Genomic DNA, 115,343 nt, shown 5'->3' on the forward strand with positions numbered 1-115,343 from the left:
GCGGATTCGCGTGACCATCGGTTGAGCACAACGAACCGCCGACCGCCGCGCTGCCGAGCCAGGGATAACGTTGGCGGAACGTCGGGCCGCTGATCAGTTGCGCGTGCAGTCCGTAGCCGCGCGCCATGTCGGCCCATGCTTCGAGCGCGGCAAGATCGGCTTCGCTGCGGGCAAGCCGCAAATGGCCCGACATCGTGAACTCGCCGTCGATGCCGATCAACGCCGGCAAGCTGTCCCAGACGCGCCGCGCGCGCATCGCAAGCGGCATCTGTTCGACAGGCCGTCCCTGGCAGCGCACGCCGCCGTAGTTCACGCCGCTGGCCTGCGCGCCGCAGTAACGCCGTTCGAACAGACCGACGCGCAAGCCGCGCCGCGCCAGCGCGAGCGCGGCCGACGAACCCACCAGACCGCCACCGGCGATCGCGACGTCGTAATGCACGGTGTCACTCATCGCGCGCCTCCTCGGGAATCTCGGCGACGCCATCGGCATAGATCGAGGGCGACAGCGGAATCGGTTTGACCGGCGGCTGGCTGCGCAAACGGCCTACGGCTTCGAGCGGGCTGCCGGATTCCTCGCTGAGCAGCGTCAACGCCGCTTCTCCGCACATGCGTCCCTGGCAGCGACCCATGCCCACTCGCGTCAGTGCTTTCAGACGGTTGATCTCGTTGGCTTCGCCGCCGCGGATGCAGCGGCGCAAGGTGCCCGCATCGATTTCCTCGCAGCGGCAGACGATCATGTCATCGGGCCATTGCGCCGCGCATTTCGCTGGCGGCGCGAAGGCCGCTTCGATGCCTTGGCGAAACACCGCGATGCGTTGCAGCCTGCGATCGAGCGACGCCGTGTCATGCATGCCGGGGCCGCGTGGATGCGCAATGCCGAGGTCGTCGAGTACGGTCAAGGCGGTGCGGCGGCCGGCGAGTTCGGCGGCGTCCGAGCCTGCGATGCCCGCGCCGTCGCCGGCCAGATAAATGCCGGGCACGGTACTGCGGCCGGCGGCGTCGAGTTCGGGCAGCCAGCAGCGGTTGTGCGCATCGAAACGGAAGCGGCAACCGGCCAGATCCGCAAGCTGCGTTTCGGGCTTGAGGCCGAAGCTGATGCCGACCGCGTCGCACGCAAGGGTTTCGGTTTGCGAACCGCTGCGCCTCGCGCGCCATTCAATCGCGTTCACGCCGTGTTCGCCACGAATGCCGAGCAAGCTCACATCGCGTTCGATGCGCACGCCATGCAGCGTCAGCCAGCCGACGTAATACAGGCCCTTGGCGAAGGTGGACGGCTGCCGCGCGAGCTTCGGCGCGGCGGCGATCTGCTGCGCGAGCGGGTTCGTGTCGAGCACCGCGACCACCTGCGCGCCGGCCTTCACGTATTGATACGCGACCAGATACAACAGCGGCCCCGTGCCCGCGAGTACGACGCGTCGGCCGATGGCGCAGCCCTGCGCTTTCAGTGCGACCTGAGCCGCGCCAAGCGTATAGACGCCAGGCAGCGTCCAGCCCGGCGCGGGCAGCACGCGATCGGTTGCGCCGCTCGCGATGATCAGGTGCGAGAACGGCACGCTGATCTCGCGTCCGGCGTGCAGCGTATCGAGACGGCCCGGTTCGCAGGCCCACGCCAGCGTGTCGGCGCGATAGTCGAGATGCGGCAGCAGCGCGGCCATCGTCGTATGCAGCGCGTCAGCTTTGTGCGCTTCGAATCCGTAAAGGGTTTTCTTCGAGCGCTGGAACGCCCCATTGGCGGGCGGTTGCCGATAAATCTGTCCGCCCCAGCGCGCGTTTTCGTCGAGCACGATGGGCCTGATGCCGGCCGCAACCAGGGTTTCGGCGGCGCGCACGCCAGCCGGTCCGGCGCCGACGATCACCACGCGGTGTTCGCTGCTCATGCCGCTTCTCCGGTAGCTGATAGAGACGTGGAAGCGGAAGCCGCGAGCCGCGTGATCACGCGCATACCCTGCGTCACAAGCGTCGAGCAGGCGCGCAGGCGCGTGCCGTCTTCAGCGCGCATCCAGCAGTCCTGACATGCGCCGATCAGGCAGAAGCCCGCGCGCGGCGCTCCACTGAATTCGCTTTCGCGCACGCGCCGTTGCTGCATCAGCACGGCGGTCAGCAGCGTATCGCCTTGCAGCGCGGTGACTTCGTGACCGTCGAGAAAGAAGCTGAGCGGTTCACGCTGGGTTTCCGCGACGCGGACGAATTGCGGCTCACACCTGAGCGCAGCGGTATCGGAAGACGGCAGGTTCGACGGCATGAGAGAGAGGGCGGAAGAGGGCATCAGTGCTGGCCGATCAGAATCCGGTTGAGTCCATACACGCGATCGAGCAGCAGCATCGCGCCGGCGGTGATGAAGATCACCAGCGCGGACACGGAGGCCATCATCGGATCGATCGATTCGGTCGCATACATGTACATGCGCACCGGCAGCGTGACGGTTTGCGGCGAGGTGACGAAAATCGACATCGTCAGTTCGTCGAAACTGTTGATGAAGGCAAGCAGCCAGCCGCCGGTGATGCCCGGCAGAATCATCGGGAAGGTAATGCGGCGAAACGTGGTCCATGCATCGGCGCCGAGCGAATGCGCGGCGTGCTCGACGCTGCGGTCCAATCCGCTGACGGAGGCCAGCACCAGCCGCATCACGAATGGCGTGATGATGATCATGTGCGCGAGTACGAGCCACGCGAACGAACCGGTCGCGCCGATCAGCGCAAAGAAGCGCAGCAACGCGATGCCGAGCACGAGGCCGGGAATCACCAGCGGCGAGAGCAGCAGGCCGTTGAGAAAGCTGCGCCCCGGAAAGCGCGCGCGTCCGATCGCGAGCGCCGCGGGCAACGCGACGATCAACGACAGCGTGGCCGAAGCGAAGGCCAGCTTCAGGCTGTTGAAGAACGCCGAGATGAAGTCCGGGTAATTGAGGATCGCCCGGAACCAGCGCAGCGACACGCCGTGAGTGGGCAGCGTCAGCGTTTCGTCCGGTGTGAACGCGACCAGCACGACGATCACGAGCGGCGCGAGCACGAACGCAATGACGAGCGTGTGGAAAATCAGCGCGATAGGGCCGTTTTTTCTCATGATGATTCCGCTCAATGTGCTTGTGGGTTCAACCGAGGCTTCTGGCGTACTTGCGTTCCAGAACCCGGTAATAAGTGAGCATCACGATCAGATTCGCGACCAGCAGCAGGAGCGCGATGGTCGCGCCGAGCGGCCAGTTCAGCGAGCCGAGGAACTCGTCATAGACGGCGGTGGCGGCGACTTTCAGGCGGCGTCCGCCGAGCAGGCCGGGAATCGCGAACGCGCTGGCCGACAAACCGAACACCATCAGGCTGCCCGACAGAATGCCCGGCGTGAGTTGCGGCAGAACGATACGGCGCAACGTGGTGGCGGGCGAGGCCATCAGCGAAAGCGCGGCGTTTTCGGTTTGCGGATCGAGCTTCTGCAGCGCGGTCCAGACTGGAATCACCATGAACGGCAGCATCACGTGCACGAGCGCGATCACGATTGCAAAGGTGGTGTATTCGAGCTTGTAAGGCCCGAGCCCGACGAGCGCGAAGGCCTGATTCACGAGACCGTTGCTGTTGAGCAGCATGCTCCAGCCGAACGCGCGCACCACGACCGAGACCAGCAGCGGCGCGAGGATCACCAGCAGGAACATCGAACGATACGGATCGCGCATGCGCGACAGCACATACGCCTCAGGCGTACCGATCACGACGCACAGCAGCGTCGTCAGAAACGCGATCCCGAAGGTGCGCGCAAAGATGCTGTGAAAGTACGACGACTGCAGCACTTCCACGTAGTTGCCGAACTGGAATGCCGCGAGCGGGCCGCTTGCTGGATCGAAGCGGTAGAAGGTCAGCACCAGCGTCATGACGAGCGGCACCAGCACGAGCGCCACGAACAGCAGGAAGGCGGGCGCGCACATCAGCCAGAGCGGCAAGAATGCATGCCACGGCGCGCGAGGCGGATTGCCGGATTTCGTGCTGCCGTGGTTCGAAGCGGGGAGCGTACTAGCCATGATGCGCATCCCGTTGAATGAAGCGGATTGCCTCGCTATTCCAGTCGACACCGACCGCCGCGCCTTCCGCGAGCGGCTCGCTGCCTTCGTTCTGACAGCACACCAGCACTTCGCCAAGCCGGCTATCCAGGCGATACAGCCATTGGCTGCCGAGGAAAAAGCGGCTCGTCACCGTGGCGGGCACGCGCCCGGCGTTCGGCGCGCACAGGCGCAGCTTTTCCGGACGGATGCATAAGGTCACGGCGTCGCCGACACCGACCACGCGCTCGCGCGCCGGCAGTTGCGCGGTGTGACCGGTTTCGGCGAGATCGTGCCCGAGGTCGATGCGGATGGCGTCGCCGTCACGCGCCACCACGGTGCCCGGCAGCATGTTGGCCTTGCCGATGAACTGCGAGACGAAGCGGTTTTCCGGGCGTTCGTAGGCTTCGTACGGCGTGTCGATCTGCGTGATCCGGCCGGCTTCCATCACCACCACGCGGTCACTGATCGAGAGCGCTTCCGATTGGTCGTGCGTGACCATGATGGTGGTCGTACCGATCTTGCGTTGAATCGCGCGCAGTTCGAACTGCATGTCTTCACGCAGCTTGGCGTCGAGGTTCGACATCGGCTCGTCGAGCAGCAGCACGGGCGGCGCGATCACGATCGCGCGCGCAATCGCCACGCGTTGCCGCTGACCGCCGGACAACTCACGCGGAAAGCGATGCGCGAGCGTGTCGAGTCGCACTAGCGCCAGTGCTTCGCGCACGCGCTCCTTGCGCTCGGCCTTGTCGACGTTGCGCATTTCCAGGCCGAACGCCACGTTATCGGCGACGCTCATGTGGGGGAACAGCGCGTAGCTCTGGAACACGATGCCGAGGCCGCGTTTGTTCGGCTTCATGTGCGTAATGTCACGGCCGTCGAGCGTGATGCGCCCGCGCGTCGTCTCGACGAAGCCCGCGATCATCTGCAGCGTGGTGGTCTTGCCGCAGCCGGACGGCCCAAGCAACGAAACGAACTCGCCTTTTTCCACCGACAGGTTCACGTCGGCGACCGCCTGTAGATCGCCGAACGATTTCGTAACGTCCGTGAGTGTGAGGAACGACATGATCTGGCCTCTGAATGGTTCGACACCGGTTCAATCGACGACTGCGTCGGTGAAGGCGACTCTAGCTAGTCAAATTACTTCGCGTCAATTTCAAATTCCGTTTGCCGGTATAAGATTGAAAAAAATTCCGGTAGGTGAAATATTGTGGGCAATTACGTGGAGACGTGTTCCACTGCGCGATGTCCGGAAAATCCCTAAGAAGAACGCTTTTCGTGCGGCCATGAAAGAAGCGCTCGCGATATTCCATTGAAAGATAAAAGCCTCTATAGTGTTCCGGTCAATGAAATACTTCAGGCCAACCAGACATGAATGCAGCCGCCAAACGAGATTCAGAGACCGCGCTGTCAGAACCCGACGCGGTGCCGGGCCCCGGCATGCTGGAGCGCGCGTTCGCGGTCATCCGGGCGTTATCCGAAGCGCAGCCGGACGGCGGTCGCGTCACGCGCCTCGCAAAGGCGGTGGGGCTCACGCAAGGCACGGTGCATCGCATTCTTCATGCGCTGATCGCCGAGGGCATCGTCGAACAGGATGAAGGCTCGAAGCTTTATCGATTGAGTGTGGATTTCTTTGCGCTCGCCGCGCAGGCCGGCAATCCGAGCGGCATGCGCACGCTGTGTCGACCCGCGTTGCTGCGGTTGTGCGCCAGTCTCGGCGACACGATCTTCCTGCTGGTCAAAAGCAGTTTCGACGCGGTGTGTCTCGACATCTGCGAAGGGCCGTTCCCGATCCGCTCGTTCACCGGCGATATTGGCGGGCGTGTTGCGTTGGGCGTCGGTCAGGGTAGCCTGGCCATTCTCGCGTTTCTGCCGGAAGCGGAGCGCGAAGAGATCATTCGCTTTAATGTGCCGCGAATTCGCGGCTATGGCGTGCTCGACGAAGTGTATTTACGCACGGAGATCGAACGTGTGCGGCAGTTGGGTTACGCAGGGCGCAATAGCGGCGTGCTCGACGGCATGGCGGGGGTGGCGGTGCCGATTCTGGACCGTACGGGCGTGGCGGTGGCGGCGTTGAGTGTCGGCACGCTCGCGGCGCGGCTCGGTGACGATCGCCTGCCGATGGTGGTCGAATTGCTGCGGCGCCAGGCCGACGCGATTGGCCCGCAAACCAATCCGTTCGATGTCGCGTTGCGTCGGCCGATGCATGGGTTGTCGCGGGCTATGACTACTGAGCGGATTGGGGGGTAGGGGCATTAGTTTGCAGCAGAGGCTCCAGTTGCCTGGGCATGCATCACAGTTTGGCGGCTGGTTCCGAACTTATGAGCAATCGAAGCGATGCTCCTGGTTTCGGACGCATTCAAAAAGAGCTTTCAGGAGGCGAAGCGCAGCACGGCTAGGGTAGTCTCGCTAGCAGTCTGTCATACACCGACGGCGGCAGGATTACCCAGGAAGAGTCGTCGCCGCCACTCGAAAACGAAACACTTTCGTCTTTCCACCACGACAACTCCGGTGCGGGTGTGCTGAAGGTTCGTTTGGCCAGCAGTTCGCCATCCTTTGCGTCGTACACGCGGCCGACGTAGTCAGAATCATTCCCGGGGTTCCATCGCAATAGGCACAGCTCGGCTATGTAACGTCCCCCATCCGAGGACGCTTTTTTGCAGTCGTGTGCCTTTGACCTCAGGTCAACACCGATCCAGTAATTGACGGCAACCCATAGCACGGCCACACCGGTAGTCCGCATAGCCCACAACCCGACGATGCGCCGTACGCGCGCAGCCCGTCCGGTCAACTGCGAAAAAATGATGACCAGCGACCGGACGAAGCTGACCAGCACAACCAGCGCAATGAGGACGAGCGCATAAAACCCGACCATGCCTTCGGAATATCCAAGCATTCCCATCATAGATAGACCGTCATGGGTGGGTAAATCGGCACAAAACGCATATCCGAATAAATGACAAAATCGCCGCCGCGCTTATGCCGCAATGCCCACTGCCGGAATGAACTGTTTTTGACGGGGTAGTAAATGTTTCCGCTCACGCGCACATCCCCGACCGCAACAGGATAGTCAACGTAGGGAAGCCACGGTTTATCAAGAATCGATGCGCCGGCATTGTAGGGGACGATAACAACCCCTTTTCGGCACCAGTGTCCCAAATACTGCGATGCTTCACCTGGCTTGTCAGTGAAAGTGTAGTTATCGCGGACATAAACGTAGATACCTTTTACCTTTGCGACGGTAGCGTCACCGTTAAATTCGGCATATGCGATGGCCGCGTAGAAGTTGAACGAACCGAGCGCCCCTGTCAGATCGTCTGGCATCCCTCTGTTGGTCATATTCGAATCAATGAACTGACTGATTTTCTGCGAGAGAGTACTTTCGACGCCAACGTGCTGAAACTGAAAATGTTTGTGCAGGTTTGTTAGACGCTGCCCGCTTAACATCCATGTATCGAGGTCAATGCTGCTTCGCTTGTATCGGGAGAGAGTCAGCGAAAGTTGTTGCATGGCTCTAGGGGTACGGATGGCAGCATTGACCAGTGCATCGTACTGCTCCTTTGCTCGCCTGAAATTCAACACCCAGTCCAGAGTAATTGTGGTTGTGTCGTACATGTCAGGTGGGTATGGTTTGCCATCCTGATTGATCTCCGCCTTCTCGTCGTCGTCGGTAGACGAATAGTTCAACTCACCTGCGAACCACTTCTCCATCAACATGGCTGATTTGGACATGGAGTTCTTGCGCATCGCGCCTGGAATCTCCTGAATGTCGAATAACGGTATGGCCTCCGGTATCTTCGCTTGAGCGGGCGTCGGATTCTTTGGTGGATCAGGCGTGTCCAGCCACTTCCTGAAACGGGATGCCGTCTCCAGTACCGCCAGTAGGCCCCCGCCAAATTCTTTCTTTCTGCGAGGTTCTCTCCGGTCCGGCGGTGGTGGTTGAACACGCAATGCAGGCGGAGCTTTGTCGCTCGAAAGATTTACGTCCGGCACAATCCGGCATCCATCATTGCCGTCGCAGAGAGTCCATTTCCAAAGGAGGTTGTTTGTTTTGTAGTAGAGGATTTTCCCATAGTTGGAGGATGGCATTTTCTTTATCGGCGTGCGGGGTTTCGGGATACCGACTGTCGGCTGATCTTCGTTGCCGTCGTTTCGGATGAACGATCCTAGCGGGCTAACGCATCCCGAAAAAGCGATTTATGTCGACTCGTGTGAGTGGATCAAATGGCCGACCCTTTGTCCGCGTATGCGTGATCGAATCAGCCGCCTAAAAAGTGCCCCCCATTTCGGGCAATCAGCGGGATTCCGTGAGACTGGCCGAGACTTTATTTTTTCCGCAAAGCCAGTTTAGCTTGGCTTTGCGGGATTCTATGAAGCTATTTTGGAAGGTATTCCGAGCAGGAACCCCACCCGATTTAAAACACCTTCACCGGCACATTCACCACCAGACGGTATTCCATGTTGTTACCGTCCGAGTAGTAATACGAGCCGTTGTGCCACATCGCGATGAACGTGATCTTCGTGTCCTTGAAGCGGCCGCTTTGCAGGGTATAGCTCGGAATGAAGCCGAACTCGTGATGGTGGCCGTGCACCGGTTCGCCGTTCTTCCAGTACAGGCCGTGCAGTGGCGAGGACGCCGAAGCATTCTCCGCTGCGCCCGCCGAGGCGTCCGCGCCCCAGCCGTATTCGCCCCAGAACATCGCCTTCAGCCCCGGCACGCCGGCGTATTTGCCGTCGAACGTATAGCGCAATTGCAGCGACTGCTCGTGCGGCGCGTTGTAGTCGACGTCCATCGAGTTGGTCAGATAGATGCCGTTGGTCTCGTTCACGTAATCGAAGAACTGGTCGCCGAGTACCTGCTGATAGCCGAGCAGCAACGCATGTGGGCCGTGCTGCGCGGAAACCGACAGGCTATACGCATTGCTGTTGATGTGCCCCTGCCGTGACGCGCCGGTGTCGTGCGTCGAATAGATGTTGGCGAGACCGCTCCACTTGATGGTGGTCGGGTCGCCAAACGATTGCGCCACCGAACCGTAGTACTGACGCCAGACATCGTCGGCCTGATCGACATACAGCGCCATTTCGCCGTTTTTGGCGTAATGCCAGGTGCCGCCCACATAGGTCAGGCGGTCGATGCGCGTGCCGCCGTACGAGGTGGTCAGATTGGTCAGGTTCGTGTGGCCGCGGGCGTCGACCTTGGTGAAGCTGCCGGCTTCGAGCGTGGTATGCACGAGGTCGTTGCTGACCATCGACACACCCAGGAAAGTCGGCGGCAGCGCGCGGTTGTCGTGCGGTTCGAGGAACGGGTTGGTGACGGTCTGCAAACCGTATTTCACGACCGTTTCCGAAATCCGCCCCTTGATGTCGTACATGCCGGGGTAGGCCCACGCGAGCTGGTTCGAGCCGCCGCCGTCCTTGCCCACGTGCACCATGTTGCCGGCGCCGTTGCCGCCGTCGAGTTTGAACGCGCCGAACAGCGAGGCGTCGACGCCGAAGCCGATCACCCCCTGTGTAAAGCCGGATTCATAGTTCGCCTGCACGCCTTGAACCCATGCGTGACGGTAGGTCGACGGGGGCGCCTGGAAGTAATCGGAGTAATTGCGGAACTGCAGGTTCAGATGACTATCGGCGATGAAGCCTTTGCTCGCCGCCTGGCTCGACGGCGGGGTGGGCGGCGCGACAATCTGGTCGGCTTCCGCGTTGATGATCGCGTTGGTGGTGTCGGGTTGGTCGTTACGCACCGTGCCACCCTGTTCCGCCCGGCGTTTGCCCGCAGGGGCAGCCTGCGAGACCTGCGCGGGAGACGACAACGTTTGCGCGAGCGTCTGAGTACTGTTTGCGTTCGCAGTGGATTGCAACTCGCCATCGTCGGCGTAGGCGTTCGCGGCGGCGCTCAGTGCAGGGAGGGTGAGTGCGCAGTAAACAAAAGTTACTGCTCCGGATTTTTTTGTCCGTTTTTTTGATCGGTTATCTTTCATTGAGAGTGACTCTAGTTATTGTGGTGAATCTTTGGCTGGTGGTTAACCAGTCCACGTTTATCGCTCGTTCTGTGAATAGCAGAACGAGCGAATCCTTCGACGCGGCGGCCCGCCGCGTCGTGGAAAACGGTTTTAGCCTTGCAGGCTCGTTGCTTTAAAGACCCGCCAGGGAGACTTCCTTCGGGGCGTTGCCGACGCGAATACAGGCGATGCGCGTTGCGCTCGCGCCATGGGTGACAGGCTGCGGAATCTCCGCGGCGCAGGCTTCGATCGCATCCGGGCAGCGCGTGCGGAACGCGCAACCGGAAGGCGGGTTGAGCGGCGACGCAATCTCGCCGCGCAGCAGCAGATGACGGCGCGCGCGCTCCACGACCGGATCGGGCACCGGCACTGCAGACAACAGCGCACGCGTGTACGGATGGCGCGGCGTGCCATACACTTCACGCTTGTCGCCGAACTCCATCACCCGTCCCAGATACATCACCAGCACGCGGTGGCTGATCGCCTTGACGACCGCCAGATCGTGCGCAACAAACAACAGCGAGAGCGACAACTCGCGTTGCAGGTCGCGCAGCAGGTTGACGATCTGCGCCTGAATCGACACGTCGAGCGCCGACACCGGCTCATCGCAGATCACCAGTTGCGGCTCGCCGATCAGCGCGCGCGCGATGCCGACGCGCTGACACTGCCCACCGGAAAATTCATGCGGATAGCGGCGCAGATGCTGCGCATTGAGGCCGACGCGCTCGAGCATCGTCAGCACACGGCGTTGCACGTCGGCGCGCGCAACGTCCTGGCGATGCGTGGTCAGCGGCTCGGCGACGATTTGCTCAATCGTCATGCGCGGATCGAGCGAGGCGAGCGGGTCCTGGAAGATCATCTGCACGTCGCGGCGCAAACGCGACGTGTCGCGGTGTGCGTTGGGCAGCACGGTTTCTTCGCCGAGCCAGCGCACGCTGCCGCTCGCCACCGGCGCGAGTCCGATGATCGCGCGCGCCAAAGTGGATTTGCCGCAACCCGATTCGCCGACAAGGCCCACGGTTTCGCCACGCCGCACGTTGAACGACACGCCGTCAACGGCGCGCAGCGTGGCCTTGCCTGACCACGGAAAGCCGCCGCGCGGCACGCCGAATTGCACCTTGAGATTCTCGACCGACAACAACGTTGCCGGGTCCTGATTTGCAATGGAAGTGGCGTTCATACGTGTTGTACCTCCATGATTTCCTGGGCCGGCCGATGGCATGCGCGCAACGCGCCGGCGGCCGTTTGCGATGCGACAAGCGCCGGCCGCGATTCGCGGCATTGATCGCTGCAATACGTGCAGCGCGGCGCGAACGCGCAACCCGCGCCGACTTCGCCGGGCAGCGGCGGATTGCCAGGAATGGTTTGCAGCGGAAGGTCGTCGTCGTCGGTCAGACGCGGCAGCGCGTTTAGCAGGCCAATCGTGTACGGATGCGTCGGCGCGGCGAACAGCGCGGCGGCGCTCGCCTGCTCGACGGTCTGGCCCGCGTACATCACCATCACGTCGTCGCACAAGCCGGCCACCACGCCCATGTCGTGCGTGATCAGGATGATCGCGGTGCCGCGCTCGCGATTCAGCTCGCGCAGTAACTCGATGATTTGCGCCTGCACGGTCACGTCGAGCGCGGTGGTCGGCTCGTCGGCGATCAGGATTTCCGGCTCGGAGAGCAGGGCCATCGCGATCATCACGCGCTGGCGCATGCCGCCGGAAAACTCGTGCGGATACATATTGATGCGGCGCGCGGCATCGGGAATGCGTACTGTCTCCAGGGTTTCGATCGCGCGGCGGCGCGCTTCGCGGCGCGACATCTTGCGATGCAACTGGAGCGTCTCGGTCATCTGCCGTTCGATCGTCAGGAACGGGTTGAGCGAGGTCATCGGGTCCTGGAAGATCATGCCGATGCGGTCGCCGCGAATCCTGTTGAGCGCGGCATGGTTCATCGTCAGCAGGTTTTCGCCGCGATAGGTCGCGGTGCCGGACACCTTGCCGTTGCCGGCCAGCAGGCCGAGCAGCGCCATCACGGTCTGGCTCTTGCCGGAGCCCGATTCACCGACGATGCCGAGCGTGCGGCCGGCTTCGAGTGAAAACGACACGCGTTGCACGGCGTCGACCGGTGCGCCTTCACGGCGCGTAAAGCGCACGCTGAGGTCTTTGACTTCGAGTAGCGGCATGTCAGCGGTCCTTCGGATCGAATGCGTCGCGCAGACCGTCGCCGACGAAATTCACGCAATACAGCGTCACGCACAGCATCACGGCCGGGCACAGCAGCAGCCACGGCATCGATTCGAGCTTCTGCGCGCCGTCCTGAATCAACACGCCCCAGCTCGTCATCGGTTCCTGCACGCCGAGGCCGAGAAACGACAGCACCGATTCGGTCAGCACGATATTGGGCACCGTGACGCTCGCGTACACCACCACCACGCCGAACAGATTCGGCACGATGTGACGCGCGATGATCGAACCCGAGCTGACGCCGATCGCTCGCGCGGCGTCGATGAATTCGCGCGAGCGCAGCGACAGGGTCTGGCCGCGCACCACGCGCGCCATGTCGAGCCACGAGAAGGCGCTGATGGTCAGCACGACCAGATAGAACGAGCGGCCGAACATCGTCATCATCAGGATTGCGATCAGCATGTAGGGTATCGCGTACATCATGTCGACGATACGCATCATCACCGCATCCACGCGCCCGCCGAGATAGCCGGCAGTCGCGCCATAGGCGACGCCGATCAGCCCCGACACCAGCGTGCCGAGCAAACCGACTTCCAGCGACACGCGGCCGCCTTGCAGCGTGCGCGCGAGCAGGTCGCGCCCGAGTTCGTCGGTGCCGAACCAGTGCATGTTTTGCCACGTCGGCGCAAGGCTGATCGCGCTCCAGTCGCTGTCGATCGGTCCGTTGGGCAGCAGCCACGGGCCCGCCACGCAGGCGATCACGATCAACATCATCACGACGAAGCCCGCAAACGCCGCACGATTGCGCACGAAGCGCATGGCGGCCGTGGCGAGCGGGCCACGCGAACGCGGCGCCTTCGCGATGGCCGTGAGCGGATCGAGCGCCGCGCTGGCCGTTTGAAGAGAACGGTTCATGGGATCAGTACCGGATGCGCGGATCGAGCCACGCGTACGCGAGGTCGACCAGCAGATTGAACAGCACGGCCACGGCGGTGGTCAGCACGACGAGCCCGAGCACGAGGGTGTAGTCGCGGTTGATCGCACCGTTGACGACCAGTTGGCCGAGACCCGGCAGCGCGAACACCGATTCGGTGACCACCGCGGCGGTGATCGACGAGATGCAGATCGAGCCGAGCAGCGACACCACCGGCATCAGCGCGGGTTTCATCGCGTGACGCAAGACGATCGTGCGACCCGGCAGACCCTTGGCGCGCGCCGTGCGGATGAAGTTACCGGACAGCACTTCGATCATGCTGCCGCGCATCACGCGGGCAATGGCGGCGACGTTGATGAAGGTGAGCAGCACGATCGGCAGCACCCGATAACGCCACTCGCCTTCGCCCCAGCCGCCGGCCGGCAGCCAGCCGCGGCCTTCGGAGGTCTTCAGCAGGATCGCGAAGATCCACACCAGTACCGGGCCGAGCACGAACGGCGGCACCACGTTGCCGATATTGCCGAGCACCATCACCGCATGATCGACGAAACGGTCGCGCCGCACGGCGGCCAGCGTGCCGAGCGTGACACCGATCAGGAGCGCGATCGGTACCGACACGCCGCCCACGCCGAGGCTCACCGGCAACGCTTTCCACACCAGATCGTTGACCGACCAGTCGGCGTAGCGGAACGACGGCCCCAGGTCGCCGTGCAGCAGCGAACCGAGGTAGTGCAGATACTGCAGCCACAGCGGTTCGTCGAGGCGATACTTCGCGTTGAGGTTCGCGAGGACGGCCGCCGACAGTTGTTTTTCAGTGTCGAACGGGCCGCCCGGGGTGAGATGCAGCAGCAGATAGCACGCGGTGATCACGGCGAGAATCGTCGGGATCGCCCAGAGCGTGCGGCGCAGCGTGTAGGCCAGCATGACAGTGCTCCCGCGCTTAGTGCTTGATCAGATACATGTCTTGCGTGGCGCGCTGGTCGAGGTAGTTGGTCGGCTTGTAGCCGCCCACGTACGACTTGACGAGCCGGTCGGCCGAGTACTGGAAGAGCGACACCATCGGGTAGTCGTTCATGGCCAGATTGTGCGCCTGCGTGAACAGCGCGCTGCGTTTGGCGTCGTCGAGCTGCTGGTTGCCTTCGTCGATCAGTTTGTCGACTTGCGGATTGCAGTAGCGCTGGTCGTTCTGCACGCTGTTGCAGCGGATCAGATCGAAAAACGAGTTGGCGTCGTTGTAGTCGACGAACCAGCCGTCGCGCGAGGCCTGCACCTTGCCGTCGTGGCGCTGCTTGAGCAGCACCTTGTATTCGACGTTTTCCAGCTTGGCGGTTACGCCGAGCTTGGTGCGCCATTCAGACGTTGCGAATAGCGCGACCTTCTTGTGCAGGTCGTTGGTGTTGTAGGTTAGCGTGAAGGTGAGCGGTTTGGCGTCCGAATAGCCCGCCTGCTTCAGCAGGTCGCGGGCATAGTCGACGCGCTTGGGCATCGGCCAGCTTGCCCACTCCGGCGTGAATACGGCCGAGCCTTCGGTGCCCTTGGCGATCAGGCCGTACATCGGCACTTCGCCGTCGGCCGTCAGACGTTTGGTCAGCAGGTCGCGGTCCAGCACCATCGCCAGCGCCTGACGTACGCGCTTGTCCTTGAAGGCGGGGTCTTCGTTGTTCAGGCTGTAGTAGTACGTGGCGATTTGCAGGCCGGTTTTCAGTTCAGGACCGAACTGCTTGCTCACCTGCGCATAGATGCCCGACGGAATCGAATACGTGTAGTCGAACTGGCCGGCCTGATACATGCGCATGGCCGTTTCGTCGTTTTCGATCGGCAGATAGGTCACCTTCGTGATCACGACCTTGCCGGCGTTCCAATACGTGTTGCTCTTCGTGCCGACGAGGCGATTGCTCGGTTGCCAGTCGGTCAGCGCATACGGGCCATTGCCCACGAAGTTGCCGGGCCGCGTCCAGTCGCCGCCGAACTTCGTCACGACCGCGCGATTCACCGGCGTCATTGTCGCCATCGCCGTGAGCTGCGGGAAAAACGCGGCGGGTACTTCGGTCGTGACTTCGAGCGTGTACGGATCGACCGCGCGCACGCCGAGGCTCGTCAGCGGCGCCTTACCGGCGAGAATCGCCTTGGCGTTCTTCACGAATTCGACCAGCACCGTGTATTTCGAACCCGTCTTCGGATCCAGCACGCGCTGCCACGAGTAGACGAAGTCGGCCGCCGTGACCGGCTGACCGTTGCTCCAGCGCGCATCGTGACGCAGCTTGAAAACCCACGTATTCGGCCCGCTGCGCGACCACGATTCCGCGACGCCCGGCACGATCGCGCCGCTTGCGTCCATGCGCGTCAGCCCTTCGAACAGATCGAGGCCGATCGTATTGCCGGTCCACGATTCGATGTGCGCGGGGTCGAGCGATTCGGTTTCGCCGGGCACCTGGCGAGTCATCTCCTGACTCGTGGCGAGCGCGACGCCCGCAGGCACGTTGACGGCGAAGGCGGAAGGCTGAAACGTGAGGACGAGCGCGGTCAGCGCCGTCGAGTAGACGAACGGGGTTTTCATCGGTTGAGGTCGCAGGAAAGGTCGAAAGAGGAACGCGCTGGCGCTGGGGCGCCCGTTATCTGCGTTGCTCGGGGCGCGGCGGCCCTTGTTGTTTGTCCGACATGCAGGAATCCTTACATTTCGTAATGCAGGCAATCCCTGGCCGGATCAACCGGAAAAGGTGCCTGCGCTTTAGAACAGTCTTGGTGTGCCCACCCAGACGACCACCGACTCGACGCGTGCGGTGTTCACCCAGCTGTGCGGCACCGTTGATTCGTAATGCGCGCTGTCTCCCGCGTGCAACACGAATGTCTTGCCTTCCAGCGTCAACGACACTTCGCCGTCGATCACATACACAAATTCTTCACCGGCATGCGTGGTCACTTCGGAGCGCTTCTGCCCGGGCGGCATCCTCACGAGGATCGCTTCGAGCTGACGGCCGCCCGTCAGATTGGTCAACCGGGCAAACAGGTTGGCCGAGTCCGCAAAACCGAAAAACTTCAACTGATCGCCGCGGCACACGGAGCGCTCTTCGCTAGGTGTGTCGACGAAATACTGCACCGTCACGCCGAGTGCGCTGGCAATCCCGGCCAGCGAAGTGATGGACGGGGACGCCAGGCCGCGTTCGACTTGCGACAAAAACGGTTTGGAAATACCTGCCGCTGTTGCCGTGTCGTCCAGCGTGCGCTTGAGCCGTTGGCGCAACGCGCGGATCTTGCTGCCGAGTTCGAGTGCCGGGTTGTTGTTTTGAATTGTCGTGACCATAGCAGGAGGAAATTAGCCCGTCAAAATTTGTTTGATATAAGTAAATATGGTTTGATTGCGGTCCAGATCGGGCAGTCGGTCCTCAATGCCCGGTCATGCAGTGGATCGCTTTTTCGAGACAACGCTCTATGTTGCCAGAAGCTCACAGGTGTCCCGCCTTTTTGACCGGCGCATGGATGACAAACGGCATGCGAATGCGGTAAAGGCGGCAATACGTACAGGCGATTTGTGTTTATGCCAATTGAGTATCGCGAGACGTTAAAGCTATGACGCCAAAGACTATTTTCATTTTCTCGCGACTTTGCAACGAAGCCCTATCGCGTGTAATAACGGGTAATGGGCGCGGAATCGGTGAATTCCCCGAGTGACGACGAATGTTTCTATTTGCAGAATCCCCCCGCTTGGCGGCGGGGTGTCCGGGTTCAGATCACCGGCGAAACCCGCTGCTGTTTGTAATTCCACCGGCAGCGATCCTGCGCGGCGGAGCATTGTCCGGCACGTCCTACCCGAACGGTTGCCGACATGAGGACATGACTATCACTGCGGATTCTTTCAGTTTCGTGCTGCGCGCCTGCCGCCTGTTGCGGCCGCCGTATGCCGCTCTTCGAAGCGCCGGCCGCCGGACGGCCGGCCGCCGCATCCCCGTGTCCCGCGATGCCTTATCATTGCGCCCGCTCCGCTTGACGGAGTCCGAGCCCGATGTGGCATGGCGGGCCTTCATCCCATCCCCTGGTTTGACCGCTTCTACTGGCGTTTCAGCGGACCGCTGAAACGCTGGCGTGCGCATTGACGTACGCCTCGCCACGCAGGGACCGCCGATCGTTTTTCCAGATCCAGTTTTCCGCGCCGCGCGCTTGTTCGCGCAACGCCGCAACGTATGAACACGAGGTACATGATGATTTCATCCAATCCATACGCCCGCGTCTCGCAGACCCGTTTATTTTCGACGGTCTTCCTGATCGAAATGTGGGAGCGCTTTGGTTACTACGGGATGGCCGCGCTGCTGGTCCTGTTCATGATCGACAAGCTGCATTTCACCGACAGCCACGCCACCCTCACGTGGGGCGCATTCACCGCGCTGGTGTATGCGTCGCCGTCGATCGGCGGCTGGATCGGCGACAAGATTCTCGGTGCGCGCCGCACGATGATCTTCGGCGCCGGCGTGCTGGCCGCAGGCTACCTGATGCTGGCGATGCCCAACGAGCAGCTTGCCTATATGTACGCGTCGCTCGGCGTGATCGTGGTGGGCAACGGGCTCTTCAAGGCGAATGCCGCGAACCTCGTGCGCCGCATCTATGAGGGCGACGACGCACGCATCGACAGCGCGTTCACGATCTACTACATGGCGGTCAACATCGGCTCGACGGTGTCGATGCTCGCCACGCCGTGGATCAAGGACCATTGGGGCTGGCACACGGCATTCGCAGTCTGCTGCGCCGGCATGCTGCTGTCGGTGCTGAACTACTTTGTCATGTTCCGCACGCTCGCGCATATCGGTTCCGCGCCGGACGCCGAACCGATCCGCTGGAAACGTGTGGGCGCGGTGGCGCTCGGCGGCATCCTGCTCGGCACGGCGACAATGTTCGTCCTGCAGCACAAGGCGATCGCGGTGGCCTGCGTGTACACGGCCGGCGTCGCGATTCTGGCGATTTTCGGCTACATGCTGGTCAAGTGCGAACGCTCGGAGCGCTCGGGTCTGGTGGCCGCGCTGATTCTGACTGCGCAGGTGATCCTGTTTTTTGTGTTCTACGTGCAGATGTCCACGTCGCTCACGCTGTTCGCGCTGCGCAACGTCGATCCGCATTTTTCACTGTTCGGCGTGACGCTGTTCACGTGGAGCGCCGCGCAGTTCCAGGCGCTCAATCCGATCTGGATCATGCTGATGAGCCCGCTGCTCGCGCTGCTCTATACGAAGCTTGCAAAGAGCGGCAAGGACGTGCCGGTGGCGGTGAAGTACGCGTTCGGCTTCGCGGTGGTGGCGGCCGGCTTCTTCGTCTACGCATGGAGTGGGCACTACGCGGTCAACGGCCGGGTGTCGTCGTGGTTCATGGTGGGCGGCTATGGACTGTATTCGCTCGGCGAGCTGCTGGTCAGCGGGCTGGGTCTCGCGATGATCGCGCGCTACGTGCCGGCGCGCATGAGCGGCTTCATGATGGGCGCCTACTTCGTGGCGACCGGCGTGTCGCAGTATCTGGGCAGCGTGGTGGCGAATTTCGCGCAGATGCCGGCAGGCGATATGGACCCGCTCGAATCGTTGCCGCTCTATACCAAGTTGTTTACTGGCCTCGGCTGGCTCGCGGCGGTGGGCGCGCTGGTCGCCGTGCTGCTGTTGCCGCTGATGCGCAAGCTTTCGCGCGAACATCAGCGTTGCAGCGACGAAGCGCGCGAGAACGCCCGGCAAACCGCGGTGTTGGGCGTGGCTACGGAGTAATTCGCGGCGATTTCAGCGGGCGGTGCGCTTGCGCTGCTTGCGTTCTGTCTACGGAAACGCACCATCAAAAATGGCGCGCTCGCATCACGCGGCGCGCCATTTTTGCATCCACCCTGAACTGACTCCGGCATCTTCCGGAGCGACACCGCAATCCGGTTCCGGCCATTGATCGCAACGATCAGCAGCATCAGATCGGCAATCTCCGGTTCCCTGAAGCGCGGCTTTACCGCTTCCCACACCGCGTCCGGCACGCGCGTTTGCGCAATCTGCGCGACCGCTTCGATTCATTCGAGCGCCCGGTCCGCTCAGACGGCAGCGACAGGGTTAAGCTTACGATCCACACTGGTCTTGCCAAATAACCGTTTCTGGATAATTTGAGGTAACCGCTCGAATGGACATCCACATTGCGGTCGAAGGGCGTCACGATCTGGCCGGGCAGATCTATCGGCAGTTGCGCGCCGGCATCCTGGAAGGGCGCCTCGCTGGCGGCACGCGCCTGCCGTCCACGCGCGACCTCGCCACGCAGCTTGGCGTGTCGCGCAAGACCACGCTCGACGTATTCGAGCGGCTTCTCTCCGAAGGCTATCTGAGCGCGCGCGCCGGTTCGGGCACCTTCGTCGCGGACGGGCTCGAGCGTCTGCCGGCGGAGCGCTCGTCGCACGCACGTGCCGCCGAGTCGGCGCGCGAGCGGTCGAAGGCCAAAGCGAAGGCCGCCGCGCGCGCCCAGCCACTCTGGGAAGCGATGCCCGAGGCGCTGCCATTGCCGCGACCCACCGTGCAATCGCCACAGGATTTCGTCGGCGGCGCGACGGACAAATCGCTATTTCCCTTCGACGTCTGGCGCCGTTGCGTGAACCACGCATTGCGCGCACAGGCGCGCAGCCCTGCCATCTATCGCGATCCAGCCGGCGAACAGGAACTGCGCCTCGCGATCTCGCGCTACCTGGCATTCAATCGCGCGGTCGCGAGTAACTGGGAAGACGTCATCGTGACGCAGGGCGCGCAGAACGCGCTCGATCTGATGGCGCGCATCACGCTGCGCCCCGGTGAAGTCGTGGCCATTGAAGACCCCGGGTATCCTCCCGCCCATGCATGCTTCAAGGCAACGGGTGCACGCGTGGTGCCGGTTCCGGTAGACAGCGAAGGTCTGATCGTGAGCAAGCTGCCGGACAAGGCACGGCTCGTCTACGTGACGCCTTCTCATCAGTTCCCGCTCGGCATGCCGATGACGCTGGAGCGGCGCGTCGAGTTACTCGAATGGGCGCAGAAACGCGGCGCCGTGATCATCGAAGACGACTACGACTGCGAATACCGCTTCGAAGGACGGCCCATGGAGCCGCTGAAAAGTCTCGACCGCGCCGGTCTCGTCGCGTACGTGGGCACTTTCTCGAAGACGATCTTCCCGGAGTTGCGGGTCGGCTATGCGGTGCCACCGGCGTCGCTCTATGGGCCGCTCCTCAAGGCTCGCCAGATCGCGGACTGGCACGGCTGCACGCTCACGCAAACCGCGCTGGCGACTTTCATGCTCAACGGCGACTTCGCCAAGCACCTGCGGCGCATGCACAAGGTGTATGCGGCGCGCCGCGCGATGCTGCTGGACCACCTGCATGGCGACCTGGCGCCCTGGTTCGAGCCGATCGTGCCGACGGCCGGCATCCATATGGCGGCGCGTCTGACGGCCCCGTTGACGGAGCAGGCGCTGGTGAGCGCGGCGCGCGAAGCGTCGATCGGTCTGTACGGGCTCGAGCCGTTTCACGTGCGCGCGAAACCGCAGCCTGGGCTGATCTTCGGCTACGGCGGCATCGCCGTCGAGCATATCGACGCGGCGCTCACCGGCCTGGCCGCGCTGCTGCCGCGCCTCGTCCGCTAGCGGCACGAAGCACGCGTAAAGCTCGTCGTCGCGATACGCACTAAGGCAACGGCGAGCGCGGCATGGCGCGCGACGCAGCTGAAAACCGGGCCTGTGTGAAGGAAAGGCGAGCACGATCTGAAGTACGTTAGCCGTCTTTGACGCTCTCTGACACCATCTGCGCGTTTCTGTCACAGAGGAAGGAAACACGCTTTTTGCAGCGGTTTTCGCTGCAGGGGGCGTGCTTTTTCTGCCGCTCGAAGCGCGTCGTCTGTCCATCGTTTGGGCATCTTCCGATAGAAAATAGGCCTGTATACATGCATCGAAACGACTTGTAACGCGCGTTACGTGTGCGTGTTGCAAAGTCCGCTCGCGCGCGTTTACCCGCTAAAACAAGCATCAAAATGTGTTGCGCAGTCTGCGCCGCGCAACAAACCTTGGCTGTTATACACAAAAGAGTCGCGCAAATCGTATTAGCGCTTGTAGAATCCGGCGTTGAAGCGTGCACATACCGTGTGCGCTTCGTGCAATTCACTGACCACAACAGGTAGGAGAAACATGCCGACTTCCGCAAAAAAGGTGGCCAAGAAGGCTGCTGCCCCGGTACCGACCAAGAAAGTTGCTGCAAAGAAAGTTCCTGCGAAGAAGGCCGTCGCAGCTAAGAAGGTCGCCGTGAAGGCGTCCGGCGCACCGTCGCCGATCAAGGACACCTTCACGAAGGCCTCGCTGGCTGCACACGTCGCTGAACGCGCTGCTGTGGAACCGAAGGCTGCCAAGGCCGTGCTGGCCGCGCTCGAAGACACGATCCTCGGCGCAGTGCACAAGAAAGGCGCTGGCGAATTCACGCTGTCGGGTCTTCTGAAGATCGTCGTGCAAGCTGTGCCGGCGAAGAAGAAGCGCTTCGGCAAAGACCCGTTCTCGGGCGAAGAGCGTTGGTTCCCGGCCAAGCCGGCTAGCGTGCGCATCAAGGCACGTCCGCTGAAGAAGCTGAAAGACGCAGCAGCAGGCTGATCGCGCTGCGGGCGTAGCCGCGGTTTTTTAACCGTCGTCGACGCCTAAGCCGGTCCGCAATGCAAGTTGTCTGAATCCCCTCGGGTGCAAATCCGCGGGGATTTTTTATGCGTATTGCCGCTGCGTGGGGGTGGTTTGGCGAATTCGCCGCGGCACGCCATGGTGCCGCGTATGCACCGTACTAGCGCATCATGGGCCGCCGCAGTACGATGGCACGGAGGCCATGCCGGTCGGGATGCGCTGTTCGTGTGCACGTACCGTGGTCCGCACGCGAAAAGCGCAATGGCATAGCGTTTGCTTGAACGATTGTCGAACACCGAATGCGCAGCGCATTCGCCTTCTATCCGACAACAAGAGCGGGGCGTGACATGCGATGCTATGACGAGATGCGTCATCATGACGATGCCGTGCGGCCACATTACGCTCGCTTCGAGCGTTGGCTGGTGAAGCAGGGCAACGAGGCGATCGCCCGCAAGCGTGCGGAAGCGGATCTGCTGTTTCGCCGGGTCGGCATTACCTTCGCGGTGAACGGCGATCTGTCGGGCACCGAGCGGCTGATTCCCTTCGACCTGATTCCGCGCATCATCCCGCGCGGCGAATGGCAGACGCTCGAAGCTGGTCTACGCCAGCGCGTGCAAGCGCTCAATCTGTTCATCCACGACGTCTATCACGACCGCAACATCGTGCGCGCCGGTATCGTGCCGGCCGAGCAGGTCTATACGAATGCGCAGTACCGTCCGGAAATGCAGGGCGTGAATGTGCCGCTCGGTGTTTACGCGCATATCGCCGGCGTCGACGTGGTGCGCGCGGGCGACGAAGGCGAGTTTTACGTGCTCGAGGACAACCTGCGGGTGCCGTCGGGGGTGTCCTACATGCTGGAAAACCGCAAGATGATGATGCGGCTTTTCCCTGAGCTGTTCGTGCAGAACCGCATTGCGCCGGTCGCGCATTATCCCGATCTATTGCTCGATACGCTGCGCTCCGTGGCGCCCGAAGGTGTCGACGATCCGGTCGTGGTGGTGCTGACGCCTGGCATGTACAACTCCGCGTATTTCGAGCACACCTTCCTCGCGCAGCAGATGGGCGTCGAACTGGTGGAAGGCAAGGATCTGTTCGTCGACGACAACTACGTGTTCATGCGCACCACGCAGGGGCCCAAGCGCGTCGATGTGATCTATCGCCGGGTGGACGACGATTTTCTCGATCCGCTTGCGTTCCGTAACGATTCCGCGCTGGGCGTACCGGGGCTTTTGACCTCGTATCGCGCCGGGCGCGTCGCGCTGGCGAACGCCATGGGCACCGGCATCGCCGACGACAAATCGATCTACCCGTACGTGCCGGAGATGATCGAGTTTTACCTCGGCGAGAAGCCGATTCTCAACAACGTGCCTACTTTCCAGTGCCGCAAGCCCGACGACCTCGCTTACACGCTCGCGCATCTGCCCGAACTGGTCGTCAAGGAAGTGCACGGCGCGGGTGGCTACGGGATGCTGGTGGGACCGGCTTCGACGAAAGCCGAAATCGAGTCGTTCCGTGAGCGTCTGATCGCGCGGCCGGCCGGCTATATCGCGCAACCCACGCTCGCGCTGTCGGCGTGTCCGACGTTCGTCGAAGCGGGTATCGCGCCGCGCCATATCGACTTGCGGCCATTCGTGCTATCCGGCAAGAGCGTGACGATGTGCGCGGGCGGTCTCACGCGCGTCGCGTTGCAGGAAGGCTCACTCGTCGTCAATTCGTCGCAAGGGGGCGGCACCAAGGACACCTGGATGGTCGACTGACGCAGCTGCCGATGGGCGCCTGCACAGTTGAGCGTGCACGCGCCGCGGCAACCCAACAAGCCGGCGGACGGGAACCACACCGCCGGCGCACACGGATAACCAGCGCGGGATTTTTTCGAGGCCTCGCGTCATCAGATACGGAACGCCGTCATGCTAAGCCGCACCGCCGATCACCTCTTCTGGATGGCCCGCTACATGGAGCGCGCGGAAAACACCGCCCGCATGCTCGACATCAATCTGAAGGCGCTGCTCCTGCCGCAGACGCCCGAACAGGAGGCGCGCGCGCAACGTTCCGTGTTGCGCATCTCCGAGCTCGAAACCGCGTTTGCGCAGCGCTACGACGAACCGACGCGCGAACACGTGCTCGATTTCATGGTGGCCGATTCGACCAATCCGTCGAGCATTCATTCGTGTCTGCAGGCCGCGCGTGAAAACGCCCGCGCGGTGCGCGGCACGCTGACGACCGAATGGTGGGAAACCATCAACGACACGTGGCTCGAGTTCAACGAGCGGACCGCGGCGGGGCAGCTCACCGCGAATCCGGACGAGCTGTTCGAGTGGGTCAAATTCCGCTCGCATCTGTCGCGCGGCGTGACGATCGGCACCGCGCTGCAGGACGATGCATTCTTCTTCACGCAGCTCGGCACGTTCCTGGAGCGGGCCGACAACACCGCGCGGATTCTCGACGTGCGCTTTGCCGATGTCGAGCCGAATTCGCGCGACGCCGCGCGTCAACTCGAAGACTTCTATTACTGGACTTCGATTCTCAGTTCGGTGTCGGCGCTGGAGATCTATCGCAAGGTATATCGCGATGTCGTCACGCCGGCGCGTGTGGTCGAACTGATGATCCTGAACCAGCAGATGCCGCGTTCGCTGCTGGCGTCGCTCGAGGGCGTCTGCGCGAATCTGGCGATGCTGCGCACCTCGGGCTCGAACCAGTGCGAGCGGTTTGCCGGCAAGCTGCGCGCCGAGCTGGTGTATTCCGACATCCGGCAGATTTTCGAAGCCGGCCTGCACGCCTATCTGACTCAGTTCCTTGCTCGTGTGTTCGAGCTCGGCAATCTGGTTGCGCGTACCTATCTGATGCTGCCAGTCGCCTGACGGAGTTTTTTATGAACCTGACGATCCGCCACGACACCTCCTATCGCTACGAAGCGACTGTCCACTATTCGATCCAGCAATTGCGTCTGACGCCGGCGAGCGGCGCCTCGCAGGTGGTGCGGCGCTGGAGCATCGATGCGCCCGGCAAGCTCGACGCCACCTTCGACGCCTACGGCAACGTGCTGCATACGCTGGTCATCAATAAGCCGCACAGCGAGATCCGCCTGCATGTGGCGGGTGAAGTGGACACGATTCCCCTCGTCGATGGCCTGCTACCCGACGCCGTCGGTCCGATTCCACTCGAGCATTTCACCTGCTGCACGCGTCTCACCGAGGCCGATGCGGCGGTCCGCGAGCTGGCTGGATCGGTGCCGAGCCTGACCACTTCAGCCAATCTGATCGCCCTGTCCGAGCAGATCGTGCAGCGCGTCAAATACAACCCGGGCGTCACCGAAGTCACCAGCACGGCCGCTCAGGCGCTCGCGCTCGGCAACGGCGTCTGTCAGGACCATGCGCATCTGATGCTCGCCTGCTGCCGCGTGCGCGGGATTCCGGCGCGCTACGTGAGCGGCTACATCGAACCGGGTGAGGTGCCACACGGCGCGAGCCACGCATGGGTCGACGTGTGGCTCGAGGGCAAGGGCTGGATTTCCATCGACGTGACGCACGCTGCGTTTGCCAGCGAAATCTATTGCCGGCTCGCCGTGGCGCGCGATTACGAAGCCGCCGCGCCGGTGCGTGGCCGGCGCATCGGCGGCCTGGAAGAGGAGTTGAAGGTGTCCGTCACGGTCAGCACGCAAGTGGCGCAATAGCGGCTCGCGGAACGGCGCGAACGTGCGCCAGACCGCATGGCTATCCGCATCGGGGCCGGCGGGGCCGTAATATGCGGGAAGGGCGCATGCGCGCCGCATTACAATAGCGGCGTTCAGTCGTTTTTCGCGGGTACCTTTCCTTATGACTTACTGTGTCGCGATGTCTGTCGACGAAGGGCTCGTGTTCCTTTCGGACACGCGCACCAACGCGGGCGTCGATCACATCAGCACGGCGCGCAAGATGTCGGTGTTCGAGCAGCCGGGCGAACGCATGCTCGTACTGCTGGGCGCCGGCAATCTGTCGCTCACGCAGGCGGTGCTGCACGAGCTGTCCGAGCCCACCGATCCCTCGCAACCCACCCTTTGGACCGCACCGACCATGGCCGACGCGGCGCGCGTGATCGGGCGCGCGGTGCGCTGCGTGCATCAGCGCGAGGCGGAGGCATTGCACGAATTCGGCGTCGACTTCAATTGCAGCTTCATTCTGGGCGGGCAGATCGCTGGCAACCGGCCGCGTCTGTTCATGATCTACTCCGCGGGCAATTTCATCGAAGCGTCGTCCGTGAATCCGTATTTCCAGATCGGCGAGGCCAAGTACGGCAAGCCGATTATCGACCGCGTGCTGACGCCGTCCACACCGCTCGACGAAGCCGCCAAATGCGCGCTGATCTCGATGGACTCGACGCTGCGCTCGAACCTGTCGGTCGGCCTGCCGCTCGATTTACTGGTCTACCAGAAGGATTCGTTGCGCGTGACGCGGTTTGTGTCGGTCGATCACGACAACGCGTACTTCGAGATGATCCACCGCACCTGGGGAGAGCGCTTGCGCCAGGTGTTCGGCGAGATTCCCGATCCGGACTGGCAGGCGTCGCCGAACGTGCCGCTGTTGCAGCGTGAGCGCGCACTGGTGCTGCATCGCGCGCCAGTGGGTGCCGACGGCGTGGAGCATGAACTGGACGCGAAGCCGGCGCAGACATTGGCGCAAGCCGATAAGGCCAAGACGCAACGATAGGCCAGGACGGGTGTGCAAAGCACCCGAACTCGACCGGCGGCTGATTGACGAAACGAGGCCTCATACGGCCATAGCTGTCACAGCGCCCGCGCGTCCCCATACGGGTAATGCGCAGCCCGCTTCCGGCGATTGGCCCGGCACGAGCGTCCAGCTCACGAGCCAGCACCGCATTGTCGAACTGACGAACGCCGACGGACGACCTTGACGGCTGTCGAGCGGGGCGCGCTTGTGATCTGTCGTTACAATCGCAGGACGAAAAAAAACCAGCCACAGGCTTATCGCCCGTGGCTGGTCTTCAACTGCGTGTTGCTCCAGCAGTCCAACAAGTTCGATTAGAACTTGTGGCGGATGCCCAGGCTGATGACTTCTTGCGACTGGTTGGCCGATTGGTAGCCATAGTCGGCTGCCGACGCCACTGCCGATTGCACGGTGGTACCACCGGCTGCGGTCGGAACGCGCTGCTCGCCGCTGGCGTGCTGATAAACGCCCAGCAGGTACACGTCCGTACGCTTCGACAGGTTGTAGTCCGCGCCCAGCGAAACCTGATGGTACGTCGCGCTCGTGTCGCCACTTGCCTTGGTGTACGTGTAGCCCAGGCCCAGCAGCATTGCCGGCGTCAACTGGTAACCCAGGTACGCGCCAGCGACGTTGTACTTCTCGGTCTGACCAAACAGCGAGAACGCGTCCTGCTTGTACTGTGCGTTGCTGTAACGTGCCGCGATCGTGAACGGACCCGCAACATACTGAGCCGCCACCGAAGCGATGCCCACCGAACTCGCCGTCGAGTAGCCGCCGTTGATGATGCTGTCGATCGTGCCGTCCGACGTACCGTTCCATGTCGGAGCACGTGTGGCACCCGTGGTCGGCGACGGATTGGCGGCGTGGAAGTAACCTGCAGCGATGCTGAACGGACCCGTGCCGTAGGTTGCAGCGCCCGACCACGTCTGACCCGCACCCGTTGCGCCAGCCACGCCGCCGAATGCATACATACCTTCGAACTGGAAGCCGCCCCACACCGGCGAGGTGTACTTGACAGCGCTGTTCGTACGCGACGAGTTGTCGTTGTTGTCAACGTCGCCCGGGGTCGTGAACGTGCTACCGAAGTAGTTGTCGCCCGTCAGCGGTTGAACCAGGTCGACCACCGGATCGTACTGACGACCCAGCGTGACCGTACCCCATTGGTCGCCCGTCAGGCCGACATATGCTTGACGACCGAACATACGGCTGCCTTGACCGAGCTTGCCGCTGTTCGGATCAAAGCCGTTTTCCAACTGGAAAATTGCCTTCAGACCGCCGCCCAGGTCTTCCGTGCCCTTCAAGCCGAAACGGCTGCCCTGAAGGTTGCCTGCAACCATCGACAGCTGGTTCGTACCAGTCGGCGAGGCGTTGTGAGCGTATTGCAGCGAGTCGTCAATCAGGCCGTACAAAGTAACGCTGCTTTGAGCATGTGCCACGCCGGTGGCGCCGAGGAGCGCCAGCGAGAGGGTAGACAGTGCGATTCGTTTCATCCATTTCTCCACGCAGATGATTAGTTTCGTTGTTGCGGAAAGGAGAATAGCTCACCGTCCCAAGCGGCAAGAACTGGAAAAAAAAGAGTGTCTCTAAAAAGTGACACACGCTGCAAGGTCTTGTATTTAAAGCCCGTTAACGATTATTGCGGTTTCCGCAATATTGATTCGTTGACGGCACATTATTGTTGTTTTGTTGATAGTGAAGGGTGCTTTACACACACTTTCGACACTTGTTTGAATGCATTTCGTAATCAAGTCGTCTAGTTGCTGCGTCCACGATGTAGTGACGATATAAAAATCGGGACGCGCTGCGCTTGACGCAGGCGCTAGACAGAAATTACCGGTTGTGAGCAGGCGCAACCCAAAAGTTGCAACCGGTATGCCCAATAGATGCCGGATCGCAGGCCTTTTCAGGCGTGGCGTCTGAGCCTTTACGCGTTGCTCTCGTGGTCGGCGTCGTTGCGGCGCGCCACCGTTGCAACTGCCAATCCGGCTGCGGCGGCGACCAGCACCGACGTCCAGGGATGCCGTCGAACATAGCGATCCGCCGCTTCGGCCTGCCGGCTCGCTTTCACCAGCGTGACGGCTGCAACATGGGTTGCTTGTGCTTCTGCCTGCACGACGGTGTGGCCGATCTTCGCCACCGTCGCTCGTACCGAAGACCCGCTCGCCGGTTGCACCGGTGCGAAAGACGACGCTGGACGAGGCTTGGAGTGAGCCAGGCCGTCAGTCGCGCCGGTAGCGGCTGCGAACCCGACGCGGTTGATCGCATGAGCGTCGGCGCCAGATAGCGCGTCCGCCGATACCGTCGATGCGGCCAGCACCGAGGCCAGCTTGGCGCGGCTGCCGGGGGGCGTGTTGTCCTGCATACCCCATTCGCCGCGCGGATCGTGCACGCGGCCGCGCGCCGCCGAAAATTCCGCGCCGAGCAGCAGTACGACGGCCGAAAAGTACAGCCACATCAACAGGACTGCGAGCGAGCCGGCGGCGCCGAACGAACTCGCCATGCCTGCGTGCGCTATATATAAGGCGAACAGCTTTTTACCCGCGGAGAAAAGCACCGCCGCGACGATCCCGCCGACTAGCGCGTCGCGCCAGTGCACTTTGGCGTCGGGCAGAAACTTCAGCAGACCGGCGAAGGCAAAGGCCAGTACCAGCAGACCGACGCCGAGTTGCAGCAGGTTGCCTATCACCACATACGGCGAGTCGCCCCACAGCCACTTGCCGATAAAAGTGATGACAGTATCGAGCACCAGCGAGACGATCAGGAGGAACGCGACGCCCAGCACCAGTCCGAACGAGATCAGACGCACGCGCACCAGCGCGATCACGCTCGAGCTGCGTGGCCCGGTGTTCGGCCACACGATATTGAGTGCGCTATTGAGGGATGAGAAGGTGGCCGAGGCGCCGATCGCCAGCATCGAGAACGAAATGATGGCCGCGATGCCGCCAGCGCTACCGCTGTGATGGGCGTTCTCGACGATGGTCTGCACGCCCGCCGCAGCCTGGTCGCCGAGCAGGCCGTGAATGTGATTGAACAGTTCGCCGCGTGCGGCTTCGGCGCCGAAGAACCAGCCGGCGACGGCGATCACCATCACCAGGGTGGGCGCGAGCGAAAATGCTGCGTAGAAAGCGATGCTGGCGGCCATGGCGGCGCAGCGGTCGTCGGCAAACTGTTTGAACGCGCCGATCGCCCAGTTGGCCTGTTTGCGGGCCACTATCTGAAGGTTCTCGGTGGAAAGCGTGTCGATATCCATGGTCGTCTTTCTCAATGGTCCTGGCGCCGGGTGCGGCGTGGCCACGCCGTGGAGGCGGGCCCGACGCAGTCTCCGCGCCGATACCTTTCGCAAACCTTGTGCCTGTCACTATATCAAGCGCCGCACGGGTGCGCGGGCGATAAGCGGCGGGCCAAGTGTGCCGTTAGAATGCCGGTGGATCCTCACATTTTTGTCACTATGCACTCGCACGAACTCGTAAAGCAGCTGGACGTGATTCCGGCAGAACAATTGAGCGCGCATTTGCCCGCGCATGTTGTGGCGCAATTGCCGGCCCAGGGCGTGACGGTTTTTGCCGTTAGCGATGACGCTTCCGACACGGCGGAATTCAGTGCGCGATATGGTTTTGGCCTTGAAGACTGCGCGAACACGATTGTGGTCCGCTACAGGAAGGAGGGCGCTGAGCATTACGCGGCGCTGGTCTCGCTGGGTTCGTTGCGCCTCGACATCAATGGCGCGGTGAAGGCTGCGCTGGGTGCGCAGCGGCTGTCGTTCGCCAGGCGGGAGGCGGCCGTGGAGCATAGCGGGATGGAGTTTGGGGGGATTACGGCCTTCGGTTTGCCGGATGACTGGCGGATTCTGGTGGATGCCGCGGTGATGGAGCGCGCCCAAGTGGTGATGGGCGCGGGGGTGCGGGCGGCTAAGTTGCTGCTGGCGCCGGAGGTTTTGAAGGGTTGGGGGCGGTGTGAAGTTGCTGTTATGACGCTTGCCGCAGAGTGAAGGTTTTTTGTTTGTATGCCTACGGTGTTTTGTTTTTCCTTGGTCTGGCTTTTTTGGCCTTTCCTTGCATTCTTATTGGTTTATTAGCGTCGCCCCTGTGCGGGGCAGGCACCTACTTTTCTTTGCCGCCGCAAAGAAAAGTAGGCAAAAGAAAGCGGCTCAAACCGCTAATTTTTAAGCGGGTCCCTTGGCTTGGAGGGTGTAGTGGCTCCGTAGAGATTGGGCCTGCTCACCTGCTCTCGTGAGTGACCAGGCTGTCATGCTTCCGACGGCGCTGCGCGCGCCGATGCGGTACTTCACAAAACCAATCCGATTGGTATTTTCGGCGCCTCGCCGAGGCGAAGCCGATGGCCCCCGCTCACGCGCAACGAAGCGCCTGGTTTCCGTGGCAAACCCAACCGCGACGCACGTAGTGCGGAGTGGGAGCGGATGACGGCTGTGTCACTGGCGCTTATGGACCGAGGTGTGATCCGTTAATCGGACCACCAGCCCCTCCAAGCCAGGGACCCACTTAAGAGTTGGCGGTTTGAGCCGCTTTCTTTTGCCTACTTTTCTTTGCGGCGGCGTAACTATTCAGCAGCAGCCAGAGGCGAAACGACGAACCCCGCGAAGCTCAGGGCCAGCGCATTGATGAGCGAACGGCCCTGTTTGCGTAGGGTAGCGAGGTAGGAGCGGATCGTGCAGAACGCCTGCATGCCCGACTCTGCGCGGAAGCATCCGGAGATTTTCTGTTTGAGTTTGGGCATGCGGATATCGCGTTCGGCCTGGTTGTTGTCGAATGGTACGCGGTACTCCGTAATGAAGCGCCACACCTCGCGCACGTGCGTGCGCAGGCGCGCGAGCAGGTTGTAGGTGAAGCTTTGCCTGACCCTGCCGCGGCGTTCCTTGCGGGTCGGCTCGCGCGCCTGCCGCGGATTGAGCCTTCGCGCCTGGGCAAGCAGTGCCCCGTTGCGTCGCCTGTAATAGCGTTGACGCGGCTCATCCAGCGCTGTGGCGCCCGCGGCCTGACTGAGCTGAACTTCCCGCTTTGCCTGGCAAAGCAGGTCGATCATCTGCTGGGCCCACGGTTGCTCCGTGGACTCCAGCACAAAGACCAGTTCGCGCAGATGGTGTGCATTGCATAGTGCATGTTCACACTCGTAGCGCGCGTAGGGCCCCCAGCCGTCATGTACCGCGATTCCCGGAAAGCCAGGCAGAATGCCGAAGCTGTCCAGCGCCTCACTACCACGCTTGCGGTGTGAGCCATACCAGCTCAACGCGCCGGTCGAGGCGACGTGCAGCCAGTAAGGCGTGCGTCCTACGCGCATGCTGCTCTCATCGAAATGCACCACGGGCTGCTCGCGCAGCGTCTGCCTGATCTGTTCAACCGCTGGCGCCAGCAACCGGGCCGCCTGATCAATGCTGTGCTGCACGGTACCCGTACTCACATGCAGGCCAAACAGATCCGCCAGCGCCTGGGCGGTACGCGCAACCGGCAACTGCTGGTATTGCGTCAGATAGACCGCAGCGGCGCGCACCTGAGGACCATACTGAACCGCCTGGCTCACGCCCTCGGGAAACGCGCCTGAATGGTGCTTGCCGCAGCGGCACTGCGCGATCTGCACGCGATGCTCGGTCACCTCAAGGCGCGTGGGCGGCAGATCGATCACCTGACGACCTTCAGGCAGCACGGTGATGTGAGCGCAGTCGATCCGCTGTCCACAGGCGTCGCACACCGGCGCCACCGGATGAATCTCGATGTGATCGGGCTGCGCCACGCGTTTGAGCGTCTTCCCCGGGTGCCCGGGCTGCGCGCCGGGCTTTGCGCCGCTCGTGCCGCGCAATGACTTCGGCTTGCGCCTGGGCCCATCGCCTGACGGTGGTTTGCTGGAGTTATGACTGTCCTTCTCAAGCTTCGCCTCAAGCTCGTTCAGACGTCTCACCAGATCAACGATGAGCGCGTCCTTCTGCTCCGGTGTCAGGTCCTTGATGTCGGGCATCTTCGTCATGTCCTTCACTATGCACGGCCTGCCTCAGGTTTACAACAGCTGAATAGTTACGCGGCGGCAAAGAAAAGTAGGTGCCTGCCCCGCACAGGGGCGACGCTAATAGACCAATAAGAATGCAAGGAAAGGCCAAAAAAGCCAGAATAAGCCCACCGCCGTAGGCACACAGAAAAAAACCGATAGAGAAAAAAATCAATCAAACATGAACAAAGTACCCTTCAAGAATATCCACAATCCGCCATAACGAACAAGGCCGCCGACAGTGGCCATCAAACCCGGCTTCTTTCAATTGTTCGATCGGATCGAGCGGCCAGATATTACTCATAGCGAGCCACAGGATCTCCGGACTGATCCGTTCACTCCGAACACCACGCGTAAATTGGTAGTCCGAAACTGAATCAAGCCGTGTATCGAGCAAAACCGCATGTGGTTTCCACCACTTCAGAAAGCATCTCACTTTCGTCAGATCGGCGGCGTGGACGGCTTCATATCCCTTCAGTGAAAGCATCAACACCAGCGATTCGCCAATCGCCTTATCACGGTGTCCAATCAATACACGACGCGCCAGCTTCGAAGCGGGTGCGTTGCCGTGCTTCCAAAGTGCAAACTCAGCCTCTTCGTCAGATGAGACGCGTCGTGTCACGGTGGCCCCCAAAAGGCTGCGCGCGGAATACGTAATGTAAACAAAAAGAAAACACTTCGGGAAAAATTACCATTGATCGGTCCATGAAGAAATCGGCCCGGTTCGTCGTCAAACAGATTCACGTACAGTCAACAGTGCACCTAAGTTCTCGCCGAGCCGCCTGTGGAAGCGGTCGGCAATCGTCGGATTATTGAAAGAATCCTCGTCAGGTCAGCATTTTTTACCCAGTCGAAAAGCGCGTATCAGTATCGCGATTGAAGACGCTCGCACGATACAGAAGAAGGTGATGCGCCGCGCAGTCGACAAAGACTGCGCGACTGCGTGGCGATCGAGCGCGTGGCCTAAATCATCAGACGTGAAACTTTGGTGCCTTCGAGCGAGACGCCGGCCATCAAACCGCCGTTGGTCAGCACGAATGCTTCGACGGGGCTGGTAGCGGTCGACGTATCAATCGCGCCGTTCGCGCCAACTTTCAGCACAGCGACGGTCGCGTCAGCGCCCGCTGCCCACCCTTGGCTAGCGAGGAAATTGTCGAGCGCCTCCTGCGTCATGAACAGGAACACCAGCGCCTTGGACTGCGCGCCAATCTGCAAACCGAACGAGCCGGCAACGGTGCTGTAATAGCCCGCCGTCCGACCGGCTACTCGCAACGCGCCTTCGCCGTATTGTCCGCCCACCCAGAAGCCCGCTGAAATCACAGACGGAAACACGAGTACCCCGCGCGCCTTGGCGACTAACTCACGGGAACCGGCGGCATTTGTATAAAGGCGCGAAAGCGTTGAATCGATCCCTGCGTTGATCGAGTCGCGCTTGCCGGCATTGGCCGTTTCCGACGAATTCGAAGACGGTGACGTGGTCGTGCAGCCGGCGAGGCCAAGACCCGCAGTCGCCAGAGCGGCACCGGTAGTCATGATGAATTGGCGTCTGCGCATGATTATTTTCCTTGTGTGTTATTGAAGTCGCTGAAGTTGCATTTTCCATTCAAATCGGTACTTCGGCGATACCGTACGTCAATTGCTAATGAGCATTTACCGTGCCTGATCACGCCGCCCGCGAGCGGGGCGGCGTGATCCCCCGACATCGACATCGATCACTGCCCTGCTGGACGGATATTCTGATTGTGACGGAACAGGTTCTGCGGATCGTATTGGCTTTTCACGGCGACAAGACGCTCATAGTTCGGCCCGTACGCATCCGCCACCCGGCCGCCTTCCTCCTCTGTCATGAAGTTGACGTAGACACTTCCAAGCGCAAAAGGTGCCGACGCTGCAAAGAACGCACGGGCCCAGCCGACGCAACGTTCGTCGTCACCCGCATCGTCCCAGCGGCCATGCACATTCATCACGTATTGCGCGTCGCGGCTCGAATACGCCGTGGCCTCGACCGGTACACGTGAGGTCTGTCCGCCGACCCTCCCGAAGAAGATTTCGCATTGCGTCGACGGCAAGCTGTCGATTGCCGCGAGTAGCGCATCGATCAGGCCGTCCTGCACGGTAGTCAGGTTGTGCGATTTCCAGTAGTTGCGCGCGCCGGGAGCGAGCAGCGGATCGAATGCCTGTTGCCACATCGCGTAAGGCATCGGTCCGAGATGTTCGCCGTAGGGTGTGCCGAATCCGCGTACCGCTTCCACCGCGGCCGGCCCGTTTTCGATCGGGCCGCAGTAGCAGATCGCAAATACGACGACCGGCTTGCCGTGCACTTCCGCTGGCAGGAACGGCAGCGGCGGCGCGAGCCGCAGCACGGACCAGACGTTCAGTTCTTCCGGCATGGTTTCGGCGAACGCGCGGTAGCGTGTCAGTGCGTCCCGTGCCTGATCGAACGGCAGTACCACAAGGCCGCCATATACCAGCGGTCCGACGGCATGCAGGGCAAATTCGAATAGCGTGACGACGCCGAAATTGCCACCACCGCCGCGAATCGCCCAGAACAGATCTTCGTGCGAGTCGGCGCTCGCGTGGACCAGTTCGCCGTCGGCGGTGACCACGTCGGCCGAAACCAGATTGTCCACGGACATACCGTATTTGCGGCTCAGCCAGCCGAAGCCGCCGCCGAGCGTCAACCCCGCAACGCCGGTGGTCGAGTTGATGCCGAGGGGCGTGGCAAGTCCGAACGCTTGCGCTTCGTGGTCGAAATCGGCGAGCGTGGCGCCCGGTTCGACATACGCGCGCCGCGCGATCGGATCGATACGTACCGACTTCATTTGCGACAGGTCGATCACGAGGCCGTCGTTGCACAGCGCGCTGCCGCCAATGTTGTGGCCGCCGCCGCGCACCGCGAGCAGCAGGCCGTTGTCGCGCGCGAAAGCGACCCCCCGGCGCACATCGGCGACGCCTGCGCAGCGCAGGATCATCGCCGGATGCCGGTCGATCATCGCGTTCCAGATGCTGCGGGCTTCATCGAAACCCGCGTCGCCGGGCAGCAGAAGCTGGCCTCGGGTCGCGGTTTTTAGTTCGTCAATGGCGCTATTGGTCACACCAACCATGACACACCTCCAGATATAGGGAAAGAAGCTCTCAGAACAGTATTCAGCTGACCAAAGCAAAATGAATGCGTCTGTCGAGGCTCGGGGCAGCGTCCAGTAAACGGGCTAGCTTTCAAAAGTCAAACAGAGGTAAACCCGTGCTAACCGCCAGCGCGATGAGAAAGCTCACGTGGTAAGCGTGCGCGCGGTGCAGTGAGAACGGTAATGTGTGCCGACGCGGCGGATGGTGGGAACGTTTCCGAAAAAAATGGCGCGCAGAAGTGTTGGGCGAGCGCGTATGTGGTGGTTCTACAGTGACACTTCGCTGCGCAAGGCAGCGGTCTTATGCGGGTGACGTGGGCGCCGATGTTTTCGCCGCTCGCTGCGATAAGCGAGCCGGGACGCGCTGTCACGAGGCCGCGCTACACGTTGCCGATAGCCTCGATCGTCATGTCGAGCAGCGCCCGCAAGCGTGCAAGCCGGCGCAGGTCGCGGTGATAACCCAGCCAGACGGCGCGGCCTGGCGGCGCTTCGCTCAGTTCGACACGCGCGAGGCCTGGGGTGTTGTCCCCGAGCGGACAGGGCAGCACGGCGAGGCCTACGCCTTCGGCGCACATGCGTGCCTGCGCGCCGCGATTGTTGCTGCCGAACGCAATCCGCGCTTTTGGCAGCAGCCGTTTGATCCATGCGACATCGGGCAGTGTGCCGAACGCGCTGTCCATGCTGATGAGCGTCTGTCCGGCGCCTCCGCCGTCATCCGTGTAGGCCGCCGCGAGATCGGCGCGGCCGTACAACGCGTAGTCGATGTGCATCAGCTTGCGCTGGATGATGTCGGCCTCGTCGAATGGCGTGATCCGGAATACCAGGTCCGCCTCGCGGCGCGCGAGACTATAGCGGCGAGAATCGGTGACGAGCTCGATCGACACCTCACGATGTTTGTCGAGAAACCGCGCGAACACCGGCGTAAGTACGTGAATGCCGAACCAGTCGGACGACGACACCCGCAGCAGCCCGGTCAGTTGCTGCTCATTACCACTCAGCGCGCGGCTGAAAGTCAGCGCTTCTTCTTCCATGCGTTCCGCGAAAACCATCACCGCACTGCCTTCATCGGTCAGCACGAAACCGTCGCGCGTACGTTGAAAGAGTGTGTGTCCGACGGCCGCTTCCAGCGCGCGCAGACGCCGGCCCATGGTTGGCTGGGTCTGCCCGGTCAGCCTCGCGGCCGCGCCGAGCGTGCCGCCGCGAGCGATAGCCAGAAAAATACGGACGTCGCCCCACTCCAGTGTCGAGCCATTCATTTTCGTTTGCGTGTCGTGCGGAAGTGTCGATTTACATGCTGTTTCGCATGGAAGATTATGCCCGTATCAACTTGTTTATCTCCATCTTTAAGGAAGGTCGTCATGTCCATGCAAGCCCTCGTTCTCACGCAGCACAATGGCCCGCTCGAATTCGCCGAACTGCCGCGGCCCGTGCCCAGGCAAGGCGAGGTGCTGGTGCGCATCGCCGCGAGCGGCCTGAATCCGCTCGACACCAAGATTCGCGCTGGCGCCGCCGCGCATGCGAGACACCCATTGCCGCTGGTGCTGGGCATCGACATGGCGGGCGTGGTCGAGGCAGTTGGCGAAGGCGTGAGCCGTTTCAAGGCTGGCGACGAGGTGTATGGAATGACCGGTGGCGTGGGCGGTATGCAGGGCTCGCTCGCACAATACGCGGCGGTCGATGCCGACTTGCTGGCGCTCAAGCCGGCGAATCTCTCGCTGCGCGAAGCCGCCGCGCTGCCGCTCGCTTTCGTCACGGCGTACTCGGGGATCGTCGACCGTGCGCATTTGCAAGCTGGCCAAACCGTGCTCGTGCAAGGCGGCGCGGGCGGTGTCGGCTACGTTGCCGTGCAGTTGGCGCGCGCCTTGGGCGCGACTGTGTTCGCGACGGTGAGCGAGCGTGACCGCGCCGCAATCGAAGCGCTTGGCGCGACGCCGATCGACTATCGTGCGCAAACAGTCGAGCAGTACGTGGCGTCTGCAACACATGGCGCGGGCTTCGAGCTTGTCGTCGATACGGTAGGCGGCGCGACGCTCGACGCATCATTCGCCGCGGTGAAGCACTTCGGTCATGTGGTCAGCGCGCTGGGCTGGGGTACGCATGCACTGGCGCCGCTGTCGTTTCGTGAAGCCACGTATTCGGGTGTGTTCACGCTGCATGCGTTACTGTCCGGACAGGGCCGTGCGCATCACGGCGAGATGCTGCGCGCGGCAGCGCGGCTTGCCGAGGAAGGCAAGCTCGCGCCGCGCCTCGACGCCCGGCGGTTCGATCTGAACTCGGCGCAACTGGCGTATGACGCGCTCACTGATGGCAGCGCGCGAGGCAAGATCGTGGTCGAGGTGGCTTGAACAGGGGAGGACTGCGATTAACCCTTTACGAGCGCGCCGTCGACGATCGGATTCTGGCTGGTGACCGCGCGCGACCATCGTGAGAGGAAGAACGGTACGGCGTCCGCGAATTCGTCCGGCGTCGTTATGCGCTGCACCGACGTGGAGCTGGTGATCAGGTCGAACACGAATTCCGAGGTGGCCGCGCTCGCGTCGGTGTTGCGCAGCAGGTCGCCCGACACCATGTTGACCGTGATGCCGTCCGGGCTCAGATCGTGAGCTCACCAAAGGCATGGCGATCGATTCGAGTAGCACGGATTTCAGGGCAACTGATTGAGTCCGGGACACTTCAGAACCGAGCTAACCGAACCACGCGTTAATGACGAGGCCTTCGGCAAGTGACTGATCGATCGCACGCAGTCGCGCCGATGGGCGATATCGAAGAGCTGTTGGGCGCCACGGCTTTTCTATCGGATGACACAGCCGGTTTCGTCAATCGACATATTCTGTATTGGTGATGGTTTGACAGTCACGCTTTGATTTGCATTGCGTGATCGATGCCATTCTGAAAACAGATCTAATTGACAGTCAGTGTAAGCCCGTCGGATTTGCGCCGTCTGTGTGATTGCCCTCATTCGCGCAGTTTCAATCTCTCTCTTTCTGTCCTCGGCCCGGATATACGCTGAAACGAAGCGTAAGGACGCGCCATCTTTCATTTCTCTCCGCGAAGCCTGAACGCCCTTGCGCGGCCTTTGGAGGCGCGAGCGGTCGATTCATATGAAGAAGAAAATAATCAGAAAATTAGTTGGGACTGCATATCTAAAGGCAAAAACGTCCGACTCTCTTTAAAGGTTGGAGTTAACCATCTTTGACGGTTAGGCGGAGAAATTAATCGTAAAGAGCTTGGCAATATCGCATTGCGTGGGCTAGCGCACGGTCCGCAAATGTCACTCCGCATACCTTCATCCTCCATCAGACCCTGCTGTGTTCATTTCATGATTTTGTTCGCGCACAGCCAGTCGTTTCTCCTGAAGCACGTCGAATCGGACCGGGATGATTTGCGGGAGAAAGACCAGACGCTACGCGGTTTTCGAGTGGCGCGAGGAAGTCACGACCGGGCTGTGAAGTTTCATTTTTAACCGCGAACAGAGATGACTGGTTATCGGGATCGTCTTTTGGATATAGTTAGGAGAATGAAATGAAAAGATTGAACGGGGACGTGCGGACGTTGGGGACGCGCAAAGCGGTGCTGGCGGTTGCCGTAAGCCTGTATGCGGCGATGGCGGGCGCGCAGACGAATTCGGCGCCGGTCGTGCCGCCATCGGCGAAAGCGGCGAATCTGATGCTGGCTCAGGATTTGTCGATTGATTGTCCGATGTTCGACACGCTTGGCTGCAAACGGGAGAGCAGTGGCTTGCTGACGTCGGGCGGACTGGGCGTGGCCGCGGCTGCCGCGGGTATTGGCTCGACATCGGCCGCCGGTTCGCAGAACGGCACGGGTAACGGGACATCGTCAGCCGGCTCGGGAAGCAACGGTGGTGGTGGGGCGAACTCTGGAGCACCCGGTGTCGGTGCGGGGAGCTCGGGCAGTGGCAGTGGTGGGAATGGAGGGACGGGATCGGGTAGCGCGGGCGGCGACGGCGGTAAGGGTACGGGCGGGACGGGTACGGGTGGGACAGGTACAGGCGGGACAGGTACCGGTGGGACAGGTACTGGAGGCGACGGAGGTTCCGGCAGCGGAGGCGGCGACGGCGGCCACGGCGATGGCGGCCATGGTAACGGTGGCCATGGCGACGGCGGCCACGGCGATGGCGGCCATGGTGACGGCGGCCACGGCGATGGCGGCCATGGTGACGGTGGCCATGGCGACGGCGGCCACGGCGATGGCGGCCATGGTGACGGCGGCCACGGCGATGGCGGTCACGGTGACGGTGGCCATGGTGACGGCGGCCACGGCGATGGCGGTCACGGCGATGGCGGCCATGGTGACGGCGGCCACGGCGATGGCGGTCACGGTGACGGCGGCCATGGTGACGGTGGCCATGGTGACGGCGGCCATGGTGACGGCGGCCATGGTGACGGCGGCCATGGTGACGGTGGCCATGGTGACGGCGGCCACGGCGATGGCGGCCACGGCGATGGCGGTCACGGTGACGGTGGCCATGGTGACGGTGGCCATGGTGACGGCGGCCACGGCGATGGCGGTCACGGCGATGGCGGCCATGGTGATGGCGGCCACGGCGATGGTGGCCATGGAGATGGCGGCCACGGTGACGGTGGTCACGGTGCAGGTGGCCAAGGTGGCGGCGGTTATGGCAACGGCGGTCAGGGTAGCGGTGGTCCCGGCGGCGGAAGCCAGGGCCACGGTGGCCAAGGTGGCGGAGGTCAAGGCAACGGCGGTTACGGCAGCGGCGGTCAAGGTAACGGTGGTCATGGCGGCGGCGGTTACGGTAACGGGGGCCAAGGCGGCGGAGGCCAGGGTGGCGGAGGCCAGGGTGGCGGAGGCCAGGGTGGCGGAGGCCAGGGTGGCGGAGGCCAGGGTGGCGGAGGCCAGGGTGGCGGAGGCCAGGGTGGCGGAGGCAAGGGTGGCGGAGGCCAAGGTGGCGGAGGCCAGGGTAACGGGGGTCACGGCAACGGAGGCCAAGGCGGCGGTCAGGGCAACGGCGGTTACGGCAGCGGCGGCCAAGGTTACGGCGGTCATGGCGGCGGAGGTCAAGGCGGCGGAGGCCAAGGTAGCGGAGGCCAAGGCGGCGGAGGCCAGGGTAACGGCGGTCACGGCAACGGCGGCCAAGGCAACGGCGGTCAAGGCGGCGGCGGTTACGGCAGCGGCGGTCAAGGTAACGGTGGTCATGGCGGCGGCGGTTACGGTAACGGGGGCCAAGGCGGCGGAGGCCGGGGTGGCGGAGGCCAGGGTGGCGGAGGCCAGGGTGGCGGAGGCCAGGGTGGCGGAGGCCAGGGTGGCGGAGGCCGGGTGGCGGAGGCCAGGGTGGCGGAGGCAAGGGTGGCGGAGGCCAAGGTGGCGGAGGCAGGGTAACGGGGGTCACGGCAACGGAGGCCAAGGCGGCGGTCAGGGCAACGGCGGTTACGGCAGCGGCGGCCAAGGTAACGGTGGTCATGGCGGCGGAGGTCAAGGCGGCGGAGGCCAAGGTGGCGGAGGCCAAGGTGGCGGAGGCCAGGGTAACGGGGGTCACGGCAACGGAGGCCAAGGCGGCGGTCAGGGCAACGGCGGTTACGGCAGCGGCGGTCAAGGTAACGGAGGTCATGGCGGCGGTGGTTACGGTAACGGCGGCCAAGGCGGCCAAGGCCAAGGTGGCGGAGGCCAAGGCAACGGCGGCCAAGGCGGTGGCGGTTACGGCGGCGGCCATGGCAGCGGTGGCCAGGGTAACGGCGGTCAAGGTAACGGCGGTCAAGGTAACGGCGGCCAAGGTAACGGCGGCCAAGGTAACGGCGGTCAAGGCAACGGCGGCCAAGGCAACGGCGGCCAAGGCAGCGGCGGCCAAGGTAACGGCGGTCAAGGTAACGGCGGCCATGGCAACGGCGGCCAAGGCCATGGAGGCGGTTTCGGAGGCGGCGCAGGCGGCGGAGGCGGCGGCTACGGCGGCGGCCACGGCCACTGATCGGGTCAATCCGACTCAGCGTGTGGAGGCCGACATTTCGGCCTCCCGCGCTGATGCCTTGGCTGAGGCGACGCGGGCGAACTTCTCAACGTCTGACCGTCGCCGAGGCCATCCGTACAGATCAAGGCAACAGGCTCAAGCGCGAGCCATCCCATCGACAGATAAGTCCTGGAATCAACGGCAAACCTGTCGATGGCCCTCTTCCGGGCAGCCGCTCCTCGCTTGAATGCCGAGGTAGAGCTCTCAACACACCACGTCAATCACCCGTTCCAGCATCGCCAGTTTCGTAGCTCAACTCGAATGGTTGCGCGAACAACAATTCAAAACCGTAACTGTTCATCGAAATTGGAAAAGTGTCGGGCTGTTCGCGTGCGCCACGCTTATGCGAGCCATCCATCCAAACCGGCCGGCGTGGTACGTCCGACCACCGGATAGAAATCATTCTCTTCACGCGACCTCACCCGTTTTCGGCTCGTTCGCACCAGGCGCTCTCGCAAGAACACTCTCGTACGCATCGCACCCTGACGACCCTCATCGATGCCGGAGCGCCAGAATTTCTACTTCATTGCAGCGGACCGCACCGCGCCGACCGTATCGCGCCGCGGCGCGGGCACGGCCCACAGCAGCGCGACCATGCCTGCGACCAGGAGTGCGGCGATCACCGCAAATCCCGCATAAATACTGCCTGTCTCAGCCTTCAGCGCACCCACCAGCGACGGGCTCACCGCCCCACCCAACGCGCCGATTGCGGTAATCGTGGCGATGCCGGCCGCCGCTGCGCCGCCGTCCAGATAGGCGGTCGGGATCGTCCAGAAGATACTGAGGGTTGCGTAAATGCAGATCGACGCGACCACCAGCAAAGCGACAGTCAGGGGCACGCTATGGGCAGCGAACGGCAGCAGCAGGAAACTGCCGGCGACCGTAAATCCGCAGCCCGCCACATGCCAGCGTCGTTCAGCGCGACGATCTGAGCTGCGCCCGATCGCGACAATTCCAATCGCGGAGCAGACGGAAATTCCACCGCTCAGCCAGCCGATCGTATCGAGTTGCTGCACACCGACCTGCCGCAGCAACGTCGGAATCCAGAAGCCGATCGCGTTGAGCCCCATGAAGACGCAGAAATAGATCGCCGATAGCAGATAGATCCGTGGATTGCGCAGCACATCGGCGAGACGCGCGGGCGGCGCGTGGTGTGCGCCGCGTTGCTTGCGATCCGCCTCGAGTGCCGCGGTGATCTGGGCTTTGTCCGCATCGCTCAGCCATTTCGCGTGCGAGGGCCGATCGTCCAGATAGAGCATGGCCATGATCCCAAGCACGATGGCCGGCACGCCTTCGATCAGGAACAGCCACTGCCAGCCGCGCAAACCGAGCATGTCGTGGAAGTGCACCATGATCCAGCCCGACAGCGGGCCGCCGATGATGCCCGCCAGCGGCACTGCCATGATGAACAGACTCGTGATGCGTCCGCGTTGCCGATCGGGAAACCAGTAGGTGAGGTACAGAATGATGCCGGGGAAGAAACCCGCCTCGGCCGCGCCCAGCAGAAAACGCAGCAGATACAGCATGCTCGCGCTCCTGACGAACATCAGCAGCACCGTTAATGCGCCCCACAAAACCATGATGCGCAGAAGCGTCTTGCGCACGCCGATGCGTTCCAGCAGCAGGTTGCTCGGCAACTCGAACACCAGATAGCCGACAAAGAACATCCCCGCTGCGAGACCGAACACCGCGTCATCGAGCTTCAGGTCCTGGAGGAATTGCAGTTTCGCAAAGCCGATATTGACCCGGTCGATGAAATTGACGACGTAGCAGATAAACAGAAACGGCACGATGCGCCGCGCGATCTTGCGATAGATCGCGTCATCGGGCGCGACGGCTGACGAGCACTGCATGGTGTCTCCTGGCATCCCGGCACGGTGGACCGGGCGCATTACGGTTTTTATTATGAGGCTGTGATCTGCTGTTACCGCTGACTGCGCCGTCCTACCATTCGCCGAAAAAGACGCCCCAATCTTTGTGCGTATTGGTTTTGCTTTCGATCGTGGGGTTATCGATCGTGACGCGCTGTTTCAACGAGCCGTACCAGTCGGCAAGCTTTGCGTGCATGTGCGCGCAGACGTTTGCGTGACTCGCGTCGGCGCCGAGATCGACGTATTCGTCCGGGTCGTTCGCCAGATCAAAGAGCTGCGCGCGGTAACCCTGCCAGCGGATGTATTTCCAGCGTGTGTCGCGCACCATCCAGCCGCGGCATTCGTCCGGTTTGCGTTCCAGCGCGAGTCGCGCGCCGCGGAAACTGTAGTCGAGTTCGGAGACCACATAATCGCGCCAGCCTGCGGCCCGGTGCATTTCGCCGCGTGTGAGCGGCAGGACGGAGCGCCCTTCGATCCGCTCTTCGTAAGCCGGCAGGCCGAGCGCATCGAGCACGGTCGGCACCACATCGATGCCCGACATGAAGCGCGTTTCGACGCTGCCGCGCGTGGCGTCGGCACGCGTCGACGGATCGTAGACGATCATCGGCACGCGCTGCACGGTGTCGTAGAACAGTTCTTTTTCGCCGAGCCAATGGTCGCCGAGAAAATCGCCGTGGTCCGCCGTGAATACGATCAGCGTGTCTTCCCAGCGGCCGAGCCGTTCGAGTGTGTCCCACAGCTCGCCGAGATGGTCGTCGATCTGCTGGATCAAACCTTGATAAACGGGCCGCACGGTGTTCGAGACTTCTTCGCGCGAGAAATTCACGCACTCTTCCTGGGTGCGATAGGCGGCGAGCACCGGGTGCGCATTATCGAGTTCAGCGGGCTTGCGTGCGAGCGGCAGACATTGATCGAGTGAATAGAGGTTGTGATACGGACGTGGCGCGACGTACGGCCAATGCGGCTTTACATACGACAAATGCAAAGCCCACGGCTCGTCACCTTGCTGTTCGATGTAACGGATCGCCTGTTTCGTCATGTACGCGGTTTCGGAATGCGGCTCCGCCACGCGCGCGGGCCAGCGCACATTACGCATCTTCCAGCCGGAATGCACCGCGCCGCTTTCGTCTTCCACGCTGATCGCAAAGTCGCTCCACGGTTTGTCACTGACGTAGCCGTGTTCACGCAAAAAGGCCGGATAACCGCTTTCCTTGCCGGGCTCATGATGGCCGTCATAGCGGTCGAGTTCGTCGAACGAACCCGTCGAGAGGCGCTGACCAAGCGGACTCTGCCGCGCGATGTCGAGCCGTTGCATGCCATTGCCGTCGGCCATGACATGCGTTTTGCCGGCCAGCGCGAGCGAGCGCCCATTCAGGCGCAGGTATTCGCCGAGCGTCATTTCGCCGATCGATAGCGGCACGCGATTCCAGTTAGCGCCGTGACTGCTCATCGTGCGGCCGGTGTAGTACGACATGCGTGACGGACCGCATACGCCGGAACTGACGAAAGCATTGTCGAAACGCACGCCGCGCGCGGCCAGCGCGTCGATATGACGGGTTTGCAGGTAAGGATGGCCGTAGCAGCCGAGATGATCGCGGCGAAGCTGATCGCACATGATGAATAGAACGTTGCGGGTGTCCGCCATCTGTAAGCACCGTCTGCAGCCTTGCGGCCTGAAGTGTGAGAAACCGGGGAGATGCTTCGATGCTAGAAACGAACTGGACGATTGACCTAATCAAATATATGTGCGGATGCACAATGGGCCGCCGTGATGACCGGCAAAGCACGTCATAATGGCCGCCAATCCATAGAGAGACGTACGCCCACCGTGCCCGCGACCGATCCAGCATCGATACCCGTGCTCAAACATCCCGAGCATATCGACGAATTTCTGCTTTACCGGCTCCACAACCTGACGCGCGTGGCGACCCAGGGCGTCGGCTTGATGTTCCGCCGCGAGATCGGCATTAGCCGGCGCGACTGGCGCATTCTTGCGTTTGTCGGCAAGTATCCGGACGCGAGTCTGACCCGGCTCGCCGAACTGGCTTCTCTCGACATGGTGGTGGCGAGCCGCTGCGTCGCCAACATGGTGACGAAAGGCTTGATTGCGAAGAGCCGCCTGCCGCAGAACAAACGCGTCACCGTGCTCGCGCTGACCGAGGCGGGACGTATCGCCTACGAACAGGCGCGTGTAAGCGGGCAACGCTACAACACCGAGTTCGCGTCCTGTCTGAGCGACGAAGAAGCGCGCCTGCTCGATGGCCTTCTGAAGCGCATGGAGCAGCAGGCCGCGCAGTTGACGCAACGCGAGATCGCGAAGAGCGGGCCGTTATTGAGCGAGGACGTGGAGTAGTTCGCGTCTGGAATCACGTCGGCCAGAACATGCCTACCGCCGCCAGACCCATTGCGCCGGTCGCGATCCAGCCAAGCCAGCGCAACCAGCCAGTGACCACAAATTGGCCCATGACTTTCGGGCTGCCCGCCATCAGCATGACCAGCACCATGATCGGTACGGCCGCGATGCCATTGATCACGGCACTCCAATACAGCGCCTTGATCGGGTCGAGACGCATGAACGTGAGTGCGATGCCACCCAAAATCGCCACCGCGACTACGCCGTAGAACTGTTTGGCCAGATTCACCTGCAAGGCAAGGCTATTGCGCCACTTCATCGTACCCGCCGCAGCGTAGGCGGCTGAACCCGCCAGCACGGGCAACGCCAGCAGACCCGTGCCGATGATGCCGAGACTGAACAGCGCAAACGCAAGGTTGCCGGCGATCGGCTTGAGCGCACTGGCGGCGTCGGCGGTGGTTTTTACTTCGATGTGATGCGCGTGCAGCGTGGCGGCGGCGCTCAGCATGATGAAGAATGCCACGCCGTTCGACACGGCCATGCCGACCCAGGTGTCGGTGTTGATCCGTTTCAGTTGCACGGAAGCTTGCAACGGCGCGCGCAAAAGTGAATGCTGGGCGGGATGTGAGCGAATTTCTTCGACTTCCTGCGAGGCCTGCCAGAAGAACAGATATGGGCTGATCGTCGTTCCGAGCACGGCGACCACGGTGGTCAGATAGTCGCTGGAAAACTGGATTGGCGGCTTGACGATGTTCAGACCGACTGCTTTCCAGTCGATTGGAATCACGAAAATGATCGCGACGTAGGCGAATAACACCAGCGTGAGCCATTTCAGAATATGCGCGTAGCGTTCGTACGGAATGAATACCTGCATCAATAGGGATGCCGTGCCAAACAATGCGACATAAAGCTGCACCGGGCCGCCGATCACGAGCTTCGCGGCTGCACCCATCGCTGCAAGATCGGCCGCGATATTGATGGTGTTCGCCAGTAGCAGAACCAGTACCGCGAGATACAGCAGCGGGGCAGGGTAGTGGTGCCGCAGATTGGTGGCAAGTCCGTGCCCCGTCACTCGCCCCATGCGGGCGCTGACCAGCTGGATGGCGACCATCAGCGGGTAGGTAATCAGCATGGTCCATAACAGCCCGAAGCCGAATTGCGCGCCGGCCTGTGAATAGGTGGCGATACCGCTGGGGTCGTCGTCGGCGGCGCCGGTGATCAGGCCGGGGCCGAGGCGTTTCATCCAGGACCGCCCGGCGGCATCTTCGACGACAAGTTCTGGTTCGATGTTTTCCGTCGTCATTGCGGTCCGCCTGAAAGAGTGGCTGTGTGAAATCTCGTATGCCGTGCCTGCAAGCACTGTTGCGGGATGGTTTCTCTAGCGCTACAGCATTCTCCATGCCACAGACTCTTCCGCTGCGCCTGGCATCGTTTGCATGGCTGATTAACGGCTTACAACATGCGATCCGCTACAATGATGCGACTCACCCTTCTGGAGACTTGCTTTGAAATCTATCGTCGCATTGGTCGCAGCAGCCGTTCTTTCTTCAACTGCAATGGCCGCCGCGCCCGCCACTGAAAAGCTGCCTTCCGGCGTGGTCGTTCAGCACATTACGCAGGGTACGGGCGCCCAGCCGGCGGCGGACGACGTGGTAAAGGTCAACTATCGCGGCACGCTCGCCAACGGCACGGAGTTCGATAGCTCCGCGAAACACGGCGGCCCGGCCACTTTCCCGCTCAATCGCGTGATTCCGTGCTGGACGCAAGGCGTGCAAACCATGAAGGTCGGCGGCAAGGCCAAACTGACCTGCCCGGCAGCTACCGCCTACGGTGACCGTGGCGTCGGCGTGATTCCGCCGAACAGCGATCTGACGTTCGAAGTCGAACTGGTCGGCATCGGCAAGTAATCAGGCGCGAGGCGCATTGAAAAAACCCCGCTCCGGAGACCGAAGCGGGGTTTTTTCTGGGCAGCGTATCTGCTCATTGCCGAATAACGGCAAAGAAGCTCGAGCACCGAGGCCCGCAAGTGGTGAAGCTTTACCCATCTGTTTTAATAAGCGTCGTGCCCGGGGAATGAACGGGTAATGAGCGGGTCTTACTCGTTTGGGGCAAAAAGCATCGATATATAGACGATGGTGGACACCACGATAATGCCGACCCCGACGAACACTTTGGTGCGGTTGAATTCCAGGCCACCGTTGATCGCCACACCAATCCCGGCCACGGACGACAACGTGCCGATCGTGGCCAGCAGTACATGCAGTTTGCTGCGAATCAGCTTGCGCCTCTCGGGACTTGCACCCTCTCTCCAACCACCGGGTTTCATCGAAGAATCCTTTACGCTAGCGCGTAGTAGTAGCCCAGAAGATCTGAATGAGTGGCAATGCGATAAAAGCAGTCTGTCTCGCATTGCGACTGGTTTTTCAATTATACGAAGCATATATGAGCCGCCAAACAGTGCAAACAATCAGCCAGACATGCCGGTATCTGACTATTGCCGTTCTTTTCAGTAACGCGGCGCACGCGGTGTGGGCCGCCGACGTCGATCTGCCGAACTCGTTGCCGAATATGGTCGGCGGCGGCATAGGCTCCACCACCGATTACGCCGGTGGTAAGGATCGCATGGTTGGCGTCGTGCCGGGCTTGCGCTATGTCACAAGCGGTGGACATCTGCTGGAATGGTACGGGCCTTATGCGCAATTCGATTTCGGCGGCGTAACCGGATTCCAGTGGGGCCCCGCTGTTGCGCTGCGATTGGGGCGCAAGCATGTCGACGACCCGGTTGTCTCGCAGATTCACGAAGTCGATACCACTGTTGAAGGCGGTGGCTACATCGGCTACGAATATGACAATGCCGGCAGCTTTCCCTATCGTCTGCGCGGCACCGTGACCGTCGTGACGAACGCCGGCACCGTCTATACCGGCGCGCGCGTCGTGGTGAACGCAAGCGCGTGGGTGCCGGTGTCGTCCCGTGTATTCCTGGGCGCTGGGCTGGGTGCGGGTTGGGTGAGCAGCGGCTTCAACCAGACCTATTACGGGGTGACCGCTGAAGACGCGGGGCGCAGCGGCTTGCCGGCGTTCAGTCCGTCCGGCGGCCTTCAACAGATCACCAGCTGGGGTGCGGCGATCTACCGCTTCAACAAAAACTGGTTCGGCGGTGCGATGATCTACTACCAGCGGCTGACCGGGTCGGCCGCGGACAGTCCGATTGTCACGCAACGCGGTACACGTAACCAGATTACGTATGGCGTCGGCGTCGCCTATGCGTTTCAATGACATCGCAGGTGACTTCCAGGGAACGCGCCGGCGAGGTCGCTTTTAAAGTTCAAACGGACTCAGTCGTTTACTTTCTACTCAGGCGCGGACACGGCGATAATTGCAATCGCGCACTCGGGAGACACATCCGTCATTCGTCGCGCGCGAGGAGCGCCAGCCATGAACATCGATTTTCACTATGGTGTGGTCTATATCGTTGCCCGCGTCGGCGGCATGACGGCCAGCCAGGCGCTGACGGTCGCGCATGCCTGCCAGTATGTCGACGACGCGACGACGGCGGGAATTCTGCGCTTTTCGGGCGGTGAGACCTTCGAGCGGTTCGCTACCGCGCACAGTATGTTCGACTACGCCAACACCGAAAATGACCAGAACCGTCTGGTGTGGGCACCGTTTCATTTTCTGCCGGCGGGGGAGGGAGACACGCTGGAAGACAAGGCGGTGTGTCGGCCGGATAGCGCCATCGCGCGCGAAGTGGTCCGCAGGGCAATCCGGCAACGGGGCGCGGATACGGCCTTGCATCGGCTGGGCGTGACGCTTCACACCTATGTCGATACCTGGGCGCATCAGGGGTTTGCGGGGATCGAAAGCCCGAAGAACCGGGTTCGTCACCTGGTGGCGGAAGATTGCACGGCGGAAGGCTGGCTTGCTCATCTGACGCGCGCCACGCGGCATCTGATCGAGCGGATCGAGGAAGACGTGGTGACCATTGCGCTGCCAGTCGGTCACGGCGCCGCTTTGCATTATCCCGACCAGCCGTGGGCGGTATGGCACTACGTCGACGGCAGAGGGGTGTCGGTCGAAAGACGCAATCTGCCGGAATTCGTGCAGGCGGCCGAGATGACCTGCCGTGCGGTGCGCGGGTATCTGGCGGGGCGCGAAGATTTCGAATCCCAGGCCGGCTTGCCGGACGACGTGAAAGACGCGCTCACCAGGCTTCTCGACGGCAATCGGAATCTCGACGATAACAAGCGCTTGCAGGCCATTTGCGAAGCGGTCAAAACGGGCGTGATTCCGGGTTTGCGGGAGTCGATTCCGCAATACATTGCCAAAGGTCTGGGCTCCTGGAAGTACAAGGCCACCGGTTTGCAGTCTAACGACGACAGCGGCGATCGCCCGCAATGGAGTACTGCCTTCGAGAAAAGCGACTACCGGCGCTTTCATGACGCGGTAAAGGAACACCGTTTCGTGACGACTCAGGATATTCTGCCGGCTCACGGACTACGAATCGCGTAGTCCGGCGGCCTTTCCCGCGACCGTATCCTTGACACAAGGGGCCGCGGGTCGCCGTGGCGATTGCGGCCGAGGCCAAGGAAACCGCCGCCACGGCGCGCCGGATAAAACCCGCTTTCATCTGAAAGTACTGTGCTGCTCAGTGATTGCGCAGGCGCGCGTGATTTCTATAGCCGCCCCAGCGGCCGCGTTCGTGCCACCCATGCTCGCGGCATTACTCGTGGCGATGCCGTCGTGTTCTCACATTCCGTGGGACAGGCCTTTTTAAAGCCTGTTGGCGCGCGAGTCCACTCACGCAAATAAAAAAAGAGAACTGCTGGCCTTTGAATCTCCGGATGCTTGCCTATAGTAGAAGCGGATATTGCCGCAATGCACAGTGGCCGGCTTCTTTTAACAAGCTTGACGGGGAAACGGGAATGACGCCAACCAATGCTGTGATCTATCAACCCCAGGCTTGCACGCCGGAATCGTTGCGAACGTTGGCCGTCTATCTCGAGCTGGCGCTCGACGAAGGAAAAAGTGTGGTTCTGATGCGAATCGGCACGCACGTGCGCAGTGTCTATGTCGGTAATCCGTCCGGCGCATTTGAAGATTTGACGGAACACGGCGTGGTGGCCGCCTTTCAGGCAGATGAAATGCTGGCACTGACGCAGTTAGGACTCAACCGCATCACCGCCGACGATCAGCAGTATCGGTTTATGCGTAGCGTGCGCTATATCGCCGACCGCCAGGCCGTTGTTTTCACCCCGGCGTAAGCGGCGTGCCATAAAACGGAAAGGCAAAAGAATGGGGCTATTGAGCAGTGGATTCGAAAGATTCGTACTCCACGGGATGCTAAACGATGTAAAGACAGTATGTTTATAGCCAATGAGATCTGCCTTTCTCGCGCCAATCATGGCATAGTGCGGTGAATTACCACATAAGGAGCAATCGAATGCCCACGTTAGAGCAAATCCAAGCAAAGTTGAAGAAGCTCCAGGCGCAAGCCGACGTTCTTATCGCCAGGAAAGCCCAGAGCGCGGTCGACCAGATTCGGGATCTGATGCTCAAGCATGGTCTGACTACTGAAGATATCGAAGCAAAAGCGAAAGCGAGACGTGCCGCCAAGGGCCTGAATGGGCATACCGCGAGTAGCAAGGCAAAGGCTGCTGGTGCGGGCGGCAAGAAGCTGCCGAAGTATCGCGATCTGAAAACCGGCGCAACCTGGACGGGTCACGGGCGTGCTCCGGCGTGGATTGCCAATGTGAAAGACCGGACTCGATTTCTGGTCGACAGCGCAAGCGAACTCACATCCGCCGCAAAGGCTGCGGTAACGCACGCCAAGGCCGGCCGTAAAGGACAACCTAAAGGTGCGCAGCCGCCCAAGTACCGCGACCCGAAAACCGGCGCAACGTGGAGCGGTCGCGGCCCGGCACCTGCATGGCTCGCTGCGGCGAAGGACCGCACCCGATTCCTGATCGACAGTGCGGCGGCTGCCGCGAGCGGTGCCGGTCATCAAGCAGTCGCTAAAGCGGGCAAGTCGAAAGCCGCGGCGACTAGCGGCGCGGTTAGCAAAAAGGTCGCAGCCAAAAAAGTAGTGGCGGGGAAAAAGGCAGTCGGTTCCAAAGCGGCGGCAAAGAAGGCCACTGCGGCGACCAGAAAGACGGCGGCGAAGAAGGGCGCCGCAAAGCCCGCCGTGAAGAAGACCGCGTCAACCCGGACTGCCGCAAAGAAAGCACCGGGGCGCAAGATCGGCAGCAAGGCTAAAACCGGCGCGGCAGCTCCGGCGCCCGCCGCAGCGCCGCAAACCGAGGCGGTACAGGCCAGCGCGTGAGAGCAACGGAGTAGCGAAGTAGATGACTAGCACGCTCGAGTCACTCCAGCAGGAAGATCAGGTCGTCCTGCTGGACGCTGTTCCTCATCCGGCGGTCGACGCTGCCGAACCGTTTATCGTCGCCAGCGACCGGCGCGTGATTCTGTCGTACCCGATTGCGGAATGCGATTTCGAACGGTTCGGACCATTCGATCCCGACGACGACCCGTTTTGCGCCGTTCTCTTTCCAGATGCGGTGTTTCACCGGCTGGGGCCACCCGGTGGCGACGATCTCGACATTCATCCGCTTGCATTGCAAGGATTGAATGCGTATTCGGTTCACGAAGTGATCAATTCGTCGCTGGCCGCCGAGATCTCCGGGTTCGTTTCATCAGTACCTGCGCAACGCCATTTCATCATTACCTTTCAGGACTCGACCTTTGAATGTGTTGCGTCCGATTACACCGTGGTCGGCGTATACGGCGCAGGTGAAATTGCCAGCAGGGAAGCATTCTCACTGGTCCGGTAGCGCTGTTTGCGCAGTACCTTGTATTCTCATTCCTCTTACATCGCATCGCCCCGGACGCTTTGACGGCGTGCCGGGATTTAATTCGCTGAACACATGGCGTGCGCTGCGGTAGCAAAGTGCGGGCCTGGCATGGGCACGCGCAATGCGTCCGCCTTTGCTAGTCAAACCCGGGCACGAGACCGGGCAGCCTTCACGAAACCGCAGGGTGCCCGCGCGGCGCGTCCTGCCGATTAGCATCGAGGCCATGCATGTTGACGATTCCAATTACTGCCTTTGTCACACTTGTCATCGTATTGATCATCGCCAATCTGTCGAGCGGTGAGAAGAAGATCGAACACAAGATCGAACGGCGTTACGCCAGTGACGATCCGCAATTCTTGCGCTCGATGGGTCTATTGCTTGGGCCACCTGTTATTTCCGGAAACTGCTTCGAGATGCTGCTCAATGGCGATCGCATTTTTCCGTCGATGCTTCAAGGTATTCGTTCTGCGCGTAAAACCATTACGTTTGAAACCTTCATTTACTGGTCAGGCGAGATAGGCGAGCAGATTGCCCAGGCACTCGCGGATAAGGCGCGCGAAGGCGTCGCGGTGCATGTGCTGCTCGATTGGGTTGGTTCGTCGAAAATGGATAAACGCTATCTAAATGTACTGCGTGAGGCGGGCGCGGAAGTCATTCAGTATCACAAGCCACACTGGACCGGCCTCGGCCGGATGAACGACCGCACGCACCGCAAACTGCTGGTGATCGACGGGCATATCGGCTTTACCGGCGGCGTGGGCATCGCGCCGGAGTGGACCGGTAACGCGCAAGACGAACGGCACTGGCGCGATACGCATTTCCGGGTGGCCGGGCCGGTGGTCGGTCATATGCAGGCTGTGTTCATGGACAACTGGGTGAAGGCAACCGGTAACGTGCTGCACGGAGCAGACTACTTCCCGGACGTTGAACCTGTTGGCGATGGCCTCGCGCATATGTTCAGCAGTTCGCCCTCAGGCGGTAGTGACGACATGCAATTGATGTATCTGATGGCGATCACCGCAGCCACGCACAAGATCCATCTTGCCAGCGCCTATTTCGTGCCCGACAAGTTGACGATCAATGCGCTGGTCGAAGCAGCGCGGCGTGGCGTGAAAGTGCAAATCATCACACCCGGCAAACGCATTGATACGCATACGGTGCGTGAAGCGTCGCGTGCCTGTTGGGGCGATCTGTTGCGAGCGGGCGTCGAGATGTTCGAGTATCAGCCCACCATGTTCCATTGCAAGTTGCTGGTGGTGGACGAGTACCTGGTTTCGGTCGGTTCGACCAACTTCGATAACCGCTCATTCAAGCTTAACGATGAAGCGAACCTGAACATCTATGATCGTGATTTCGCACGCCAGCAAACCGCTGCTTTCGCGGACGATATAAAGAAATCGGAGCATGTCACGCTGGAGGCCTGGTTGCGGCGTCCTTTTACCGAACGCCTGATCGAAAAGTTTGTACCGCTGCTGGATACGCAACTTTGATCGTTATGGCTAGAGGTATTCGGTGAGCGGGTTGAACGTGTCTTTCGCGGCCATGGGTATAACGGGGCGCCAAATATGGCCGCCTTAGTTGCCAGGGTCGGTTACCGGCTTGTCTGGATCCGCGAGCGTTTTATACGGCAGCGACGCCGCGTGCGGGTTCGTCGTCGTATCGTCGATCACGCGTTCAACGTCCGCTGTTCTGGCCAGTTCGGCGAGGAACGTTTGTTTGTCGAAACCGGGCGCGACGCACCCTTGCACGTAGATGAAGCGGCGTTGCAGCGTGAGCCACAGGGTCGACAGTTCGCGCCAGTGGGTGGCGTAGTTGATATTCGTGAGGCGCCGCTGGACGGCTTCGGTGATTTCCGTGTCGTAGAGGTAGGCGTTTGAAAGACGGCAACGACCTTCCACCCAGCAACTATTGCCGCGCTCGATCCGGTAATGACTGTCGTCGAGCCATTCCTTCTCGGTTACGAGTGGACCTAATGGCACGGGGCATTCGCTGACCGCTTTGGATATCTGGAAGAAAGGATCGTGGCCGCGATTGATGCGAGCATTTTCCGCATGGGCGTGCAGCGCGGCCACGCCAATCAGCAGAACCGCGAGCCACTTGGATTTTGGGCGATTCATCCTCTTATGCTCCCAGGATTGAGCGTGACCGGACGGAATAGCAGCGGGGTTCTGCCTGATTCAGTGATCATTATGCGGCGTTTGCGGCGCCGCGGTGAAGAAGGCGGCGAGCTAAGCATCGACAGAACTTCCGTTAGTTCTTACGTCTATTCTCCACCGCAAACTTGATCAATTCGGCCTGACCTTCGATATCGAGCTTGCGCTTCAGATTCAGCCGATGCGTCTCCACCGTGCGCACTGAGAGGTCATTGCGTTGCGCGATCTGTTTGCTCGACAGACCTTCTGCAAGTGCGTCGAGTATGTCGCGCTCGCGCGGCGTGAGCCGTTCAACCGGCGACTGGGTGGCCGAGGCCTGGATCAATCGCGCGCCAAGCCCCGCGCTGAAGAACTGCTTGCCATCCAGTACCGCGCCAATCGCCTGAATGATTTCGGTGGCAGGAGAGTCCTTCAGCACATAACCGCTGGCGCCCGCGCGCACCGCCTGAGTCACGTACTCGAGGTTGTCGTGCATCGACAGCATCAGCACGCGAATCGCCGGGAAGCGCTCATGAAACATGCCGGCCAACGCGATACCGTTCATGCCGTTCATCCCGACGTCCATCAGCACCAGATGCGGTTCCTGGCTGGCGGCAAGCGCGAGCGCTTCCTGAGCGTTGCCCGCTTCGCCGACGACCTGGATGTTACGCACGGCTTCGAGCCGGGCGCGCAAGCCGTCGCGTACAAGCGGATGGTCGTCGACCAGAATCAGGCGTGCGAGGGTGGGTGACGTATCGTTCATTTTCAGTGTTCCTGCAAGGCCGGCGAGTGAGGCTCGTGCGTGCCCAGCGGCACGCGCGCCGCGACGATCGTATGGCCGGTTTGCGAGTTGAGCGTGAGCTTGCCGCCCAGCGCCTCCAGACGTTCGCGCATGTTGCTCAGCCCGACCCCGGCGCGTGGACTGACGAACGCGTGCGTCACATCGAAACCGCGGCCATTGTCCGAGATCGTGAGCGTGACGGCGTCGTTCGATACTTCCAGCGAGAGCGCCGCATTCGATGCCTGTGCGTGCCGCACGATATTCGTCAGCGCTTCCTGTGCAATACGGAACAGGACGGTGTTGACCGCGTCGGGCAAAGCGGCGGCGTTCGTGTGCGCGATCTGCGTAAAGCCGATCGCAATACCCGACTCTTCGCTCATCTCGCGCGTGAGCTGCTCCAGTGCGGCTGCAACGCCGAGGTCATCGAGCATCGACGGTCGCAGCGCATGGGAAATGCGGCGCACTTCGCGCAAGGTATCCCCGATCCGCGCGAGACTGGTCGCAACCGCCGCTTCTGCCGTGGGCACGCGCACGTCGCTATGCTCGAACCGCGCCAATGCGGATTCGAGCAGCAGCTTGACGGAGACCATCATCTGACTGATACCGTCGTGCAATTCGCGCGATAGTCGGGCGCGTTCGTTTTCCTGCGACTCGACCACCTGCTGCGCGAGCCGCTTCAGTTTTGCATCGGCACTGCGGTATTCGGTGACGTTGAGCACCAGCGCGCACAGTGCGATCACAGCCAGCCCGGCGAGAGCAATGGCGTCGATCCACTGCATCGTGTGATCGATGTTCGCCGCCGCGCGCTGATCGATGTGCGCAAGCGCCGTATCCACGTCGTCGAGATAGATGCCCGTGCCGATCATCCAGCCCCACCGTTCGAGCGGCACTACGTAGCCGAGCTTCGACGCAAGCTTGCCTGTCGACGGCCGATGCCATACGTAGCGCACGTAACCGCCGCCGCGCGAAGCCGCGGCGAGGAGTTGCTGGATCGTCAGCGCGCCTTGCGGATCGCGCAGCGCCCACAGGTCGCGTCCAACCAGGTCAGGCTCGCGTGGATGCATCAGCGAACGACCGTGCATGTCGTAGACGAAGAAGTAGCCGTCCTTGCCGAAATCCATCTTCGCCAGAATGTCGAGCGCGCGGGTGCGCAGGGTGGCGTCGTCGCGCGCGTTGTCACGGCCGGCGTCGGCGTTATAGAGCGGTGCGATCGCGGTGGTCGCGAGTTCGACGTAATGCTTGAGTTCGATTTCCTTACTGGCCATGTACGCGGCCTGGGTCGTCGCATGCTGCGTTTCGGCGAGCGCCGTGGCTTCCTGGCGAACGCCGGTTTCGATGCTGGCGATGGCGGCCAGAAAGGGCACGATTGCCAGCAGAAAGATCTTGGCTTTGAGTTTCATCGTTGAAAAGACCGCCGACTGGCTACGTAGTATTACGTAGCTGGCTTACGTAGTTGCGCGCTTGTAAGGATGCTCACGAAGGCGAATACTACATCCCCGCGGCGTACCGCGCCTTGCGGCCAGATACGCCCTGCGGCGCGCGGTTGCGAAAGCCGGGCCGGCCCGGCATTTTTATAAACAGGCAGGAGACAGACGAATCCCGTTTTCCACGCCAGTCGGCGTACCGTCGCGAAGTCGATACCTTCGCCTTTGCTCGCGGATCGCGTGTCGACTGGCCGCTCACGAGCTGCGCTAGGTCGGTTGCGCATTCGTATGAATGTTCGATCGACCGGATTGTGTGGGCCGCGAGGCTCAGCCGTTGTTGTACTGCGCAAGAAGCAAACTCTGGTTTTGCCGCCTAATATCAGGTAACCGGTTCGCCGCGTGTCCGACCACAAGTCATGGCAGGCGGTTTCAATAATAGACCTAGGAGAAATTCGTGGAGACCTCCCAATCCGCCGGCCGTTCATGGCTCTGGCTCATTTTGCTGATCCCCTACATCGCGTTGCTGTGGCTGCCGTTCTATAACGACACGCGTCCGTCGTTCGGCGGCTTTCCATTCTTCTACTGGTATCAGTTCTTGTGGGTTCCGTTGACCTCGCTACTGATTTACGTCGTGTACCGAGGTGTCAAATGAGCGATATCAATCCTGTGAACCCGGTCGCGATGACCGTCTTTATCGCATTCTTTGTTCTCGTCACGGTGGTCGGCTTTTTCGCCGCGCGCTGGAAGCGGGGCGACCTGACGCAGTTGCACGAGTGGGGCCTGGGCGGGCGGCAGTTCGGCACGGTGATCTCGTGGTTCCTTGTGGGCGGCGATTTCTATACTGCTTATACGGTGATCGCGGTGCCCGCGCTGGTGTATTCGGTGGGGGCGTACGGTTTCTTTGCGCTGCCGTACACGATCATCGTGTATCCGTTCGTGTTCGCCGTGATGCCGAGGCTGTGGAAGATCGCGAAGGAGAAGGATCACATCACGGCAGCGGACTATGTGCAGGGTGAATACGGCGGCAAGTGGTTCCCGGCTGCGATTGCAGTGACCGGTATTGTCGCGACGATGCCGTATATCGCGCTGCAGCTGGTGGGCATGCAGGTCGTGATCAAAGGGCTGGGCGTGACGGGTGAAATGCCGCTGATCGTCGCCTTCGTGATTCTTGCGCTGTACACGTATGCGAGCGGCTTGCGGGCGCCGGCGATGATCGCGTTCGTGAAGGACATCATGATCTATATCGTCGTGATTGCCGCGATATGGCTGATTCCGGCGAAGCTTGGCGGCTACGCGCATGTGTTCGATGCGGCCGATACGTATTTCAAGGCCAAGGGGGGCGCAACCGGCATCATTCTTAAGCCGACGCAATTTACCGCGTATGCATCGCTTGCATTGGGCTCGGCGCTGGCGGCGTTCATGTATCCGCATACGATGACGGCGGTGTTGTCGTCCTCGTCGGCGAATACGGTACGCAAAAATGCGATTTTCCTGCCGGCGTATACGGTGCTGCTGGGGCTGATTGCGTTGCTCGGTTATATGGCAATTGCTGCGGGCGTGCATGTGAAGTCGGCTTCGGACATGGTGCCCGCGCTGTTTAACACGCTGTTCCCGTCGTGGTTTGTGGGCTTCGCGGCTGCGGCGATCGCGATTAGCGCGTTGGTGCCTGCGGCGATCATGTCGATTGGTGCGGCTAATCTGTTCACGCGGAATTTGTGGCGTCCTCTCGTCTCGCCGGATATCACGCCTCAGGCTGAGGCTTCTACCGCGAAGATTGTTTCGCTGGTCGTCAAATTTGGCGCGCTATTGTTTATTGTGTTTCTGCCGACGCAGTATGCGATTGATTTGCAGTTGCTGGGTGGGGTTTGGATTTTGCAGATCTTTCCGGCGATTGTGTTTTCGCTCTATACGCGGCGTCTGAATACACCGGGGTTGTTCCTCGGGTGGCTCGTGGGGATCGTGATCGGCACTGGGATGGCGATTGCTCAAGGGCTCAAGCCGGTGTTTGCTTTGCATCTCGAGGATGCTACGTACCCGGTTTATATCGGGTTGATCGCGCTGGCGGCGAATATTGTGGTTGGGTTTGTTGTGTCGGTGGTGTCGCCACGGAGGGTTGTGGCTGCTGTTTGATGGGTTTTTTGCCTTTTGCGGCGGCATTATTTGCTGTATGCCTACGGCGGTGGGTGTTTCTCTTGCTCTTGGTTTATTAGCGTTCCCCCTGTGCGGGGGGCACCTACTTTTCTTTGCCGCCGCAAAGAAAAGTAGGCAAAAGAAAGCGGCTCAAACCGCCAATTCTTAAGCGGGTCCCCTGGCTTGGAGGGGATCGTGGCTCCGTAGAGATTGGGCCTGCGCACCTTCCCTCGTGAGTGACCAGGCCGTCATTCTTCCAGCGGCGCTGCGCGCGCCGATGCGGTACTTCATACAGCAATCAGATCGTTCGGCGTTCGTTGGTGTTGTGGGCGATGCTGAATCGGTTTTGGTTCCGCCACTATCGCGTCTCCCGGATCATCGGCATCTTCGCTGGATGACTTGAAGCGTTACCAGTCTCTGCTGCGCGAATAGCAGGTCTAGCTCCGCGCTGAGCCAGCCGTCTCTGAAATAAATCGATACGCGGATTCTCGAATGACCAAGATGGCTGTCGTCAGCGGGAAGCGGCTCACCACAAAGCCGGCGGCGTCACATAACATTGACCTTATCGGGCACATCCGATGCTGGAATACCCACGGTCACGTCTAATCCGAGAATCGTGCGGAGGGCTGCGCTGCGTAGCGGACTCGCCATTCGTACGTGTCCTGGGTGCGGCCCTTCGCCGGCGTATGCTGTTAAGCAGCGCGCCCGCAAGCAGAAAGCTCACAACGTGCCGAATACCTCTGATCAAACTCCAGAGCCCACTTCATGAGGGAGTCCAATTGCAATTCGACTACAAACACTTCCACATCGATTGCCGCGCTCGCCATGCCGAAGACGGTGCCTACTACGCGCGAGCAAAGATTACCCGCGTGCCGCAAAAAAACGAGCACGTCCGGTCGCACGATTCGGGCGACATCGACGCCTTTCCTAACGAAGCAGACGCGATTTCATGTGCGAAGTCGTGGGCGATGGAGTGGTGCGACGCGGCGGCATAAGCCGCCTTCAGAAAGGGCATCCAATGTCTAAGCTCCGAATTGCGACCTTCAACATCAATGGCATCCGTTCGCGCTTGCCAGCGCTGTTGCAATGGCTTGAGCGCGAAGCACCAGACATCGCGTGCCTCCAGGAGTTGAAGGCCGTAGACAGCGCGTTTCCCGTCGAGGCACTGCGCGAGGCGGGCTACAGCGCGATCTGGCAAGGCCAGAGCGCATGGAACGGCGTGGCGATTCTCTCGAAAGGGGATGCGCCCCTCGAGAGCCGCCGCGGCCTGCCCGGTTTCGAACACGACACGCATAGCCGCTATCTGGAAGCAGCCGTCGGCGGCGTGCTGGTGGGTTGCCTGTATCTGCCCAACGGTAATCCGCAACCGGGTCCGAAATTCGACTACAAGCTCGCATGGTTCGACCATCTGATCGCGCACGCGGCGAAGCTTTTCAGCAGCGGTCATCCAGTCGTGCTGGCGGGCGACTTCAATGTCGTCCCCACGGATGAAGACATCTACAATCCGCGCTCCTGGCTGAAAGATGCACTGCTTCAGCCCGAAAGCCGCGAACGTTACCAACGGCTGCTCGCGCTGGGTTGGACCGATGCCTTGAGAACTCACTTCGGCGACGAGCGCATCTATACCTTCTGGGACTATTTCCGTCGCCACTGGGACACGAACTCGGGTTTGCGCATTGACCACGTGTTATTGAGCGCCGATCTCGCACCGCGTTTGAGCGATGCGGGTGTCGACCGCTGGGTGCGCGGCGAGCCGCACGCGAGCGACCACGCGCCGACGTGGGTCGAACTCGATATGGGCCCGGGACGCCGCACCAGGAAAAGTTGATGAACGAACCAGTAGCGGCCGATCGCGCGCGCAGCGACCCCCGGCGGCGAGAGCGGCCCTCTGAAACCGGCCGGGCAGTTGCGTGGCAGACTGCCCGATCATCCGAACATGCGGATCTTTATCGCTGATAGTCCCGATCCGGCGTGCCGCGCGACCAGAGTACGCCAGCGACGAAGCCGGCGAGGGCGACGACCGCTATGGTGGTAAACGGGCTTTCGACGGCGGTATCCCGAACGAGACTACTGGTGCTGGCGCAAAGTTGCTGAGCCTTGCCGCTGAGTTCCTTGGCTTTGCCGGCGATCTGGGTGCCGGTATCGCCTAGCACGTCGCCCACGGCCTCCTGAACTTTGCCCGCGACTTCCTTGACTGCGCCTTCCGCTGAGTTGGTGTCCATACGATGCTCCCGTTGTCATATTTACGTGTCAGCCCGTTGCATTTGCAACAGGGCTCCATCAAGAGACACGCGGGCCGCTCTGATGCGGAACCGGCCCACGCCCCTGGAGGGGGCCGCAAGAAGTGCGCCCGAGGGTTAGGGAAGCATGACTGCCCCGCTCCGTGACCACACGGGAAGGCCGATAAAGAAAGGAAGGTCGAAAGAGAGAACAACAGAACCAACAGATTTTCAGCGCCTACGCCGGAAATTAATCCCCACAAACACCGCCATCAACATTAAAAACCCGCCAAATAAAAGCGCGGAATTAACAACCGCACCTCTGACCCCGAGCACATCGACGTTAATGAACGGATAAGGATAAAAATCCGACAAACTCCCCCGCCAGAAGGTCACAACAAGATACCCAACGGGATAAACCAGCCACAACAGGAAATGCCGCAACCCGAGGTGAAACCGCGGCACGAACAGCACCCAGTACAACGCCGCCAGCATAGGCAACACACTATGCAATGACTCATTGAGCAGCAACCGGTAAGCCGCAGGCGACCACAACCCTCGCAGCAGCAGGTTGTAGGCAATCCCCACGAAAACCATGTAAACGACAACCGCGGTCACCACGGTAGGCTGGCGGAAAAACCGCACAAGCGGCGAGCGGCGCCGACGCAGTGCCACACAGGTAAAGCAGACCGCGCAGGCCAGCACGGTCAGATTGGTCAGATAACTGCTCATCCGGGCAATGCCGTCAAGCACGCCAAGCCCGCGAGCAAGCGTCCGGTCGATCGTCAGATCGGCTTGCGCAGCGAGGGAAATCCAGGCGATGACAGCAATGATGGCCGCCAGCGTCACGGACGACACACTCGGTGTATGCAGCGGAAGCTCGGGCTCACGTTGCTCGGCGGAAGAGGGCGGGTTCATAAAGACGATTCTATACACACCTTCTTCGTCACGCAGTACGCGTAGTCAATCGCAAACGCTCACCCTCAGCACCGCAAAGAAAATCTTATGGCGTGCTACGCGAAAAACTAACCGGCTGCAAACGCCCAACCACTGCCGGGATGGCTGAACTCGCCGGGGTGGCTTCATCGATCGCGGTCCGGCCGCCGTCGTGGAAAAACGCCAGCTCGGCAGCCTTGTTCAACACAAGAATACTGATGCGCCGATTGGTCGGTTCGTCGGCGACATGGCTGTTCAGCGGCAGCACGTCGGCCAGTCCGCGGACCTGCAGCAGCTTTTCGGCATGCATGCCGCCCGCCACCAACGCGCGCCGCGCGGCATTGGCGCGTTCGGACGACAGTTCCCAGTTCGAGTAGCCCTCCGGCCCCGCCGTGTATGGCACCGCATCGGTGTGGCCGGCGATCGAAATGCGGTTGTCCACGTCGTTGAGCGCCGCGCCGATCTGCGTCAGGATGGTCACCGCGTACGGTTGGAGTCTGGAACTGCCGGATGGAAACATGGGCCGGTTCTGCGAATCGACAATCTCGATGCGCAACCCTTCGTTCGTGATCGAAATGCGGATCTGATCTTTGAACGCCTTCAAGGCCGGGCTTTGTTCGATCAGAGCGGTGAGCTTCGCCTTCAGCTGCTGAAGCCGGTCCGCGTCCGAAGGCACGACGGCCGGCGGCACGGTGGAAGGCGGCGTGGGTTCGGTCTGGCTTTTTTTGCCATCGCCGGGCCGCGTGTCCGAGATGTCTCGCCCGCCGCCTTGCACCACACTCGGCCGCGCAGCAGCGCTTCCCTCATTGCCGCCGAGCAGGCTGGACAGTGGCGTGTTGAAATAATCCTCGATGCCCTGTTTGTCGAATTTCGATGTCGAGCCTAGCAGCCACATCAGCAGGAAGAACGCCATCATCGCGGTGACGAAGTCGGCATACGCAATTTTCCACGCGCCGCCGTGATGCCCGCCGTGCTCGTCGCCCTTTCTCGAACGGCGCACGATCACGGGTGCCGGCGTGTCGACCTGCTGCGACGCGCGCGATCTTCTTTCGCTCATGATTGCCGCCTTGCGTCAGGCCGACTTCGGCATTTTGGTCGCGCGCACGGCATCGTCGAGCTCCTGGAAGCTCGGGCGATCAGCGGTGAACAGCACCTTGCGGCCGAACTCGACGGCGATCGGCGGCGCATAGCCGCTCAGCGAGGCAAGCAGCACGGCCTTCACGCACTGATACGGTTTGGCTTCGGCGCGACCCTTCGCATTGAGCAGGTCGGCGACGGGACCGATAAAACCATACGCGAGCAGAATGCCGAGAAACGTGCCGACCAGTGCACCGGCGATCATTTCGCCGAGCACCGCAGGCGGCGCGCCGACCGAACCCATGGTGTGCACCACGCCCATCACCGCGGCGACGATGCCGAACGCGGGCAGGCCGTCGGCCATCTTCTGAATCGCATTGGCCGCGACCGAGGCTTCCGCATGATGCGTGGCCAGTTCTTCGTCCATCAGGTCCTGCACTTCCAGTACGTTGACGTTCCCGCCGGACATCATGCGCAGATAGTCGACGATAAAGTCGAGCAGATGGTGGTCCTCCAGAACGTGCGAGTACTTCTGAAACAGGACGCTTTCTTCGGGCGCGGCAACATCGGCTTCGAGCGACATCATCCCTTCCTTGCGCGCCTTCTGCAGCAACTCATAAAGCAGTGCGATCAGCTCCAGATATTTTTCCTTGGTATAGCCACCGCTTTTGAAACACGAAGGGATCGCCTTGATGGTTTTCTTCAGCGTGGAGGTCGGATTACTCACGACAAACGCACCGATTGCCGCACCGAAAATACACAGCAATTCGAAAGGTTGAACGAGCGCGAGCAGATGTCCACCCACGCCGACAAAACTGCCGATAACAGAACCGATTACCAAAATCCAGCCGATTGCGACAAACATACTCTCTCCATTTACCTTGCGCGACGCACGACAGATAGAACAGGCCCTAATTAAAGGGGTTTTTGCGTGCATCATTGACGCCGTGTCTGTACTGGTAAACGGCCAAATTCCCTGCGGCTGAAGTGCGAAGGCCTGTGAAAATTAAAAAATGCACCAACCGGTTAGTCCATCGGATCGGCATCCGGTAATTCTGTCCGCGTGCGAGGCATTCGTTGCACCTGCAACCAGATTTTATTTGCCGCGCCAGGTGAAGATGCCGATTAACTGGTTTGCGCATTCAAAATGCATGGCATCACATGTATGGCGGGTGGTCTGCTAGCATGACAAACATTTTGTGACCGCAGTGGCTGCCGGTATTTAACACGGCGGCAACGCGGCGGCTCATATTCCTGTATCAACGTCGGTATTTCCCCGCACCGGTTTCATGGTGCGACTCCAAGGCGGCGCCGGGTCACGAAAGCGGACGCGGTCCGGGCGCGAGCCGTACCTTGTCGGATGACGAATACCGGTGGTCGCCGCGACATTTCCGGAGATGCGTGCAGTATGCGGATTCTGAACTCTGTTTTAAATCGCCGATTGGCAAGCAAGGCGGCCCCGTGCTTTGCCGGCCTCTATATTTTGTTCACATGCAATACGGGTTATGCGCAGGAGTTTTCTCTTTTCGGCGGCGGCTCACGTGCGGGCAATACGAATACCTATACCTGGGCATTCAACTATCAGGAAGGGCTGGGGCGGTATTTTGCCGCCAGCTTTACGTGGCTCAATGAAGGCCACATTCCCGACCATCACCGCGATGGCCAGATGATCCAGCTATGGGGCCGCATTCCGATGGGAAGCCCGCAATTCGTTCTGCAGGCGGGCATCGGTCCATACCGTTACTTCGATACCACCACGGCGCAGCAAGGCGGAAGCTATTCCGACACGCACGGCTGGGGCGTGGTGTATAGCGTGCGCGCAGCGTACTACGCATCGAGCCGATGGATCACGCAACTCCAGTTGAATCGCGTGCATGTGCAACGCGGGCCGGATGCCACGAGCGTGATGTTCGGCGTCGGCTATCAACTCGACGCACCGGGCACGCCGGGCCCACGCGATTGGGCGAGCGGCAGCGCGAGCAAGGTCACCCATAACGAAGTGGCGCTGTACCTGGGTAAAACAATCGTCAACTCGACCAGTTCGCCCAGCGCGCTGGGTGGCGCGATCGAATACCGGCGCGGCCTCGCGAAATACATGGACGTGACGATCGGCTATCTTCACGAAGGCAGCAGCAAGGTGGCGCGCCGCGACGGTCTCACCAGCCAGCTGTGGGCGACCCGCGCGTTCCTTAATGACAAGGTCACGCTGGGGCTCGGCGTCGGCGCGTACTATGCCATCAACGAGAACGAAAACAGTTCGACACCAGGGCCGGGCGCCGGAAAGTTTTCCGGGCTGGTCACGATCGCGGGCTCGTATCGCCTGACCGATCATTGGGATGCCCGACTGGAATGGAACCGCGTCGTGACGCGCTACGATCGCGATTCGGATGTGATTTTCGGCGGTGTGGGCTACCGTTGGTGAAGTGTCACGTAGTGCGGCTGTCCGATGTCCTTGCTGGCGTCGCAGTTCGATACTGGGAGCCGGCAAAAAAAGCAGTGTTCCAGAACCGATAGTCAAGATTCACAATAAAACCGGAGAAGAGCATGAGAGCCAGCACCATTGCCGAACGGGAAGCCCGTGGTCGCGCCGCCCGTGAGCACTCGAAGCGGTCCAGCCATCGCGCGACAGGCGAACTGCATCGCAACCCGATCGAGCTGCTCAGGCAAAGCAGCGAAGGCCGGGTCGAAAAGCTTGTACCGCTGCGCTATGGGCGCATGGCCGTCTCGCCCTTTACCTTTTTTCGCGGCACGGCGGTTCTGCAAGCCCACGATCTGGGCCAGATTCCCGACACCGGACTCGTCATGCCGATCTGCGGCGACGGCCATCTGATGAATTTCGGCGGCTTCGCGACACCCGAACGTCAACTGGTATTCGATCTGAACGACTTCGACGAGGTCGCGATTGGTCCGTTCGAATGGGACCTGAAGCGTCTGACCGCGAGCCTCGTGGTGGCCGCGCGCCATATGCGCCTGAGCCGCGGCACCGCCGAAAGTCTGGTGATGACGGCCGTCACCGAATACCGCGACCGGATGGCGCAATACGCGCAATGCGGCGCACTCGAACTCTGGTACGACCGCATCACCTTCGAATTGATGGCCGAATCGGCACTGACCCCGGAGCGCCGCCGCGCTGTGCGGCGCGGCATGGAAAAGGCCGCGAGCCGCACGCACGAAAGCCTGCTCGAGAAAATGGCCGAGTTCGACGGCAACCAGTGGACCATCCGCGACGCGCCGCCCGGACTCTTTCACGTACACGGCAGCAACACGCTGTTCTCAGCGGACGACGACTGCTTCACGGTCGCCAATTGGGAGAAGTTGATCGATCGATCGTGGGCCGACTACCTGAAGACCCTGTCGCATGACCGGCGTGAACTGCTCAGTCACTTCACGGTGCAGGATATGGTTTTCAAGGTGGTGGGCGTCGGCAGCGTGGGGACGCGTTGCTTCGTGGTGCTGCTCGTCGATCACATGGGCAAGCCCCTCTTCATCCAGATCAAGGAAGCGCGTCCGTCGGTGATCGCGCAGTACCACAAAGGGCCGTCGATCAAGCATGAAGGCGAGCGGGTGGTTCGGGGCCAGCGTGCGTTGCAGGCGGCCAGCGATATCTTTCTCGGTTGGGCGAGTGGACCGACGGGACGGCAGTTCTATTTCCGGCAACTGCGGGACATGAAACTGTCGGCGAATATCGAGTTGTTCGATAACGACCTGCTGGACGGTTACGCGCGCCTGTGCGGCTGGATCATGGCGCGTGCGCACGCCAAGGGGAGCGGCCAGGCGATCGAAATCAACGCGTATATCGGCCGCGGCGACCAGTTTGCCGAAGCGCTCACGGGCTACGCCGCCTCCTACGCGGACCAGGTGGAGCGCGACTATGACGTGTTCCTGAAGGCGTGCCGCAGCGGCGAACTGGAAGTACGCACCGACGAGGACATGGTGGCGGATTTCCGCGTTTAGCGGCATGCCGCGAGGGCGGACTCAGGCGTCGACGCGCGCTTCGCGCAGCGTCACGAAGCGCAAGTGCCGCTCGCGAGCCGCGTCGATCACGCGCGGCAGGACCGCGAGTATCAGCGGTTCGCCCTCGACGGTAAGGGCGGCGTTGCCGTCGTGCAGCAACAGGATGTCACGCGCGGCGAGGCCGTCGAGCAGCCGCTGCGTGACCACGTGTGGATCGCGCTCACGCGTATCGAAGCCGCGCCGGGTCCATGCGGCGAGCCGCAAGTCCAGCTTCTGCAGCACGGGTTCGAGAAAGAGGTTGCGCAAACCCGCGGGCGCACGGAAGAACATCGGCCGCGTGCCGCTGAGTGCTTCGAAGGTGCGTTGCGCGGCGTCGATCTCGCGTGTGAGCGCGCCTGGCAAGGTCACTGAAAACGTGTGCATGTGAACCTGCGAATGATTTTCGAGCGCATGGCCGCGTGCGACGATCTCGCGCACCAGTTCGGGATAGCGCTGCGCCTTCGAGCCGATGCAGAAGAAGGTGGCGCGCACGCCGAAGGTGTCGAGCAGGTCGAGCACTCGTGGTGTGACGACCGGATCGGGGCCGTCGTCGATGGTGAGAGCGATCGCGTCGGCATTACGCGTGCCGTCAGGTAGACGCGTCCAGTTCGGACCGAGCAGCGAGGTGCGCGGCAACAGGCCGGCCACCGTGAAAATGGCGTGATTCACCAGGATCGCGGCAAGCCACCAGGGCCACGCGGCGGGCCTCAGCAGGCAGCCGGCCAGCACCAGCACGTGCCATGCGGCGGTGGCCAACAGCATCGCGGGATAGCCGGTGCGCGGCCAGCGGCGGCGTGGCGCGAGCGGGGCGCCGTGTGACGGCGTCGGGAATGGATTCATAAAAGCGTGCTTCCTGTCTTCCTTCCTCCGTCCTGGGAAGGCCTTGATTCGTGCGCATCACGCGCAACAGCAAACGATACCATTGATGCACCACGCGACGCGCCTGGCGCTTGGGCACGGCAAATAATGAAAGCACGCTGAAAGACGTTGTGCCTCGCGACGGCCGCGCCCTCCCGCAAGCCGCCAACGCGTTCCCCCACCATGAAGGCCAGCCGCGTCGGCGCATTTGTGATGGACGATCCGCTGTTGTATGGTGCTAAGGCCGAAGGCAGCCAGCCTGCAAAACAAGGAGATATGCGGTGACAGCAACGGGAATCAAGAAGGTCGCGCTGGTGACGGGCGCGGGGAGCGGCATCGGCCGCGCGTGCGCGCTCAAGCTGCTGGAGCACGGCTATAGCGTGGTAGTGGCCGGTCGCCGTCAGGCGCCGCTGGACGCGCTCGTGCAGCAAGCGCAGCAGCTCGGTGGTGATGCGCTTGCCGTGGCGTGCGACGTGACGGACGCCGCCAGCGTCGCCGCATTGTTCGACACGATTCGCGAGCGGCGCGGCCGGCTCGACGTGCTGTTCAACAACGCGGGCCGTAACGGCTCGCCCGTTGAGATCGACCAGCTCGATATCGACGAATGGCGCTCGGTGGTCGACACGAATCTCACGGGCGTGTTTCTCTGCACGCGCGCTGCCTTCGGTCTGATGAAATCGCAGACGCCGCAGGGTGGCCGCATCATCAACAACGGGTCGATTTCGGCGCACGCACCGCGGCCGTACAGCATCGCCTACACGGCGACCAAGCACGCGATCACCGGTCTCACCAAAGCCGTTTCGCTTGACGGGCGCAAATACGACATCGTCTGCGGGCAGATCGACATCGGCAACGCCGCGACTGAAATGGCCGAGCGGATGGCGCGCGGCGTGCCGCAGGCGAACGGCGAAATCGCGGTCGAGCCGTTGATGGATGTGCAGCACGTGGCCAACGCCGTGCTGCATATGGCGGAACTGCCGCTGTCCGCAAACGTGCAGTTCATGACCATCATGGCGAGCAAGATGCCGTTCGTCGGCCGGGGCTGATCGCACGCTCAGAACGCGGGCCGGGCGCGTGGATTCACGCCGTCGCCCCGGCCCGGTGCCGCCGCACGCGGTGTGAAAGATCCACCTATACTGGGCGCTTCCTACCCTCCGGAAGCCATTCGACGTGCCCCGAGCCACACCTCAGGACGACCCGCAGCCGGTGCCGCCCGTGCAGCCCGATCTCGACGATTGTTGTCATAGCGGCTGCAATCCGTGTGTCTTCGATCTGTACGATGAGGCGCTCGAGCGCTACCAGATTGCGCTGACGGAGTGGCAAGCGCGGCAAGCGCGGCGGAGCACGCCGCGCGCGCGTCGCTGAACAGGCGCTTCCACGCTTTGCGACAGGCCCCAGCTCTTTCCAACCTTCCCGTCATGACCGACCTTCCGCCCGCGCACCTCGCAACCTTCAACGAATCGCATACGCTGGATGATCTGCACACCTTCGTGCAGCGGTATCCGCGTCTGTTCGTGCTCACGGGCGCGGGCATCAGCACGGAATCCGGCATTCCCGGCTATCGCGACGACAACGGCGAATGGAAGCGCTCGCCGCCGATCACGCTGCAGGAATTTCTCGGCACCGTTGCGATGCGGCAGCGCTACTGGGCTCGCAGCATGGTCGGCTGGCCGGTGGTTGCCGACGCCCAGCCGAACGCCGCGCACGTGGCGCTCGCGCGGCTCGAAGCGGCCGGGCATGTGCCGACGCTGGTCACGCAGAACGTCGACGGCCTGCATCAGCGGGCGGGCAGCCGCGAGGTGATCGAACTGCATGGCGGCATCGACGGTGTGACGTGTCTGGATTGCGGCACGCAACATTCGCGTGCGGCGATCCAGCGCACGCTCGAAGCGGAGAATCCCGCCTTGCTGAATGTCACCGCGGAGACCGCCGCGGATGGCGATGCCCACCTGGAGTGGCACGATCTCGAATCCTTCCGCATTCCGGCGTGCACGAACTGCGGCGGTCTGCTGAAGCCTTCGGTGGTGTTCTTCGGCGAAAGCGTGCCGCGCGAGCGCGTCGAAGCGGCGTCGCATGCACTCGATGCGGCGGACGCGGTGCTGGTGGTCGGTTCGTCGCTGATGGTCTATTCGGGCTATCGCTTCTGCGTGTGGGCGCAAAAGCAAGGCAAGCCGATCGTCGCCATCAACCTGGGGCGCACGCGTGCCGATCCGCTGCTCTCGCTGAAAATCGCGGCGCCGTGTGCCGATACGCTCACCGCGCTGACGGGCCGCCTGGCGCTGGATTGACTTAACGCGTTTCCATATAGCGCGGCTTCAACGAAACACGCAGCGGGTCGAAAGACCATGCCCTGGCCTCTACTCAATCAAAAGCTCACCATGACTGATTCCTCTGCCGCGCTGCGGCAACGCTCGCCATCCGCGGAACGCAACCGCGAACCGATCCTTGCGGTCTTGCGCGACGTGCTGCCGGCGCGCGGCCGCGTGCTGGAAATCGCGAGCGGCACCGGCCAGCACGCCATCTGTTTTGCAGGTGCTTTGCCGGGCCTCGACTGGCAGCCAAGCGATCTCGACGCCGACGCGCGCGCGTCGATTGCCGCGTGGACAGCGCACGCAGGTCTCACGAACGTGCGCGCGCCGCTCGCCCTCGACGTGCATCAGCCGGACTGGGGCACGGGCTTGCCCGTTCCACTCGATGCGCTCGATGCGGTGGTCTGTATCAACATGATCCACATCTCGCCGTGGAGCGCGAGCGAGGCGCTGTTCGCCGGCGCGAGCCGCCTTCTCGCCGAGGGCGGTGTACTGTATCTGTATGGGCCTTACAAACGCGGCGGCGCGCACACCGCGCCGAGCAACGAGGCATTCGATCAGCAATTGCAGAGCCGTGACCCGTCGTGGGGCGTGCGTGACATGGAAGCCGTCGTGGCGTTAGGCGCATCGGTCGGGCTCGTGTGCGGCGAACCGGTTGCGATGCCGGCCAACAATTTCAGCCTGGTATTCAGGAAACGCCAGGGCGTGGCGCGAGTCTGACCAACGTCTGGTCGCGCGCGCAGGGCGGGCGGTGAGATCGATTGGCGCTCCGCATGCGGCGTGAAACACGGCTGGCTGCTTGCAAACGAGCGGCCCGCGAGCATTTCTTTTATCCTTTCACCCTCGACGTCCCGCCGACGATATTTTCGGCGCGGCGTCTCGACATTTTTTGGACTCTGGAGAATTCACATGGGCAAACAGGCAATCGGCGTGGTGGGGCTGGCGGTCATGGGCCGCAATCTGGCGCTCAACATCGAGAGCCGCGGCCACGCGGTGTCGGTGTTCAACCGCAGCCGCGAGAAAACCGACGAACTCATCGCCGAATATCCGGACAAGAAGCTGGTGCCGGCTTTCACGTTGGAAGAATTCGTGGAGTCGCTGGAAAAGCCGCGCCGCATTCTGCTGATGGTCAAGGCAGGCGAAGGCACCGACGCCACGATCAACCAGTTGAAACCGCTGCTGGACAAGGGCGACATTCTGATCGACGGCGGCAACACGCATTTCACCGACACCATCCGCCGCAATCAGGATCTCGCGAAGTCAGGTCTGCACTTCATCGGCACGGGCGTATCGGGCGGCGAAGAGGGCGCACTGAAAGGACCGTCGATCATGCCGGGCGGCCAGCGCGACGCCTATGACCTGGTGGCCCCGATCCTCACCGAGATCGCCGCGAAGGCGCCGGACGGCGAGCCGTGTGTCGCGTACATGGGACCGGACGGCGCGGGCCACTTCGTGAAGATGGTGCACAACGGCATCGAATACGGCGACATGCAACTGATCGCCGAGAGCTATGCGGTGCTCAAGCAGGTGGCCGGCCTGTCGAACGAAGAGTTGGGCAAGGTCTACACGGAATGGAACAAGGGCGAACTCGACAGCTACCTGATCGAAATCACTTCAAAGATCTTTAGCAAGAAAGACGACGAAACCGGCAAGGATCTGGTCGACGTGATTCTCGACCGCGCCGCGCAGAAGGGCACCGGCAAGTGGACCAGCCAGAACGCGCTCGACCTCGGCGCGCCGCTGCCGCTGATTACCGAGGCGGTATTCGCCCGCGTGCTGTCGTCGCTGAAAGATCAGCGCGTGGCCGCCAGCAAGGTGCTCGAAGGGCCGAAGGCGAAGCCGCTCGGCGCCGAGCGTGACGCGTTCATCGAATCGGTGCGTCGCGCGCTGTACTTCAGCAAGGTGATTTCGTACGCGCAAGGTTTCGCGCAACTGCGCGCGGCCTCGGAAGAATACAAGTGGGATCTCGACTTCGGCACGATCGCGAAGATTTTCCGCGCCGGCTGTATCATCCGCGCCCGCTTCCTGCAGAAGATCACGGACGCCTATTCGAAAGACAAGGCGATCGCCAACCTGCTGCTCGATCCGTACTTCCGCGATATCGCCGGGAATTATCAGACGGCGTTGCGTGACGTGGTTATCGCGGCGATCAAGGCGGGCGTGCCGGTGCCGGCGTTCGCCTCCGCCATTGCCTATTTCGACGCGTATCGTTCGGAACGTCTGCCGGCGAACCTCGTGCAGGCACAGCGCGATTTCTTCGGTGCGCATACGTTCGAACGCATCGACAAGCCAGGCAGCTTCCACGCGAACTGGAGCTGAGCGAGGAGCATCGAGCGTTTTAACCGCAGCCCGGCAGGCCTTCGCCAGCAGGCGCGCCGGGCTGCGTGCCGCTTGAAATTGGGCTGCACAATTATTGTTGAAAGCTGTTGGTCGGGTGATGTGGCCGCATGACAAGTTGTCAACTGTTGCGAAAATCGAAATAGAGTTTCATTGTTTTAGGGGTTTCCCCTATGTGTCGACCCTCCTAAACTTCCATTTAAGCGCTACGGGACAAGAGCCCAAGGCGAATTAAAAACAGTTCTGGAGGTTTACATCATGAAGTCGCTTATCTCTGCAGTTGTCGTCGCCGCCGCTCTGGTCGCTCCTGTTGCTTCGTTTGCCCAATCGAACCAGCCCGTGACGCGCGCTCAAGTCCGCGCTGAACTCGTGCAACTCGAGAAGGCCGGCTACAACCCGAGCGGCGATCACGTCGACTACCCGGCCAACCTGCAGGCCGCGCAAGCGCGCGTCGATGCACAGAACGGCACCGCTCAGGCTGTCAACAGCGGCTACGGTGCACCGATCGCAGGCACCTCGCAAGCGGGTCGTCCGATTAGCAGCAACGACCGTAACTCGGTCTACTTCGGCAACTAATTTGCGCTGAAGCGGACGCGAACGCCGCCTGTTGAACAGGCGGCGGGCACTAAAAAACGCCGACCGGTTTGCGGGCGGCGTTTTGTCGTTTACGGCCTTGCCGGAGCGGCCAGCCGCGCCTGCAGCGCTAGTGGAGGGTACGGTGCCGGCGACCGATATCGTCGAATAGCGCGCGACTCGGCTCGAGCGCAAGCAGCCAGGATTCGTCGTAGCCGCTCAGATTGTCGAGCGCCTCGCGCAGCCGCTCGATCGCGAGCGCGGGAATCTCGACGCTCGCTTCGACGCCGCTCGAGAGTCCCGCGATGCTGGCGAGCTGCACCAGCGCGTCAGCGGCTTCGGCCACGTCGGCGGCAAAGACCAGATGTGTGTTCAGCAACTCGACCAACCCGGGCGACGCCGCAACATCGTCGACGTTGAGTTGCACGGCCAGAAAGGTGGCTTTGTTCATCCCCAGCTCCTCGCAGAATCCAGGCGGTTTGCTTACGGTGCGTCGCGGCAGCAAGACTGAGTATAGGCGAGGGGCAAAAGGTTTCAATGATCATACAAATAGGGTGCGCGGCGGCGCGACCTATAATGGGGCCAGTCGAAACACGCGAATCCGTCAGCCCGCCTGTCCGCTATGCTCGACGGATAACGTGTGTGTCATGTCGTGTTTTCCAACCGGCTCTCCACCATGAAGATCATTCGCAGCAAGAGCTTCACTGCAACGCGTCCGTGGGGCGCGCTCGATATCGCCAACATGGGCGGCATTACGACGCGCCTGCACTGGACCGATCAGCCGTACAAATGGCATGTGAACGACGGCGAGGAGGTGTTTGCCGTGCTCGACGGCCGCGTCGAGATGCGGTACCGCGACGCCGGGGTCGAACAGTTGACCATTCTGGAAACGGGCGACGTGTTCTACGCGTCGATCGGCACCGAACATGTTGCGCATCCGATCGGCGCGGCGCGCATCCTGGTGGTCGAGACACAAGGCAGCGTCTGACGTTCTTCCGCATGGGGCGGGGGCGCGCGGCGGCATAATGAATGAATACCAGGCCTGTTGCGGCATGCCGCGCCTCGCGGCATGGCAAATGCTTGGGCATCGATTGAATCAGGTGTCGAGGATCATCACATGACAAAACAATCGCACATCCCGGGGACCCGGCTTCTGCTCGCGGCCACGCTTGGCTTCACGCTCGCCGGCTGTACGACGATGCCGTGGGATAGCACGCCCTTCTATAACAGTTCGTCTGCCCGGCCGACCACCCTGAGCACGGTCCCGGTGCCGGCCGGTTTCTACCGCGTTAATCCGGGCGATACGCTGGGCGGCATCGCCACGGCGTTCGGGCGTCGGCCGCAGGAGATCGCGGCATGGAACGGGTTCGCGCCGACCACGGCGGTCAATCCGGGACAGGTGCTGCGGGTGTCGCCGCCGATGGCCTCCGGTAGCGTGGTGACGCCACCGGTCGGCGTTGCCGGCACGACCGGCGCGGCCGGCGTAGCGGGCGCCGCCGCCGCGCCTGCCGCCCCGCAGCAAGGCGTGTTGCTATGGCCGTTGCGTGGACCGGTGCTGAGAGCCTTTGCACCGGGTAAGTCGAATGGCATCGTGATCGGCGGGCATGCCGGCGATCCGGTCAAGGCGGCCGCCACCGGCCGCGTGGTCTATGCCGGCACCGGTATCGAGGCGTACGGCCCGCTCATCATCATCAAACACGACGATTCGCTGATCACCGCGTATGGGCAGAACAGTACCCTGCTGGTGAAGGAAGGCGATGCCGTTGCGCAAGGCCAGACGATTGGCGAGGTCGGCGTGGATAGCCGCGGCGTGGCCTCGATCCAGTTCGAAGTTCGTCAGAATGGCCAGCCGGTCGACCCGCTGGCATGGTTGCCGAAGTCGGGTGGGTGAATCCGGCAGGATGGGCCCGCAACCAGCGGCAACCCGTGATAACCGCGCGTTTCGCTTTTAGCGCGATTCTCAGCGCTGCGTTAATTGAATACACTGTGTGGCTCATCAGCCGGAACCGCAGATCCGCCTATCCAAACAGACGATGCGGGACGCCGGCCGGCCGTCACAGGCTGTCACACACAGGGCTATCACAATGATCGATTTGCGCAGCGATACCGTAACCCGTCCGACACCGGCTATGCTCGCGGCCATGTCGGCCGCCGAAGTGGGCGACGACGTGTGGGGCGACGATCCCACGGTGCTGCGTCTGCAGGCGACGACCGCCGAGCGCGCGGGCAAGGAAGCGGGTCTGTTCTTCCCGAGCGGCACGCAAAGCAATCTGGCCGCACTGATGGCGCACTGCGCGCGCGGCGACGAATACATCGTCGGTCAGTTGGCGCACACCTATAAGTACGAAGGCGGTGGCGCGGCGGTGCTCGGCAGCATTCAGCCGCAGCCGCTCGAAAATGCCGCGGACGGTTCGATCCCGCTCGAGAAGATCGCCGCGGCCATCAAGCCGATCGACAACCACTTCGCGCGCACGCGGCTGCTGGCGCTGGAAAACACCATCGGCGGCAAGGTGCTGCCGGCCGGCTATGTCGCCGAAGCGGTGCAGCTGGCGCGTCAGCGCGGCCTGTCGGCTCACCTCGACGGCGCGCGGGTCTACAACGCGGCGGTCGCTTCGGGTAAGCCGGTGGCGGCGCTGTGCGAACCGTTCGACTCGATATCCATCTGTTTTTCCAAGGGTTTGGGCGCGCCGGTCGGCTCGGTGCTGGTCGGCAGCCAGGCGCTGATCGACGTGGCGCACCGCTGGCGCAAGGTGCTGGGCGGCGGCATGCGTCAGGCCGGCGTGCTGGCGGCGGCTTGCCTGTATGCGCTGGATCACAACGTCGAACGTCTCGCCGACGACCATGCGCATGCCGCTCACCTAGCCGCTGGGCTGGAAGCGATCGAGCATGTGAAGGTGCAATCGGTTGCGACCAACATGGTGTTCGCGCAGTTTCCGCAGCAGCATTGCGCGCCGCTGGAAGCATGGCTCAAGGAGCGCGGCATCCTCACGCAGATGCTGTACGCATCGCGATTCGTCACGCATAAGGATGTATCGCGTGCCGATATCGACACGTTTATCGCGGCGGTAAAGGGGTATTTCGCCGCGCATTGATCGCCCGGCGCGACCGGATGCAAAGCGGATAGAAAGCGGGCGCACTGCCACGGCAGCGCGCCCGCTTTGTTTATTTGGCTGACGCTTTGACGGGCGCGCCCGAGCGATGTGACGGCGCCAGAAGCCGCAATCCGCTTGCAAGACTCGCCGCGCCCGCGAAGAACGCGCCGGTACTCAGCGCGAGCGTCGGGCCATGCCGGCCGGCGATCCCGAAGCTCAGCGCGACCAGCGCAGCGCCGGTAGTCTGGCCCAGCAGACGCGCGGTCGCGATAATGCCGCTCGCGCCGCCGCTGCGCTCGGGCGGCGCGCTAGCCATCAACGCCTTCAGATTCGGTGACTGGAAGAAGCCGAAGCCCGCGCCGCAAATCGCCATCCGGATGCCGATATCGAGCACATGCGGATGGACCGGCAACAATGCGAGCGACGCCATCCCCGCCGACATCACCGCCAGACCGAGCGCGCCGAGCAGGCCCGGCGGATAGCGGTCGGACAGGGCGCCCGCCAGCGGTGCGGCCAACGCCACGACCACCGGCCAGGGCGTCATCAGAAAGCCGGTCTCGACCTGGCTGCGATGCAGCACATCCTCGAAGTAAAACGGCAGCGACACGAACGCCAGGCCTTGCGCGGCGAACGAGCACACTGCGGTCACCGCCGAGAGCGCGAATACCGGGCGCTTGAACAGATCCACCGGCAGCATCGGCGCCGGATGGCCCGCTTCACGGCGAATCAGCAGTGCCCCGAACACGAGCGCGACGGCTGCCGCGCTCAGCACCAGTTGGGTCGGCGCGCGCTGGGCCGCCTCGCCGAGCGCGAAGATCAACGCAGCGAAGGTCACCACGTTGAGCAACGCCGCGACCGGATCGAAATGGTGCGTGCCGCGCTCGGTGTGCGGCAACGCCGGCCACGCGAAGGCCAGCGCGAGCAGACCGAGTGGCACATTGACGGCGAACAGCCACGGCCAGTCCGCCACCGAGAGGATCAACGACGCCACCGTCGGCCCCACCGCGAACGACACCCCCACGATCAGCGCGTTGGTGCCAAGACCCCGCCCGAGCCGATGCGGCGGATACAGATAGCGGATCAGCGCGGTATTGACGCTCATGATCGCAGCGGCGCCGAGCCCTTGCAGCACGCGCGCGGCCGCCAGCAGCGGCAGGGTCGAGGCGAGCGAGCAGGCGAGCGACGCCAGTGTGAACAGTGCAATGCCACTGATATAGATGCGGCGATGCCCGAGGATGTCGCCGAGCGCGGCGAGTGGCAGCAGGGTCGCGACCATCGCGAGCTGGTACGCATTGATGATCCAGACCGACGCCGCGGGCGCGGCGTGCAGATCCGCCGCGATGGCGGGCAGGGCGGTGTTGGCGATCGCCGTGTCGAGCGTGGCGAGCGCGACTGCGAGCATGATCGCGACCATCGCGCGGCGATTGGCGGCGGACATCGGGCCGTCCGCGGGATAAGCGCGGGCGGAGGCGGCGCTGGGTTTATCGGACAAGGCGGGCTCGTCGGTTATGCATACCGGAGCGACGCACGCGCCTGAAATAGACGCGGGCCGCGGACGGCAGGGTTGCGTGAAGTGAATGAAGCGCGCGTGGCCTGAGTCCAGCGAACAAGGCGGCTTGCGCGGCGAATGAAGTGATTGTTACAGAGACGCCGAAAGCGTGCAGGGACGTCGGCAAGGCAGGGCGAAGGACCGGTCGACTATAACGCAACTAACGGTCAAGCCCGCAGCGCGACTCCGAGCTGCCCACGCCGCGCGATGTCGCCGACACGTTTCGATTAACCGGTTCAGCAAATGGGACGCCTCGATTTCACCACGTATTGACGTTGTCGACTCATTTCATGCGTGTTTCATACGGCGAAAAAATGATCCCATGACATGCCTTCGAAGCGCCTTTCACCGCCCGCCATCGTTTGCCTGTTTTGCGGGCCGATGCACGCGCATAGTGCCGCGCCTACGGCGACTGCACCGCGCGCGTGCGCAAAAACCGCACGGCGCCGCGCATCGGCGGGCATGGCATGTGCGTGCGGAGCGCTCGCGCTCAGCGGTGTCCGCGAGACGTAAAATGTCCTACTCTGTTTGTTAACCCGCCTGACCGGCACGCGCCTCCCGTCCGTCATCTGTGCGGTTCGCGTACGTCGCGTCACTTTTCCCCGGAGGCCTCGATGACAGCCGTCGATCTGGAATTCGACCAGCTCAACAGTACCGTCGACGCGCTACGGCGCTCAATTTCCAATCGCATGATGTACGGCGTCGGCAAAGACGCCGTCACGGCTCATCCCCACGACTGGCTGCATGCCGCGGCGCTCGCGGTACGCGACCGGCTGGTGGCGCGCTGGATGAAGACCACGCGCCTGCAATATGAACAGGACGTGAAACGCGTCTACTACCTCTCGATGGAATTCCTGATCGGGCGCACGTTCACGAACGCGCTGCTCGCGCTTGGCATCTACGATCAGATGAAGGAAGCGCTCGCGAGTCTCGGTGTCGATATGGAGGCGCTGACCGATCTCGAACCGGACGCCGCGCTCGGCAACGGCGGCCTGGGACGGTTGGCGGCATGCTTTCTCGATTCGATGGCGACGCTTGGCATTCCGGGCTTCGGCTACGGTATCCGCTATGAATACGGCATGTTCCGTCAGCAGATCGTCAACGGCGAGCAGGTCGAGGCGCCGGACTACTGGCTGCGCGCGGGCAATCCGTGGGAATTTCCGCGGCCCGAGATCAAGTACATGGTGCACTTCGGCGGCCGCACGGTGCAGCGCGGCGAGCACGTCGAATGGATCGATACCGAGCATGTGAACGCGACCGCCTATGACACGGTCATTCCCGGCTATGCGACCGCCGCGACGAATACCCTGCGCCTGTGGTCGGCGCGTGCCACCGAAGAGCTCGACCTGGGCGCGTTCAATCGCGGCGACTACCGCAACGCGGTGGATACCAAGAACATGTCGGAGAACGTCTCGCGTCTGCTGTATCCGGACGATTCGACGCCGGCCGGCCGCGAATTGCGGCTACGTCAGGAATACTTCTTCGTCTCCGCGACGATGCAGGATCTGATTCGCCGCTATCAGCGCACGCACAGCACGTTTGGGCGGTTCGCCGAAAAAGTGGCGGTGCATCTGAACGACACACACCCTGTGCTGGCGGTGCCGGAGCTGATGCGTCTGCTGGTGGACGTGCATCACGTGCCGTGGGACAAGGCGTGGAAGCACATCACGCAGATGTTCTCGTACACGAACCACACGTTGATGCCGGAAGCGCTTGAAACGTGGGACGTCGAGATGCTCGCGCGGCTATTGCCGCGGCATCTGGAGATCATCTTCGAGATCAACGCGGAGTTTCTCAAGCACGTCAGCGAGCAGTCGGGGCATGACGCCGAGATGATCCGCCGCATTTCGCTCGTCGACGAATATGGTCAGCGGCGTGTGCGGATGGCGTATCTGGCGATTGTTGCCAGCCAGAAGGTGAACGGCGTGTCGAAGTTGCATTCGCAACTGATGACGCGCGATATCTTCGCCGACTTCGCCCGCATCTATCCGGACCGTTTCACCAACGTGACCAACGGCATCACGCCGCGGCGCTGGCTGGCGCAGGCGAGTCCGTCGCTGTCGTCGCTGATCGATCAGCAGATCGGCAAGCAGTGGCGCAGCAACCTGTTCGAACTGGAACAATTGCGCGAGCTGCGCAATGACAGCGCGTTTGTCGACGCCTTTCGCGAAGCGAAGCGGCAGAACAAACTTCGGCTGGTGCATCATCTCGCGCACTACACGAAACTGCACTTCGATCCTGACGCGTTGTTCGACCTCCAGGTCAAGCGCATTCACGAATACAAGCGGCAACTCCTGAACGTGCTGCATGTGATCGTGCGTTACAACCAGATTCGCGCGAACCCCGAGCGCGCCTGGGTGCCGCGCGTGGTGATGTTCGCCGGCAAGGCCGCGTCCGCGTACCGGATGGCGAAGACGATCATCAAGCTGATCGGCGATGTCAGCGACAAAGTCAATCATGACCCGTTGATCGGCGACCGCCTCAAGGTGGTGTTCGTGCCGAATTACGGCGTGAGCGTGGCCGAACTGATCATTCCGGCGGCCGACCTGTCCGAGCAGATTTCAATGGCCGGCACCGAGGCGTCCGGCACGGGCAACATGAAGCTCGCGCTCAATGGCGCATTGACGATCGGTACGATGGACGGCGCCAACATCGAGATCTGCGACGCGGTGGGGCGCGAGAATATCTTCATCTTCGGCCATACCGCCGACGAAGTGGACAGCCTGCGCGCCACCGGATACCGGCCTCGGCAAGTGTACGAGGAGAATCCGGAACTGCGCATGGCGCTCGACCAGATTCGCACCGGCTTTTTCTCGCCCGACGATCCGCTGCGGTTCTCGGATATCTTCCACACGCTGGTCGATTGGGGCGATCACTATATGGTGCTCGCCGATTTCGCCGCCTTTGCGAAGGCACAGGACGAAGTGGATGCGCGTTTCGTCGATCAACGGGCGTGGGCTGAGAGTGCGATCGAGAATGTCGCGGGGATGGGACAGTTTTCGTCGGATCGGACCATCGGCGAATATGCCCGTGAGATTTGGCACGTGAAATCGCTCGATATCGACTGAGGGTGCGTGTCGGTCCGAAAAACAGAAAGGCCGTGCGGTTGCACGGCCTTTCTCAATGGACGGTTGCGACCGGTGTGGTTACGGCGCGAACCTTTCGGTCTCGCTGGCGGCGCGCAAGCCGAGTTGCCCGCGCGGGAAATCGAATAGCACGTCGATGTTCTGCATGGCCATCAGACCGATCACGATGCGGCTCGCGCCGGGTTTCGCCTTGACGATCGTGACCTGCGCGGCTTCATAGCGATGCACAAATGAGCCGGAGGCGATCGCCGCGTTGTAGTTGCCCTGGTTGAGCACCGTGCCTTCTTCGGCGTCGCCGGTCCAGTCGGGCGCCTTGTCGATTTCGACGCGGATCATGCCGGTGCTGCCGGTAGCGAACACCAGCGGCGCGCAGAAGGTCGATTTGTCGCCCACGTTCACGCAGCCGCGCGGCCATTGCGCCGTGCCATCTTTCGACACCGTCATCGGTACCATGGTGAAGTCTTTGGTGAGCGCGCTCGACGGGCTCAAGACGAGGAACGGCTTCGCGAAGTTCGCGCGCACCAGATAGCGTTGGCCGATGTTGCCGGGCAACGCGCGCAGCGGCTGGGTGCAGCAGCTATCGTCCAGTTGCGCGGCGCCGACACCGAAGATGCCGGAAAAGGCCCAGCCGAATTCACCGGTGTAGCCGTCCATCGCCGGACAGCGCCGCGCGTTCGCCTGACAGCGCACCGTCTCGACCGCCTGCGCGGTGACCTGTGCCGGCTTCGTGCCCGCCACGCTGACCGGCACCTTCACGGCGGCGCCCAGGACTTCCGCACCGTTCGCCAGCGACAGCGGCGGCACATTGCCGGCGCTCGCGTAGTTCGAACCCGGCAAAACCGACTTCAGCACCCGCACGCCTTGCGTTCCCGTGTCGAGCGCGACATACACCGCCTTGCCGTCGATCTGCACGGGCAGGCCGAGGCGCGCGTGGTCCTCGTCCGCGCGCTCCACATGCAGCGGAATCAGCAGGCCGTCGTTGCCGCCGTTGATCAGGGACGCGCTCGCGGCCGGTGGCGTGGGAACGGGGAAGCTGGTGGAGCAGCCGCTCAGTGCGGCGGTCGCGACAACGGCCGCGAGGGTGAGCGTAACGCAGGCACCGGCGCGGCGGCGCGCGGCATCGAAAGACGACAGGAACATAGGATCACGCTTTGCAAAAAGGCGGGTCCCTGGCGAAGGCGATGCATCGTGAGCTGCGCCGTGGACAGCACTGGCGGCGATCTCATCGGATCGTCAAGGCGTGGACGGGGAAACCGGAACGCTTGCGGGGCCTGCGGGAGGGAACACGCGATAACAGGAGCGCCGACTCTACACGGCGCCCCGTCGCGATTTGCAAAGATGTGTAAAGGTTTGGCGCAGTAGCACAGATGCGCCCGTGCAAGCATTGACCTGCGTCAATAATCTCGCGGCCGCCGGATCACGGTTGCCTTTGCACGACCCAACGTGGCGCACTCGAGCGCGGCGGTCAGCAGGCCGATCACGTCGTCGAGGGTGCGGGAGGTGACTTCAACCCGGAAGGTCACGCGCTCCTGCTGTTTGTCGATGGTCACGACGTAGAGGCGCAGATCGTCGCCGAGCGCCGCATGCAGCGCGCGCCGCCCATGGGCCGACGAGCAGCCGGGTACGGTGACGTCGATGATGACGAGTGGAACGACGAGGTGCGTGGAGCGGGGCGCGCGCGGCGCGCGGAACAACGGGATATCAGACGAAGTGGCGGGCGTGAGCATCGTGATTGCGCCGGCCCGATGAGACGGCGCGCGTTGTTGATACCTGCCCACTCTAGCGACGCGCGTCTCAACATCGTGCAAAAGCTGTCGCGCCGCGAATCAATTTTGTGTTAACGCGCGGCGCGTGAAAATGCCGTTAGCGTGCCTCGCCGACGCGTGCAGCGTTCAGGCTTTGGGCGCCGCGGCGGCGGTTTGCGCTTCACGTACCGCCGCGCCCACCCGTTCGACGAATTCGCGATCGGTGCTGGACAACGCCTCGCGGCTGCCATTGGCGGTTTGCACCATCAGACGATGCGTGACGTCCTGGGTCAGCCAGGTGAGCCAGCCGACCGCCGCCAGCATGACACCGCACACCAGGCCGGCCGGCGACCAGAAGACTCCGCCGACGATCGCGCCGACGACTCCGATCAGCGAGATGGTGTACGGCAAGACCTTGTTCTTCGGCACGGTGACGACCTGCACGTCCACGATGTCGCGCAGTGGGAAAACCTGGCCGGCGGACGACAGTGCGTTGCGCGTGACCGACACGCCACGGTCATTGAAAGGGGTTTCCATCGGGTCGAGTGCAAGCGGGAGCAAAGGGCGCAGCGTACCAGACTTTGATCGACTATTGGGGTGACGTGGCCTGTGGCGACATGCCGCCGCGGCGCCTCAGTCCTTGCGGTCTCGCAACGCGCCGCTGCGGAGTCCCGATCCGGGTGGAGGAACAGATGGGTTTCAATTTCCGGATTGAATATGCTTAGGAATGCTGGCAAATAACGTTTGCTGGATGAAGAATGTCGAGTTCGGCAAAACGCCCAACGATTCGGAATTCAACAGCCGGGATCGATAGGCCGCGCGCAACACACAGCTCATGGAAGCGTAGCCAGTCAATCCCCGCTTTGAGCACGGCCGGTTTTTTGTAGCGAATCATCAACGATCGTGGTTTACGAGCATATCCCGCAATATCTTTCTCAGGGCCACGACAAACACCTGAAATGATTAGCGCTCCAGCTCTTCAGAATTTGCGCGCGGTGCCGAAAAGAGGAGGAGAGACTGTGCGAGGAGGGGAAATAAATTCCCCTTGAATCCTAAAAATTTGTCTTTAGAATTGACACTCTTGGCCAATCCGGCTGAGGGGTTCTCGATACACGCTCGCCGTTGCACATCCATTGCAACGGGCATCAAAAAAAGTTAAGTAGCGGTAAAAATTCGTAATCAAAATAACCCAGGCCTGACATCACATAAAAGGAAATGTCGCGTGCGTGACCAACGCGTGTCATATACCTCTCGTACTTTTTAATTCTTGCTATTCGTGAGCTGATGCGTGACGGGGATTCGCATCGACTTGCAACCATGCCGAATACACAGCAGTGGGCGGACCTATAGGGTGCCGTCCGGAGTCGTACGCGTGTTCGGTATCACCCTGAGGACGTAACGCGAGTCCTTGCCGCATTAAAACTTATCCCCGCTATGTGTTGCACCTGAATCGAGTCAGGGGCGTGCTTCTGGACGCCTTGTCAAAACGTAATTCGAGTTCTCTTTATCTCGGGGAAGTTCATGTCCAATAGTTTGCAGAAATGGGTCGGCCGCAATCGTCCGCCTCGCGTTCAGATCACGTACGACGTCGAACTCGGCGGCGCTATCGAAAAGCGTGAATTGCCGATGGTCGTCGGGCTGATGGCCGATCTCTCCGGTCACCCGGCTACGCCTCTGGCCAAGCTGAAAGAGCGCCGCTTTGTCGACGTCGATCGCGACAACTTCGACGAGATCATGGGCAAGATCGCACCGCGCCTCGAGCTGTCCGTGCCGGATACGATGAAAGGCGAAGGCAATCTGAAGGTCGAGCTGAAGTTTCAGCAGTTCGCCGACTTTCATCCGGAAAGCCTCGTGCGTCAGGTGCCGCGTCTCGCGAAGCTGCTCGAAGCCCGTCAGCAATTGCGCGATCTGCTCGCCAAGCTCGATGGCAACGACGAACTCGATTCGATGCTGGAGCGCATCGTTCAGAACTCGGAAGAACTGAAGAAGCTGAAGAGTCAGGCCAACGGCGGCGACGCCCCGGCAACCCCGGCGGCTCCGGTGGCTCAGGCGCCCGCAGTCACGCCCACGACGGAAGACACTCCGTCCGAGTGACGGCCTAATTTCAGCGTCGCTGAAGCGACACTCCTCTCAGGACTGATCCAGATGGAAACGAAACTCTCCGCCGAAGCCGCGGGCGCACACGCAAGCAACCAGGCCGCCGAATTGAGCCTGCTCGAGCGCATCGTGCAGGAAGGCAACATGGCCGTCGAGCCGTCGCAGGGCGGCTATGCCAGGAAGCTCATCGGCCAGCTCGCCTCGCAGATTCTCGATGAAGGCATGCGCACGAGCCCGGACAAGGGCGTTGTGGCGATGATCAACGAACGCGTCGCCGAGATCGACAAGCTGCTGACCGATCAGCTCAACGCGATCATGCACGACGCGGCGTACCAGGAACTGGAAGCGTCGTGGTACGGCCTGCACGACATGGTATTCGGCACCGAGACCGGTACGAACCTGAAGCTGCGACTGCTCAACGTCAAGAAGAAGGAACTGCACAAGGACCTCGAGACGGCCGTCGACCACGACATGAGCGTGCTGTTCAAGAAGATCTACGAAGAAGAGTACGGCACGTTTGGCGGCCACCCGTTCTCGCTGCTGGTGGGCGACTACTCGTTCGGCCGTCATCCGCAAGACATGGCGTTGCTCGAGCGCATCTCGCGCGTGGCCGCCGCCGCGCACGCGCCGTTCATCGCCGCAGCCGCACCGAGCCTGTTCGACCTGAAGTCGTACACGGAACTCGGCGTGGCGCGCGATCTGTCGAAAACCTTCGAAAGCGCTGAACTGGCCGCCTGGCGCAGCTTCCGCGAATCGGAAGACTCGCGTTACGTATCGCTCGTATTGCCGAGTTACGCGGCACGTCTGCCGTACGGCGCGAAGACCAACCCGGTCGAATCGTTCAATTTCGAAGAGGACGTCGACGGCACCGATCACAGCAAGTACCTGTGGGCGAACTCCGCGTACCAGCTGGGTCTGCGCATTACCGACGCCTATGCGAAGTACAGCTGGGCAACGGCGATTCGCGGCGTGGAAGGCGGCGGCAAGGTCGACGGCATTGCGGCGCACGCGTACAAGACGAACGAAGGCGACATCACGCTGAAGTGCCCGACGGAAGTGACGATCACCGATCGCCGCGAGAAGGAACTGAGCGATCTCGGCTTTATCGCCCTGGTCAATTCGAAGGGTTCGGATTTCGCGACCTTCTTCGGCGGTCAGACGGTCAACAAGCCGAAGGCCTACAACAAGGACGAAGCCAACGCCAACGCGCAACTCTCCGCGCGCCTGCCGTTCGTGCTGGCCGCCTCGCGTTTCGCGCATTACATCAAGGTGATCATGCGCGACAAGGTGGGCAGCTTCCAGACCCGTGCCGAAGTCGAGAACTATCTGAACAACTGGATTGCCGGGTACGTGCTGATCAACGCGTCGGCCTCGCATGAACAGAAGGCTCGCTACCCGCTCGGCCAGGCACGCGTGGACGTCACCGAAGTACCGGGCAAGCCCGGTGCGTATCGCGCCACGTGTTTCCTGAAGCCGCACTTCCAGATGGAAGAGCTGACGGCGTCGATCCGCCTCGTCGCGGACCTGCCGGGCGCGGCTGCCTAATCGTCGACGTATGACGCGCCAGGGGCGCGTCATACCGCTTTCATTCACCTATTTGATTCAGGCAAGTCATGGATACCATCATCCTGCAATTCAAGGACGTCAAGGGTAACTCGCTGATCGACGGCTTCAAGGACGGCATTCAGCTGACGTCGTTTTCGCAAAGCGTCGCGATCACGATGAACTCCGACACGGCGAATACCGAGCGCACGCTGGGCCGTCCGTCGTTCAGCGAATTCAATCTGAGCAAAGACACCGACCAGGCAACGCCCGCGCTGTATGCCGCCTGCACGGCCGGCACGAAGCTCGGCAACGCGACGATCTCGATCGGCCGCAACGAAGGCGGCAAGTTCATGCTGCAGATGAAGTACGTGCTGTCGAACGCGATGATCGCGAACATCGCCACGAGCGGCGGCGGCTCGAGCATGATGGACTCGTTCACCATCAACTTCACGGCGATGACCTCGCAGTACACGCAGCAGAACCCGGATTCGACGCTGGCCGGCACCGCGCCGTTCGGCTGGGATCTGACCACCAACAAGCCCATCTCACCGGCTGCGTAACGCCTCGCCGCCCGCCGCGAGGCGGGCGGTTTTGCTCTGTCAGGGTTCAACCGGTTTTGCGTATGTCGGCTCTCGCCCACGGCTTTCCCCTTCCTCTGTTCGAGCGTCTTGTCGAAGACGCTGACGCATGGTTGCAAGGTGAACACGCGCTTCGACAATCCGTCGCGCGGGAGTTGTCGCGCCTGCTCAATGCGCGCTCGAGCCTGACGATGGAGGCCTTTGCGAAGAGCGATGGCACCGTGCTGGATTACGGACTGCCCGATTTTTCCGATCTGTCGCTGCGCTCGGCGCGCGACCGCGACGCCATCGCCGCCGCCGTGCGCCAGGCGATCGCGCTGTTCGAGCCGAGGCTGGCGGACGTCAAGGTTGACTTCAGCTTTCCATCCGGCGACGAGCGGCACGCCGTGCTGGCGGTGCAAGGCACGATGCGCGTGAACCAGTCGGTCGAACACGTCTTCTTCGAATTGCAGAGCGGCGCGCGCGGTTGCGCCGATGCGCGCTGGACGGACGCAGACTGATGGCCGCCGAAGACATTCTCCAGTACTACAAGCGCGAGCTGTCCTATTTGCGCACCCAGGGCGCCGATTTCGCGCAGCGTTATCCCAAGGTCGCGTCGCGCCTCGCGCTGCACGGCACCGAGTCGCTCGACCCGCATACCGAGCGGCTGATCGAGGCGACCGCGTTTCTCGCCGCGCGCGTGCATCGCGACCTCGACCAGGCCGCGCCGCATATCGCAAGCGCACTGCTCGACAATGTGTGCCCCTCGATGGTCCAGACGGTGCCGTCCATGACCGTCGCGCAGTTCGACCTCGATCCGACCCAGGGCAAGGTGACGGCGGGTTTTCGCGTACCGCGCCACACTGGCCTCGCCGCGTTGACGGAGACGGGCGACGCGTGCCGCTTCCGTACCGCGTGGGAAACCGTGTTGTGGCCGCTCAGGATCAGCCGCGCCGCCTTCGGTGACGACTCCACGCTGCGGCTCACGCTCGAATGCGATGCCGGCGTCGATTTCTCCGAGCTCGAAATCACACAGTTGCGCCTGCATCTGCATGGCGACTGGGTGATGACGATGCCGCTCTATGAACTGCTGGTCGCGAATGTGACGGATGTCTGCGTGCGTCCCGAGCACGGACCGGCCACGATGCTGCCGCCCTCGGCGTGGCGCGAAGTCGGCTATGCGCCGGAAGACACCGTGCTGCCGCAGCCCTCGCACGCGCATCCGGCTTACACGCTGATGCAGGAGTATTTCGCGTTCCCGCGCAAGTTTCATTTCTTCGATCTGCACGTGCCCGCCGGCAAGTTCGGCACCGGCCGCACCTGCGAGATCGTGCTGCATCTCGATCGCGTGCCGCGCGGACTCGGCACGCTTGGCGCCCAGCATTTCAGGCTGGGCTGCACGCCCATCGTCAATCTGTTCTCGCAGACGAGCGAGCCGATCGTGATCGACCGCCGTCATTACGAATACCGTCTGGTGGCCGACCAGAAGCGCGAAGCGATCACTGAAATCCATTCGATCCTCTCGGTGATTGCCTCCGATCCCGCGCAGGATCGCGCCACGACCTTGCCGTGCTTTACCGCGGCGGACCGCCTCGACGATCCGCAGGCAACCGGAAACACGATGTACTGGTCGGCGCGCCGTGAACAGAGCGTGCGCAGCAACGCGCCGGGTATCGATCTGTACCTCGGTTTCGTCGACGCCGGCAACACGGCTGGCCAGCCGGATACGCCGGTGGTGTATGCCAACGTGCTGTGCACCAACCGGCGATTGGCCGAACAGGTGCCGGTCGGCGCACGCATGCTGGTGGAGCGGGTCTCGCAGAACGCGCGGGCGCGCTGCCTGTATGAGCCGACCTCACAGCGCAATCCGCCGCTCGACAGCGCGACGCTGTGGCGGCTCGTCTCGCTGCTGACCCGCAACTATCACTCGCTGGTGGGCGGCGCGACCGGCCGGCGCGAGTTGCAGGACATGCTGCGGCTGTTCGCTTCAGACGGCCCGCGCGAAGAGGCGCAGATTCGCGGGATTCGCAGCATCGACGCGCGCCCGATCACCGCGCATGTCGGCACGGAGGCCTGGCGCGGCTTTTGTCGCGGCACCGAGGTCAGTATCGAGTTCGATGCCGATACCTTTGTCGGCGGCTCGCCACTTCTGATGGGTGCGGTGCTCGCGCGTTTCTTCGCGATGTACACGTCGGTTAATTCCTTTGTGCGGCTGGTCGTGCGCCGCGGAGACGAGACATGGAAGCAATGGGCGCCGATGACCGGCAGCCAGCAAACGCTCTGATCGCTCGTCTTCTCGCGCAGCCGCAAGGCTTCGACCTGTTTCAGGCGATCCATCTGCTCGAACGCGCGCAGCCGTGGACGCGCGCACTCGGCTACGGCGACGGCACCGACGAGGCAGTGCGCCTGCGCGGCTTCGTCTCGCTCGCGTTCGAAGCGAGCGATATCCGCAGCGCCCAGCGCCATCCGCTGACGAGCGAAGCACAGCCGAGCAACGCACAAGCCGACGGCCCACAGGCTGATAACGCACGGCAACCGCGCGCAACCTACACGCTGACCACGCCGGTGATGACGCTCGCCGGCGCCAACGGTCCATTGCCGATGCCCTTCACGGAGATGGTGCTGACCCGGCGCGCCGCGCGCGAGACGGCGATGGCCGATCTGCTCGACATCTTCAATCATCGCTTTCTGTCGTTTCTCTACCGCAGCCGGCAGAAGCTTGCCCCTTCCCTGACGAGCCGCGCGCCGCGCGACGCCGAACTGGCGGCGTGCCTCGATGCGCTCGGCAATCTCGGTCTGCATGGCGGCCCGCGCGGTCCGCGCGGCGCGTCGTTGTGGCTGCGCCACGCCGGCTTGCTCGGCGGCGCGCCGCGTTCGATGACGGGCCTGCTGGCGCTGCTCTCTGATCGGCTCGGTGTGACGGTGCGCGGCGCGCAATTCGTCGGCGGCTGGCACACGGTCGATGCGGCCGACACACTGCGCCTCGCGCGCGCCGGCGCGCGCGCGCCGCGCCTCGGCGGCGTGGCGGTGCTCGGACGGCGCACGTGGAGTCAGTCGGCCGGTCTGCGCATCGAATTTTTTGACCTGTCCGAGACGCTGTTCGCCGCGCTGCTGCCGGGCGGCGAGGCGCACGAACTCGCGGCGTGGCTCGTGCGCAGTTATCTGCAGCAGGACCATGACGTGTCGTTCGTGCTGCGTCGCGCGAAGCCGGCCGGCGCGGGCGCACTGGGCGGCACGGCGCCGGCGCGGCTTGGCTGGACCTCGTGGATGGGCACAGAGCGCGATGCCTCGCGTGCCGCCAACGCCCGGCCTCAAGCGGTCAGGCTGGCGATGCGCGCGGCCCCGGCCCCAGCCACAGCCCCAACTCCGGCCCATACGGCCACAGCGGCACACACCCACACGCGAGCAGCGGCAAACCCCATGGCCGCGGCCATGGGTCGCCGATAAGACGAAGGCCACTGAGACCCCATGGATATCGACATTCGAACCTTGTTGAGCCGGCTCGATCCGGTCTGCAAACTGGCGATGGAACAGGCCGCGCAACTGTGCGTGCGGCACACGCATTACAACGTGGACATCGAGCATCTGCTGCTGCAGTTGATCGAATCGGACGCACCGGATCTGAACGCGATTCTCGAACGCTTTGACGTCCGCGGCGCCGATCTGACGGCACAGTTGCAGAACGCCGTGGATCACTTCAAGCGTGGCAACGGCCGCACGCCGGCGTTGTCGCCGAACTTCTCGCCGCTCTTCCAGGAAGCGTGGCTGCTCAGTTCGATGCTGCTCGGCGAGCAGCAGATCCGCTCGGGCACGCTGGTGCTGGCACTGCTCGAAGTGGACAGTCTGCGCGGCATGCTGATGGAGTCCGCGCCGGCCTTGCTCAAGATCGCCCGCGGCGCGTTGCGCGATGGGCTGTCCGAGATTCTCGCGGGGTCTTCCGAAGGCAGCGCATCCACCGGTGCAGGCGCGACGAAGGCGCAGGCCGGCGCGACGCAGCCGGCGGCGATGCCATCCGCTGATCTGAACAGCAACGGCCGTGCGTCGGCGCTCGCGCAGTACACGATCGACCTCACCGCGCAAGCTCGCGAAGGCGCGATCGATCCCATCTACGGACGCGACGCGGAAATCCGTCAACTGATCGACGTGCTGTTGCGCCGCCGCCAGAACAATCCGATTCTCACGGGCGAAGCGGGCGTCGGCAAAACGGCGGTTGTCGAGGGTTTCGCGCAGCGCATCGTGCTCGGTCAGGTGCCGCGCGCGCTCGTCAATGTCTCGGTGCGCTCGCTGGATCTGGCGCTGCTGCAGGCCGGCGCGGGCGTGAAGGGCGAGTTCGAGAATCGTCTCAAGTCGGTGATCGCCGAGGTGAAAGCCTCGCCGGTGCCGGTGATTCTGTTCATCGACGAAGCCCATCAGCTGATCGGCGCGGGTGGCAGCGAGGGTCAGGGCGACGCGGCCAATCTGCTGAAGCCGGCGCTCGCGCGCGGCGAACTGCGCACGATTGCGGCTACCACGTGGGCTGAATACAAGAAGTATGTGGAGCGCGACCCGGCGTTGGCGCGGCGCTTCCAGGTGGTCAAGGTCGAAGAGCCCGCTGAAGCGGTCGCAATCGAGATGCTGCGCGGCATGGTGGCGAAACTGTCCGCGCATCACGGCGTTGAAATTCTCGATGAAGCGGTGCGCGATGCGGTCAAACTATCGCAGCGCTATATCTCCGGCCGCCAGTTGCCGGACAAGGCGATCAGCGTGCTCGACACGGCCTGCGCGCGCGTGGCGATCGGTCAGAACGGCGTGCCCGAAGAAATCGAGGCACTGGGACGCGCCATCGACGCCGCGGAAAACCAGTTGCGCATTCTGCGTCACGAAGCGGCAACCGGCGCCGAGCGCGCGGAGGCGATCGCCACGCTCGCGCGCCAGCTCGAAGACCAGCGCGCGCAGCACGCGCGTCTGAGCGACAAGCTCGCGACGGAACGGCACGCGGTCGGCGAAATTCTCGCGTGGCGCGCGAAGATCGCCCAGCATGTGGCGGGCACGAATCCGGCCATCGACGAAGACGACAGCGCCTCGCTCGCCGCCAATCTCGCCAGGCTGGAAAAAGGCCTCGAAGCCGTGCGCAGCGACGAGCCGATGGTGCCGGTGTGCGTCGACTCCGAAATGGTCGCCAAGGTGATCTCCGGCTGGACCGGCATCCCCGTCGGCAGCATGCTCGCCGACGAATTGCACACGGTGCTGTATCTGCACGACAAGCTCGCCGAGCGCGTGGTCGGCCAGGACGAAGCGCTCGACGCCATCGCGCGGCGCGTACGCACCTTCCGCGCGGATCTCGACGATCCGGGCAAACCGGTCGGCGTGTTCCTGCTGATCGGCCCGAGCGGCGTCGGCAAGACCGAGACCGCCGCGGCGCTGGCCGACACGCTCTATGGCGGCGAGCGCAACATGATTACCGTGAACATGTCGGAGTTCCAGGAAGCGCATAGCGTCTCGGGACTCAAAGGTGCGCCGCCGGGCTACGTCGGCTATGGGCGCGGCGGCGTGCTGACCGAAGCCGTGCGGCGCCGTCCGTATAGCGTCGTGCTGCTCGACGAAATGGAAAAGGCGCATCCGGACGTGCTGGAGCTGTTCTTCCAGGTGTTCGACAAAGGCGTGATGGAAGACGGCGAAGGCGTGCCGATCGATTTCCGCAACACGCTGATCCTGCTCACTTCGAATGCCGCGCAGGACGTGATCACCGAAGCCAGCCAGGGCGGCCGCCGCCCGCCGCCGGCCGAGTTGATCGAGCGTCTGCGCCCGGCGCTCGTCAAGCAGTTCAGCCCGGCGTTTCTGGGCCGTCTCGTGCTGGTGCCGTACTACCACCTCGGCGACGCGCAGATCACCTCGATCGTGAACCTGAAGCTGGCGCGGCTCGCGGCCCGCTTCGAGCGTAATCATCACGCGCCGCTCACCTGGGACGACGCGTTCGCCAGCACGATTACCGAACGCTGCAAGGAAGTGGACAGCGGCGCGCGCAACGTGGATCACATTCTGACGCAATCGGTGTTGCCGGAACTGGCGCGCGAAGTGCTCGAACGCATTTCCGTCGCCGAACCGTTCGGCGGCGTGCATCTGGGACTCGACCCGGCCGGCAGCGTGACCTTCCAGTTCGCGCCGAGAGGGGACCAGTAACGTGCCTGTGACGCAAACCGGCTGCCTGCTGTCGATCACTTCGCCGTTCGGCGCCGACGTGCTATTGCTCGACGGCTTCGGCGGACACGAGGCAATCTCGGCGCCGTTTTGCTTCAACCTGCGCATGCGCTCGGCAAATCCGGCGCTCGATCCGCAAACCATCATCGGCCAGAACGCGACGGTGACGGTGGAGGGGCCGGCCGCGGCGCCGCGCTATTTCAACGGCATCGTCACGCGTTTTGCGCAGGTCGGCGCCAACGCGCAATACGGCTACTACTCGGCGGAACTCGCGCCGCGCCTGTGGTTGCTCTCGCTCGGCAGCGACCGCGCGATCTTTCAGAACATGACCGCGCTCGCCATCGTTCAGCAGGTGTTGTCCACCTTCAACATCGTGGTTGAAGCGCGCGTGACCGGGAGCTATGCGGTGCGCGAATACTGCGTGCAGTACGACGAAAGCGCGTTGCAGTTCATCTCGCGTCTGATGGAAGAAGAGGGCATCTTCTACTTCTTCAGCTTTGCCAACGGCGCGCATACCATGGTGCTCGCGGATAGCCCGTCGGCGCATCAGCCCGGCGCCTGTCCGACGCTGCGGTTTTCCGGCGACTCCGTCACGCATGACGCGAGCGAACGCGTGAGCAGATTCGAGATGTCGACGGGGCTCGTCGCGGCGACTTATGTGGTCGGCGACTACGACTACAGGAGCGCGAGCACCTTGAGCGCGCAGACCTCGGCGCAAACCCACGGCGCGAGCGGCATTCGCTATGCCTTTCCAGGCCGCTACACGGTGGCCGCGGACGGCGATCGGGCCGCCGCGCTGCATCTCGCCGCTCAGCAGATGGACCAGCAGACCGGCCGGGCGGCGAGCACCTGCTATGCGCTGGTGGCCGGCACCCAGGTGAGCCTCGCGGGTCATGCGAATAGCGCGTTCAACGTGTCCTATGTGGTGCGCCGCGTGGAGCATCGCGCGGCGGACGGTCAGTACGACAACGATGTCGAGGTGTTCCCCGCAGCGGTCGCGTTCCGGGCGCCGCGCGTCACGCCCCGTCCCGTAGTGGCGGGCACGCACACGGCGGTTGTCACCGGCTCGTCGGGCGAGGAAATCTGGACGGATTCGCTGGGCCGCATCAAGGTGAAATTCCACTGGGACCGCGTGAGCGCCGCCGACGAAAACAGCTCGTGCTGGGTGCGTGTCGCGCAGGCGTCGGCGGGCGCGGGCTGGGGGCATCTGTTCCTGCCGCGGGTCGGTCAGGAAGTGGTGGTCAGCTATGTCGACGGCGACCCGGACCGGCCGCTCGTGACCGGCAGCGTCTACAACGGCCAGATGTCGCCGCCGGTCGGCTTGCCGGCCTCGCAGACCCAAAGCGTGATGCGTTCGCGTTCGTCCAAAAGCGGTACGGCGGGCAACGAAATCCGCATGGAGGACAAGCTCAACAGCGAGGAGCTGTACTTCCACGCGCAGAAGGATATGAACGTCGCGATCGAAAACGCGCTGACTACCACCGTCATCGCGGGCGACGAGACGCACCTCGTCAAGGCGGGCAACCGCACGCTCACGGTGCAGACCGGCAACGAGACGCATACCGTCAAAGGTACTCGCGCGGTGGATGTCACCGGCGACGAGACGCACACCAGCCACGCCACTTTCAAGCACACCACCACCGGCGACTACACGTTGAAGATCAGCGGCAATCTGGTGATCGACGTGAGCGGTTCGATCAGCATCAAGTCGGGCACCTCGCTGGCCAATCAGGCCGGCACGTCGCTGACCAACCAGGCGGGCACGACGCTCGGCAACAAGGCGGGCACCACGCTCAGCAATGAAGGCGTGGAAATCCAGAGCAAGGCATCGGCGATGCAGACCGTGGACGGCGGCGCGATGCTGACGCTCAAGGGCGGCCTGATCAAGGCGAACTGACCGAACCACTCTCCACGACGCCCGCCATGACCGAACTCTCCCTACTCGCGCCACTCCCCGCCGCGGCTCAAGCCGGCGGCGTGAGTGCGGCCGCGAGTCCGGCCGTCACAGTGGACGAACACGATGCAACAGGCCAGTGCATCGCCCGCACCTCGCTGCTGGATGGCGTACCGCATGGCGAAGCGTTGCGGTACGGGGCGGGCGGTGTACGGGTGTTTCAGGCCCATTACGTGGCTGGCAAGCTGTGCGGCCCGCTGCGCCTGTTCGACGAGCACGGCGTGCTGATCCAGGAATCGGTCTACGAGGCGGGCCTGCTGCACGGTCTCACGACGCTCTACGCGAACGGCCGGCCAAACGCGCGCCGTCAATACGCGATGGGCGTGCTGCATGGCGAGAGCGTGACCTATGCACCCTCCGGTCTCGTGACCTCGCGTCTGATCTACGAGGCGGGCAAGCTTTCACGCGAAGCAGTATTCCTGCACGACGGCGTAGTGGTGCGCCGCGCCGCTTACCGCAACGGCTTGCTCGAAGGCGAAACGCGCGACTACGCCGCCGACGGTGCGCTGGTGCAAAGCTCGCCTTATCGCCACGACCTGCTGCACGGCACGGTGCGCCGCTTTGCGCCGGACGGCCAGGTGAGCGCCGAGCGTCGTTATGCGGACGGCAAACCGCTCGGCGCGTGGCAGAGCCCGGCGGCCTCGGCGGCCACGCGCGCCGATGGGCCGCCGCGCATGGTCAGGCAGCTCGAAAAATGGGTGAGGGGCTAACGCATGGGCATTCTGGTCACCACCGGGACGACGATCCAGTGCACCTTCGGCGCGGCGCCCGGCACCCTGAACGTGCTGCCGACCACCGGCGTGCTCGCCGGTGCGCCGGCTGCCACCGTGATGGATCACGCGCCGATGGTCAACGTGATGCCGTTCGGCACCTGCACGTGCATGGGCAATCCGGTGGTGGCCGCCGCGACCGCGGCCGCGCTCGGCGCGCTGACCCCGATGCCGTGCGTGCCGATGACGGTCGCGCCCTGGGTGCCCGGCTCGCCGACCGTCCTGATCGGCAACATGCCGGCCTTACAGAATTCTTCCAAATTGATGTGCGGATGGGGCGGCGTGATTTCGATCCTCGCCCCCGCGCAGTTCACAACCATGGTTCCCTGAGGGCGACACACGATGCAATACGTTTTTTCGATGACCTCGCGAATGGTGACCATCGCCCTCGGCTGCGCGCTGCTGCTGTGCGTGCTGCTGTTCGCGCTCGGTGTCGAGATCGGCGCGCGCTTCGTCGCGCCCCCGGCAATGGCGGCGCCGGCGGCCCCCGCGGCGGCAGTTGCGAGCACCGCGCCTGCTGTGTCTCTTACGCCGACACCTACGGCATTCGCCGCGCCGGCCGATAACCAGATGAGTGCGGCATCACCCGCTTCCGATTCTTCCACCTATTGATACCGGTACACGAGATGTCGTTTCCGTCTTTCTTTGCATTTTCGCAGCCATCATGCAGCTCGCGCGCGACGCGTGTGCTGCGCGGGCTGTCCCGTTGGAGTGCGGCGCTCGCCACCGGTTTGACGCTGGTGACGCTGGCTACGGCGCCCGCCTCGGCGGCGCCCACGGCACCCGCCGCCGCGCCAACCGCTCAGGCGGCCGCGCTGAGCGGCATGGCGGCCCTGCCGACCACCTCGACCGGGCTCGTACGCATGCCCGACGGCCGGGTGCTCGCGCCGGAATTCGCCCGCATCGTGACGCGCGGCGAACTCGTGGTCGCGGTGCTCGGTGTCGACCAGCCGCCGTTTTTCGAACAGCAGAACGGTCAACTGGTCGGCATCGATATCGACATGGCCAAGGAGATCGCCGCGAAGCTCGGCGTCAAGGTGCGCTTTAACCGCGACGCCAGAACCTTCGACAGCGTCGTCAGCCTGCTCGCCAACGGCGACGCCGACATGGCGATCAGCAAACTCTCGCGCACGCTCTCGCGCGCGCAGGTGGTCAGCTTCAGCACGCCGTACATCCGTTTGCACCGTGCCTTGCTGTTGAACCGCGTGAAGTTCGCGCAGCTCGCGCACGGCCGCGCGGTGCCCGACGTGGTCCGTATCTACGACGGCACGATCGGCGTGGTGACGAACTCGTCGTATGCGACTTATGTGGTGAGCAACTTCCCGCATGCCAAGGTGCTCAGCTACCCGAGCTGGGAGGCGCTGCTCAAGGCGCTCGATGCGGGCGAGGTTACGGCCGCCTATCGCGACGAATTCGAAGTCAAGCACGTGCTGAAGGCCGACCCGACTGCTTCGCTGCGCCTGCGCGTGGTGACGCTCGAAGATCTCGACGACACCATCTCGATCGGCGTGAATGTCTGCAACCCGGCGTTGCTCGCGTTCGTCAATCAGTTCCTTGCCGAGCGCACCAACAAGATCGACGTGATGACGCTGCTGCAAGCGTCCAACGATTAAACGGGATTCACATAGACATGATCAATTCAAACAGGATTTACGCGCTGGCCGTGAACCCGTGGGCCGTCATCGGCAGCCTCGCGCTCGGCGGCGCGTTCGGCCTGCTGCTGCCCGAGCTGTCGCAGAAGTTCGCGATCGTCGGCGACATCTACGTGAATCTGCTGAAGATGACGACGCTGCCGTTCATGGTGTCGGCGGTGATCTTCAGCCTGCAACGGCTGTTCCGCGACGGCGGCACCTCGAAGCTGCTGCTGCGCGTGGTGACGGTATTCATCGGCGCCTCGGTGACGGTGGCCGTGGTGGGCGCGCTGGTGCTACTGGTGATGCGCCCCGGCGTGAACCTTTCCACCGCGACGATGCATACCTTCGGGCTGATGGTCGGCAACGAGTCGACCTCGAACGAGACGGTGATGAACCTGTACGGCACCGATGCAGCGGAGAAGGGCGTGAGCCTCTACGACGTGCTGACCAGCCTCGTGCCGACCAATATCTTCGCCGCGCTCGCCAACGGCGACGCGCTCAAGGCGCTGGTGTTCGCACTGCTGTTCGGCCTCGCGGTCGGCCGCGTGCCGGAACGCATTTCGGTCGGTCTGAGCCAGGCGCTCGAAACCGTCTATCACGCGTGCCAGAAGCTGATGCACTGGCTGAGCTATCCGCTGCCGCTGATTCTCTTTTGCATGAGCGCCGCGCAGCTCGGCAAATCGGGTGTCGGGCCGCTGCACGCGATGCTGCAGTTCGTGATCGCGTTCTTCGTGGCTTCGCTGCTGCTGGTGGCGCTGGCCGCCATCGTGATCTGGAAGCGCTCCAGCCACTCGCTCGGCACGACGCTCGACGCCCTGCGCGCGCCGTTCGCGCTGGCGCTGGCTACCCGCAACAGCGCGGCCTGCATGCCGAGCATGATCGAAAGTCTGGTGGACGGCCTCGGCTTCGCGCGCTCGCGTGTCGAGCTGATGGTGCCGCTGACCGTCTCGCTGCTGCGGGTCGGGCCGATGGTGTACTACGTGTGCGCCACGCTGTTCATCGCCCAGCTGTACGGCCACCCGCTTGGCGTCGCCGAGGTGTGCACGGTGCTGCTGGCCTCGGTGCTGGCCGGCTTCGCGTCGGCGGGCATGACCGGGCTCGTGACCGTCTCTCTGGTCGGCATGACCTGCGTCTACCTCAGCCTGCCGTTCGAAGCCGCCTTCATTCTGTTCCTCGCCGTCGACCCGTTGTGCGACATGCTGCGCACGCTGATTCTCGTGATCGGCAATACCGCTGCCGTGACGGTGATCTGCCCGCGTCCGCTCAAGATCTAGGGAATCGACATGGCGCTGATTGGCATTCTCGGGGGCATGGGCCCGCTTGCAACGGTCGACTTCTTCGAACGCGTGATCCAGCTCACCAGTTCGGCCGGCGCGACCAGCGACCAGGAGCACCTGCCGCTGCTGGTCGCGAACCTGCCGCACATCCCGGACCGCTCGAAGGGCATGCTGGGCAGCGGCGAGGATCCGCTGCCCGCGCTGCTCGACGGGATCGACATGCTCAATCGCAACGGTGTCGATCTGATCGCCGTTCCATGCAATTCGGCCCACTACTGGTACGACGCGATGCGCGAGCGCAGCCGCGCGCCGATCCTGCACATCGCCGAAGCCTGCGTCGCCGCGATCGCACGCGGCACGCGGCGCGCGGCGGTGCTGGCGACGGGTGGCACGCTGGCATCCGGGCTGTATCAGAAGATCCTCGAGCGCCACGACATCGAGCCGATCGTGCCCAACGCACAGACCCAGCAGCATATCGATGCCTGCATTCAGGCCGTCAAGGCGGGGGAGCTCGACACGTCGGCGGCCGAACTCGAAGCGGCGCTTGCCGAGTTCGCCGCGCGCGGCGCCGAAGCGGCGGTGATGGGCTGCACGGAAATTCCGCTCGCCGCCCGGCGACTCGCGACGCCACCCATGAAGCTGATCGACAGCACGCTCGAACTGGCGCGCGTCACGGTGTCGTACGGGATGACGCGGCGCTGGAATCTGCGCTCATGAGCACGCTCAAGCGGCTCTCGAACAGCACGCTGGTGCTGCTGCTGTGCCTCGTGCTCGGCGGCCTGGCGGGAGCATTCGTGGCGCCGGTCGGTGGCTTCGCCTTTTTCATCGGGCAGATCTATCTCGCGCTGGTCAACATGGCGGCCGTGCCGCTCCTGATGGTCGCGATGTTCTTCGGGCTGCGCCAGCTGATGCTGCTGTCGCATCCGGGTTTGCGGATCGGCACGATGCTGGCGCTGGCGGTGGCCATCGTTGTGGCGTGTGCGGCGGGCGGCACGCTGGCCGGTCTGGTGGCCGCGCCCGGCCTGCATCTGTCCGACGCGGCGCACCGGCAACTCGGCCAGCTCGTGCTGCAAAGCGCGAGCGACGCCGAAGACATGCGCATGAAGCTGTTCGGCACCGACGCCGCAAGCGTGGCGGCGGGCGCGCTCGCGTTGCGCGACGTGATTCCGGACAACTTCTATCGCGTGCTGGCGGGTGGTCACGCACTCGGCATTCTCACCGGAACGATCCTGTTCGGCATGGCGTTCGCGGCGCTCTCGAGCGAGCAGACACGGGTGCTGCACAGCGTCTTCGAGGGCATCTACCGGACGCTCGAGAACCTGATCGAATACGCCAATCTGTTACTGCCGGTGCTCGCGTTCGGCACCGCCGCGCATATCGCCGCGCAGACGGAGCACGCGACGCTCGACGCCATGAGCGGCTTCCTGCTCAGCTTCGTCCTGTGCGCAGGGCTGCTGTGCGGCGCGGCCGTGCTCGTCATCGCGTCGCGCACGCGTGAGCCGCTTGGCCGCGTGATCACGGCGCTCAAGCCGTCGGTACTCGTGGGTCTGATGTCGGGCAGCGCCACCGCGCCGATTCCGCACGCGATCGAGGCGATGAGCACGCGGCTGGGTTTCAGCCGCGGCGTCGCGGAACTCGTGGTGCCGTTCGGCAGCGTGTTCGTGCGCGCGGGGTCGGCGTTGTATTTCGCGCTCGCCACGGTCTTTATCGCGAACCTGTACGAGCGGCCGCTCGGCGTCGGCGAACTGGTGCTGACCGGTGCGGCGGCCACGGTAGCCGCGTTCGCGTCGGCGGGACGCAGCGGCGTGGCGGGGATCGGTTATGTCGGCATGGTGCTGGCGATGCTGCAATTGCCGGTCGAGGCGGCGGGCGTGTTGCTGATCGCCATCGACCTGATCTGCGAGGGGCCGCGCAATCTGTTGAGCCTGCTGTCGGTCTGCACGGTGGTCGCGCTGGTCTCGGCGGGTCTGCCGGCCGAGCGCACGCCGTTCGTCGACCCCGGCGCACGGCACGAGGGCGTGGCGGTGCTGCGCTTTGCATTCACGCGCGGACAACTCGCGCTGGCGACGGGCTGCGTGCTGCTGGCGGCGTCGCTGATTGTCCTGATGGGTGTTGGAGTAGGAGCGAAATGACGAACGGGCAAGCGGTTCTGAACGACAACGCAGGCGGGCTGAGGGTGGCGCCGCGCGAGGCGACGACCCGCGTGGCCGGTGTGGTCACTGCGATTTGCGGTGCTTCCTCTGCGCGCGGTGCTTCCTCCGCACGGGTTACGCAGCTTGCCGGTATTGCCCGGCGCCTGCGCTTTGCCTTGCTGACGGCTTGTGTGATGTGTCTCGTGAGCGGCTGCGCGATGTTCGGCGGCAAGGGCGACAAGGTGAGCTGGGATCACCTGAGCCTCGTCGCCGCCGACGACGTCAACAACAACAGCCCCGTCGCGGTCGACGTGGTGTTCGTCACGGACGACACCCTGCTCGCGCGGGTCGCCGAGTTGCCGGCTTCGAAGTGGTTCGCGGCGCGCGCCGATCTGGCGAGCACGTTCCCGAAGTCGGTCCAGTACAGGAGCTGGGAGCTGGTGCCTGGTCAGCGGATTAACGTACCCGGCGACGTCTTCGGCCGGCCGCGGGTGCTCGCCGCGTTTCTGTTTGCCAATTATGCGGATCCGGGCGCGCAGCGCGTGCGGATCGAGCCGTTGAACGGCGCTGTCGCCGTGCAACTGGATAACCACACATTTTCCGTATCGGCTGTGAAATGACCGCGTCTGGACTTGCCATGAACCCAATCAAAGCCGCGCCGACGTGTGCCCGCGGTCCGGCTGCGCCCCGCGCGGCGCAGCACCGGAGCACCCTTGATGTCTGAACGCATGACACCGGTTGTCGACCGTATCGAGTGGCATGAGGGCATGCTGCTCGCGCCGCAGCACTTCCAGTTGATGAGTGCGCGGCTCGACTCGCTCGTCGCGTGGCAGACGCTGGCGGCAGCGCCGTTCAGCTGGGGGGTGCGCCGCCTCGTGCTGGACGCGGGGTTGCTGCCCGCCGGCACGGTGCGCGTGCTCGCGCTGGACGCGATCATGCCCGACGGCACGGCCGTGTCGTACTCGGCTGATGCAAGCCAGCACGGGCGCCTCGATCTGTCGCTCGAACCGTATGCCGACGCGCTGGCCAGGGGACCGGTCGATTTCTACGTGACGCTGCCGGTGGCGGCGTCGATGCGGCGCGACGGCGAAGCGCGCCGCTTCCGCTCGACGCTCGGCGCACCCGTGGAAGACGAGATCTCGGAAGCGCCGCCCGCCGACGTGCCGCGTCTGCTGCCGAACCTCGTGCTGAGCGCGGGCGAGTTGCCGCCGGCGCGGGTAGTGTCGCTGCGCCTTGGCACCGTCTACCGGGACAACGAGGTGGTGCGTCTGGCCGAGCGTTTGCCGCCGCTGATCGAAGTCTCGCGCGATACGCCGCTGTGGGCCAACGTGTCCGCGCTGCTGGGTCAGGTGCGTGGCAAGGCGGCTTTCGTCGCGCGCCAGACGGCGAATCCCTCCTCGAAGGTGGACGACCGGCTGACGCAGCTCGAACTGAAAGACCGGTTGCGCAGCCTGCTCGCGGCGCTGCCGTTTGCCGAAGCCGTCCTGCGCACGCCGCATCTGCATCCGCTCGCGCTGTATCACGCGCTGGCTTCGCTGAGCGGCACGCTGAGCATGCTGGTGCCCGGTGGTTTGCCGCCGGTGCCGCCCGACTATGAGCACGGCGATCCGCTGACGGTTTTCACCCCGCTGTTGCGCACCTTGCGTGACGCGGTGTCCGAAGTCGGAGAAGGGTATCGCGAGCACAAGTTCGAATTCCGTCACGATGCGTTCGAGATCGTCCTGAACCCCGAGTGGATCGGCGAGCGCGTGGTGGTCGGTCTGCGCGGGCAATCGGACCGTGATCTGCTCGCGTGGATGGACGGCGCGGTGGTCGGTTCGCAGTCGGTCTACGCGTCGCTGCGCAGCCGCCGCGTGCTGGGTGCGATGCGGCGGGGAGTCGACTACGCGGAAGAGCTGGGCATCCGCTCCGGCTCCGGTTACCTGCTGTTCGAAATTCAGGCCGACCCGGCGCTCGTGGTCGCCGGCGAAACACTTGTCATCAGCAATCCGAATGAAGGCGCGAGCGCGCAGCGGCCGCAGGAAATGCTGCTGTTCGTCAAAGGCTGAGGGTCGAGAATAAAGGTAGGCGGGCATGGCACGCAATCGAATTGAATCTGAAGAGAACGACCTGGTGATGACGCAGTTCCGCACCTTTCTCGACGAACTCGGGCGAGCGCAGAAGCGTTTCTCCGAAGCACCCGAAGCGGATGCGGAACTGGCCGCGCAAGGCATGAGCCGGCATCTGCTCAATCTGCTGGAAGTGCAAACCTTGCAATCGCACCGCGACAGCACGCGCTTCGACATGGAAAATCTCGCGGACGCGCGCTATCTGAAAGCGGTGCTCGCCGACGAGATCCTGCTCAACACGCCATGGACCGGCCGCGAACAGTGGACCGACTACCTGCTCGAATCGACGCTGTTTCGCACCAACGTGGCGGGCGATCTGGTGTTTCGCAAGATCGAGCAGTTGCTGTCCGATCGTGAACCGTCGCGCCGCGATATCGCGCGGATCTGCCTGTTCGCGCTCGCGATGGGTTTTCAGGGCCGCTTTCGCGGCGCGGACGGGGCCGCGCGGCTGCGCAGCTACCGCGAAGAACTGTACGAGTTCGTCTATCAACGGCGCGCGGATCTCGGCGGCCGCGACCGCGTGCTGGCGGACGCCGCCTATGGCAACACGATTTCGCACATCGCGCCGCGCAAGCTGCCGTCGGTGAGCCGCTGGACCGTGATCGGCCTGCTCGCGCTCGCCGCGTTGCTGGCGGTCTCCGAGATGCTCTGGTTGTGGCAATCGTGGCCGGTGCGCGCCGCGCTGCACGGCGACGCGGTCACGGGAGTGAGTTCATGACGCACGCGCATCGTTCGCTATCGGCAGGAGTGTGCTCATGCTGACCAGCAATCTTTTTCTATTGTCGCTCGCACTGCTGATCATCGTGGTGTGCGCGGTGCTCGGCGTGGTGGTGTATTTCGCGCTGCATGGCGCGCAGGCCAAGCCGCAAGCGGAGCGCAAGATCGTGCGTCTGCGTGCCGACTCATTGCGCCATGCGTTTCGCCAGGCGGTCGAGCTGGTGGAAGGCAATATCGCCTCGCGTGCTGAGCGCTACAACATTCCGTGGGTGCTGGTGCTCAATGAAGGCGACGATCCGCGCCCTTTGCCGATCGCGCAATCGGGCGTGGCGAGTGTGCTGAGCGCGGAAGCGGCGAGCCCGGCGGCGACGCAAGGCATCTCGTGGCAGTTCTTCGATCGCGGCATTGTCGTCGATATCAAGGCGGCCTATCTCGGCTCGCCGGATGAAGACGGCGACGAAAAGCCGTGGGACGAATTTCTCAGCCTGTGCCGCAACTACCGGCCGCAGCGGCCGTTCGATTCGGTCGTGATCACGGTGCCGGCGGCCATGCTGGTCGCCGACAACACCGACGCCCAGCTCGAACTCGTGCGCCACGCGAAGCTCGCGCATCGTCGCCTGTGGCTGGCGCAGAACCGCTTTGCGATGCGGTTCGCGGTGTATGTCGTGGTGACGGGTTGCGAAGCGCTGACCGGCTTCGCGAGTTTCGCCCGGGCTTTGCCGGAGCCATTGCGCGCGAGCATGCTCGGCTGGTCCTCGCCGTTCGATCTTTCGGTAACTTACCAGTCGGACTGGGTGGATACGGCACTGGGCAGCATCGAACGGGCGGTCTCCGACGCCACGGCCGAACTGTTCACGCTCGACACCGGCGATCTCGACGCACGCGAATGTCTGCTGCTGCCCGAGCGCATCGACGCAATGCGCGCGCAATTGCAGCTCTATATCGACGAATTGCTGCGCCCGAGCGCCTATCACGAGCCGTTTTTCTTCCGCGGCATTTATCTGACCGGCGACAGCAGCGAACTGGCGCAGCGCAGCGTCGCCGCGCCCGCGCTCGACTATCTGAATGGCGAGCGCGACGCCTACGGCCGTGGCGCGGAACCCGCGCTGGTCGGCTCGGACGCGGAGGATGAGGGCGGCACCGCGCTGGTGGTCGCACGCGACAAGGCTGTCGACGACGGCGCGCAGTCCTTCGACCGAGGCCACACCGTCAACGACCTGATGCTGCGGCCGGTCTTCCTGCGCGATCTGTTCGACAAGAAGATCTTCCTCGAATACGGCCTGACGCGTCCGTCGCGCTCGCAACATCTCACGCGTCCTGTGCTGCATCGCGCGTTGCGCTGGGGTGGCATCGTGCTGCTCGGCGGCTGGGGGCTCGGTCTGGTGGTGGCGACGGTTCAGCTGAGTCATCGCAATGCCGCGCTCGTCGCGGCGCTCGGCGAATTGAGCAAGGACGGGCAGGAGCGCGCGGCGGCCGAACAGGGCGGCGTGCAATTGCCCGCTGACTGGTACCGTCGCAAGGCGCTCGCGCTGATCGGCCTGAACGACCGGCTGCAAACCAGCACCGCATGGACGGTGTTCATGCCGGGCTCGTGGAGCATCGTCGACGATCTGAACGAGCGTGTGCGCGAACGCTTCGAGCGCGAGTTCGGCGGTATCGCAGTGACGGCGCTCGAGCGTGAAATGCTCGCGCATGTGAGCCAATTGGCCGGTGTCGCGCGCGATCCCGGCACGGGGCAACTGATTGTCGGCGACGATTGCGCGGCCCCGCAAACCCTCGGTGCGGACACGCCCGTGGCGGCGAGTCTGGCGCCGGAAGACCAGCCGGCGATGCGCGCATTGCAGCGTTACGTCGGCTCGGTGGATCAACTCGACGCCGCGTTGCAGGCCATGGAGCGTTTGCAGCAGCCTTCGGCGGAGAACGCCGATGCATTGCGGCTCGCCGTGCGCTACGCGTTCGGTGCCGAATTGCAAGGCAACGTCGCGGCGAGCCTGCCGTATTTCTATCGCAACGCGCGCCACGGCGGCGCGTATGCCGCCGACGGCACCGGCGGCATCAGCCTGCCCGTCGTGCAGCAGGCGCTGCGTTGTTCGTTCGACAAAGGCGCGCAACAGGTCGACGACGCGCTGTTCACGTCCAATCCGCTGCTCGCCGCCGAGCAATCGGTGAGTTCGCATCTGAACACGCTCTCCGTGGCGGACGCGGGCGCGGCGGATTTCGCCAAGGTCACCGGCAATTACCGCGCGATCGCCGCCGGCATCGGTACGGAGCAGGATCTGCTCGCTGCCGGCAAGGGCGCATGGATGAGGCAGACGCAGTTCGCGCCAGGCTCGGTCTACGAGCGCACGTTTGCGCGCGCGGCGCAGAACCGGCTGCTCGGCCCGGACCTCGTCGGCCGTACGCGCGAGCGCTCGGCCAGCGGCTTCCAGGCGTTCCGAAGCCAGCTGGCGTTGAGCTTCGGCGGCCCGGACAGCGGCATCGTGTGGGCCGACAAAGGCGCGCGCTACGAAGTCGCGCCCGAGCGCATCGCCCTGCGCGACGGGCTCACCAAGCTGCTCAACCAGCCGTTCATGGTCGCGCCGCGCGGTCTGAATCTGCCGCAGGTGCCGGACGGTTCGATCGTCGCGTGGGATCGCGCGCAGCTCGACCAGGCGCTGGCGCTTGGCGACGTGCGCAAGCGTTTCCTCGGCGACGGTCTGGCGAGCCTGCCTGAGGCGGTGCAGCCGGCCGTCGAGCAGGCGCTCGACGTGCAGTTCGCGCGACTGATCTCGGATCAGGTCGCCGCGGCCGCCACCGTGGCGCCCGCGCAGGGCGAAGGCGACAGTGCCGCGTTCGACGCCGCGCGCCTGCGGCTCGTGAAGATTCGCGCGGCGCTCGCGGACATGGGCGCGAGCGCGCAGCTCGATGACCTGGACACGCTGGTGTCGCGCGACGCGCTCGCGCATCTGCGTCTCGTCGACGATGCGTTGACGCGCTCGGAGCTGTATTCGACGCGGCCCGCGCCGCTCGCCGCGAACGGCGCGCGCACGACGATGCTGGCGGCGTTCGGCATCAACGACGCGGGCTCGCTTGGCGCCTATCTCGACCAGCAGGCGACGCGCGCCATCGCGCTCGGCCGCCAGGCCTCGGTGTATCTCGCGGCGCTCGGCCCGGGCGACGCCGGCTCGCCGCTCGCGATGCGCTGGCAGGCGATTGTCCGCGACCTCGACCGATATCAGTTGAAGAACCCGAACAGCAGCCTGTTCGCGCTCGAGCAGTTCGTGCAGACGGTGGCGGCCGATCCTGGCGCGGGCGACTGTCTGGGCCGGTTCCCATCGCGCCCGTCCGGGCTCGCGGCCGGCGATTACTTCAGCACGCTGCATGCGCGTTTGTACGATGCGCTGCTCACGCGCTGCGGCCAGGGCTATGTCGCGGATCTGAACCAGCAATGGGCCGGCTTTGCCAGCGCGTTCAATCAGGGCGTGGGCGGACATCCGCCATTCGGCGTGCCGGCACGCGGCAACGCGGTCGACGTGAACACCGCCGACTTCGCCGAAGTAGGCCAGGCGCTGCGCCATTACGAGCGGGTCTCGCATGTGTTCCAGCAGGCGCGCAACGGCGCGGGCGAACGGGTCATGGGCGGCAACACGCCGATCCGCCAGTTCGTCGACAACTTCGACCAGGTCGACGCCTTGCTCTCGCCCTTATATCCGGCCACCGACGGCGCGCCGGCGGGGCTCGACGTCAGCATCGATTTCCGCGCCAACCGCAGCAACGAAATCGCGGCGAATCAGGTGATCGACTGGACCCTGAAGGTGGGCGACCAGAGCGTCTCCCTGCATGACGCGCAGCATCCGCTGCATTGGGAATACGGCATGCCGGTCTCGCTCTCGCTGCGCTTCGCGAAGGATTCGCCGTTGCAGGCGGCCGGCGATCCGCAGCAGCGCGCCTATTCGACCGACGGCCGCACGCTGAGCTGGCAGTTCAGCGACCCGTGGGCGCTGATGTCCTTCATCGGCCGGCAGCGGATGGCCGATGCGGGTGCCCGCGGCGGCAACACCTCGCAACTGCTGAAGTTCGAGTTTCCGCTCGGCGTCGTGAATGTCGCCGACGAAGCGCTGCTGCCGAAGCAGTCGCGCGGCCAGGTTTTCGTGCGGATGGTGCTGAGCCCGACGGGCAAGAAAACCGCGCTGCCGTGGCCCGCCAGTTTCCCGACCCGTGCGCCTGACTGGACCTCGCTATGAACGCACCGCTTTCGTTGGATCGCGCGCCGGCGCTCGCCGGCATCGACGCCTTGCTCGTGCCGCTCGAGCACGGCGACGGCGTGGGCACGTCGCTGCGCAACGATCCCGTCTACCAGCAGATCCGCGACGCGCGGCGCCAGGACGATCCCTCGTTGCCGATGCGCGAGTGGGAGCGCCCGCTCACCAAAGCCGACTGGAAAACCGTCGTGACGCTCGCGGACGACGCGTTGCGCACGCGCAGCAAGGATTTTCAGCTCGCAGCGTGGCTGTGCGAAGCGTGGACCCATCAACGCCGCCTGGATGGTTTCGTGGACGGCATGCGGCTCCTGCATGCGCTTGCCGGGCAGTTCTGGGAGCACGCTTATCCGCAGCTCGAAGACGGCGATGCCGAGGCACGGGTGGCGCCGTTCGTGTGGATCAATCACACGCTTGCGCTGGTGTTGAGGCTGCAGATTCCGCTGTTGAGCCTGAGCGTCGAACCGTCGTCGATCAATCTGGACGACTGGTCGCGTATCACGGGGCGTGCTTCGGAGCGCGACGACGACGGTCTGACGCGCGAGTCTCTGGATGGCGAAGTCGGCAAAGGCAGCAACCTCGCCGATCTGCTGCAGCTCGAAGAGCGCGTGGGCGCGGCGCTCGATATCACCGCGACGCTGGAGCGCAGTCTCGACGAGCGCCTGGGTCAGGACGCCCCGGGTTTTTCGCGTGTCATGGAGGCACTGATGGACTTACAACGTGCGGCGCGGTCGCTGCGAGGCGATCGTCAAACCGGCTTGACCCAGTTCGGCGATGCCACGCAGGCGGATGAGACTCAACCGGTTCAGGACGTGGCCGACTTCGCCGATATGCAGCACGGCAATCAGCACGGCCCGCACGCGTTCGCTGACGAGGTTCGGCTCATGCCCACGGCGTCGGCCGGCACGCATGGACCGATCAGGGATCGCGCACATGCGTACCGGTTGTTGCAGGACGTCGCGGACTATCTGTCGAAGCACGAACCGCATAGCCCGACGCCTTATCTGCTGCGCCGCGCGGTGGCATGGGGCGGCATGCCCTTGCCCGATTTGCTGCGCGAGGTCGTCCAGCAGGAAGGCGATCTGAGCCGCTATCTCGCCATGCTGGGGCTGCCGTGAGCTTGAGCGGTTGAGCCACGCTCGCTTTGTCGTTCGCTTTGTCGTTCGATTGCCACCGGCCACGCTGCCGGTCGCGGACCGGTTTTCATTCATTTCATTCAATACGCCGTTCTTTCTGGAATTGTCATGCCGCATTCAAGAGAAGTCGCCACGCGATCGGCGAGGATGATGATGCACGATGCCTTCGAATCCGTCTCGAAGGCGCATTCAGGCCTCACGAAGCATTATCTGTCGAACAAGGCCAGAACCTTTCTTGCCACCTGGCAAACCGAAAGCCAGCTCAGTCTGGGCGCGAGCGTGGCCATTACGGTGAGCGTGGCGATTGCCGGCGTCGCGACCGGCGGCATTGCGATTCCGGTGCTGATCGGTATCGCGGCGGGGAGTTACGCGATCAAGAACGCCATCGAAAGTATCGGCGCGAACGAACGCCGTACGAACCGCAACTGGCTGCAACGATATCCGGCCGCGACCGCGGCAGCCGGCAAGGATCTCGGCGTATTCCTGACGGTCGAGGCGAGCGATTCATTGCGCCGGGCGGTCGATCACTTCAACGCGATGCGGACCATCGTCAGGGAAGTGGAGACCGCGGCGGTGCCGGAATTTATCAATTGCGAAGAAGCGATCAACTACGTCAAGGCGTTGTCGCGCTTCATTCACCATGGCGACAAGGTGCGCAACTACACGCTGCCCGTGCTCGACCTGCTGATTTTCTATCTCGGCGAATACAAGAAACTCACCGAGCAATGGGGCACGGCCGAAGCGAAGATCAGCACCGCCTTGCAAACCTGGTTCGAAAAACATGGCGAGCATAGCTGCTGCCCGGGCGGCGGCCGTCACGACGTGTGCTATGCGCCGTTCAGCGGCTTGCTGGTCAGACGTGGCGCGGCGGCGATGCCCGCGAGGCGGCACCCGGAGGCGACTTCCGCCATGCCGTCGGCGTTCGGTGCTGTCACCACGGCGCCCGGCTCGCCCGGCGCGGTGCAGATCAGCACCTTGCTCGACGGCATGATTGCGGCTCGCGAAAAAATTGTCGCGGGCATGCATGCCTCCAGTAGTGCGAGCTGGAACTACAGCGCGGATCGGCCCGTCATGACGCGCGCGCGGGCCGGCGGCGTGACGGTCGTCGACAACATGCACAGAAAGCGGCTTGATGCGCTGCTCGACACGGTGTGGCGGCAGGTTGACCGCCCGGGCTATTTCTCACGCGCGACACGGCGGGTCGGGCATTGGTACACCCGCAATACGGGCAGCGAGAAGGCCGGCGCATTGCTGAGCGAAATGCTCTCGGTGGGCTCGATCTTTCTGCCGTTCATCGGCGATGCGAGCGCCTTGACCAAGCTGGGCGCGAGCGCCGTTTCCGGCAGCGTCTCCACGGCGGTGCTGGCGGGCGACAAGATCGGCCTCAATCTGCTGAAGGGCGTAGACGGTATTCCGATCCGCTCCAGCCTGCTCGATCATGCCCTGGTGGACGCGCATGCCACGAGTGAGATTCGGGAAGCCGGCGCGGGGGTGGAGAAGCTGCTGCCCAAGCTGATGCTGCATTTCAAGAAGGCGGCGGAAGCCTTGAAGGCGCTCGACGAGTCGCCGCCCGAAATCAAGTCATGCAACGACGCCATGGCGCTGGCCACCAAGACTGCGGAAATCATCGCCCAGATGGAGAAGGTGAGCCGCTATGCCGGACCCTGCGTCGGTATCGTCGATGTGCTGTGCAGGCAGTGCTACGACTGGAGCGAAAAAGAAGCCGACCTGTGGCAGGCGATGGAAAACAGCGTCTCGGACTGGTTGCGCGAGGAAGACGGGCATCAGAACTGCCGGCACGCAGGCACCAAATGCTACGGCGCGAGACATCACCGCAGTGGCACCAACCTGTTCGGTCAGGGCGGCACGTGGACCCATCTCACGAATGACCCGCATAACCCGCTGACGTGAGCTGGTTGAGTTGAGGCGTGTGGGTCGGTTGACGGCGCTGTCCGCCTTCGGGTGGCGCATGTCAGTCGCGTCGCGTGAGAAAGCGGGCGATCGTGCTGCCTGAAGACATCGCGTTCCACTACATGGTTAATGCAAGGCTTGTGTTGATGTGCCGCTGAGCGAGGGTGACACGATGCGCGGCCCGATCAGCGCAAGAATTTCCGGGTCTTTGATGAAGTCGGCTGCCGAAGTTGCCGCGAGAATCACATCCGGCGACTGCGGGCGAGCAATGGCGAAACCTTGCACATAATCGACCCGCATTGCCAGCAAGACCTCCAGTGTTTGCGCGTTCTCAACCCACTCCGCGATGCTTTGCATCCCCAGGTTGCGCGCCAGCCCGATGATCGCTTCGACAATGGCGGCGTTCGCGGAAAGCTCCTGCATGTCCCGCACGAATCCGCCGTCGATTTTCAGCGCATCGGCGGGCAGATCCCTCAGGTACGGGAACGACGTGTAGCCGGCGCCGAAGTCGTCGAGTGCGACCTTTGCGCCGAGGCGCTGCAGGTTATCGACGAGGCGCCGGGTGTTGTCGAGATCGTGCAGCGCGACACCTTCCGTGATTTCGATGCACAGCATCGGCACAATGGCCCGGTACCGATGAAGCAACTCGCTCAGCTCGGCGACGAAATGTTCGTCATTCAACGATGCGCCGCTCACGTTGATTGAAATGAAGCGGGTGTGCGAGAGCTTCGCGCGATGCTGGTCGATCCAGCTCAGGGTGGTTTCCATCACCCATTTGTCGAGCGCGGAAATCGTGCCGTTGGCTTCCGCTGCGGCGATGGCCTTGGCCGGCGGGATGATCGTGCCGTCGGGCGCGCGCATGCGCAGCAGCACTTCGAAATCGAGCGCATCGTAAGGCGTTTTCAGCGACATGATCGGTTGCATCTCGAGGAACAGTCCGGCCAGCGGCAATTCCCCGTTGAACCGCTCGATCAGATTCAGATCGCGCGCGCGTTCGACGAACATCGGTGCGTCGCGCGTATAGACAACGATCCGCCCATTGCCGTTGAGTTTGGCTTCGCGGCAGGCGGCGTCGGCGGTGGAGATCGCTTCTTCCGCGCTGAACGCCGGTGGCGACTCGATGAGTCCAAGCGATGCGCGCACATGAAAGGCACGCCGGCCGATCCGGTAGGGTTCGCGGTCGATCACGTCGACGATCGTCTGCGAGATCGTCGCGGCCTGCTCGACCGGGGTCTTGCCGAACAGAATGACGAATTCGTCGCCGCCGATGCGGCACACGCAGTCGCTCGGGCGCAACTGCGATTCGATGCGCAGGCAGACCTGCTTCAATACCTCGTCGCCAATGTGATGGCCGAACAGATCGTTGATCAGCTTGAACCGGTCGAGATCCAGGTAGGCAATGACGAGCGACTGTGCCGAATCCGCCGCCGCGTTTTCGGTATCGCCGATGTTTTTATCGATCCCGCGTCTGTTCAACGCACCGGTCAAGGGATCGTGTTCCGCCAGAAAGCTCAGGGTGTTGAGCGCCTGGTGCCGCTCGGTGACGTCCTGGATGGAGCCTTCCAGCTGCGAGCTCGCGTAAGCGGCCTTGACCAGATAGTGCCGCCGTTTGTCGCCGCCGGATCGGGGCGCGGCGACCACGCCTTCGTACGCCGGCAGGCCGCCGGGCAGGGCGGACGGATCTGCTGCGCGGGCGTTGCTCTCGCGTGACAATTCGACTTCGACCGAGTCGGCGTTCAACGCCTGGTTATAGACCAGTTGCCAGCTGTCGGGGGCGAAATAGTCGTTCCAGTGGCGGCCTGCTTTCCCGCCTTCCATGTTCAGCATCGTTTCGAGCGCCGTGTTCCAGCGCACAAAGCTGCCGTCCGAGGCCAGTGTAAAAAGGCCCACCGGCGTGGCTTCGTAGGCGTGGCGCAATTCGGCCTGCACCCGCAATCGCTCGGCGCGCTCGGCGCGGATCTGCTCGGCGATCGCGAGCGCAGCCATCAGGCTGGACACGAGCGCCGCGGTGACGCTGTTGAGCGCCGGAAAGAATAAGTGCGTCTTGAACGCCGCGGAGGCGACCTCCGAGAGGCTCGCGAGGAGCGCCACGCCCATTGCCGCGCTGTACCAGAGCGCGGTTCTCGACGGCGCGATCGCCAGCAGGCGCGCGAGCGTGAACACCAGCACTGCGATCGCAAAACTGGCAATGCCCCACATCACGGGAAGATAGAGCGGCACCGGCAACAGGATGGCGGCCAGCAGCAGCAGGGGACCCAGGCAAAGCACCGTTTGAAACAGGCGCTGATAGCCGACTCGCAGCAGATCGTTTTTGAAGAGAGTCTGAAAGAGTGTGCAGGTCAATATGTAATAAACCGGCACGGTAATCTTGCGGATCAGCGAAATCCAGCCGAGCGGAATCGAATAGCCGAGCCATTGATCGTCCCAGCCCATCGAGATCGCGCCCAAGCGCAAATTGCCGAACAGCCATGCGGCGAAGAGCACGTAGACCCAGTCGCGATTGACGATCGCCGTGATCAACACGAAAGCGGCCAGCGTCACGAGGCCGCCCTCCAGCAAGCCGGAACGCCGATAGAACGTGTCGTTTCTTCGCTTGAGCTCGTCCAGTGATAGGTGCGACGCGCTGAGCACGGCGGGTCCGCTGAAGATCGCCCGGCAGATCACGCCTTGCGGCCGCTCGGTGACGAGCGCAATGCCGTTGCCTGAGCGGGTCATTTCACCGGAGGACGCGTGGGTCCTCGATACGCTGCCGATCGGCGTCCACGTGATTGCGTCGAAGCAGGTGATCTGCTGGATATGGCGGGACGGAAACAGCGTGGTGGTCGCGTTCGGCGCATCCGGCTGGAACGTATTGACTTCAAACCAGACTGGCGCCTCGCTCAGATGCGTGTCGTAGCGGGTCTGCAATGGCCGCGATCGAAGCGCGGCCGCAGCACTCTCCACGTCGAGGTGGCCGCCCGGATCGCTGAGGATGCGCATCGACAGGGGGATATCGCCCTCGGGCTCAGGTGTCGCAGCGGGGTACAGCAAGACGAACAACGACAGAATGCCGATGGCAACCGGCACGGCATAGTAGGAAAACAACAGCGAGAACGCGTCAATCGTCAGGGCCGAACGGCTCCAGATCCGATACCGCTTTCCTTCAAACCATTCCATGCCACATGCTCGTCAAAGTGAAGCCAGGTCATCTGTCCCGCCAGTGCGGCCGTGCATTGCGGCGGCGGGGTCTTGTAAAGCGTCGTCAGCGCGTGAAAGATGCTGACGACGCCTCATCTTCGTTTTACGGCAATTTAGCGCTCAACATGAGGCGGTTTTGTGTATTGATTTCGATACACGGGAACGACGACCGCCCCAGGAACCTTATGCAGGCAGGGCATCCGCGCTCCTTTGCATGGCGTTCGATGACCTCACGGGATCCCCGGCGGAACGCTCGGTTCTGCTCCAGTTCAGCGATGGCGCCGCGCTCAAATCGATATCCGGGTGCTGGGTCACCAGCATAAACTCATAGAGTGAATGCCGTGCCGCGCTCCAACGCTGCTCTGTGGTGCCGACTTCAAACGCCATGATACGGTGCGGGATGTTGGCTGCATGGGCGAGAGGGATAAACTCTTTCTCCCCGAAAACGTCCCGGAAAAGCAAAGCGGCGTACTGCCGGTCCAGCGGCGTGCGTGCTGCAATGGCCATCCAGTCGATCTCCTCACGTACGCAGTATAGATACAGCGCTTTGAACAGCCCCATTTTGACCATCCGGCCAGGCTCACCCGCCTCGACGCCTAGCCGCGTCGCACCGACCAGGCGGCCGCTCAGCCAGTCCGGCAGATCCAGCGACTGTTCGAGTGCCAGCGGACGGAAACAGTTGCTCTGGATCCGCATGGTGCCGACCGGACTTCGGTCGAGCTTGGACTCGGCGAGCAGCACCAGTCCGCCCGGATCGCGATCATACGGCTCTTCCTGATCCATCGTTCGTGCAAACTCCGGCACGTGCCGCAGATACGCCGCCTGCCGCATCTTGAGCGCGCGCGAAAGCGCCTCATCGTTATCGACTACACGCACCGTAAAGGGTAGTCGTGCTTCTTTTCTGCCCGGCAATGGTGCGCTGGTCCGGTGCGCCGCTGAGGGAATGGCAAACTTCTCTGCCTGATCGTCGGCGGTGCCTGGCGTGTGGTTCGTGTCTAGCATGGTAAAAACTCCCGATTGAACTGCCACCGGTTGGTGGCAGTAAGGGGAGCTTCGCACGG

Annotated in this window: 100 protein-coding genes and 2 pseudogenes (1 of these 102 cut by a window edge); 57 read left to right on the forward strand and 45 right to left on the reverse strand. The window is 62.9% G+C overall.

The window, feature by feature from the left end; all coding sequences use genetic code 11:
* The 6 genes in view from PQR27_RS20975 to PQR27_RS21000 are tightly spaced (at most 28 nt apart) and all read right to left on the reverse strand, a layout consistent with a single transcriptional unit that may run on beyond the window.
* Positions 1–451 carry the beginning of an NAD(P)/FAD-dependent oxidoreductase gene (locus PQR27_RS20975; RefSeq protein WP_408525584.1) on the reverse strand. It extends 677 nt beyond the left edge of the window, so the window shows 451 of its 1,128 coding nt (coding positions 1–451); its start codon is at positions 449–451; the stop codon falls past the left edge of the window.
* The gene (locus tag PQR27_RS20980) at positions 444–1,877 is read right to left on the reverse strand and encodes an FAD-dependent oxidoreductase (protein WP_408525585.1); all 1,434 of its coding nucleotides are present in this window, start codon (positions 1,875–1,877) and stop codon (positions 444–446) included. Before PQR27_RS20980 ends, PQR27_RS20975 begins: the two co-directional genes overlap by 8 nt.
* Positions 1,874–2,242: a (2Fe-2S)-binding protein gene (locus tag PQR27_RS20985; RefSeq protein ID WP_408528253.1), complete on the reverse strand. Its 369-nt coding sequence runs from the start codon at positions 2,240–2,242 to the stop codon at positions 1,874–1,876. The genes PQR27_RS20980 and PQR27_RS20985 overlap by 4 nt, the downstream gene beginning before the upstream one ends.
* 23 nt (positions 2,243–2,265) lie before the next feature.
* Positions 2,266–3,060, reverse strand: a complete 795-nt coding sequence (locus tag PQR27_RS20990; RefSeq protein ID WP_408525586.1) for an ABC transporter permease — start codon at positions 3,058–3,060, stop codon at positions 2,266–2,268.
* Positions 3,061–3,088: 28 nt separating this feature from the next.
* Positions 3,089–4,003 (reverse strand): ABC transporter permease, encoded by a 915-nt coding sequence (locus tag PQR27_RS20995; protein WP_408525587.1) that lies wholly within the window; start codon positions 4,001–4,003, stop codon positions 3,089–3,091.
* Positions 3,996–5,087, reverse strand: coding sequence for an ABC transporter ATP-binding protein (locus PQR27_RS21000; RefSeq protein ID WP_408525588.1), 1,092 nt, complete (start codon positions 5,085–5,087; stop codon positions 3,996–3,998). Before PQR27_RS21000 ends, PQR27_RS20995 begins: the two co-directional genes overlap by 8 nt.
* Between PQR27_RS21000 and PQR27_RS21005 the strand changes: the two genes are divergently transcribed.
* Positions 5,086–5,337: a hypothetical protein gene (locus PQR27_RS21005; RefSeq protein WP_408525589.1), complete on the forward strand. Its 252-nt coding sequence runs from the start codon at positions 5,086–5,088 to the stop codon at positions 5,335–5,337. The genes PQR27_RS21000 and PQR27_RS21005 overlap by 2 nt on opposite strands.
* Positions 5,338–5,392: 55 nt before the next feature.
* Positions 5,393–6,271, forward strand: a complete 879-nt coding sequence (locus PQR27_RS21010; RefSeq protein ID WP_408525590.1) for an IclR family transcriptional regulator — start codon at positions 5,393–5,395, stop codon at positions 6,269–6,271.
* A gap of 145 nt (positions 6,272–6,416) precedes the next feature.
* On the opposite strand, the gene PQR27_RS21015 is transcribed toward PQR27_RS21010, so the two are convergent.
* The 9 genes from PQR27_RS21015 to relB all read right to left on the reverse strand — a co-directional run bounded on the left by PQR27_RS21015 (position 6,417) and on the right by relB (position 16,428).
* Positions 6,417–6,917, reverse strand: coding sequence for a hypothetical protein (locus PQR27_RS21015; RefSeq protein WP_408525591.1), 501 nt, complete (start codon positions 6,915–6,917; stop codon positions 6,417–6,419).
* 5 nt (positions 6,918–6,922) lie between these two features.
* Positions 6,923–8,110 carry a DUF6402 family protein gene (locus PQR27_RS21020; RefSeq protein WP_408525592.1) on the reverse strand — a complete coding sequence of 396 codons (1,188 nt, stop codon included), beginning with the start codon at positions 8,108–8,110 and terminating at the stop codon, positions 6,923–6,925.
* Positions 8,111–8,436: 326 nt separating this feature from the next.
* Positions 8,437–9,999 (reverse strand): OprD family outer membrane porin, encoded by a 1,563-nt coding sequence (locus PQR27_RS21025; RefSeq protein WP_408525593.1) that lies wholly within the window; start codon positions 9,997–9,999, stop codon positions 8,437–8,439.
* Positions 10,000–10,153: 154 nt separating this feature from the next.
* Positions 10,154–11,200 (reverse strand): ABC transporter ATP-binding protein, encoded by a 1,047-nt coding sequence (locus PQR27_RS21030; RefSeq protein WP_408525594.1) that lies wholly within the window; start codon positions 11,198–11,200, stop codon positions 10,154–10,156.
* Positions 11,197–12,192 carry an ABC transporter ATP-binding protein gene (locus tag PQR27_RS21035; RefSeq protein WP_408525595.1) on the reverse strand — a complete coding sequence of 332 codons (996 nt, stop codon included), beginning with the start codon at positions 12,190–12,192 and terminating at the stop codon, positions 11,197–11,199. The genes PQR27_RS21030 and PQR27_RS21035 overlap by 4 nt, the downstream gene beginning before the upstream one ends.
* 1 nt (position 12,193) lies before the next feature.
* Positions 12,194–13,108 (reverse strand): ABC transporter permease, encoded by a 915-nt coding sequence (locus tag PQR27_RS21040; protein WP_408525596.1) that lies wholly within the window; start codon positions 13,106–13,108, stop codon positions 12,194–12,196.
* A 4-nt stretch (positions 13,109–13,112) separates the two neighbouring features.
* Entirely contained in the window at positions 13,113–14,051 is a 939-nt protein-coding gene (locus tag PQR27_RS21045) for an ABC transporter permease subunit (protein ID WP_408525597.1), read from the reverse strand.
* A 16-nt stretch (positions 14,052–14,067) separates the two neighbouring features.
* Entirely contained in the window at positions 14,068–15,684 is a 1,617-nt protein-coding gene (locus tag PQR27_RS21050; protein ID WP_408525598.1) for a peptide ABC transporter substrate-binding protein, read from the reverse strand.
* Between the two features lie 171 nt (positions 15,685–15,855).
* Positions 15,856–16,428 (reverse strand): type II toxin-antitoxin system RelB family anti-toxin, encoded by a 573-nt coding sequence (gene relB, locus PQR27_RS21055; protein WP_408525599.1) that lies wholly within the window; start codon positions 16,426–16,428, stop codon positions 15,856–15,858.
* An 895-nt stretch (positions 16,429–17,323) separates the two neighbouring features.
* Here relB and PQR27_RS21060 point away from each other — a divergent pair.
* On the forward strand, positions 17,324–18,859 hold the full coding sequence (locus PQR27_RS21060) for a peptide MFS transporter (RefSeq protein WP_408528254.1): 1,536 nt from the start codon (positions 17,324–17,326) through the stop codon (positions 18,857–18,859).
* Positions 18,860–18,984: 125 nt separating this feature from the next.
* Here the strand turns inward: PQR27_RS21060 and PQR27_RS21065 are convergent.
* A pseudogene (locus PQR27_RS21065) lies at positions 18,985–19,140 on the reverse strand (carboxymuconolactone decarboxylase family protein); the annotation flags it as partial.
* A gap of 110 nt (positions 19,141–19,250) precedes the next feature.
* Here PQR27_RS21065 and pdxR point away from each other — a divergent pair.
* The 6 genes from pdxR to PQR27_RS21095 all read left to right on the forward strand — a co-directional run bounded on the left by pdxR (position 19,251) and on the right by PQR27_RS21095 (position 26,422).
* Positions 19,251–20,729: a MocR-like pyridoxine biosynthesis transcription factor PdxR gene (pdxR, locus tag PQR27_RS21070; RefSeq protein ID WP_408525600.1), complete on the forward strand. Its 1,479-nt coding sequence runs from the start codon at positions 19,251–19,253 to the stop codon at positions 20,727–20,729.
* Between the two features lie 537 nt (positions 20,730–21,266).
* The gene (locus PQR27_RS21075) at positions 21,267–21,719 is read left to right on the forward strand and encodes an HU family DNA-binding protein (RefSeq protein WP_408525601.1); all 453 of its coding nucleotides are present in this window, start codon (positions 21,267–21,269) and stop codon (positions 21,717–21,719) included.
* A 368-nt stretch (positions 21,720–22,087) separates the two neighbouring features.
* Entirely contained in the window at positions 22,088–23,497 is a 1,410-nt protein-coding gene (locus tag PQR27_RS21080) for a circularly permuted type 2 ATP-grasp protein (protein WP_144109835.1), read from the forward strand.
* A gap of 150 nt (positions 23,498–23,647) precedes the next feature.
* Positions 23,648–24,598 (forward strand): alpha-E domain-containing protein, encoded by a 951-nt coding sequence (locus PQR27_RS21085; protein WP_408525602.1) that lies wholly within the window; start codon positions 23,648–23,650, stop codon positions 24,596–24,598.
* 11 nt (positions 24,599–24,609) lie between these two features.
* Positions 24,610–25,410: a transglutaminase family protein gene (locus PQR27_RS21090; protein ID WP_408525603.1), complete on the forward strand. Its 801-nt coding sequence runs from the start codon at positions 24,610–24,612 to the stop codon at positions 25,408–25,410.
* A 142-nt stretch (positions 25,411–25,552) separates the two neighbouring features.
* The gene (locus PQR27_RS21095; RefSeq protein ID WP_408525604.1) at positions 25,553–26,422 is read left to right on the forward strand and encodes a proteasome-type protease; all 870 of its coding nucleotides are present in this window, start codon (positions 25,553–25,555) and stop codon (positions 26,420–26,422) included.
* A 332-nt stretch (positions 26,423–26,754) separates the two neighbouring features.
* On the opposite strand, the gene PQR27_RS21100 is transcribed toward PQR27_RS21095, so the two are convergent.
* Both PQR27_RS21100 and PQR27_RS21105 read right to left on the reverse strand, forming a co-directional pair.
* Positions 26,755–27,930, reverse strand: a complete 1,176-nt coding sequence (locus tag PQR27_RS21100) for a porin (RefSeq protein ID WP_408525605.1) — start codon at positions 27,928–27,930, stop codon at positions 26,755–26,757.
* A gap of 434 nt (positions 27,931–28,364) precedes the next feature.
* The gene (locus tag PQR27_RS21105; protein WP_408525606.1) at positions 28,365–29,690 is read right to left on the reverse strand and encodes a YhjD/YihY/BrkB family envelope integrity protein; all 1,326 of its coding nucleotides are present in this window, start codon (positions 29,688–29,690) and stop codon (positions 28,365–28,367) included.
* A gap of 198 nt (positions 29,691–29,888) precedes the next feature.
* On the opposite strand from PQR27_RS21105, the gene PQR27_RS21110 reads away from it, so the two are divergent.
* Complete coding sequence (locus tag PQR27_RS21110) at positions 29,889–30,428, forward strand: YbaK/EbsC family protein (RefSeq protein ID WP_408528255.1); 540 nt, start codon at positions 29,889–29,891, stop codon at positions 30,426–30,428.
* A gap of 569 nt (positions 30,429–30,997) precedes the next feature.
* On the opposite strand, the gene tnpC is transcribed toward PQR27_RS21110, so the two are convergent.
* The 5 genes from tnpC to PQR27_RS21135 all read right to left on the reverse strand — a co-directional run bounded on the left by tnpC (position 30,998) and on the right by PQR27_RS21135 (position 36,815).
* Complete coding sequence (tnpC, locus tag PQR27_RS21115) at positions 30,998–32,416, reverse strand: IS66 family transposase (RefSeq protein WP_408523875.1); 1,419 nt, start codon at positions 32,414–32,416, stop codon at positions 30,998–31,000.
* A 193-nt stretch (positions 32,417–32,609) separates the two neighbouring features.
* Entirely contained in the window at positions 32,610–33,056 is a 447-nt protein-coding gene (locus PQR27_RS21120; RefSeq protein ID WP_408525607.1) for an ANTAR domain-containing protein, read from the reverse strand.
* A 341-nt stretch (positions 33,057–33,397) separates the two neighbouring features.
* Entirely contained in the window at positions 33,398–33,988 is a 591-nt protein-coding gene (locus tag PQR27_RS21125) for a BPSL1445 family SYLF domain-containing lipoprotein (protein ID WP_408525608.1), read from the reverse strand.
* A gap of 158 nt (positions 33,989–34,146) precedes the next feature.
* Positions 34,147–35,538: an FAD-binding oxidoreductase gene (locus tag PQR27_RS21130; protein WP_408525609.1), complete on the reverse strand. Its 1,392-nt coding sequence runs from the start codon at positions 35,536–35,538 to the stop codon at positions 34,147–34,149.
* A 401-nt stretch (positions 35,539–35,939) separates the two neighbouring features.
* Positions 35,940–36,815: a LysR family transcriptional regulator gene (locus tag PQR27_RS21135; protein ID WP_408525610.1), complete on the reverse strand. Its 876-nt coding sequence runs from the start codon at positions 36,813–36,815 to the stop codon at positions 35,940–35,942.
* Positions 36,816–36,917: 102 nt separating this feature from the next.
* Between PQR27_RS21135 and PQR27_RS21140 the strand changes: the two genes are divergently transcribed.
* The gene (locus PQR27_RS21140; protein ID WP_408525611.1) at positions 36,918–37,904 is read left to right on the forward strand and encodes a zinc-dependent alcohol dehydrogenase family protein; all 987 of its coding nucleotides are present in this window, start codon (positions 36,918–36,920) and stop codon (positions 37,902–37,904) included.
* Positions 37,905–37,921: 17 nt separating this feature from the next.
* On the opposite strand, the pseudogene PQR27_RS21145 reads toward PQR27_RS21140, so the two are convergent.
* Positions 37,922–38,164, reverse strand: a pseudogene (locus tag PQR27_RS21145) (SDR family oxidoreductase); the annotation flags it as partial.
* Positions 38,165–39,396: 1,232 nt separating this feature from the next.
* Positions 39,397–40,734: a hypothetical protein gene (locus PQR27_RS21150; protein ID WP_408525612.1), complete on the reverse strand. Its 1,338-nt coding sequence runs from the start codon at positions 40,732–40,734 to the stop codon at positions 39,397–39,399.
* A gap of 263 nt (positions 40,735–40,997) precedes the next feature.
* Between PQR27_RS21150 and PQR27_RS21155 the strand changes: the two genes are divergently transcribed.
* Complete coding sequence (locus tag PQR27_RS21155) at positions 40,998–41,726, forward strand: hypothetical protein (protein ID WP_408525613.1); 729 nt, start codon at positions 40,998–41,000, stop codon at positions 41,724–41,726.
* A 331-nt stretch (positions 41,727–42,057) separates the two neighbouring features.
* Here the strand turns inward: PQR27_RS21155 and PQR27_RS21160 are convergent, their stop codons facing one another.
* Positions 42,058–43,392, reverse strand: a complete 1,335-nt coding sequence (locus tag PQR27_RS21160) for an MFS transporter (RefSeq protein WP_408525614.1) — start codon at positions 43,390–43,392, stop codon at positions 42,058–42,060.
* A 91-nt stretch (positions 43,393–43,483) separates the two neighbouring features.
* A complete protein-coding gene (locus PQR27_RS21165; protein WP_408525615.1) occupies positions 43,484–45,055 on the reverse strand; it encodes a sulfatase-like hydrolase/transferase in 1,572 nt (523 codons plus the stop codon).
* Between the two features lie 213 nt (positions 45,056–45,268).
* On the opposite strand from PQR27_RS21165, the gene PQR27_RS21170 reads away from it, so the two are divergent.
* Positions 45,269–45,763, forward strand: coding sequence for a MarR family winged helix-turn-helix transcriptional regulator (locus PQR27_RS21170; protein WP_408525616.1), 495 nt, complete (start codon positions 45,269–45,271; stop codon positions 45,761–45,763).
* Between the two features lie 13 nt (positions 45,764–45,776).
* Here the strand turns inward: PQR27_RS21170 and PQR27_RS21175 are convergent, their stop codons facing one another.
* A complete protein-coding gene (locus PQR27_RS21175; RefSeq protein WP_408525617.1) occupies positions 45,777–47,066 on the reverse strand; it encodes an NRAMP family divalent metal transporter in 1,290 nt (429 codons plus the stop codon).
* 253 nt (positions 47,067–47,319) lie between these two features.
* Between PQR27_RS21175 and PQR27_RS21180 the strand changes: the two genes are divergently transcribed.
* Complete coding sequence (locus PQR27_RS21180; protein ID WP_408528256.1) at positions 47,320–47,670, forward strand: FKBP-type peptidyl-prolyl cis-trans isomerase; 351 nt, start codon at positions 47,320–47,322, stop codon at positions 47,668–47,670.
* 188 nt (positions 47,671–47,858) lie between these two features.
* Here PQR27_RS21180 and PQR27_RS21185 read toward each other — a convergent pair whose 3' ends face one another.
* A complete protein-coding gene (locus PQR27_RS21185) occupies positions 47,859–48,089 on the reverse strand; it encodes a DUF2964 family protein (RefSeq protein WP_408525618.1) in 231 nt (76 codons plus the stop codon).
* 116 nt (positions 48,090–48,205) lie between these two features.
* Between PQR27_RS21185 and PQR27_RS21190 the strand changes: the two genes are divergently transcribed.
* The 6 genes from PQR27_RS21190 (at position 48,206) to cls (ending at position 54,101) form a co-directional block, all read left to right on the forward strand.
* Positions 48,206–49,039, forward strand: a complete 834-nt coding sequence (locus PQR27_RS21190; RefSeq protein WP_408525619.1) for a MipA/OmpV family protein — start codon at positions 48,206–48,208, stop codon at positions 49,037–49,039.
* 159 nt (positions 49,040–49,198) lie between these two features.
* Positions 49,199–50,272 (forward strand): DUF6765 family protein, encoded by a 1,074-nt coding sequence (locus tag PQR27_RS21195; RefSeq protein WP_408525620.1) that lies wholly within the window; start codon positions 49,199–49,201, stop codon positions 50,270–50,272.
* A gap of 413 nt (positions 50,273–50,685) precedes the next feature.
* Positions 50,686–51,024 (forward strand): hypothetical protein, encoded by a 339-nt coding sequence (locus PQR27_RS21200; protein ID WP_408528257.1) that lies wholly within the window; start codon positions 50,686–50,688, stop codon positions 51,022–51,024.
* 179 nt (positions 51,025–51,203) lie between these two features.
* Complete coding sequence (locus PQR27_RS21205; protein ID WP_408525621.1) at positions 51,204–52,082, forward strand: H-NS histone family protein; 879 nt, start codon at positions 51,204–51,206, stop codon at positions 52,080–52,082.
* 22 nt (positions 52,083–52,104) lie between these two features.
* Positions 52,105–52,590 carry a hypothetical protein gene (locus tag PQR27_RS21210; protein WP_408525622.1) on the forward strand — a complete coding sequence of 162 codons (486 nt, stop codon included), beginning with the start codon at positions 52,105–52,107 and terminating at the stop codon, positions 52,588–52,590.
* A gap of 248 nt (positions 52,591–52,838) precedes the next feature.
* Positions 52,839–54,101: a cardiolipin synthase gene (gene cls, locus PQR27_RS21215; protein ID WP_408525623.1), complete on the forward strand. Its 1,263-nt coding sequence runs from the start codon at positions 52,839–52,841 to the stop codon at positions 54,099–54,101.
* Positions 54,102–54,185: 84 nt separating this feature from the next.
* On the opposite strand, the gene PQR27_RS21220 is transcribed toward cls, so the two are convergent.
* The 3 genes from PQR27_RS21220 to PQR27_RS21230 all read right to left on the reverse strand — a co-directional run bounded on the left by PQR27_RS21220 (position 54,186) and on the right by PQR27_RS21230 (position 56,924).
* Complete coding sequence (locus PQR27_RS21220; protein ID WP_408525624.1) at positions 54,186–54,728, reverse strand: hypothetical protein; 543 nt, start codon at positions 54,726–54,728, stop codon at positions 54,186–54,188.
* A 133-nt stretch (positions 54,729–54,861) separates the two neighbouring features.
* Complete coding sequence (locus PQR27_RS21225) at positions 54,862–55,506, reverse strand: response regulator (protein ID WP_408525625.1); 645 nt, start codon at positions 55,504–55,506, stop codon at positions 54,862–54,864.
* Positions 55,507–55,508: 2 nt separating this feature from the next.
* Positions 55,509–56,924 carry a cache domain-containing protein gene (locus tag PQR27_RS21230; RefSeq protein WP_408525626.1) on the reverse strand — a complete coding sequence of 472 codons (1,416 nt, stop codon included), beginning with the start codon at positions 56,922–56,924 and terminating at the stop codon, positions 55,509–55,511.
* A 478-nt stretch (positions 56,925–57,402) separates the two neighbouring features.
* On the opposite strand from PQR27_RS21230, the gene PQR27_RS21235 reads away from it, so the two are divergent.
* The 4 genes from PQR27_RS21235 (at position 57,403) to PQR27_RS21250 (ending at position 60,906) form a co-directional block, all read left to right on the forward strand.
* Entirely contained in the window at positions 57,403–57,600 is a 198-nt protein-coding gene (locus PQR27_RS21235; protein WP_408525627.1) for a DUF3311 domain-containing protein, read from the forward strand.
* A complete protein-coding gene (gene mctP, locus PQR27_RS21240) occupies positions 57,597–59,078 on the forward strand; it encodes a monocarboxylate uptake permease MctP (protein ID WP_408525628.1) in 1,482 nt (493 codons plus the stop codon). Before PQR27_RS21235 ends, mctP begins: the two co-directional genes overlap by 4 nt.
* A 779-nt stretch (positions 59,079–59,857) precedes the next feature.
* Entirely contained in the window at positions 59,858–60,073 is a 216-nt protein-coding gene (locus tag PQR27_RS21245; RefSeq protein WP_408525629.1) for a hypothetical protein, read from the forward strand.
* A gap of 23 nt (positions 60,074–60,096) precedes the next feature.
* The gene (locus PQR27_RS21250) at positions 60,097–60,906 is read left to right on the forward strand and encodes an exodeoxyribonuclease III (RefSeq protein WP_408525630.1); all 810 of its coding nucleotides are present in this window, start codon (positions 60,097–60,099) and stop codon (positions 60,904–60,906) included.
* A 118-nt stretch (positions 60,907–61,024) separates the two neighbouring features.
* Here PQR27_RS21250 and PQR27_RS21255 read toward each other — a convergent pair whose 3' ends face one another.
* The 4 genes from PQR27_RS21255 to motA all read right to left on the reverse strand — a co-directional run bounded on the left by PQR27_RS21255 (position 61,025) and on the right by motA (position 64,175).
* Positions 61,025–61,300 carry a CsbD family protein gene (locus PQR27_RS21255; RefSeq protein WP_408525631.1) on the reverse strand — a complete coding sequence of 92 codons (276 nt, stop codon included), beginning with the start codon at positions 61,298–61,300 and terminating at the stop codon, positions 61,025–61,027.
* A gap of 228 nt (positions 61,301–61,528) precedes the next feature.
* On the reverse strand, positions 61,529–62,215 hold the full coding sequence (locus tag PQR27_RS21260) for a Pr6Pr family membrane protein (protein WP_408525632.1): 687 nt from the start codon (positions 62,213–62,215) through the stop codon (positions 61,529–61,531).
* Positions 62,216–62,300: 85 nt separating this feature from the next.
* Complete coding sequence (gene motB / locus PQR27_RS21265) at positions 62,301–63,290, reverse strand: flagellar motor protein MotB (RefSeq protein ID WP_408525633.1); 990 nt, start codon at positions 63,288–63,290, stop codon at positions 62,301–62,303.
* A gap of 15 nt (positions 63,291–63,305) precedes the next feature.
* The gene (motA, locus tag PQR27_RS21270) at positions 63,306–64,175 is read right to left on the reverse strand and encodes a flagellar motor stator protein MotA (protein WP_408525634.1); all 870 of its coding nucleotides are present in this window, start codon (positions 64,173–64,175) and stop codon (positions 63,306–63,308) included.
* Between the two features lie 543 nt (positions 64,176–64,718).
* On the opposite strand from motA, the gene PQR27_RS21275 reads away from it, so the two are divergent.
* Both PQR27_RS21275 and PQR27_RS21280 read left to right on the forward strand, forming a co-directional pair.
* Positions 64,719–65,732: a hypothetical protein gene (locus PQR27_RS21275; protein WP_408525635.1), complete on the forward strand. Its 1,014-nt coding sequence runs from the start codon at positions 64,719–64,721 to the stop codon at positions 65,730–65,732.
* A gap of 122 nt (positions 65,733–65,854) precedes the next feature.
* The gene (locus tag PQR27_RS21280) at positions 65,855–67,264 is read left to right on the forward strand and encodes a DUF2252 domain-containing protein (RefSeq protein ID WP_408525636.1); all 1,410 of its coding nucleotides are present in this window, start codon (positions 65,855–65,857) and stop codon (positions 67,262–67,264) included.
* Between the two features lie 21 nt (positions 67,265–67,285).
* Here the strand turns inward: PQR27_RS21280 and PQR27_RS21285 are convergent, their stop codons facing one another.
* A complete protein-coding gene (locus tag PQR27_RS21285) occupies positions 67,286–68,143 on the reverse strand; it encodes a polysaccharide deacetylase family protein (protein WP_408525637.1) in 858 nt (285 codons plus the stop codon).
* A gap of 299 nt (positions 68,144–68,442) precedes the next feature.
* Here PQR27_RS21285 and PQR27_RS21290 point away from each other — a divergent pair, with 299 nt between their 5' ends.
* The 6 genes from PQR27_RS21290 to PQR27_RS21315 all read left to right on the forward strand — a co-directional run bounded on the left by PQR27_RS21290 (position 68,443) and on the right by PQR27_RS21315 (position 73,383).
* Positions 68,443–69,207, forward strand: a complete 765-nt coding sequence (locus tag PQR27_RS21290; RefSeq protein ID WP_408525638.1) for an SDR family oxidoreductase — start codon at positions 68,443–68,445, stop codon at positions 69,205–69,207.
* A 124-nt stretch (positions 69,208–69,331) separates the two neighbouring features.
* On the forward strand, positions 69,332–69,526 hold the full coding sequence (locus PQR27_RS21295) for an oxidoreductase-like domain-containing protein (RefSeq protein ID WP_408525639.1): 195 nt from the start codon (positions 69,332–69,334) through the stop codon (positions 69,524–69,526).
* 53 nt (positions 69,527–69,579) lie between these two features.
* Entirely contained in the window at positions 69,580–70,449 is an 870-nt protein-coding gene (locus PQR27_RS21300) for an NAD-dependent protein deacetylase (protein WP_408525640.1), read from the forward strand.
* Positions 70,450–70,539: 90 nt separating this feature from the next.
* The gene (locus PQR27_RS21305) at positions 70,540–71,190 is read left to right on the forward strand and encodes a DUF938 domain-containing protein (protein WP_408525641.1); all 651 of its coding nucleotides are present in this window, start codon (positions 70,540–70,542) and stop codon (positions 71,188–71,190) included.
* A gap of 189 nt (positions 71,191–71,379) precedes the next feature.
* A complete protein-coding gene (gene gnd, locus PQR27_RS21310) occupies positions 71,380–72,789 on the forward strand; it encodes an NADP-dependent phosphogluconate dehydrogenase (RefSeq protein ID WP_408525642.1) in 1,410 nt (469 codons plus the stop codon).
* Between the two features lie 276 nt (positions 72,790–73,065).
* Entirely contained in the window at positions 73,066–73,383 is a 318-nt protein-coding gene (locus PQR27_RS21315; protein ID WP_408525643.1) for a DUF4148 domain-containing protein, read from the forward strand.
* A 127-nt stretch (positions 73,384–73,510) separates the two neighbouring features.
* On the opposite strand, the gene PQR27_RS21320 is transcribed toward PQR27_RS21315, so the two are convergent.
* Positions 73,511–73,831, reverse strand: coding sequence for a hypothetical protein (locus tag PQR27_RS21320; protein WP_105508698.1), 321 nt, complete (start codon positions 73,829–73,831; stop codon positions 73,511–73,513).
* 225 nt (positions 73,832–74,056) lie between these two features.
* Here PQR27_RS21320 and PQR27_RS21325 point away from each other — a divergent pair, with 225 nt between their 5' ends.
* The 3 genes from PQR27_RS21325 to ltaE all read left to right on the forward strand — a co-directional run bounded on the left by PQR27_RS21325 (position 74,057) and on the right by ltaE (position 76,472).
* Complete coding sequence (locus PQR27_RS21325; protein ID WP_408525644.1) at positions 74,057–74,368, forward strand: cupin domain-containing protein; 312 nt, start codon at positions 74,057–74,059, stop codon at positions 74,366–74,368.
* Between the two features lie 129 nt (positions 74,369–74,497).
* Positions 74,498–75,271, forward strand: coding sequence for a peptidoglycan DD-metalloendopeptidase family protein (locus tag PQR27_RS21330; protein WP_408525645.1), 774 nt, complete (start codon positions 74,498–74,500; stop codon positions 75,269–75,271).
* Positions 75,272–75,464: 193 nt separating this feature from the next.
* On the forward strand, positions 75,465–76,472 hold the full coding sequence (gene ltaE, locus PQR27_RS21335; RefSeq protein ID WP_408525646.1) for a low-specificity L-threonine aldolase: 1,008 nt from the start codon (positions 75,465–75,467) through the stop codon (positions 76,470–76,472).
* Positions 76,473–76,542: 70 nt separating this feature from the next.
* Here ltaE and PQR27_RS21340 read toward each other — a convergent pair whose 3' ends face one another.
* Entirely contained in the window at positions 76,543–77,910 is a 1,368-nt protein-coding gene (locus PQR27_RS21340; protein ID WP_408528258.1) for an MFS transporter, read from the reverse strand.
* A 725-nt stretch (positions 77,911–78,635) separates the two neighbouring features.
* On the opposite strand from PQR27_RS21340, the gene PQR27_RS21345 reads away from it, so the two are divergent.
* A complete protein-coding gene (locus PQR27_RS21345; RefSeq protein ID WP_408525647.1) occupies positions 78,636–81,089 on the forward strand; it encodes a glycogen/starch/alpha-glucan phosphorylase in 2,454 nt (817 codons plus the stop codon).
* A gap of 78 nt (positions 81,090–81,167) precedes the next feature.
* Here the strand turns inward: PQR27_RS21345 and PQR27_RS21350 are convergent, their stop codons facing one another.
* From PQR27_RS21350 to PQR27_RS21365, 4 genes are all read right to left on the reverse strand, one after another.
* The gene (locus PQR27_RS21350; protein WP_408525648.1) at positions 81,168–82,247 is read right to left on the reverse strand and encodes a hypothetical protein; all 1,080 of its coding nucleotides are present in this window, start codon (positions 82,245–82,247) and stop codon (positions 81,168–81,170) included.
* A gap of 254 nt (positions 82,248–82,501) precedes the next feature.
* Complete coding sequence (locus PQR27_RS21355) at positions 82,502–82,834, reverse strand: hypothetical protein (protein ID WP_408525649.1); 333 nt, start codon at positions 82,832–82,834, stop codon at positions 82,502–82,504.
* A gap of 165 nt (positions 82,835–82,999) precedes the next feature.
* Positions 83,000–83,389 carry a DUF6232 family protein gene (locus PQR27_RS21360; protein WP_408525650.1) on the reverse strand — a complete coding sequence of 130 codons (390 nt, stop codon included), beginning with the start codon at positions 83,387–83,389 and terminating at the stop codon, positions 83,000–83,002.
* A 184-nt stretch (positions 83,390–83,573) separates the two neighbouring features.
* Positions 83,574–83,747: a hypothetical protein gene (locus tag PQR27_RS21365; RefSeq protein WP_408525651.1), complete on the reverse strand. Its 174-nt coding sequence runs from the start codon at positions 83,745–83,747 to the stop codon at positions 83,574–83,576.
* 626 nt (positions 83,748–84,373) lie between these two features.
* Between PQR27_RS21365 and tssB the strand changes: the two genes are divergently transcribed.
* The 21 genes from tssB to PQR27_RS21470 all read left to right on the forward strand — a co-directional run bounded on the left by tssB (position 84,374) and on the right by PQR27_RS21470 (position 111,105).
* A complete protein-coding gene (gene tssB / locus PQR27_RS21370; protein WP_408525652.1) occupies positions 84,374–84,946 on the forward strand; it encodes a type VI secretion system contractile sheath small subunit in 573 nt (190 codons plus the stop codon).
* 51 nt (positions 84,947–84,997) lie between these two features.
* On the forward strand, positions 84,998–86,494 hold the full coding sequence (gene tssC / locus PQR27_RS21375; protein WP_408525653.1) for a type VI secretion system contractile sheath large subunit: 1,497 nt from the start codon (positions 84,998–85,000) through the stop codon (positions 86,492–86,494).
* Positions 86,495–86,562: 68 nt separating this feature from the next.
* Positions 86,563–87,054: an Hcp family type VI secretion system effector gene (locus PQR27_RS21380; protein WP_408525654.1), complete on the forward strand. Its 492-nt coding sequence runs from the start codon at positions 86,563–86,565 to the stop codon at positions 87,052–87,054.
* Positions 87,055–87,116: 62 nt separating this feature from the next.
* Positions 87,117–87,572, forward strand: coding sequence for a type VI secretion system baseplate subunit TssE (gene tssE / locus PQR27_RS21385; RefSeq protein WP_408525655.1), 456 nt, complete (start codon positions 87,117–87,119; stop codon positions 87,570–87,572).
* Positions 87,572–89,335 carry a type VI secretion system baseplate subunit TssF gene (tssF, locus tag PQR27_RS21390; protein ID WP_408525656.1) on the forward strand — a complete coding sequence of 588 codons (1,764 nt, stop codon included), beginning with the start codon at positions 87,572–87,574 and terminating at the stop codon, positions 89,333–89,335. Before tssE ends, tssF begins: the two co-directional genes overlap by 1 nt.
* A complete protein-coding gene (gene tssG / locus PQR27_RS21395; protein WP_408525657.1) occupies positions 89,290–90,498 on the forward strand; it encodes a type VI secretion system baseplate subunit TssG in 1,209 nt (402 codons plus the stop codon). The genes tssF and tssG overlap by 46 nt, the downstream gene beginning before the upstream one ends.
* 21 nt (positions 90,499–90,519) lie before the next feature.
* Entirely contained in the window at positions 90,520–93,210 is a 2,691-nt protein-coding gene (gene tssH / locus PQR27_RS21400; protein ID WP_408525658.1) for a type VI secretion system ATPase TssH, read from the forward strand.
* 1 nt (position 93,211) lies between these two features.
* Entirely contained in the window at positions 93,212–95,125 is a 1,914-nt protein-coding gene (tssI, locus tag PQR27_RS21405; protein WP_408525659.1) for a type VI secretion system Vgr family protein, read from the forward strand.
* Positions 95,126–95,151: 26 nt separating this feature from the next.
* Positions 95,152–95,892, forward strand: coding sequence for a toxin-antitoxin system YwqK family antitoxin (locus tag PQR27_RS21410; RefSeq protein WP_408525660.1), 741 nt, complete (start codon positions 95,152–95,154; stop codon positions 95,890–95,892).
* Positions 95,893–95,895: 3 nt separating this feature from the next.
* Positions 95,896–96,282 (forward strand): DUF4280 domain-containing protein, encoded by a 387-nt coding sequence (locus PQR27_RS21415; protein WP_408525661.1) that lies wholly within the window; start codon positions 95,896–95,898, stop codon positions 96,280–96,282.
* Between the two features lie 12 nt (positions 96,283–96,294).
* Entirely contained in the window at positions 96,295–96,564 is a 270-nt protein-coding gene (locus PQR27_RS21420; protein WP_408525662.1) for a hypothetical protein, read from the forward strand.
* Between the two features lie 14 nt (positions 96,565–96,578).
* Positions 96,579–97,565 carry an ABC transporter substrate-binding protein gene (locus PQR27_RS21425; protein WP_408525663.1) on the forward strand — a complete coding sequence of 329 codons (987 nt, stop codon included), beginning with the start codon at positions 96,579–96,581 and terminating at the stop codon, positions 97,563–97,565.
* A gap of 20 nt (positions 97,566–97,585) precedes the next feature.
* Positions 97,586–98,860 (forward strand): dicarboxylate/amino acid:cation symporter, encoded by a 1,275-nt coding sequence (locus PQR27_RS21430; RefSeq protein ID WP_408528259.1) that lies wholly within the window; start codon positions 97,586–97,588, stop codon positions 98,858–98,860.
* 9 nt (positions 98,861–98,869) lie between these two features.
* The gene (gene cuyB / locus PQR27_RS21435; protein ID WP_408525664.1) at positions 98,870–99,580 is read left to right on the forward strand and encodes a cysteate racemase; all 711 of its coding nucleotides are present in this window, start codon (positions 98,870–98,872) and stop codon (positions 99,578–99,580) included.
* Positions 99,577–100,995, forward strand: coding sequence for a dicarboxylate/amino acid:cation symporter (locus tag PQR27_RS21440; RefSeq protein WP_408525665.1), 1,419 nt, complete (start codon positions 99,577–99,579; stop codon positions 100,993–100,995). The genes cuyB and PQR27_RS21440 overlap by 4 nt, the downstream gene beginning before the upstream one ends.
* Positions 100,992–101,615 carry a hypothetical protein gene (locus PQR27_RS21445; RefSeq protein ID WP_408525666.1) on the forward strand — a complete coding sequence of 208 codons (624 nt, stop codon included), beginning with the start codon at positions 100,992–100,994 and terminating at the stop codon, positions 101,613–101,615. The genes PQR27_RS21440 and PQR27_RS21445 overlap by 4 nt, the downstream gene beginning before the upstream one ends.
* Before the next feature lie 96 nt (positions 101,616–101,711).
* On the forward strand, positions 101,712–103,043 hold the full coding sequence (gene tssK, locus PQR27_RS21450) for a type VI secretion system baseplate subunit TssK (protein ID WP_408525667.1): 1,332 nt from the start codon (positions 101,712–101,714) through the stop codon (positions 103,041–103,043).
* 25 nt (positions 103,044–103,068) lie between these two features.
* Positions 103,069–103,821, forward strand: coding sequence for a DotU family type IV/VI secretion system protein (locus PQR27_RS21455; protein WP_408525668.1), 753 nt, complete (start codon positions 103,069–103,071; stop codon positions 103,819–103,821).
* A gap of 37 nt (positions 103,822–103,858) precedes the next feature.
* A complete protein-coding gene (locus PQR27_RS21460; protein WP_408525669.1) occupies positions 103,859–108,043 on the forward strand; it encodes a type VI secretion protein IcmF/TssM N-terminal domain-containing protein in 4,185 nt (1,394 codons plus the stop codon).
* On the forward strand, positions 108,040–109,176 hold the full coding sequence (tssA, locus tag PQR27_RS21465) for a type VI secretion system protein TssA (protein ID WP_408525670.1): 1,137 nt from the start codon (positions 108,040–108,042) through the stop codon (positions 109,174–109,176). Before PQR27_RS21460 ends, tssA begins: the two co-directional genes overlap by 4 nt.
* A gap of 126 nt (positions 109,177–109,302) precedes the next feature.
* Entirely contained in the window at positions 109,303–111,105 is a 1,803-nt protein-coding gene (locus PQR27_RS21470; RefSeq protein WP_408525671.1) for a hypothetical protein, read from the forward strand.
* 126 nt (positions 111,106–111,231) lie between these two features.
* On the opposite strand, the gene PQR27_RS21475 is transcribed toward PQR27_RS21470, so the two are convergent.
* A complete protein-coding gene (locus PQR27_RS21475; RefSeq protein ID WP_408525672.1) occupies positions 111,232–114,261 on the reverse strand; it encodes a putative bifunctional diguanylate cyclase/phosphodiesterase in 3,030 nt (1,009 codons plus the stop codon).
* A gap of 204 nt (positions 114,262–114,465) precedes the next feature.
* Complete coding sequence (locus PQR27_RS21480) at positions 114,466–115,284, reverse strand: hypothetical protein (RefSeq protein ID WP_408525673.1); 819 nt, start codon at positions 115,282–115,284, stop codon at positions 114,466–114,468.
* Positions 115,285–115,343: the final 59 nt, after the last annotated feature.

The organism is Paraburkholderia fungorum, from assembly GCF_046027215.1.
Taxonomy (GTDB): Bacteria; Pseudomonadota; Gammaproteobacteria; order Burkholderiales; family Burkholderiaceae; genus Paraburkholderia; species Paraburkholderia fungorum_D.

Coding starts and splice junctions, on each gene's coding strand:
- PQR27_RS21185 (WP_408525618.1), bottom strand. CDS start 48,089: ATGAAACCCGGTGGTTGGAGAGAGGGTGCAAGTCCCGAGAGGCGCAAG.
- PQR27_RS21015 (WP_408525591.1), bottom strand. CDS start 6,917: ATGCTTGGATATTCCGAAGGCATGGTCGGGTTTTATGCGCTCGTCCTC.
- PQR27_RS21090 (WP_408525603.1), top strand. CDS start 24,610: ATGAACCTGACGATCCGCCACGACACCTCCTATCGCTACGAAGCGACT.
- tssG (WP_408525657.1), top strand. CDS start 89,290: ATGGAAGCAATGGGCGCCGATGACCGGCAGCCAGCAAACGCTCTGATC.
- PQR27_RS20985 (WP_408528253.1), bottom strand. CDS start 2,242: ATGCCGTCGAACCTGCCGTCTTCCGATACCGCTGCGCTCAGGTGTGAG.
- PQR27_RS21355 (WP_408525649.1), bottom strand. CDS start 82,834: ATGCTCACGCCCGCCACTTCGTCTGATATCCCGTTGTTCCGCGCGCCG.
- PQR27_RS21315 (WP_408525643.1), top strand. CDS start 73,066: ATGAAGTCGCTTATCTCTGCAGTTGTCGTCGCCGCCGCTCTGGTCGCT.
- cls (WP_408525623.1), top strand. CDS start 52,839: ATGTTGACGATTCCAATTACTGCCTTTGTCACACTTGTCATCGTATTG.
- PQR27_RS20995 (WP_408525587.1), bottom strand. CDS start 4,003: ATGGCTAGTACGCTCCCCGCTTCGAACCACGGCAGCACGAAATCCGGC.
- PQR27_RS21460 (WP_408525669.1), top strand. CDS start 103,859: ATGCTGACCAGCAATCTTTTTCTATTGTCGCTCGCACTGCTGATCATC.
- PQR27_RS21330 (WP_408525645.1), top strand. CDS start 74,498: ATGACAAAACAATCGCACATCCCGGGGACCCGGCTTCTGCTCGCGGCC.
- PQR27_RS21285 (WP_408525637.1), bottom strand. CDS start 68,143: ATGAATCCATTCCCGACGCCGTCACACGGCGCCCCGCTCGCGCCACGC.
- PQR27_RS21160 (WP_408525614.1), bottom strand. CDS start 43,392: ATGCAGTGCTCGTCAGCCGTCGCGCCCGATGACGCGATCTATCGCAAG.
- tssA (WP_408525670.1), top strand. CDS start 108,040: ATGAACGCACCGCTTTCGTTGGATCGCGCGCCGGCGCTCGCCGGCATC.
- PQR27_RS21175 (WP_408525617.1), bottom strand. CDS start 47,066: ATGACGACGGAAAACATCGAACCAGAACTTGTCGTCGAAGATGCCGCC.
- PQR27_RS21200 (WP_408528257.1), top strand. CDS start 50,686: ATGACGCCAACCAATGCTGTGATCTATCAACCCCAGGCTTGCACGCCG.
- tnpC (WP_408523875.1), bottom strand. CDS start 32,416: ATGACGAAGATGCCCGACATCAAGGACCTGACACCGGAGCAGAAGGAC.
- PQR27_RS21280 (WP_408525636.1), top strand. CDS start 65,855: ATGAGAGCCAGCACCATTGCCGAACGGGAAGCCCGTGGTCGCGCCGCC.
- PQR27_RS21000 (WP_408525588.1), bottom strand. CDS start 5,087: ATGTCGTTCCTCACACTCACGGACGTTACGAAATCGTTCGGCGATCTA.
- PQR27_RS21480 (WP_408525673.1), bottom strand. CDS start 115,284: ATGCTAGACACGAACCACACGCCAGGCACCGCCGACGATCAGGCAGAG.
- PQR27_RS21420 (WP_408525662.1), top strand. CDS start 96,295: ATGCAATACGTTTTTTCGATGACCTCGCGAATGGTGACCATCGCCCTC.
- PQR27_RS21230 (WP_408525626.1), bottom strand. CDS start 56,924: ATGAAACTCAAAGCCAAGATCTTTCTGCTGGCAATCGTGCCCTTTCTG.
- PQR27_RS21040 (WP_408525596.1), bottom strand. CDS start 13,108: ATGAACCGTTCTCTTCAAACGGCCAGCGCGGCGCTCGATCCGCTCACG.
- mctP (WP_408525628.1), top strand. CDS start 57,597: ATGAGCGATATCAATCCTGTGAACCCGGTCGCGATGACCGTCTTTATC.
- PQR27_RS21205 (WP_408525621.1), top strand. CDS start 51,204: ATGCCCACGTTAGAGCAAATCCAAGCAAAGTTGAAGAAGCTCCAGGCG.
- tssC (WP_408525653.1), top strand. CDS start 84,998: ATGGAAACGAAACTCTCCGCCGAAGCCGCGGGCGCACACGCAAGCAAC.
- PQR27_RS21475 (WP_408525672.1), bottom strand. CDS start 114,261: ATGGAATGGTTTGAAGGAAAGCGGTATCGGATCTGGAGCCGTTCGGCC.
- PQR27_RS21415 (WP_408525661.1), top strand. CDS start 95,896: ATGGGCATTCTGGTCACCACCGGGACGACGATCCAGTGCACCTTCGGC.
- PQR27_RS21005 (WP_408525589.1), top strand. CDS start 5,086: ATGATCTGGCCTCTGAATGGTTCGACACCGGTTCAATCGACGACTGCG.
- tssE (WP_408525655.1), top strand. CDS start 87,117: ATGTCGGCTCTCGCCCACGGCTTTCCCCTTCCTCTGTTCGAGCGTCTT.
- PQR27_RS21260 (WP_408525632.1), bottom strand. CDS start 62,215: ATGAACCCGCCCTCTTCCGCCGAGCAACGTGAGCCCGAGCTTCCGCTG.
- tssK (WP_408525667.1), top strand. CDS start 101,712: ATGTCTGAACGCATGACACCGGTTGTCGACCGTATCGAGTGGCATGAG.
- PQR27_RS21135 (WP_408525610.1), bottom strand. CDS start 36,815: ATGAATGGCTCGACACTGGAGTGGGGCGACGTCCGTATTTTTCTGGCT.
- PQR27_RS21210 (WP_408525622.1), top strand. CDS start 52,105: ATGACTAGCACGCTCGAGTCACTCCAGCAGGAAGATCAGGTCGTCCTG.
- PQR27_RS21320 (WP_105508698.1), bottom strand. CDS start 73,831: ATGAACAAAGCCACCTTTCTGGCCGTGCAACTCAACGTCGACGATGTT.
- PQR27_RS21095 (WP_408525604.1), top strand. CDS start 25,553: ATGACTTACTGTGTCGCGATGTCTGTCGACGAAGGGCTCGTGTTCCTT.
- cuyB (WP_408525664.1), top strand. CDS start 98,870: ATGGCGCTGATTGGCATTCTCGGGGGCATGGGCCCGCTTGCAACGGTC.
- tssH (WP_408525658.1), top strand. CDS start 90,520: ATGGATATCGACATTCGAACCTTGTTGAGCCGGCTCGATCCGGTCTGC.
- PQR27_RS21140 (WP_408525611.1), top strand. CDS start 36,918: ATGTCCATGCAAGCCCTCGTTCTCACGCAGCACAATGGCCCGCTCGAA.
- PQR27_RS21410 (WP_408525660.1), top strand. CDS start 95,152: ATGACCGAACTCTCCCTACTCGCGCCACTCCCCGCCGCGGCTCAAGCC.
- PQR27_RS21075 (WP_408525601.1), top strand. CDS start 21,267: ATGCCGACTTCCGCAAAAAAGGTGGCCAAGAAGGCTGCTGCCCCGGTA.
- PQR27_RS21425 (WP_408525663.1), top strand. CDS start 96,579: ATGTCGTTTCCGTCTTTCTTTGCATTTTCGCAGCCATCATGCAGCTCG.
- PQR27_RS21365 (WP_408525651.1), bottom strand. CDS start 83,747: ATGATTCGCTACAAAAAACCGGCCGTGCTCAAAGCGGGGATTGACTGG.
- PQR27_RS21440 (WP_408525665.1), top strand. CDS start 99,577: ATGAGCACGCTCAAGCGGCTCTCGAACAGCACGCTGGTGCTGCTGCTG.
- PQR27_RS21225 (WP_408525625.1), bottom strand. CDS start 55,506: ATGAACGATACGTCACCCACCCTCGCACGCCTGATTCTGGTCGACGAC.
- PQR27_RS21350 (WP_408525648.1), bottom strand. CDS start 82,247: ATGTTCCTGTCGTCTTTCGATGCCGCGCGCCGCCGCGCCGGTGCCTGC.
- PQR27_RS21155 (WP_408525613.1), top strand. CDS start 40,998: ATGGCGGCGGAGGTCAAGGCGGCGGAGGCCAAGGTGGCGGAGGCCAAG.
- PQR27_RS21305 (WP_408525641.1), top strand. CDS start 70,540: ATGACTGATTCCTCTGCCGCGCTGCGGCAACGCTCGCCATCCGCGGAA.
- PQR27_RS21050 (WP_408525598.1), bottom strand. CDS start 15,684: ATGAAAACCCCGTTCGTCTACTCGACGGCGCTGACCGCGCTCGTCCTC.
- PQR27_RS21190 (WP_408525619.1), top strand. CDS start 48,206: ATGAGCCGCCAAACAGTGCAAACAATCAGCCAGACATGCCGGTATCTG.
- PQR27_RS21220 (WP_408525624.1), bottom strand. CDS start 54,728: ATGAATCGCCCAAAATCCAAGTGGCTCGCGGTTCTGCTGATTGGCGTG.
- PQR27_RS21180 (WP_408528256.1), top strand. CDS start 47,320: ATGGCCGCCGCGCCCGCCACTGAAAAGCTGCCTTCCGGCGTGGTCGTT.
- PQR27_RS21030 (WP_408525594.1), bottom strand. CDS start 11,200: ATGAACGCCACTTCCATTGCAAATCAGGACCCGGCAACGTTGTTGTCG.
- PQR27_RS21275 (WP_408525635.1), top strand. CDS start 64,719: ATGCGGATTCTGAACTCTGTTTTAAATCGCCGATTGGCAAGCAAGGCG.
- PQR27_RS21035 (WP_408525595.1), bottom strand. CDS start 12,192: ATGCCGCTACTCGAAGTCAAAGACCTCAGCGTGCGCTTTACGCGCCGT.
- PQR27_RS20980 (WP_408525585.1), bottom strand. CDS start 1,877: ATGAGCAGCGAACACCGCGTGGTGATCGTCGGCGCCGGACCGGCTGGC.
- PQR27_RS21165 (WP_408525615.1), bottom strand. CDS start 45,055: ATGGCGGACACCCGCAACGTTCTATTCATCATGTGCGATCAGCTTCGC.
- PQR27_RS21045 (WP_408525597.1), bottom strand. CDS start 14,051: ATGCTGGCCTACACGCTGCGCCGCACGCTCTGGGCGATCCCGACGATT.
- PQR27_RS21250 (WP_408525630.1), top strand. CDS start 60,097: ATGTCTAAGCTCCGAATTGCGACCTTCAACATCAATGGCATCCGTTCG.
- PQR27_RS21325 (WP_408525644.1), top strand. CDS start 74,057: ATGAAGATCATTCGCAGCAAGAGCTTCACTGCAACGCGTCCGTGGGGC.
- PQR27_RS21300 (WP_408525640.1), top strand. CDS start 69,580: ATGACCGACCTTCCGCCCGCGCACCTCGCAACCTTCAACGAATCGCAT.
- PQR27_RS21150 (WP_408525612.1), bottom strand. CDS start 40,734: ATGACCACCGTTACCTTGACCGCCGCTGCCGTAACCGCCGCCGCCTTG.
- relB (WP_408525599.1), bottom strand. CDS start 16,428: ATGGTCACGACAATTCAAAACAACAACCCGGCACTCGAACTCGGCAGC.
- PQR27_RS21345 (WP_408525647.1), top strand. CDS start 78,636: ATGACAGCCGTCGATCTGGAATTCGACCAGCTCAACAGTACCGTCGAC.
- PQR27_RS21130 (WP_408525609.1), bottom strand. CDS start 35,538: ATGGTTGGTGTGACCAATAGCGCCATTGACGAACTAAAAACCGCGACC.
- PQR27_RS21360 (WP_408525650.1), bottom strand. CDS start 83,389: ATGGAAACCCCTTTCAATGACCGTGGCGTGTCGGTCACGCGCAACGCA.
- PQR27_RS21470 (WP_408525671.1), top strand. CDS start 109,303: ATGCCGCATTCAAGAGAAGTCGCCACGCGATCGGCGAGGATGATGATG.
- PQR27_RS21025 (WP_408525593.1), bottom strand. CDS start 9,999: ATGAAAGATAACCGATCAAAAAAACGGACAAAAAAATCCGGAGCAGTA.
- PQR27_RS21380 (WP_408525654.1), top strand. CDS start 86,563: ATGGATACCATCATCCTGCAATTCAAGGACGTCAAGGGTAACTCGCTG.
- PQR27_RS21110 (WP_408528255.1), top strand. CDS start 29,889: ATGCACTCGCACGAACTCGTAAAGCAGCTGGACGTGATTCCGGCAGAA.
- PQR27_RS21105 (WP_408525606.1), bottom strand. CDS start 29,690: ATGGATATCGACACGCTTTCCACCGAGAACCTTCAGATAGTGGCCCGC.
- PQR27_RS20990 (WP_408525586.1), bottom strand. CDS start 3,060: ATGAGAAAAAACGGCCCTATCGCGCTGATTTTCCACACGCTCGTCATT.
- PQR27_RS21125 (WP_408525608.1), bottom strand. CDS start 33,988: ATGCGCAGACGCCAATTCATCATGACTACCGGTGCCGCTCTGGCGACT.
- PQR27_RS21255 (WP_408525631.1), bottom strand. CDS start 61,300: ATGGACACCAACTCAGCGGAAGGCGCAGTCAAGGAAGTCGCGGGCAAA.
- PQR27_RS21085 (WP_408525602.1), top strand. CDS start 23,648: ATGCTAAGCCGCACCGCCGATCACCTCTTCTGGATGGCCCGCTACATG.
- PQR27_RS21340 (WP_408528258.1), bottom strand. CDS start 77,910: ATGTCCGCCGCCAATCGCCGCGCGATGGTCGCGATCATGCTCGCAGTC.
- PQR27_RS21020 (WP_408525592.1), bottom strand. CDS start 8,110: ATGCCATCCTCCAACTATGGGAAAATCCTCTACTACAAAACAAACAAC.
- PQR27_RS21455 (WP_408525668.1), top strand. CDS start 103,069: ATGGCACGCAATCGAATTGAATCTGAAGAGAACGACCTGGTGATGACG.
- PQR27_RS21060 (WP_408528254.1), top strand. CDS start 17,324: ATGATTTCATCCAATCCATACGCCCGCGTCTCGCAGACCCGTTTATTT.
- tssF (WP_408525656.1), top strand. CDS start 87,572: ATGGCCGCCGAAGACATTCTCCAGTACTACAAGCGCGAGCTGTCCTAT.
- PQR27_RS21080 (WP_144109835.1), top strand. CDS start 22,088: ATGCGATGCTATGACGAGATGCGTCATCATGACGATGCCGTGCGGCCA.
- PQR27_RS21010 (WP_408525590.1), top strand. CDS start 5,393: ATGAATGCAGCCGCCAAACGAGATTCAGAGACCGCGCTGTCAGAACCC.
- pdxR (WP_408525600.1), top strand. CDS start 19,251: ATGGACATCCACATTGCGGTCGAAGGGCGTCACGATCTGGCCGGGCAG.
- PQR27_RS21445 (WP_408525666.1), top strand. CDS start 100,992: ATGACGAACGGGCAAGCGGTTCTGAACGACAACGCAGGCGGGCTGAGG.
- PQR27_RS21195 (WP_408525620.1), top strand. CDS start 49,199: ATGAACATCGATTTTCACTATGGTGTGGTCTATATCGTTGCCCGCGTC.
- motB (WP_408525633.1), bottom strand. CDS start 63,290: ATGAGCGAAAGAAGATCGCGCGCGTCGCAGCAGGTCGACACGCCGGCA.
- ltaE (WP_408525646.1), top strand. CDS start 75,465: ATGATCGATTTGCGCAGCGATACCGTAACCCGTCCGACACCGGCTATG.
- motA (WP_408525634.1), bottom strand. CDS start 64,175: ATGTTTGTCGCAATCGGCTGGATTTTGGTAATCGGTTCTGTTATCGGC.
- tssB (WP_408525652.1), top strand. CDS start 84,374: ATGTCCAATAGTTTGCAGAAATGGGTCGGCCGCAATCGTCCGCCTCGC.
- gnd (WP_408525642.1), top strand. CDS start 71,380: ATGGGCAAACAGGCAATCGGCGTGGTGGGGCTGGCGGTCATGGGCCGC.
- PQR27_RS21100 (WP_408525605.1), bottom strand. CDS start 27,930: ATGAAACGAATCGCACTGTCTACCCTCTCGCTGGCGCTCCTCGGCGCC.